Here is a 114,372-nt window from a genome sequence, read left to right as displayed (position 1 = left end):
AAGGCGTCGACGCCGGTGGCGACGAACCGATCGCTGCGCCGGTCGCGGTGAGTGCGCTGGGCCTGCTCGATACGTTCGCCTGAGCGATTGAGAAAAAATCGCGCGCCGACTGCGACCGCAGCCGGCGCGCGCTTGGCCACCCTCCAACTACGGCGGGGGAATTTCCATCAGCCCCTGAGTCGAGGCGTCGCAGCGTGATGGGCTGCGTGCGCGGCCCGCGCTAGGCTGACGGCTTTCCCGATCCGCAGGCGCTTGCGTGCAACTGGATTTCACTTCGCTCGATCCGGCCGAGTCCTACCGCTGGCTCGCCTCCACCGTCACGCCGCGGCCGATCGCGTGGGTGTCCACGGTATCCGCCGCCGGGGTCAGCAACCTGGCGCCGTACAGCTTTTTCCAGGTGGTCTGCGACGAACCGCCGACGCTGATGCTCAGCGTGGGGCGCCAGCCCGATGGGCGATTGAAGGACACGCTGGTCAACGCGCGCGACACCGGCCAGCTGATCATCCATCTGGTCAGCGCGGAGCTTGCCGAGACGATGAACGCCACCGCCGCCACGCTGCCGCACGACGTCAGCGAGATCGAACAGCTGGGGTTGGACACCGTGCCCGGCGATCGCGTCACGGTGCCGCGGTTCGGCGCGGCGCCCGTCGCGTTCGAATGCGAGGTGGCCGAGATCAAGCCGTATCCGGTGCAGGACCCGCGCCACTTCCTGATCTTCGCCCGCGTGCTGCTGGCGCACGTCGACGACGCGGTGCTGGCCGACGCACGCCACGTCGATCCCGGCAAGCTCGACCTCGTCGGGCGGCTGAGCGGGCCGTGGTATGCCACCACGCACGACCGTTTCGGGATGACGCGGCCGCCCTGATCCGGCGCCGGCGGCTACAATCCGCCGGATGACTTCCATGACTTTCGATCTCACGGCCACCGACGGCGCGGCCCGGCGCGGGCAGCTCACGTTCGGCCGCGGCACGGTGCAGACGCCGGCCTTCATGCCGGTGGGCACCTACGGCTCGGTCAAGGCGATGACGCCGCGCGACATCGTCGAGGTCGGCGCCGAGATCATCCTGGGCAACACCTTTCACCTGTTCCTGCGGCCGGGGCTGGAGATCGTCGAGCAGTTCGAAGGTCTGCACCGGTTCATCGGCTGGAACAAGCCGATCCTCACCGACTCGGGCGGCTTCCAGGTGTTCTCGCTGGCGCACAAGCGCAAGCTGGCCGAGGAGGGCGTGACCTTCGCCTCGCCGGTGGATGGATCCAGGGTGTTCCTGTCGCCCGAAGTGTCGATGAAGATCCAGACCGTGCTGGATTCGGACATCGCGATGATCTTCGACGAGTGCACGCCGTACCCGGCCACCGAAAAGGTCGCCAGCGAGTCGATGGAGCTGAGCCTGCGCTGGGCCGAACGTTCGCGTCGTGCCTTTGACGACCTGAAGAACCCCAACAATCTGTTCGGCATCGTGCAGGGCAGCGTGTACGAGCCGCTGCGCCGCCGTTCGGCCGAGGGCCTGGTCAACATCGGCTTCGACGGCTACGCGGTTGGCGGCCTGGCAGTAGGCGAGCCGGAGGCCGAGCGCAACCACACGCTGGATTTCACCGTGTCGCTGCTGCCCGCGGACAAGCCGCGCTACCTGATGGGCGTGGGTCGGCCGGAGGACATCGTCGAGGCCGTGCGCCGCGGCATCGACATGTTCGACTGCGTGATGCCGACGCGCAACGCGCGAAACGGCTTCCTGTTCGTGCCCGAGGGCACGCTGCGCATCCGCAACGCCAAGTTCGCCATGGACACGCGGGTGATCGAAGAGGGCTGCGACTGCTACGCCTGCGCCAACGGCTTCAGCCGCGCCTACCTGCGCCACCTAGACCGCTGCAACGAGATCCTCGCCAGCCAGCTCGCCACCATGCACAACCTGCGGCACTACCAGCGCCTGATGGCCGGCCTGCGGGCCGCCATCGAGAGCCGCACCCTGGACGATTTCACCGCCCACTTCTACGCCCAGCGCCAGACCCGGTAGAGCCGCGCTCGCGAGCGATGCTCCTGGCCTCTTGATCCGCGTCTCGCGCCTGAGGTGGCCGGGAACCATTGCGCGCCGGCGCGCTCCTAGACATCGGCGCCGGGGAGCGAGCTGCAGTGCAGCCCCCGTGGGCGCATGGCATAATCCGGGATCTTTTATCAGGCATTCGACAGAAAGTGCTGTCGGGGCCGCAACTTGCGAGATAAATCGATGAGTTTTGCCGTGTCTTCCGTGATCGCCCAGGCCGCTCCCGCCGCAGCGGGCAACCCGATCATCACCTTCCTGCCGCTGATTGGCCTGTTCGTGGTGTTCTACTTCCTGATGATCCGCCCGCAGATGAAGCGCCAGAAGGAGCACCGCACGATGCTTGCCGCGCTGTCCAAGGGCGACGAGGTGGTCACCAACGGCGGTATCGCCGGTCGCGTCGAAGAGGTGGGCGAGAGCTTCCTCACCGTCGAGATCGCGCCGAACGTGAAGGTGCGCGTGCAGAAGGGCGCCGTCTCGCAGGTGCTGCCCAAGGGCTCGCTGAAGTCCGCTTGATACCCACGGCGCGCCCTTGCGGCGCGCCGTTTTCGTTGTGACGCTACGCCGCCCCACGTGCGCGGCTTTGATGGATGCAAGGCATGAGTGATTTCCCCCGCTGGAAATACGCGCTGGTAGCGCTCGTTTTGGTGTTCGGCATCGTCTACGCGTTGCCCAACGCGTTCCCGCCGGTGCCGGCGGTGCAGGTGCAGGCCAGTCACGGCGCGCCGATTGACGCCACCGTGCAGCAGAAGGTGGCCGACGCGCTGAAGCAGCAGAACATCGCCTACACCGGGCTGGCGATCGACGGCGATCACCTGGTGGCCAATTTCACCAACGCCGACGTGCAGGCCAAGGCGTCGGACGTGATCAAGTCGGCGCTGGGCGACAACTACACCGTGGCGCTGAATCTCGCGCCCACCGTGCCGGGCTGGCTGCGCGCGATCCACGCCAAGTCGATGCCGCTGGGCCTGGACCTGCAGGGCGGCGTGCACTTCCTGATGGCGGTGGACCAGGACAGCGTGATCGACAAGCAGGAGGAGCGCTACGCGGACGACATCCGCAACCTGCTGCGCCAGAAGAACATCCGTTACGACTCGGTGGTGCGTGCCGCCACCCGCGGCCAGGGCATCAACATCGCGCTGCGCTCGGACGCCGACCGCAACGCGGCGGCCACGGCCATCGCCAACGAGTACCCGGACCTCAACGTCAGCAACGGCGACAGTACCGGCGACCGCTTCATGCTGAGCGCCGTGGTCAAGCCGCAGAAGCTGCGCGAGCTGGCGCTGGGCGCGATCAAGCAGAACGTCGGCACGCTGCGCAATCGCGTCAACGCGCTGGGCGTGTCCGAGCCGGTGATCCAGCAGCAGGGCGACAACCAGATCGTGGTCGAGCTGGCCGGCATGCAGAACCCGGCCGAGGCGAAGAAGGTGATCGGTGCGGTGGCCACGCTGGAATACCACCCGGGCATCGGCTTCCCGGGCGACCCGCAGGCGGTGGAAGCGGACCGCACCAAGAACGTGCCGCCTAACGCGCGCCTGTACTACGAACGCGGCACGCACCGCCCGGTGCTGGTCAGCAAGCAGATCATCGTCAGCGGCGACCAGCTGGCCGACGCTGCCTCCGGTACCGACCAGCAGTCCGGCCAGCCCAAGGTGGACGTGACGCTGACCGCCGCCGGCGCCAAGAAGATGCTCGACTTCACCAGCAACAACGTCGGCAAGCCGATGGCGGTGGTGTACGTCGAGCGCGTTACCGACACCAAGATGGTCGACGACAAGGAAGTGCGTACGCCGCGCATCACCGAGGAGGTGATCAGCGACGCCACCATCCAGGGTGTGTTCGGCAAGCAGTTCCAGACCACCGGCCTGTCCAGCCCGAAGGAAGCCTCCGAGCTGGCACTGCTGCTCAAGGGCGGTTCGCTGGCCGCGCCGGTGGACATCGTCTCGGAGTCGGCACTGAGCCCCAGCCTGGGCCAGGACAACATCGACAAGGGCTTCAAGGCGGTGATGCTGGGCCTGGCGCTGGTGCTGGTGGCCGCGGCGATCTACTACAAGCTGTTCGGCCTGGTGGCGGACATCGCGTTGTTCTTCAACCTGGTGATTCTGCTGGCGGTGATGTCGCTGATCGGCGTGACGCTCACCATGCCGGGCATCGCCGGCATCGTGCTGACGCTAGGCATGGCGATCGACGCCAACGTGCTGATCTGCGAACGCATCCGCGAGGAGCTGCGTAACGGCTCCACCCCGCATGCCTCGATCCGCGCCGGCTACGAGAAGGCCTGGGCGACCATCCTCGATGCCAACGTCACCCACCTGATCGCGGCGCTGGCGCTGACCACCATGGGCTCCGGCCCGATCCGCGGTTTCGGTATCACCCTGCTGATCGGCATCCTGACCTCGATGTTCACCTCGGTGACCGTCACGCATGCCATCACCGCGCTGATCCACGGCCACCGCAAGCTCAAGACGCTGTCGGTCTGAGGAGAGAATCATGGAAATCTTCAACCACAACGCCAACGTCAACTTCCTGGGCATGCGCAAGTACAGCATCGGCATCGCCGTGCTGCTGATGATTGCCTCGGTCGGCCTGATCGCCACCAAGGGCCTGAACTACGCGCTCGATTTCACCGGCGGCATTTCGGTGGAAGTGGCCTACGCGCAGCCGACCGATGTCGGCCAGGTGCGCGCCACGCTGCAGAAGCACGGTTTCGAGAATCCGCTGGTGCAGAGCCTGGGTGGCTCGCGTCAGATGTCGATTCGCCTGCAGGCGAAAGAAGACACCGGCGACAAGGGCGAAAAGGGCGAGAAGGCCAGCGGCTCGGTGCAGGCCGACAAGGTCGCCAATGACGTGCTCGCCGCGCTGAAGACCGAGAATCCGGGCGTGACCATGACCAGCCACAGCTTCGTCACCTCGGCGGTAGGCGACGAGGTGAAGAGCGACGGCTCGATCGCCGCGATCTTCGTGATCATCGGCATCGGCCTGTACCTGTGGGTGCGCTTCGAGCGCCGCTTCGCGATCGCCGCGCTGGTCACCGAGGTGCACGACGTGCTGGTGACGCTGGGCGTGATCGCGCTGGTGCAGCGCGAGTTCGACCTCACCGTGCTGGCCTCGGTGCTGGCGGTGATCGGTTACTCGATCAACGACAAGGTGGTGGTGTTCGACCGAATCCGCGAACTGTTCCGCCTGGCCCGCAAGGCCGAGCCGGAGGAGATCCTCAACCGCTCGATCAACACCACGCTGTCGCGCACCATCATCACCTCGCTGTTCACCGGCATCACCATGGCCGCGCTGTATTTCATCGGCGGTCCGGCGGTGGAAGGCTTCGCGGTGACTATGCTGATCGGCATCGTGGTCGGTACGCTTTCGTCGATCTTTGTCGCCAGCCCGATCCTGCTGTGGCTGGGCGTGTCGAAGAAGGACCTGATGCCGGTCACCAAGGAAAACCCGGAGCTGGCGCGCCGCCCGTAAGCGCTGTCTTGCTGCGATAAAAAGCCCGGCTCCGGCCGGGCTTTTTTGTCAGAGCAGATCGCGTGCGAGGAGGAAGTCGCGCGCGTTCTCAGCGTCGTGCTCGAACCAGGCGCGGGTCGAGCCGAGGCGGAACGAGTAGCCCCAGGCGTCCATGTCGGCCATCAGGCGATCGCGGCCGACGCCAGGCAGCTGGTCGGCCAGCACGATCTGCAGGTAGCAGGTGGCGTCCTCTTCCTCGATGGAGTCGGTCGCGTCAGTGTGCACCGCCGCGCGTCGCTCTTGCGGGAGCACGATCAGGTGGCAGGCCTCGTGCAGCAGCGAATGCACCGGCGTGTCGCCGCGAGCGTAGACGGTGGTGCCGATGATGCCGGCCTCCTCGTCGCCCCAGAAGCTGCCGGGGATCGGCGCGCCGTCGGCCACGCGCTGCAACTGCAGGCCGAAGCGCGCGAGCAGTACTGCGGCCGGTGCCTCGCCGAGATCGGCCAGGCGCAGCACCTCGCCGGAAGACGGGGCGTGAGTGGGGTCGATGGGATGCATGACGGTCAGCGGGTCACCCGCAAGCCGTGCGGGTGACGATCGCGCAGCGCGTGGTTCAGCCGGCGGCGCCGGGCTTGCCGTCGGGCAGGGCGACCGACAGCTCCAGCACCTCGTGGCCGCTGTCGTGCTCGAGATTGATCGAGATCGCCTCGATGTCCACCTGCACGTATTTCTTGATCACTTCCAGCAGCTCGTTGCGCATCATCGGCAGGTAGTCGGGCGCGCCGCGGGTGGAGCGCTCCTGCGCCACGATGATGCGCAGCCGCTCCTTGGCGACATTGGCCGTGGCTTCGGGCTTGCGCTTGAGGAAATCGAGGATACCCATGCCGATCAGCTCCCGAACACGCGCTGGAAGAAGCCCTTCTTGGTCACTTCGGTAAATCGCAGCGGTTTCTCTTCGCCAAGGATGCGGGCGACGGTGTCGCTGTAGGCCTGGCCGGCCATCGAGTTTTCGTCGAGGATCACCGGCACGCCGGCATTGGAGGCGGCCAGCACGTTCTCCGACTCGGGGATCACGCCGACCACGCTGATGCCGAGGATTTCCTCGACGTCCTTCACGCTGAGCATCTCGCCGGCGGCCACGCGGCCCGGGTTGTAGCGGGTGAGCAGCAGGTGCTGGGTGATCGCGCCTTCGCCGCGCTCGGCACGGCGGGTCTTGCTGGCGAGCAGGCCGAGGATGCGGTCTGAATCGCGCACCGAAGACACTTCCGGGTTGACTACCACCACGGCGTGGTCGGCGAAGTACATCGCCAGGTGCGCGCCCTTCTCGATGCCGGCGGGCGAGTCGCACACGACGTAGTCGAAGCCCTCGTCGGACAGGCCCTGCAGCACCTTCTCCACGCCTTCCTGGGTCAGCGCATCCTTGTCGCGGGTCTGGCTGGCGGCGAGCACGTAGAGATTGTCGTAGCGCTTGTCCTTGATCAGCGACTGCTTGAGCGTCGCCTCGCCGTGCACCACGTTGACGAAGTCGTACACCACGCGGCGCTCGCAGCCCATGATCAGGTCGAGGTTGCGCAGGCCGACGTCGAAGTCGATCACCGCGACTTTCTTGCCGGCGATGGCCAGGCCGGTGGCGAGCGAGGCGCTGGTGGTGGTCTTGCCGACGCCGCCTTTGCCGGACGTGACAACGATGATCTGTGCACTCAAGGGTTCATCTCCCGGGTATTCGTTATTGTTCTAGTGGATCGTCCGGCCCGGAGGATTCAGAGCCGCGCGATCATCAATTTTTCACCATCGAGCCAGCATTGCACAGACTGGCCTTCCAGATCCTTGGGGATCTGTTCAAACACGCGGTAGTGGCCGGCGATGGCCACCAGTTCGGCGCGGAAGTCGGACACGTAGATGCGCGCCTTCTCGTCACCCTGGGCACCGGCCATGGCGCGGCCGCGCAGGCCGCCGTAGATATGGATGTTGCCATCGGCGATCACTTCGGCGCCGTTGGCGATGGCGCCGGTGACGATGAGGTCGCGCTCGCGTGCGTACACCTGCTGCCCGGAGCGCACCGCGCCGTCGTGGTGCTGCGCGCCCAGCGCCGGTCCGTTTGTCGGCGATGTCGCGTGGATCGGTTCACGCACCGGCGCTGCGGCAACGGCGGGCTCCGCGCTCACCGTCGCCGGCGGGGCGACGTTGCCCGCCTCCGGCTCGTAGGCGGCGCGGAACTTGGCGATCAGCGGCAGGCCCATGCGCCTGGCCAGTGCCTCGGTTTCGCTGGTGCCGTAGGCCAGGCCCACCGGCAGCATGCCGGCGGTGCGCACGGCTTCGAGCAGGGCGTCGACGATGCCGTCGTCGGGCAGGTCCAGCAGATGGCTGAGATCCAGCACCACCGCGGCGCGGGAGAACAGCTGCGGTGCCGCGCGCACGCGGCGCTCCAGCTCGTCGCACAGCGCTGCGGCATCGGGGCGGCGCACGCGCACGCAGGCAATGCCGACCTGGCCAAAGCGCAGGTCGCAGGCGTCGGAGGTATCCATCTTGGCGTTCATGCGTGGGGTTCGGTCGTTGGGTGCAGTCGTTCGGCCAGCCAGGGTTCGGCGGGCAGCTGGCCGTGTTCGAGGTAGGTGTCGCGCACGTAGCCGTAGCTCGGCAGGTCCTTGGCCAGCAGGCTGACCTGCGGACCGGAATCGCCCATGCGCTGCTGGCCGACTTCCTGGAAGCCGTAGGTGCCGTGGAACAGCACCACCACGTCGTCGCGCGGCTCCAGGAAAACCTCGCACGCGAGCAGCGGCACGCGCACTTCGGCGTAGCTGGTAACGTCGCAGTAGAAGATGCGTCCCAGGCCGTGGCGGCGGAACGCGTTGGCGATCACGATGCGGTCGATGTAGAGGAACTGCGGGTAGTGCGAGGAGAACCAGCGGTAGTTGGGGCTCTCGTAGTCGCGGCCCTCGCGCATGGCGATGAGGAAGCCGGCGAGCTCGCCGTCGATCTCGGCGACGCGGAAGTAATCCGCATGCTCGTAGAAGAAACGCAGCTGGGCCGCGTCGATGGCGAGGATGGAGCGGCCGGCGGCATTGTTGAGTGCCAGTACGGCATCCAGGTCGTGCTCGCGCACGTCGCGGATGGCAAGGGCCATTCGTTGCTCCGCTTGGGTATCGAAGAGGGTGCCTTGCCAGCTGGCGGGCCGGCAGGGCGGCGCATTATGACATGCGCCCGCCCCCCTCACACCCGCCGCGGACGATGTAAAGCCGCTGTAAAGCCGGCAAGCCGCGGTCGCCGGCAGTCGTGACTTCTCGCGCATTGCGGGCGCCGCGCGCCGGCCTATGATGCCGCTCATGCCCTGGTTCCAGTTCAACCACGTCCGCGTCCTCCGGTACACCGGCCTGTTCACGTACCTGTGCGTGAGCCTGCCGCTGTGGCCGGGGAACTGGAGCCTGGCGCAGGTCAGCGCGTGGTGGAGCAACCCCACGCTGTCCGGCTGGATATTGTCGTATCTGCTGTTCGGGGCGGCCTACGTGCTGCTCACCCGGCACAGCCAGATCGAGCCCAACCGCTCGCTGCGCACGCCGGCCAAGCTTGCGCTGCTGGTGCTGATCACGGTATCGGCCGTGGCGGTGGGCTGGTTCAGCCAGAGCGGCCTGTCGGCGATGCTGATGCTGGTGATTGCCGTGGTGCTGCCGTGGCAGCTGCCCGTGGCGGCGGGGCTGGTGTGGCTGCTGGCGCAGAACCTGCTGCTGATTCCGGTGATCGCCAGCTACCAGGGCTGGACGGTGGGCACCGCCATTCTGCAGGTGTGCATGTACCTGGGGCTGTCGGCGCTGGTGTTCATCACCTCCACCGTGGCGACCCAGCAGGCCGAGGAGCGCGAAGTGCAGCGGCGGCTCAATTCCGAGCTGCGCGCCACGCGCGCCCTGCTGGCCGAATCCACCCGCATCGCCGAGCGCATGCGCATCGCACGCGAGCTGCACGACCTGATCGGGCACCACCTCACCGCGCTCAGCCTCAATCTGGAAGTGGCCAGCCACCTGACCAACGACAAGGCCGCCGAGCACGTGCGCAAGGCGCAGGCCACGGCCAAGCACCTGCTCTCGGACGTGCGCGAGGCGGTGAGCGAGCTGCGCCAGGACGACGCGATCGACCTGACCCAAGCGCTGCGCAGCCTCATCGAAGGCGTGCCCGGGCTGGACGTGCACGTGCAGACGCCGCCGCGCTTCAGCGTGGAAGACCCGCGTCGCGCCCAGGTGCTGCTGCGCTGTGCGCAGGAGATCATCACCAATACCGCGCGCCACGCCGGCGCGCGCAACCTGTGGCTGCACTTCGCCTATGCGGAGGACGGCATGCTCGGCCTGCACGCGCGCGACGACGGCCGCGGTGCCGCCAACTACACGCCAGGCAACGGCATGAGCGGCATGCGCGAGCGCCTGGCGGAGTTCGGTGGCAGCGTGATGGTGGACACCGGTGCCATGCAGGGCTTTGCCCTTACCGTGCGCCTGCCGCTGGGCGAAGCCAGCGCGCTGGCCCATGCGCCCACCCGTTTCGAGCCGCCGGCACTGAGCCTGCCATGAGTCCATGCACGCGTTCGACCGGCCCGGCGGCATGCCAGAATGTCGCCTCGCAGGGGGACTGCGGTGTTGCCACGGCACCAGGCTTGCCCGGGGGCCTGCACAGTTATCCACGCTCTGAGGATCCGCAATGATTTCTGTCTGTCTCGTCGACGATCAGAACCTGGTACGCCAGGGGGTGCGTTCACTGCTTGACCTGGCCGAAGACATTCGCGTGATCGCCGAATGCGCCGATGGCGCGCAAGCCGTGCTGGAGATCCCGCGGATCAAGCCCGACGTGGTGCTGCTGGACCTGCGCATGCCCAACATGAGCGGCCTGGAAGTGTTGCAGGCGCTGTCGGCGCGCAACGAGTTGCCGCCGACGATCATCCTCACCACCTTCGACGACGACCAGCTGGTGCTGCAGGGCCTCAAGGCCGGCGCACGCGGCTACCTGCTCAAGGACGTATCGCTGGAGCAATTGGTGGAAGCGGTGCGCACCGTGGCTGCCGGCGGCTCGCTGGTGGCGCCGATGGTCACCCAGCGTCTGCTCGCCGGGGTCGGGCGCATCCAGAACCAGTTCACCAGCCTTGAGCAGCCCGACCCACTCACCGAGCGCGAGACCGAGATCCTGCGCCTGCTTTCCGGCGGCTACTCCAACAAGGAGATCGCCAACTCGCTGAAGGTGGCCGAGGGCACGGTGAAGAACCACGTCTCGAACATCCTTTCCAAGCTCGGCGTGCGCGATCGCACCCGCGCCGTATTGAAGGCGCTGGAGCTCGGCATCGTCTGAGCCGCAAGGACGTTCGGCCGTCCATTCGGCCACGCATGTGACGTTCGTTGCACAGGGCGCGGGGCCTCGTACAGCCTCGTTTCCGGCCCTTCGGCGCGTGTTGCGCCCGCAGATGGCGTTCCTCGGCGCGAGCAAGTAACATCCGTCGCTTCGGCATGCGTCCTCCCCCGCTGTGACAGGTTTCCGAGGGAAGTCTTCCCGGCGGTAGCGGCGATGCCATCAAGTGCTGCGTAGATACGCCCGGAGAACCTTGGAATGATGCGTGTTCTTGAATTACTTATGGCCCTGGTCATCGTGGCCGTGCTGGCTGTGGTGGTGGGCATTGCAATGCCCGGCAGCGGCCATGTGGAAAGGTCGCTGGTGATCGGCAAGGACATCCGTCAGGTCTATGACGTGCTGAACAATTTCCGTCGCTTCAGCGACTACGCCGAGTTGACCGGCAGCGATCCGACGATCAAGTACGACCTCTCGGGCAAGGCCTACGGCCCGGGCGCCGAGATCAGCTGGACCGGTGCACCGAAGAAGGCCGGCAGCGGCAAGCTGACCATCGCCAGCGCCACGCCGGAGTTCAACAAGATCGACTCCACCGTCAACAGCGCCCAGATCGTCTGGAACCTCGACGGCGACTGGCGCGGCAGCGACAAGCACTTCACGCTGGACCTGGAGCGCGAAGGCCGTACGCACAAGCTGACCAAGGTCACCTGGGCGTATGACGTCAAGTACGGCTTCAACCTGCTGAACCGCTACTCCAACCTCTACATCCACGGCGCGCCGGATGCCTTCATCCAGTACAGCCTGACCGGCCTGCAGAACATGCTGGCCTCGGTGAAGAATGTCGACTACGGCGATCTGGTGCCGTACATCGAGCAGACCAAGCCGACGCCGGTGCTGGTGGTTTCCACCAAGATCGAGCGCGAGGGCGGCCTGGATGCGCTGACCGAGGCGACTGATGCCGCCGTCAAGCTGCTGCAGGACACCGCCAAGAAGCTCAACGTCAACGTGACCGGTCCGCGCATCCTCGTGGTGAACAACTACGGCGACCAGACCTTCACCTTCGACATCGCCCTGCCGATCGACGCCACCACCCTCACGGTGGCCGGCCAGAGCCACGACCTGACGGCCGAAGCCGCAGCCAAGGCCCCCGCTGATCCGGCCGCGGCGGCGTCCGCCGCCGCTCCGGCCAGCGCCGCGTCGACCGAAGCTCCGGCCGTTGCCGCCAATGCACCGGGCAGCATGGACAAGTACGGCCGCCTGATCATCGACCAGGACGTCCGCGCCACCATGATGGCCGGCGGTCCGGCACTGAAGGGCGAGTGGACCGGCACCTATGCCGGCGTGCCGCAGGCCCGTGACGAGCTGGAGGCGTATGCGCAGACCCACGGCTACAAGTACGACACCGTGGTCAACCGCTTCTACGACATCCTGGCTCGCCCGGAGCAGATCGACACCAACAACACCGTCACGCAGTACGCGCGCTACGACGTGTACCTGCCGCTGAGCGATGCGCCGGAGCAGACGCCGGAACAGGAGGCGGGCATCCAGCCGCCGACGCTCGACGACGCCCAGGCTCCTGCCGCATCGTCCAGCAGTGCAGCTCCGGCTGCCGCCGGCTCCGCTGCCGCGCCGGCCGAGGCCGCCAGCGCCGGCAAGTAAGCCGAACGGCGCGAGTCATCCGACCCCGTCCGTTCGCGGACGGGGTTTTTTGTGGGCGGTCGCATGCCGTGCACGGAGGGCGTGCCGAACTTTCGCGCCCCCTTGCGGTACATTGCACGGCGCGGCGCCGCCGTCGCGCTCTCCGTCCGTTGGCCCGTGCGGCCACGTCCACGCCCGCCACCGGCTTTCCGATGATCGAAACCGACCAGCTCACCCGACGCTACGGCAGGTTCACTGCGGTGGACGCGCTGAGCATCCGTGCCGAGCCTGGGCAGGTGCTGGGGCTGCTGGGCCCCAATGGCGCCGGCAAGACGACCGCGATGCGAATGATCGCCGGATTCCTGGCGCCGACCTGCGGTACGGCGCGGGTGTGCGGCCATGACGTGCTTACCGCACCGCAGGAGGCCCGGCGTGCGCTGGGCTATCTGCCCGAGGGTGCGCCCAGTTACGGCGAGCTGACGGTGCGCGAGTTCCTGGTATTCATCGCGCGCATGCGCGGACTGACGCGCAGCACCGGACGCCAGCGCTTCGAGGAAGTGATCGCCAGGCTGCAGCTCGAAGACGTGCTGGAGCAATGCATCGACACCTTGTCCAAGGGCCTGCGTCGGCGCGTGGGCCTGGCCCAGGCGATCCTGCACGATCCGCCGGTGCTGATGCTGGACGAACCCACCGACGGCCTGGATCCCAACCAGAAGCACGCGGTGCGCCAGCTGATCGATGCGATGGCGCGCGAGCGCACCATCCTGGTGTCCACCCACCTGCTGGAGGAAGTGCACGCGCTGTGCAACCGCGTGGTGATCATCGCCCGTGGGCGTCTGCTCGCCGACGCCACGCCGGCGGAGCTGGAGCAGCGCTCGCGCTACCACGGCGCAGTGTCCTTCAGCGCCCCGGGCAGTGCGGTGTCGCAGGAGATGCTCGGGCGGCTGCCGCAGGTCGCCGCGATCGAGGTCGATCCGCTGGACGGGCGCATCACGGTGTTCCCCAAGCCGGGCGAGCGCATCCTCGAAGCGGTGGAGCAGCTGCTGCGCGCGCAGGGGCTGGAAGTGTCCGAGATCCAGCTCGAACGCGGCCGGCTCGACGAGGTGTTCCGCCACATCACCACGACGCCGGAGCTCGCCGCATGAGCCCGGTGCAGGCCATCGTGCGGCGCGAGCTGCGTAGCTATTTCGTGACGCCGGTGGCCTACGTGTTCCTGGTGATCTTCCTGGTGCTGGCGGGCATCCTCACGTTCTACAGCGGCGACTTCTACGAGCGGCGGCAGGCCGACCTGCAGCCGTTCTTCGCGATGCACCCGTGGCTGTACCTGATCCTGGTACCGGCGGTGTCGATGCGGCTGTGGGCCGAAGAGGCGAAGTCCGGCACGCTGGAACTGCTGCTGACGCTGCCGGTACGGTTGTGGCAGGCGATGCTCGGCAAGTTTCTCGCCGCATGGCTGTTCGTGGGGCTGGCGCTGGCGTTGACCTTTCCGATCTGGATCACCGTCAATTACCTGGGCGACCCGGACAACGGCGTGATCCTCGCCGGCTACCTCGGCAGCTGGCTGATGGCGGGCGCCTTTCTCGCCATCGGCGCGTGCCTGTCGGCGCTCACCCAGAGCCAGGTGGTGGCCTTCATCCTCACCGCGCTGGTCTGCGTGCTGCTGCTGCTGGCCGGGCAGTCGCAGGTGATCGACTTCTTCCAGGAGGCGCTGCCGCGCCGGCTGGTCAACGGCGTGGCGCATCTGAGCATGCTGCGCCATTTCGAGGCGATTGCCCGCGGCGTGCTCGACCTGCGCGACCTGGCCTACTTCGCGCTCAGCATGGTGGCCTGGCTGACCGCCGGCGTGCTGCTGCTCGACCTGCGGCGGAGTCGCTGAGCGTGCGCCGCTGGACCTTCGGTCGACGCTCGCGCCTGGCCACCACGCTGGCCGCGCTGGTGCTTGTGTTCATCGGCGGCGCGCTGGCGCTGAGCCGCTGGGTGCATGTGCCGCGGATCGATCTCACGGCGGACCGGCTGTACACGCTGACGCCCGGCACTGTGCAGATCGTGGGACACCTGCAGCGACCGCTGCGCCTGACGCTGTATTTCTCCGACCATGCGGCTCGCGACCTGCCGCAGCTGCGCAGCTACGAGCAGCGGGTACGCGAGATGCTGCAGGAGATGGTGGCGCGCTCTTCCGGCAAGCTGCACCTGCAGGTCGTCGATCCGGTGCCGTACTCCGACGACGAGGCGAGCGCCGAGGGCAACGGGCTGACGCCGCTCAGCGGCGGCAGCAACGGCGAGCGCGTGTTCTTCGGCCTGGTCGGCACCACGCTGCCGGCCGATGGCACGCCCGATGGCGCCGAGGGCAAGACGCTGTCGGTGCCGTTCTTCGATCCGGCGCGCGAGACCTTTCTCGAATACGACATCGCCAAACTTCTTTACGAACTCAACGAGACGGAGAAGCCGCGCATCGGCCTGATCAGCTCGCTGCCGATGGCCGGCAATCCGGTGATCGGCGAACCGGCGTGGACGGTGCTCGGCCAGCTGCAGCAGCTGTTCTCGATCACTACGCTCGATCCGGCCAAGCTCACCCGGATCGGCAAGGATCTGCCGGTGGTGCTGCTGGTGCATCCCAAGCACCTGTCCGACGATGCGCTCTACGCGCTCGATCAGTACGTGCTCGGCGGCGGCCACCTGGTGGTGTTCGTCGACCCCGATGCCGAGCTGGACAGCACGCCGTTCGTCGATGCCTCCACCGGCGTCACCGACGACCACAACTCCGACCTGCCGCGTCTGTTCAAGGCCTGGGGCGTGGTCTACGACGACCACAAGGTGGTGCTCGACCGCTCGCGCGCGCTGAAGATCGAGCTCGGCGAGACCAGCTTCAACCATCCGGCGATGCTCGGCCTGGGCGGGCAGGAGCTCAACCGCGGCGACGCGGTCACCGCCAGCCTGCAGCAGATCGACCTGTCCTCGGCCGGCTACTTCGATCTCGCGCCGGATGCCACCACGCGGCTGGTGCCGCTGCTGCAGACCAGCGTGGATGCCCACGTGGTGCCGGTGCAGCGGGTGATCGAGACCGCCAGCGATCCATCGCTGCTGCTGCGCGACTACACCGCCGACAACGCGCACTACGTGCTCGCCGCACGACTGCGCGGCACGCTGGCCAGCGCGTTCCCGGAGCGCGCCTCGCCTACGCACCTGGCCCAATCGGCGCCGGATGCGGAGGTGATCCTGGTGGCCGACACCGATCTGCTCACCGATCGCCTGTGGGTGGACACGCAGAGCTTCCTCGGCCAGCCGATGCTCAACGCCTTCGCCAGCAACGGCGATTTCATCACCAACCTGGTGGACAACCTCAGCGGCTCCTCGGCGCTGCTGTCGATCCGCGGCCGTTCCACCTCGCAGCGCCCGTTCACCCGCGTGCAGGCGCTGCAAAGCGCGGCCGACCAGAAGTTCCTGCTGAAGAAGCAGGAGCTGGAACGTGAGCTGGCCGAGACGCGCACCCGGCTGGACGAATTGCAGCCGGCGCGCGGCGGCCGCGACGGCCAGGCCAGCGCGGAGCAGAAGCGCGAGATCGAGCAGTTCCTGCAGCGCAAGCTGGCGATCAGCAAGGAGCTGCGCGATGTGCAGCACCAGCTCAACGCCGAGATCGATGCGCTGGGCCTGCGCCTGAAGTTCATCAACATCGTGGTGGTGCCCGCGCTGGTGACGCTGCTTGGTCTGCTCTACGGCTGGCGGCGCACCCGGCGCAGCCGCCGGCGTGTCTGAGGGTGGCAATCTGTCGCGCGAGCGTGGGCGTTGTGGCGGTTAAGCTGACGCGCTTGGCCGCTGTCCGGCCGGGGTCGTGCCCGTGATGTCGACGCTGTTGAAATGGATTGTGCCGTGGGAATTCTCGTGGCTGTTTCTGGCCACGTTCGTGGTGGCCTGCCTGCTGTACGTGCGTGGCGCGGCGCGGTTGCAGGTGAGTCGCGGCCGGCAGCTGTCGTTCTGGACCGGCATGGTGATGATCTACCTGTCGCTGCACACGTATTTTGATTACTACGCCGAGCATGAGTTCTTCATGCACCGCATCCAGCAGGTGCTGCTGCATCACCTGGCGCCGCTGCTGATCATCGCGTCGTATCCGGGGACGGTGCTGCGCGCGGGGCTGTCGCTGCCGCTGCGCGTTCGCCTGCGCGCCGCGCAGCGTACGTGGCCGGCGCGCGTCGCCAGCGCGGTGCTGCTCAATCCGGCATTCGCCACGCTTACCTTCGTGGCGTTCATCCTGGTCTGGCTGATTCCGCACATGCAGACGCTGGCGATGCTGGACTGGCGCATCTACCGCTTCATGAACTGGTCGATGGTGATCAGCGGATTCATCTACTGGTGGCTGGTGCTGGATCACCGGCCGCGCCCGCCCGGGCGCATGACGCCCGGCCTGCGCGTGCTGTCGCCGGGCATCACCATGACGCCGCAGATCTTGGCTGGCGCCATCGTCACGTTCTCCAAGACCGACCTCTACCCCATCTTCGAGATCTGCGGCCGCGCCTTCACCTTCAACGTGCTCACCGGCCAGCTGGTGGGCGGCGTGATCATGTGGGTGCCGGCGGCCATCATCGAATCGATCGGTGGCCTGCTGGCCTTGCGCCAGTGGCTGAGGCTGTCGCGCAGCGGGCGCATCCGCCGTGAAAGCGATGATCGGCGCCGCGCCGCCGCCGCGAGAGCCACGGCGCGCGGCGCGAGCTGACCCGTCTCTCTCCGGCTCAGTGGCCGTGCGGCATCGCGCTGCCGTGGCCCATCGGCATGGCGGGGTCCATGCCGGCCGGCGCCGCGTCACCCGCATCGACCGCGTTCGCGGGGCGCGCGAGGAAATCCACCGGCAAATGGCTGCCGTCCGCGAAGTCCAGCGTGACCGGCACGGTCTCGCCGGCGTTCACGGCCTTGGTCGCCTGCATCAGCATCAGGTGATAGCCGCCCGGGGCCAGCGCCACGCTGCCGTGGGCCGGAATGGCCAACTGATCGATCATGCTCATGCGGCCCATGCCGCCCTCGGTGGTGCTCTGGTGCAGCATCACGTGGGCGTAGCGCGCGCTGCTGGCGCCGGTGAGCGCCACGGCGGTATCGCCGGTGTTGTGCAGGGTCACGTAACCGCCCGCGGGCAGGCCGGCCGGAAGCACGCGGATCCACGCCTTGTCGGCGTGGACATGGGCCGATTGGCCGGCGTGGGCGACACCGGCGAACAGCAGGCCGGCGGCGATGAGCAGGGGCAGGGGACGAGGCATCATGGTTGGGCTCCGGGGGCGAGCAGCAGGTGCAGGTCGTGGACCAGGTCGTCCTGCGAATCGGCAGGGGTGGACAGCAGGCGCGCATGGCCCTGCGCGTCGAAGATGTAGATCGCCGAGCTGTGGCTCACTTCGTAGTTGCCGTCGCCCGGATCGGGCTCGCGGCTGAACGCGGAGCGGTAACGCTTGCTCAGCGCCTCGATGTCGCCCGGCTTGCCGGTAAGACCGACCGCGCGCTTGTCGAACGCGTTGACGTAGGCGTGCATCACCTCGGGCGTGTCGCGCGCCGGGTCGACCGACACGAACAGGATGCGCGCGCCATCGGCCAGCGGCCCCAGCCGCTGCATCACCACGTGCAGGTGGGCGAGGGTGAGCGGGCACACGTCGGGGCAATGGGTGTAACCGAAGTACAGCAGCACCACCTTGCCGCGGTAGTCCGCACCGGTGGCCGGCTTGCCCTGGTCGTTGACCAGGTTGAAATCCAGGTCGGGCATGTGGCCGGTCACCTGGGTGAGCCGGAACGGCAGCGGCTCGCCGCGCTGGCAGCCGGCCAGCAGCAGCGCTGCGGCAAATAGCAGCGAGCCGGCAAGCCACGGAATGGCGCGACGCGCCCTCATGCGAAGATGGGAAAGGACCATCGCGCAAGGATACGACACGGGGTCCGCAGCTACCTTCACCCCGGAGAAAATCGTCTGATGATGCGACAACCTGCCACCCGATCCGGCCCGTGGCTCGTCGCGTTCGCCGGCGCCAGCGGCGTCCTGCTGGGCGCATTCGGCGCCCACGCATTGCGCGGCCACCTGGACGCCTCGGCCTTGGGTTGGTGGCAGACCGCGACGCAGTACCAGCTGTGGCACGCGCTGGCCCTGGCGCTGGCGGTACATGCCGGACGCGGTCGCGCCGGGCGCGTGGCGGTGCTCGCCTTTGCGATCGGCATCGCGCTGTTCAGCGGCAGCCTGTACGCGATGGCGCTGGGTGCGCCGCGCTGGTTCGGGGCGATCACGCCGCTGGGTGGCCTGGGGTTCGTGGTCGGCTGGGTGGCGCTGGCCATGGCCCTGCGCCGGCCTGTCGACGGCGGCTGAACCTCGCGACCCATGCGGGCGCCCGGCGTCATGCGGGTGTCACCTGCGCGCGGCAGGCTGCGCGCATGAGCACGCTGTCGAACGTCGTCGAGTCGTCGCCCGCCCGCTACCTGCGCCGTCATCGCGGCGCGATGGCGGTGCTGCTGCTTGTCGGCGCCTGCCTGGCGATGCTGACCGGCGGTGACCGGGATCGAGCCGCGAGTCCACGCCCGATCGTGAACTCCCTCGTGCACTGGCAGGACGGCCGCCACGATTGGCTGCTGGTCGCCGACCGCGGTACCCACGAGCTGGTGGTCTACGACGCCACGACGGGCGCACCGTTGCAGCGGCTGGGCAGCGATGACGGCGTGGGCCGGGTCGACAGCATCGCCTCGTTTGGCGATCGCCTGCTGCTGCAGGACGCCAAGGGTCGGCCGACCCTGCTCAGCCTGCCCGATCTGCGTGCGGGCACCCTGGCATCGCGCTGAGTCGCGGGCGTCGCGACTTCGCCTGATTCGGACGCTGCGCGCTATTCGTCGTCATCCACCGGTTCGGGCTTGCCCGGCTTGAGTCGCCCGGCCTTGCGCAGTGCGTCGCGCAGCAGGTACTCGATCTGCGCGTTGACGCTGCGCAGCTCGTCTTCGGACCAGCGCTGCACCGCTTCGAGCACGGTGGCGCTGATCCGCAGCGGATAGGCTTTTTTCTCGGCCGCCATGCGCTCAGCGGGTGGTGCGTCGGCGCGACGCGAGCGCCACGACGAACAGCACGATCATCACGGGAAGGACGGTCATCGTCGTGCTCCTCAGTTGTACAGGCTGCCGGCGTTGACCACCGGCTGTGTGGCGCGATCGCCGCACAGCACCACCAGCAGGTTGCTGACCATGGCCGCCTTGCGTTCTTCGTCGAGCTCGACCACACCCTGTTCGCGCAGCTTGTCCAGCGCCATCGCGACCATGCCCACGGCGCCTTCGACGATGCGCTCGCGCGCGGCGACGATGGCATTGGCCTGCTGGCGCTGCAGCATCGCCTGGGCGATTTCCTGCGCGTAGGCGAGGTGGCTGATGCGCGCCTCGATCACTTGCACGCCGGCCTTCTCCAGCCGCGCCTGGATCTCGTCGCGCAGGTGGTTGTTGATCACTTCGCCATGGCTGCGCAGCGAGGGCTTCTTCTCGTCGTGCGCGTCATAGGGATAGTTCTGTGCCATCTGGCGCAGCGCCGACTCGCTCTGGATGTGCACGAAGTTCTCGTAGTCGTCCACGCAGAACACCGCCTCGGCAGTGTCCAGCACCTGCCATACCACCACCGCGGCGATCTCGATCGGGTTGCCGTCGTTGTCGTTCACCTTCAGCTTGCCGCTCTCGAAGTTGCGCACGCGCAGCGACACGCGGCGGCGGCTGTAGAACGGGTTGGTCCAGCGCAGGCCCTCGTCGCGCACCGTGCCGGCGTACTTGCCGAACAGCTGCAGCACCTGGCCGTCGTTGGGCGCCACCTGGAAGAAGCCCTTCAGGAAGAACGCCGTCAGCACCAGCAGCCCGACCCCGACGAAAAAGTGCGTGCCCGGCTCCACCCCCGACTTCAAACCGACCAGCTGGCTGACGCCAATCGCCGCCAGCACCAGGCACACCACGACAAACGGAATGCCCGCGATCGAAAACCCCTTGCTCTCGTTCATGATCTTGCCTCCCAATTTGCGAGTATTGGATATCAATTTGATATCAAGTACAAGTGACTGGCGTCAGATGGCCGCGCCGTTGGGTCGCCGCGGGAGGCGCCAACTACAATGCCGGATCGACCGCCCTGGAGACCCCGCATGAAGCCTTTCGGCACGCCGCTTTCGAACCGCACCCTGCGCGTGCTGCTGCTCGGTTCGGGCGAGCTGGGCAAGGAGGTGGCGATCGAGCTGCAGCGTTATGCGGTGGAGGTGATCGCGGTGGACCGCTACGCCAACGCGCCGGCGATGCAGGTGGCGCACCGCAGCCACGTGATCGACATGCTCGACGGCGCCGCGCTGCGCGCAGTGATCGAGGCCGAGCAGCCGGACCTGGTGGTGCCCGAGATCGAGGCGATCCACACGCCCACGCTGGTGGAGCTGGAAAAGGGCGGGCTGAAGGTGATTCCCACCGCGCGCGCCGCGTGGCTGACGATGGACCGCGAAGGCATCCGCCGGCTGGCCGCTGAGGAGTTGCAGCTGCCGACCTCGCGGTACCGCTTCTGTGATGACGAGGCGCAGTACCGCACGGCTGCCGAGGCGCTGGGCTTTCCGTTCGTGATCAAGCCGGTGATGAGCTCCTCGGGCAAGGGCCAGAGCGTGGTGCGCGATGCCGCGGCGCTGCAGGCGGCGTGGGATTACGCACAGGCCGGCGGTCGCGCGGGCAAGGGGCGGGTGATCGTCGAGGGCTTCGTCGATTTCGACTACGAGATCACCCTGCTCACCGTGCGTCATCGCGACGGCACCGCGTTCTGCGCGCCGATCGGCCATCGCCAGGAAGACGGCGACTACCGCGAGTCGTGGCAGCCGCAGCCGATGAGCGATGCGGCGCTGGCCGAGGCGCAGCGCCAGGCCGAGGCGATCACCGCGGCGCTGGGCGGCCGGGGCGTGTTCGGCGTGGAGTTCTTCATCAAGGGCGACACGGTGATCTTCTCCGAGGTGAGCCCGCGCCCGCACGACACCGGCCTGGTCACGCTGATCTCGCAGGATCTGTCCGAGTTCGCCCTGCACGCGCGGGCGATCCTCGGCCTGCCGATTCCGCTGATCCGCCAGCTTGGTCCATCCGCATCCTGCGCCAAGCTGGTCGAAGGCGAGGGCGCGGCGCCGCAGTATTTCGGCGTGGCCGAGGCGTTGTCCGAGCCGGACACCCAGCTGCGCATCTTCGGCAAGCCGGCGGTGCATGGACGTCGGCGCATGGCGGTGACGCTGGCGCGCGACGAAAGCATTGAGGCGGCCAAGGCCAAGGCGATCCGCGCGGCGGCCGCGCTGCGGGTGGAGCTGCCGAGCGACTGATTGCGGCGCGCTGCGGTCACAATCCGATCAACGACGGGAGAGGGAAGGGCATGGAGACATCCGGATTTGCGCATTGGCTGATCGTGGTGGTGCAGGTGTTCGCGGCGCTGTTCCTGCTGCTGCTCGCCATGGGCGTGGCGCTGGTGCTGGTGACCTGGTTCATCGATCGCAACCAGACGTCCAATTCGGTGCTGCGCAATTTTCCGGTGATCGGGCACTTCCGCTACGGTTTCCTGCGGCTGGGTGAGTTCTTCCGCCAGTACCTGTTTTCGAGCGATCGCGAGGAGCTGCCGTTCAACCGTGCCGAGCGTGTGTGGGTGTACCGGGCGGCGAAGAACGCGGAGAACACCAACGCGTTCGGCTCCACCCGCGACCTGCGCGCCGAGGGCGTGCCGTTCTTCGTCAACGCGGCGTTTCCCGCGCTGGGCGACCACCACGTCGAGCCCAAGCCGCTGCGCATCGGCCCCTACGCGCGCGAGCCTTACGACCACGCCGCATTCTTCAACATCTCCGCGATGAGCTTCGGCGCGCTTTCGGCACCGGCGGTGCGTGCGCTGTCGATCGGTGCGGCCAAGGCCGGCATCTGGATGGACACCGGTGAGGGCGGGCTCGCGCCGTATCACCTGGAAGGCGGTTGCGACATCGTGTTCGAGATCGGCACCGCCAAGTACGGCGTGCGCACGCCCGATGGCCGGCTCGATGACGACAAGCTTGCCGCGGTCTGCGCGCACAAGCAGGTGAAGATGGTCAGCATCAAGCTTGGCCAGGGCGCCAAGCCCGGCATGGGCGGGCTGTTGCCGGCGGCCAAGGTGACGCCGGAGATCGCCGCGATCCGCGGCATCCCGGTGGGGCAGGATTCGCAGAGCCCGAACCGTCACCTCGATATCGCCAACGTGGCGCAGCTGATGGATGCCATCGCGCACATCCGCGAACTCACCGGCAAGCCGACCGGTTTCAAGGCGGTGTTCGGCGACATGCGCTGGATCGCCCAGCTGTGCGACGAGGTGGACCGTCGCGGCATCGAGAGCGCGCCGGATTTCATCATCGTCGACGGTGCCGAGGGCGGCACCGGCGCCGCGCCCCAGACGTTGATGGAAGGCGTCGGACTGCCGCTGCGCGAGGCACTGCCGGAACTGGTGAACATGCTGATCGCGCGCGGCCTGCGCCAGCGCATCAAGGTGATCTGCTCGGGCAAGTGCATCACCGCCTATGACGTGGCATGGGCGATGTCGATGGGCGCGGACTTCGTCAACTCGGCGCGCGGCTTCATGCTGGCGCTGGGCTGCATCCAGTCGCTGCAGTGCAACCGCAACACCTGTCCCACCGGCATCACCACGCAGAACCCGCGGCTGCAGCGCGGGCTGGTGGTCACCGACAAGAGCGAGAAGGTGTACCACTACGCGAAGAACGTGATGCACGAAGTGGGCATCATCGCGCACAGCTGCGGACTGGACGATCCGCGCGAGCTGGACCGCACGCACTGCCGGGTGATGGGTGACGACGGCATCTCGGTGCCGCTGGAGAAGCTGTTTCCGTATCCGCAGCAGGCGGCGCGCATGTAGGCGTCGTGGGAGCGCACACCCGGATCGAGTCCGGGGCAGGCTCTATGCGCGGTTGCCTTTTGCAAACACCCCACGAAGAGCAGTGCGCACTTCGGTGCGCCCCTACGGGTTGGGCATGACCGTCCAGCCGTCCGGTCCCCGCACCTGCAACGGCTGGAAGCGGCGCTTGTAGTCCATCTTCGGATGGCCGTCGATCCAGAAGCCCAGGTAAACCCACGGAATGCCGCGGCGGCGGGCCAGTTCCACCTGTTGAAGGATCGCCCAAGTGCCGAGGCTGCGCGCGGACTCGTCCGGATCGAAGAAGGTGTAGACGGCCGACACGCCGGTGAGGCAGACGTCGGTGACCGATACGCCGAGCAGCCGGTGGCCTTCGCGGAATTCCAGGAACAGCGTGGGGCTCCACGGCGCGGTAAGGAAGCGGCGGAAGTCGCTGGCTTCGGCCTCGTCCATGCCGCCGCCGGCATGGCGCGTGCGCAGGTAGCGCTCGTACAGCGCGTGCCGCTCGGCGTTGTACCCAGGAATGCATTCGAGCAGGGTGAGGTCGGCGTTGCGCTTGAGGCAGCGCTTCTGCGCGCGGTTCGGTACGAAGTTCGCCACGTCTATGCGGCAGGGCGTGCAGGCCTTGCATTGCGGGCAGCTGGGAAAATACAGGTGCCCGCCGGCGCGGCGGAAGCCGCGCTCCAGTGCCGGCCCGTACAGCTGGTCCAGCTGCGGGGCGGCCGGATCGATCACCAGGTTCTGCGCCGTGCGCTCGGCAAAGTAGCCGCAGGCGTGGGGCAGGGTCTGGAACAGGCGGACGCGTTCGGAGCGCATGACCCCGATTCTATGCCTGCATCGGCGCTCCGGATCAATCGTCGTGGTCGATCGCCAGCCAGTGGGTAAGCTGGCCCTGGGCATCGCGCACCGGTTCGATGGCCAGGCGGAACGGTCGCGCGCTGCCGTCGGCGTGCGCCAGCTGGACGCCCAGCACCGCCTGCTGACGGGCGTCCAGATCCCCCTGCGCCTGCGCCAGCGCATAGCGCTGGGGCGCGGCGTCGTGCAGCAGGGTCGACACTGGTCGGCCGGGTAGCGCCTCCGGCGGATGGCCGACGCGTTCGGCCAGGCGGTGGTTGGCGAAGGTGATCGGGGCGGCGTGCCAGGGTCGGTGGCCGGCCTCGACGATCAGCACGCTCTCGCGTACGCGCTCCAGCGAGGCGCCGAGCAGGGCGGTATGGCGCTGATAGTGCTTGCGCTCCATCAGCTCGATCAGCACGCGCAGGCTGCGCGCCGATTCCAGGTGCGGCGTGGCCCAGGCGCGCGCGCGGCCGCGCACGGTTTCCTGCCATGCGGCAAAACTCTGCCGCGGCGACAGCCGCGCGCCGGGAATGGCTTCCAGTTTCGACAGGTACGGGTTCCCGCCCCAGCGCACGTCGTGCACCATCTCGCGGCGAGTCCACAGGATGGCGTTGCGTGCATCCGGTGCCAGTGGCATGAAGATGATGCCGGCTGCCTTCGGCGTGAGGTCGGCCAGCGCCGGAAAGCGCTCGCCCAGCGCAGAGGTGTGCAGCACGCCACTGATCGCGTCGTGGTCGATGCTGGTCGGGGCGGCAAGCGCGCGGATGCGGGCCAGGCCCTCCGTTGTAGGCACATGGCCGTGCGTGATCACCTCCTCGCCGGCAAAGATCGCCACGCCGTCGGCATCCACCACTTCCAGCAGCAGCGGTGCCAGCTCGCCCAGCCGCAGCGGACTGATCTGCTCGTTCTCGTCAAAGGCGGTGATCAGCTTCTCGCGTACGGTCAGCAGGCTGCTCTCCAGCTCTTCTTTTTCCACTTCCTGCAACGCGCCGATGCGCATGGCCAGCGCACCGGCGGCGCCTTCGGCCAGCTCGCGCATCTCGTGATCGGCGTAGCGCGGCGCATAGTGGTGGCAGGAGATCAGGCCCCACAATCGACCGTTGACGATGACCGAGGCGACCAGGGTGCCGGTGACGCCCATGTTGGCCAGGTATTCCAGATGCGCCGGCGACACGCTGCGCAGTGACACGTCGCTGAGGTCCAGTGGCTGGCCGGTCCGGGGATCGTCGGTGGGCACGATCGGGCTCGGCGTGTAGCGCACGTCGCCGATGCCGCGCACGCGGTTGCGCAGGTACAGCGCCCGCGCCTGCGCAGGGATGTCGGTGGCCGGGTAGTGCAGGCCGAGGTAGGGCTCCAGCCCGCGGCGCAGCGATTCGGCGATCACCTCGCCGTTCCAGTCGCGGTCGAAGCGGTAGACCATCACGCGGTCGTAGCCGAGCAGGTTGCGCAGGCTGCGCGCGACCCGCGCCGCGGCGGCGTCGATACTGCGGTCGGCGTCGAGCTGTCGACCCAGCTCGTAGCTGCGGCGCAGCGGGTCTTCGTCGAAGCGCGCTGCGTGTGGCGCCAGCTCGATCAGCGCGTGCTGCTCATAGTGGTGGAAGGCGGCTACCCAGCGCGACGCGGGGGGCGTTTCGCGCTGCGGGAAATGTGCAGCTACCCAGCCGCTGTGCGACGGCCGCGTGCCGTCATCGTCCGGCAGCCGATCGGTGGCAACCAACGAGGTCCAGCTCGCACCGAGGATGCGATCCAGCGGCAGCCCCAGCACCTCCCCGGCATTGGCGCTGGCCTGGGTGACCACCCCGCGCTGCGCCTCGATGGCCAGCAGCACGCCGTGTGGCTGGATCGAGCCGGGGATGTGGATGGGCTCGCGTGCGCAGGCCTCCAGGTCGACCTGCGTCTCGGGCGAGGTCAGGGGCCGCGTCATGCACGCACCGCCTCCAGCATGCGCTGGGCACGTCCGAACATGTTTCGCGCCGCGGCGATGGCGGCCTGCTGTTGCATGGGGTTGGAAAGTTGGCTGTCCAGCATCGACTGAAACGTCCTCCAGGTTCCGCGGCCGGCCTCCTGGCCGATGCGGAAGAAGTGATGGGCGTGTCCGGGGAAGCGCTGTTCCAGCAGGCGGGCCAGGATCTGGCCGCCGAGCGCCGAGCCCTCGATCACATAGAGCTCGCCCCATGATGCGGAGGGGTTGCCAATGACCTGTGAAATCGGTGCTGCGGGGAGCGGCGACGGTTCATCTTCGGGGGACCGGCCCCAGTCGGCGAGATCGCGCGCCAGCCGTTCGCTGCGGCTGGCGTAACGCCAGCCAGCGGCGGCCAGCTCGCCGTGCAGCCAGGCGGCGCGCTCGGCTTCCCACGCGCGGTACATGGTGTACTGGCCAAGCAGCAGACGCGTGTAGGTGGCTGCGTCCAGTCGGCCATGCAGCAGCGCCTGCATTACCGGCGTGCGTTCGGCGGCGGCGTGTTCGTGACGGGTGGCTTCGCGCAGCCGGCGATGGGCAGGGGTGGGCGGAAAGCGGTCCGGCATGCAGCGAACAATCAATGCGCGCGTGCGTGCCTAGATCAGGCCCATGTAGCGCAGCATCAGCAGCACGACCGCGCCGCCCACCGCCAGCAGCACGATGCGGCGCACGCGCGTGATGGTGTGCTGGCGCTGGTTGATCGGCGAGGGATTGCGCGCCGCCGCCAGCGCGTCGCCGTGACGGATCACCGGGTCGATGCCGATCTCCTTGAGCAGCTCGCGCGCACGGGTGTAGTCGTCGGCGTGGGTCACCCACACCTGCGGCCACTGGTCACGGCTTTCGCGCTGCTGGATGTAGCTGAAACGCTGGTGCGCGCGGCGGTTCCAGCGCGAGACGTTCTGTACCTGGCACTCGATGCCGTGCTGGTTGAGCAGGGCGACCAAGCGGTCGATGTTGGGCTGGTGCGGCGAGGTGTAGAGCTGGCGCATGGTCAGGTTCCGTCGGTCAGCTGTCGCGCAGGCGTATCAGGCCTTCCTGCGCGGTGGAAGCGACGAGGCGGCCGTCGCGGCTGAAGATCTGCCCGCGCGCGAGGCCACGCGAGCCCTGCGCCGTGGGGCTGTCGAACGAGTACAGCAACCACTCGTCCACGCGGAACGGGCGGTGGAACCACAGCGCGTGATCCAGGCTGGCCATTTGCACGTTGTGGGTCATGTACGAGATGCCGTGCGGCAGGGTGGCGGTGCCGATCAGGTGGAAGTCCGAGGCGTACGCCAGCAGTGCGCGATGCAGGATCGCCGAGTCGCTGATCGGCGCCGTGAGGCGGAACCAGATGTGCTGGATCGGCGGGCGCTTGACCGGGTGCAGGTCATCGCGCGGCCACACCTGGCGGAACTCGAACGGACCGTCGATGCCCAGCCAGCGCTGCAGCTTCACCGGCAGCTTGGCCAGTTCCTCCGGCGAGAGGTGGCGCATCGGTTCCACGTCCTCGGGGGAAGGCACCTCGGGCATCGACGTCTGGTGCTCGAAGCCCTTTTCCGGCTCCTGGAACGAGATCGAGCCGTTGAGGATCGGCTGGCCGTGCTGGATCGCCACCACCCGACGCGAGGAGAACGTGCCGCCGTCGCGGGTACGCTCCACGCTGTAGACGATCGGCGCGTCGATGTCGCCGGCGCGCAGGAAGTACGCGTGCAGTGAGTGCGCCTCGCGGCGCGGGTCGACCGTGCGCTGGGCGGCCGACAATGCCTGTCCCAGCACCTGGCCGCCGAACACGAAGCGCGTGCCGATGTCGCGGCTCTGGCCGCGGAACAGGTTGTCTTCCAGCCGCTCCAGGTCGAGCAGGTCGACCAGTTCCCGGACGTGTTCCTCGCGCATGTGCTGCTCGATAGGTGGGGAAATAAGCCGGCGATTATAGCGGGGCGGGGTGAAGGGCCGGGCCTGCCTGGAAGTGCGGGCTCACCGAGTGCTGTCAGGCGCGAACGCGCCGTAACCCGCACCCCGCCAGCACCGCGTCCCACGGGAACAGCGGCCCCGGATCGAGCTTGCGCGGCACTTCCAGCGAGGGATCGTCGCTGGCCGGCATTCGCGCCGTGTCCAGATCCTCGTGCCCGGCGATCTCGCGCAGGTTGGAAAAATCGCGCCGCAGCTGGGCCAGCAGTTCCACCAGCGCGGCGATCTGCACGTCCGGGTAGGGCTCGGTCATCGTCTGGTGGCGCGAATCCCACCAGTGCGGGTAGCGCCCCAGGTTCACCAGCTCGATGCCGATGGAGTGCGGGTTGCAGCCGCGCACGTGGTGCGCCACGCGAGTGCCGGGTACGTAGCGTTCGATGCTGCCGTCGCGGTCGATGTAGTAATGCCCGCTGTTGCCGGTGCCGCTCTCGTGCTGCACCCGTTCGCCGTACTCGCGCGCGGTGGCGAGGTCCGGCAGCTCGGTGCAGTGGATCACCACCAGGGTCACCGCGTCGGCCGCGCGTTCGGCGAGGTGGTCGACGTAGGGCAGGGGGCGGTCGCGGATGATCGGTGGCATGGGCGAAAGTCTCGCACGGCGCCGGGTATCATGGACGGCCCGCCCCGCCCCAGGAGCCGCCATGCGCAGCCCGATCATCCTCTCGCACGGTTCCGACTCCGGCCCCGATGCCACCAAGGTCAGCGCGCTGGCCGCACTGGCCGAGTCGCTGGGCTGGAGCACGCTGCGCCCCGATTACCGCGAGGATGACGCGCTGGGCTACGCCGGCTCCGTGCCGGCCCGGCTGGCTCGCCTGCGTGCCCTGATCGAGGCGCAGCCGGCGCCGCCGGTGCTGGTGGGCTCCAGCATGGGCGCCTTCGTCTCCGGGCTGGCCTCGCTGGAGCATCCGGTCGCCGGCCTGTTCCTGCTCGCGACGCCGGAGAGCATTCCCGGCTGCGAGGTCGATTTCGACGTGACGCCCGACGTGCCCACCGTGCTGATCCACGGCTGGCGCGACGAGCTGTGCCCGCTGGACGACATGTACACCTTCGCCGCGCGTCGCCAGCTGCCGCTGCTGGTTCTCGACGACGACCATCGCTTGGGCGCCAGCGTGGACACCATCGTCGGGCAGTTTCGGCTGTTCCTGGACCAGCTGGCGGCGCGCGCATGACGGCGTTCTTTGCCAGCTGCCCGAAAGGCCTGGAATACCTGCTCAAGGACGAACTGGCCGCGCTCGGTGCGCAGGACACGCGCGAGACCGTCGCCGGCGTGCATTTTTCCGGCGAGCTGGAAACCGCCTATCGCGCCTGCCTGTGGTCGCGCCTGGCCAGCCGCGTGCTGCTGCCGCTGGGCGAGTTCGACGCGGCGACCGACGAGGCGCTGTATGCCGGCGTGCAGTCGATCGACTGGTCGACCCATCTGGCCAGTCACGCCACGCTGGCGGTGGACGCGCACACCACGCTGAGCAAGCTCACCCACAGCCAGTACCTGGCGCAGCGGGTGAAGGATGCGGTGGTCGACCAGTTCCGTCAGCGCGACGGCGAGCGTCCCAGCGTGGATACCGACGAGCCGGACGTGCGCATAAACGTGCGCCTGCGCCGCGACCGCGCCACGTTGTCGCTGGATCTCTCCGGCAGCCCGCTGCACCGCCGCGGCTGGCGCGAGCTGCAGGGCGAGGCACCGCTGAAGGAAAACCTCGCCGCGGCGATGCTGCTGCGCGCGGGCTGGCCGCAGATCTACGCCGAGGGCGGCGCGCTGCTGGATCCGATGTGTGGCTCCGGCACGCTGCTGGTGGAAGGCGCCTGGATGGCCGCCGACGTGGCGCCGGGCCTGCACCGCGAGTACTTCGGCTTTCTCGGCTGGGCGCAGCACGACATCGCGCTGTGGAAGCGCCTGCACGAGGAGGCCACGCAGCGCGCCGAGGCCGGCCTGCGCGCGCTGCGGCCGTGCTTCTTCGGTTCCGATGCGGACCCGCGCATGGTGCAGACCGCCAAGCGCAACGCGCAGGAGGCGGGCGTCGCCGGCTTCTTCACGCTCGATCGCCACGACGCGCTGCACGTGGCGCCGCCGCCGGGTGTGTCGCGCGGGCTGGTGATCACCAATCCGCCCTACGGCGAGCGCCTGGGCGAGCGCGAGCAGATGCCGCCGCTGTATCGCGCGCTGGGCGAAACGCTGCGTGCCCGCTTCACCGGCTGGCGCGCCGCCGTGCTGGCCGGTGACGTGGAGCTGGGGCGCGCCATGCCGCTGCGCGCCGAGAAGAAATACACGCTCTACAACGGCGCGCTGGAAACCGTGCTGCTGATCTTCGAGCTGCACGCGCGCGAGGCGATGCCGCACGAATCCAAGCCGCTGTCGCCCGGCGCGCAGATGCTGAAGAACCGGCTGGAGAAAAACCTCAAGCACCTGCGCAAGCGGCTGCGGCGCGAGGGCATCCACTGCTGGCGCGCCTACGACCAGGACCTGCCCGAGTACGCCGCCGCCATCGACGTCTACGCCAATGCGGCGGGCGACACCTGGCTGCACATCCAGGAATACCGCGCGCCGGTGGAGATCCCGGTGGAAACGGCGCGCACGCGCATGCGCGAGATCACCCGAGTGGCGGGCGAGGTGTTCGACCTGCCGCGCGAGCGCATCGCGCTGAAGACCCGCGAGCGCGGCAAGGGTGGTTCCAAGTACGGCCAGTTCGACCAGCGCGGCGAATTCCTCGAGGTGGAAGAGGGCGGCCTGAAATTTTTGGTCAACCTCACCGACTACCTCGACACCGGTCTGTTCATCGACCACCGGCTGGTGCGCGCGCGGCTGCGCGAGCTGGCCAGGGGCCGGCGTTTCCTCAACCTGTTCGCCTACACCGCCACGGCCAGCGTCTACGCGGCGGCCGGCGGCGCGCGCGACACCACCAGCGTCGATCTTTCGGCGACGTATCTGGACTGGGCCTCGCGCAACCTGGCGCTGAACGGTTTCACCGGCAGCACGCACAAGCTGATCCAGGCCGATGCGCTGGAGTTCCTGCGCGGCGAGCGCGATCGCTACGGGGTGATCTACGTCGATCCACCGACCTTCTCCAACTCCAAGCGCGCCGAGGATTTCGACGTGCAGCGCGATCACGTCGCCCTGCTCATGGCCTGCGGCGACCGATTGGCGAACGATGGCGTGATCGTGTTCTCCAACAACTTCCGCCGCTTCGCGCTGGATCGCGCGGCGCTGGAGGAACGCTTCACCATCGAGGACTGGACCGCCCCCAGCATCCCGTTCGATTTCGCTCGCCGGGCCGACATCCACGGCTGCTGGCTGCTGCGTCCGCACGCGGTGGAGGGCGACGTGAACCCGTGGGATACCGCCCGGATCAAGCGCCGGTGAGGTTTCAGTGGGCATTAAGTCGGCGGGGCCGAGCATTCATCCCGCACTGACGGAGGCGACACATGACACGCATCAACGGCAAAACCAAAATGGCGGCAGTCGGACTGATGGTGGCGTCGGCGCTGGCGATGCCGCTGGCCGCCTCGGCTCACGGCCACGGCTGGGGTCGTGGCGGTGGCTACTACGGCGGTTATCACGGCGGTTATCACGGCGGGTATCACGATTATCGCGGCGGCTATTACGGCGGCTATCGTCACCATGGGGGCCACTGGGAAGGTGGTCGCTGGATCGCCGGCGCGCTGGTGGCCGGTGCGGTGGTGGGCCTGGTCGACGCGGCGGTGAATCCGCGGCCGGTCTACTACGATGCACCGGTGGTCTACAGCCGTCCGCGCACGGTGATTTACGAAGATCGCCCGGTGATCGAGCGTCGCGTGGTGCGGACCCGCACGGTGGTCTACGACGATGGCTACCCGACCCGGTACATCGGCGATGACGATGACGATTGAGCCACGTCTCTCGTGACATCAAAAAGCCCGGCTTCGCGCCGGGCTTTTTTTGTGCCGCTGCGGTGGCCGGCGGCTTGCTCAGGGCTTGCGCGTGGGCTGATCGGCGCCACTGCCGCTGCGTTTGGCGTGGGCCGACAACCGGTCGAACTCGGCCTTGTCGATGATTTGCACCGACTGGATCGCGCACGGCGGCTGGTTTTCCGAGTGCACCGTCTCGCCAACCTCGCCGCAGATGCGCGTGGCGTCGATGGCGGCATTCGAGCGGTTGGGACGGAAGATCAAGCCGGCCGGCCCCAGCCCGAGACGCGGGCAGTCGCTCTGCAGGTTGACGCGATAACGTTTCGGCCCCGTGCGCACGATGGCCGTGCGTCGGTCGACGATGTGCCATTCGTTGATCTGGTCGATGCGGATGCAGTCGCTGATCGGCTTGATGGGCATGCGGGCCTGCGGTGCAGCGGCCGCGGTGGCCGTGCCGGTGGCCACGACCAGGGCCATCAACAAGGCGGAAACGGGCAATTTCATGGGTCACCTCGTCATCGGGTTGCTGGAACTTCCATGGGACCGTTCGCACACGTGCGCCCGGCCTTCGCGCACTATCGGCCCCTGCCGTATCACAGGATCTGAACGTGCGCTGCGGCACCATCATCCGCTGATCCCCGTTGCCTCGGCACCCCGCATGACTATGCGCCTTCGCCGCTTCATCCCCGATCAGTGGGCCTCTCGCGGAGGCGCCTTGTGAGGCTGGCATCCGCGGCCGTCGCCGCCGATATCCAGCAGCGCTTCCACCGCGTCCGGCAGCGCACCGTCGCACTCGCTGCCCCCCTGAGTGCAGAAGACCTGATGGTGCAGTCGATGCCCGACGCCAGCCCGGGCAAATGGCACCTGGCCCACACCACCTGGTTCTTCGAGCAGTTCGTGCTGTCGCGCCGCGCCGGTCATGCGCCGCGGCATCCGGCATGGATGGTGCTGTTCAACTCCTACTACCAGTCGGTGGGTCCGATGCATGCCCGACCGCACCGCGGCCTGCTGTCGCGGCCGTCGCTGGCCGAGGTGCTCGACTACCGGCGTTACGTCGACGAGGCGGTCAGCGAACAGCTGCTGACCGGTGACGATCCGGACCTCGCCACGCTGGTGGAGCTGGGCTTGAACCACGAACAACAGCATCAGGAGCTGCTGCTCACCGACATCAAGCACGCGCTGTGGTGCAACCCGCTGCGGCCGGCCTATGACGAACGCGCACCGGCCGCGTCGTCGGCCGCGGTGCCGATGCGTTTTGTCGCCGGGCGCGAGGGGGTGGTCGAGATCGGCCACGGCGGTAGCGGATTCGCCTTCGACAACGAGACACCGCGCCATCGCGCCTTGCTGCAGCCCCACGCGCTGGCCAACCGGCTGGTGACCAATGCCGAATACCTTGCTTTCATCCATGACGGCGGTTACCGCGAGCCCGGGCTGTGGCTGTCCGACGGCTGGGCCACGGTGCAGGCCGAAGGCTGGCAACGGCCGCTGTACTGGCAGGACGACCTGGCCTGCGAGTTCACTCTGCATGGTGTCATGGCGTTCGATCCGGAAGCGCCGGTGAGCCATCTCAGCTACTTCGAGGCGGATGCCTTCGCCCGCTGGGCCGGCGCACGCCTGCCGACCGAGGCCGAGTGGGAATCCGCCGCGGCGACATTGCCGGTGCAGGGCAATCTGCAGGACGGCGGCCATTTCCATCCGCTGCCGGCACCGACCGATGGCAACGGTCTGCTGCAGATGTTCGGCGACGTGTGGGAATGGACCGCCTCGCCCTACGTCAGCTACCCCGGCTTCCAGCCGCTGCCCGGCTCGCTGGGCGAGTACAACGGCAAGTTCATGAACGGGCAGTGGGTACTGCGTGGTGGCTCGTGTGTCACGCCGTGCGACCACGTGCGGGCAAGCTACCGCAACTTCTTTCCACCTCACGCCCGCTGGCAGTTCGCAGGGATTCGACTGGGACACGATCGATGAATTCACAAGTAGCGGATTTTCGCGACGACGACCGTCGCCCGCCGGACAACCTGGTGCTGGAGATCGTCCAGCGCGGCCTGCGTGCGAGCCCCAAGCGGCTGCCCTCGTGGCTGTTCTACGACGAGCGCGGCTCGCACCTGTTCGAGCAGATCTGCGAGCAGCCGGAGTACTACCTCACCCGCTGCGAGATCTCGCTGATGCAGGCGCTGGGTCCGCAGATCGCGCAGACGCTCGGCCCGGACGTGCGCCTGGTCGAGTACGGCAGCGGACACGCGATCAAGACCGACATCCTGCTGCAGCAGCTCGCCGCGCCGGTGGCCTACGTACCGGTGGAGATCTCGCCCGAGCCGCTGCGCCTGAGCGTGCAGCGCCTCGCCGCGCGCTTTCCGCATGTGCCCATGCAACCGTTGTGCGCCGATTTCACGAAGCCGCTGCGCCTGCCGATCTCGCCGCGCGCCGCGCGCCGCACCGTGATCTATTTCCCCGGTTCCACCATCGGCAACTTCGATGCCGCCGAGGCGGCCACGCTGCTGCGCAAGATGCGCAGCGAGATGGGCGAGAGCGGCGGCATCCTGATCGGTGTCGACCTCAAGAAGGATGTCGCCCTGCTGGAAGCGGCCTACAACGACGCGGCCGGCGTCACCGCCGAGTTCACCCTCAACATGCTGGCCCACGTGAACCGCGCCACCGGCAGCGACTTCAACCTCGCCCGCTTCCGCCACCGCGCGCGCTACAACCCGATGGCCGGGCGCATCGAGACGCACATCGTCTCCACCGCCGAGCAGAACGTCAGCGTGGGTCGCCAGCTGGTGCGCTTTCGCGACGGCGAGGCGATGCAGGTGGAATACAGCTGCAAGTACTCGCTGGAAGACTTCGCAGCGCTTGCCCACCGTGCGGGCTTGGAAGTGCGCAACGTGTGGCTCGATCCCGAAGGCATGTTCAGCGTGCAGTATCTGGTGCGCGCGGGCGCGGCCGGCTGAAGTTGCCGAGAACCTTCTCGCCACCGGGGTGAGAGCCTGGCCGGGGCGTGATGCGGGGCCAAAGTGAGGGGGGCAGCGCGAAGTGCCGCCCTCATTCCGCTACACGGAAATTCCAGCACGTCACTCTGGCTGCAAGCGACGTTGACGCGATATCGGCTTGCCGCCGCTGGCAGGGCAAGTGAGAGGGTCCAGGCAGCGAGAGGGCGTTCCGACCCGACGCCTGCAACCTCACGCCGCATTCCCGCTTCCGGTATCGCGATGCCACACTCGCCTGTCACTCCAAGGCGCGTCGCATGCCCGACCACGCATCCCCCCGCATCGCCATCATTGGCGCCGGCATGGCCGGCCTCACGTGCGCACACCAGCTGCGCCAGCAGGGCTGGTCACCGGTGATCTTCGAGAAGAGCCGCGGCATCGGTGGGCGTCTGGCCACGCGCCGCACCGACAGCGGAGACGCGTACGATCACGGCGCGCAGTTCGTTACCGCCCGCGATCCGGCCTTTGTCGACCTGCTGGAAACCTTGCAGCGCTCCGGCGCCGCCGCCGCGTGGTCGCCGCGCCTGCCCGAGGATGCTCCGCATCCCGCACACACGTGGTGGATCGGTACGTCCGGCATGAGTGCGCTGGTCAGGCCGCTCGCCGCTCCGCTGGATATCCGCCTGCGCGCCACCGCAAGTTCACTGCGCCGGCACGCGGGTCGGTGGGAGCTGCGGCTGGCCGAGCAGGAACTCGTGGAAATCTTCGACGCCGTCGTCATCACCGCGCCCGCACCGCAGGCCGGTGCGCTGCTGGCCAATGTTTCGTCGCTCACCGACGCGCTGGATAGTGTCGGCATCGCACCGTGCTGGGCGGCAATGCTCGCCTTCGACGCGCCGTGGGACGTGCCGTTCGAGGCCGCGCGCTTCGACGCGGGCCCGATCGGCTGGATCGCCTGCGAGTCCAGCCGCGCCGGACTCGTCGGCCGCAGCGACCGCTGGCTCGTCCACGCCGCGCCACACTGGAGCACCGCTCATCTGGAACGCGCGCCGGAAGACATCCTGGCGCTGATGCGGGCGGCCCTGGCCGAACAGACGGGCGTGGTGCTGCCGCCGATGGCCTTTGCCCAAGCCCATCGCTGGCGTTACGCGATGACCACCCGGCCACTCGGCCAGCCGATGCTCGCCGATGTCTCCGCGCGCCTGTGGGTGGGCGGTGACTGGTGCCTCGGCGCGCGCGTGGAAAACGCGTTCCAGAGCGGGGCGGCGATGGCGCGGGCGATTGGCGCCAGCTTGTAGCCGGACGGCCGCAAGCCCTTGCCGGATCGCCTCAGGACGGCCGCCGCGCGCCGAGCATGATCAGCACTTCCTGCGCGCTGCGGATGCGCTCGGTGGTGCCGGGCAGGTCCAGCGTCACCTTCAGCTTGTCCTGGCCTTCCAGCTTGTAGACCCGCGGCAAGCTCTGGATCAGCTTGATGATCAGCAGCGGATCCACCTCGGGCTTCTCGCGGAACAGGATGCGCCCGCCGTTCGGGCCGAAGTCCAGCTTGCGGATGCCCAGCGGCGTGGCCATCAGCTTGAGCGTGGCCAGCGCGAACAGCGTCTTGGTCGGCTCGGGCAGCAGGCCGAAGCGATCGATCATCTCCACCTGCAGGTCACGCAGGTGCTCGTCGCTCTTGGCGCTGGCGATACGCTTGTACAGCGTCAGGCGCGCGTGCACGTCGGGCAGGTAGTCGTCCGGGATCAATGCCGGCAGGTGCAGCTCGACCTCGGTCTCGTGCTCGGAGCTGAGGTCGAAATCCGGCACCTTGCCGCTCTTCAGCGCGCGCACGGCGCGGTCGAGCAGCTCGGTGTAGAGGCCGAAGCCGATCTCCTGGATCTGGCCGGACTGCTCGTCGCCCAGCAGCTCGCCGGCGCCGCGGATCTCCAGGTCGTGGGTGGCCAGCGTGAAGCCGGCGCCCAGTTCCTCCAGCGAGGCCAGCGCTTCCAGCCGCTTCTCGGCATCGGGTGTCATCGACTTGCGGTCCGGCACCACCAGGTAGGCATACGCGCGGTGGTGCGAGCGGCCGACGCGACCGCGCAGCTGATGCAGCTGCGCCAGGCCGAAGCGGTCGGCGCGGTTGATGATGATCGTGTTGGCCGTGGGAATGTCGATGCCGGTTTCGATGATCGTGGTGCACACCAGCACGTTGAAGCGCTGGCGATGGAAATCCGCCATCACGCTTTCCAGCTCGCGCTCGGGCATCTGGCCGTGGGCGATGCCGATGCGCGCCTCGGGAATCAGCTCCTGCAGCTCGCGCGCGGTGCGCTCGATCGACTCGACCTCGTTGTGCAGGAAGTACACCTGTCCACCGCGCGACAGCTCGCGCTGAAACGCCTCGCGGATCGTTGCCGGATCCCATGCCGCCACGAAGGTGCGCACCGCCATGCGGTGCGCCGGCGGCGTGGTGATCAGCGACAGGTCGCGCAGGCCGGCCATCGCCATGTTCAGCGTGCGCGGGATCGGCGTGGCGGTCATGGTCAGCAGGTCGACCTCCGCGCGCAGCTTCTTCAGCTGCTCCTTCTGGCGCACGCCGAAGCGCTGTTCCTCGTCCACCACCACCAGGCCGAGGTTCTTGAACTTGATGTCCGGCTGCAGCAGCTTGTGGGTGCCCACGATCACGTCGATCTGGCCGTCGGCGAGGCGCTTGAGCGCCTCGTTGACGTCCTTGGTGGAGCGGAAGCGCGAGAGCACGTCCACCTTCACCGGCCAGTCGGCGAAGCGATCGGCGAAGTTGCGATAGTGCTGCTGCGCGAGCAGCGTGGTCGGCACCAGCACGGCGACCTGCTTGCCGGCGGTGGCGGCGGCGAAGGCGGCGCGCAGGGCGACTTCGGTCTTGCCGAAGCCCACGTCGCCGCAGATCACCCGGTCCATCGCGCGCGGTGCTGCGAGGTCCGCCAGCACCGCGTCGATCGCCTGTTCCTGGTCGGGCGTTTCCTCAAACGGGAAGCTGGCGCCGAATTCCTCCACCAGCTGGCGATCGACGGCCATCGACTCGCCGCCGCGCGCCTCGCGCTGGGCGTAGATCGCCAACAGCTCGGCGGCGACGTCGCGCACTTTCTCAGCGGCCTTCCGGCGCGCGCGTTCCCACGCATCGCCGCCCAGCGAATGCAGCGGCGCCAGCTCCGGTGCGGTGCCGGAGTAGCGGCTGACCAGGCCGAGCTGCGCCACCGGCACGTACAGCTTGTCGCCCTTGGCGTACTCGATGATCAGGAACTCGCCCTGCATGCCGCCGAGCTCCATCGACTCCAGACCCTGGTAGCGGCCCACGCCGTGGTCGACGTGCACGATCGGCGAGCCGATCGAGAGCTCGGTGAGGTCGCGGATGATCGCGTCCGGATCGCGCGCCTGGCCGCGCCGGCGCTTGCGCTCGCTGCGCACGCGCTCGCCGAACAGTTCGCGCTCGGTGAGCACGGTGATGGCCGGCTTGCTCAGCGCGAAGCCCTGCTCCAGCGGGGCGATGGTGATGGCGAAGCGGGTCTCTACTCCCTCTGCCCCGGCCTTGCGTGATGCGGCTCCCTCTCCCCCGGCCACGCCGGGGGAGAGGGTTGGGGTGAGGGGGCCGCTCTTGCTCTCGAGGTGAGCGGAGCCAGAAGCCCCCCTCACCCCAGCCCTCTCCCCCGACTGCGTCAGGGGAGAGGGAGCAGGCGCGGCCACTCCGAGGAATGCGCTCCAGCTCTCCACGTTCGTCGGCTTCATCCCCGCCGCCGCCAGCTGCTCGATCAGCGACTCACGCCGCCCCGCCGAATCGGCGGCGACCAGCACGCGGCCCTTGTAGCTGGCGAGGAAGTGTCGCAGCGACGTGCCGGGCTCCTCGCCCTTGCGGTTCAGCGGCACCTCGGGCGCCGGCTGGGTGCCGGCGTCAACGCTGTGTTCGTGGCCGGAGGGGACGATCTCCACGCGCAGGCGTTTGTTCCACTGCTCGCGCAATTGCTCCGGCGAGAGGTAGAGCTCGGCGGGCGGCAGCACCGGACGCTCGATGTCGTGCGCGCGCTGGTCGTAGCGTTCGGCGGTCTGCGTCCAGAACTGCTCGGCCGCCTCGCCGGCCCCTTCGCCCAGCACGAACAATGCATCGCTGGCGAGGTAATCGAACAGCGTGGCGGTCTGCTCGAAGAACAGCGGCAGGTAGTACTCGATGCCGCCGGGCGTCACGCCCTCCTTCATGTCCTGGTAAAGCGGACAGCGGCGGATGTCGATCGGGAAGCGCTCGCGCAGGCGCGTGCGGAAATCTTTGGCGGCGTTCTCGGTAAGCGGGAACTCGCGGCCGGGCAGCAGCTCCACCTTTTCCACCGGCTGCTGCGAGCGCTGCGTCTCCGGATCGAAGCTGCGGATCGACTCGATCTCGTCGTCGAACAGCTCGATGCGGTAAGGCTCGGCCGCGCCCATCGGGAAGATGTCGATCAGCGCGCCGCGCACGGCGAAGTCACCCGCCTCGGCCACCTGCGGCACGTAGCGGTAGCCGGCCGACTCCAGCCGGCGCTGCTCGGCCAGCAGATCCAGCTTCTGGCCCCTGGCCAGCATCAGGCCGGCGCCGGTGATGTGGCTGCGCGGGGCGATGCGCTGCATCAGCGTGGCCACCGGCACCACCAGCACGCCGCGGCTCACCGAGGGCAGCCGGTACAGCGTGGCGATCCGCTGCGAGACGATGTCCGAGTGAGGACTGAAGATGTCGTAGGGCAGGGTTTCCCAGTCCGGGAAGTGCAGCACCGGCAGGTTGCCGGCAAACAGCTTGAGCTCGTCCTCCAGCGCGGACGCACGCTGGGTATCGCGCGTCACCGCCACCAGCAGGCCGCTGTGCGAACGCGCCGCCTCGGCGATCAGCAGCGCGCGCGCGGAGCCGTGCGGCGGCGTCCAGTAGCGGCGCTGGCGCGGCGTGGTGGGAAGCGGCGGGTGGGTGATCGTGGGGCTGGAAGCGGGCATGGACTGGCGCGGGGCTCGTCGACGCGCGGGACGCGCGGGTAAAGCGCACAAGTGTACTGCGAGCGTGCCGGCGGGCCGGGCGGCAGCTTGCAGCCGCGTCCACCGCTGTAGGAGCCCGCTTGCGGGCGATGCCTTTCGCTCTGATTCGACATGCAGAGCCAAGAGCATCGCCCGCAAGCGGGCTCCTACAGGTGCGCGGCTAGAGCTTGAGCGAGATCTGTGCGGTGCCGGGTTCGTCGATGGCCGGTCGCCGCTGGAAGCCGAGCTCCTTGCACAGCTCCAGCATCGGGCGGTTTTCCATCAGCACGTAGCCCCATATCTCGTGCAGGCCGCGGCGGCGGCAGTCGTCGACCAGGCGCTGCATCAGCAGGGCGCCCAGGCCGCGGCGGCTCCAGTCGTGTTCCACCAGCACCGAGAACTCGGCGCTGTCGGCCGACTCGTCGACGTAGATGCGGCCCACGCCGCGCATCTCGGCCGGCTCCACCGACTCGTCCATCAGCACGAAGGCGGTCTCCAGCGCCGGATTGATGTTGCACAGGCGATGCGCCATCGAATCAGGCAGCTCGGACATCGCGTGCAGGAAGCGGCGGCGGATGTCTTCCGGCGATAGCCGCGTGAAGCAGCGCTGCAGCGCGGCCACGTCGTCCGGGCGGATGCCGCGCAGGAACAGGCTGCGGCCGTCGTGGGTGCGCACGGGCTCACCGTGGCTGGCGGGCGTGCCGCCGGCAAGGCGTGGAGCGAAGCGTTCCGCACTGCGCGGCGGCATCGCCCCGAGGGCGGCGGCGAGGGTAGTCGGGAGCATGGCAAGCTGGGCGTTCATGTCCATACTTTACCGTATTTAGTGCGATGCAGCATGAATGTCGGGCGCACTGGTATGGTCCGGCATCCGCCTTTGGAGCCTTGTGTGAGGCGGTTTCCCGGGCGTCCGTGCGATGATGGTTCTTCCCTTCCCGCCGCGCTGCGGCAACCAACCACAGCGGACCGCACCATGCCCCAGACCCTCGCCCAGCTCAGTCTTGTGGTGCACGACTACGACGAGGCCATCGACTGGTACGTGCGCATCGCCGGCTTCGACCTGAGGGAGGATACGCCGCTGGGCGGCGACAAGCGCTGGGTGGTGATCGCCCCGCGCGGTTCGCGGGGCACCGGTCTGCTGCTGGCGCGTGCGGTGACGCCGGAGCAGCGCGCCGCCATCGGCAACCAGGCGGGCGGGCGCGTATTCCTGTTCCTGGCGACCGACGACTTTTGGGGCGACTACCGCCGCATGCAGGAGGCCGGCGTGCGCTTCCTGGATGATCCGCGCGAGGAGGTCTACGCCACCGTGGTGGTGTTCGAGGATCTGTACGGCAACCGCTGGGACCTGCTGCAGCCCAAGGGTTGAGCCGCCCCGTCAGTCGGTGACGTCGGGCTCGAAGAAGCTCCAGCGGATGTCGGTGAACTCGACCTTCATCGCCGCTTCCACTGCGTTGATTGCATCGATCAGGCCGCGGTCGGAGCTGGCCGGTTCCATCTTCGCCTTCACCGCCACCATCACGTCCGGGCCCATCTGCAGGGTGATCAGGTTGAGCACCTCGGCCACTTCCGGGCGGCTCTTGAGGAACGTGAGCAGCTCGGCGCGGCGGCGCGGCTCCACGCCCTGGCCGATCAGCAGCGCCTTCACTTCCACCGCCAGCAGCACCGCCACCACCAGCAGCAGCACGCCGATGGCCAGCGTACCGATGGCGTCATACATCAGGTTGCCGGTGAGCATGGTGGCACCGATCGCCAATGCGGCCAGGCACAGGCCGAACAGCGCGGCGAGATCCTCGCCGAAGATCACCAGCAGCTCGCTGGAACGCGTCTCGCGGAACCACGTCCACAGCGGCTGGTCGCCGCGTGCCTTGTTCACTTCCTGCATGCAACCGCGCATCGAGATGCTCTCGGCGACGATGCCGAACACCAGCACGCCCAGCGCCAGCCACGGCCACTTCAGCGGCTCGGGATGGCCGAGCTTGTGCACGCCCTCGTAGACCGAAAACATGCCGCCCACGCTGAACAGCAGGATGGCGACCAGGAACGACCAGAAGTACATCGCCCGGCCCCAGCCGAGCGGAAACTCATCCGACGGCGGCCGCTTGGTCTGGCGGATGCCCAGCAGCAGCAGGCCCTGGTTGCCGCAGTCGGCCAGCGAATGCACGGCCTCGGCCAGCATCGCGCCCGAGCCGGTGACCAGTGCGGCCACCAGCTTGGACACGAAGATCGCGAAGTTCGCGCCGAGCGCGAGAAAGATCGCCTTGAGCGAATTGGCGTGGCCGGACATGCGGGCGTTCCATCACCGGATTGCGGCCGCACAGTGTAGCGGCGGCGCAGCTCCTTGCGCCGCGCCCTGGGGCTTCAGCGGATGCCGACGCCCAGGCCCACGCCGAAATGGACGTTGCTGCGGCCGGACCGCATCTCTTCGGCCGTCCAAGCGTGCGCTTGCGTCACGTTCACCAGCGGAAACACGTAGTCGGCCTCGCCGACCTTGCCCGCGCGGCTGCCGTTGAGCTTGCCGGCCACCGTGACCAGCGCGCCGTCGGGGTAGGCCATCGGTTCGACGAAACCGTGCATGACGGCAATGAAGCGCCCGTTGCCGGTATCGCCCACCTTCGGCCGCTGCGATGAATCGAGCGGGTAGGCCAGAATCTCGATCTCGCTGCGGTCGGCGAGGTTGTTGACGCCAACCACGCGGCCGCCCCAGATCACGCTGCCGTTGGCAAAGCGTTCCGGCGAGCGGGCCACCTCGAACGGCACGGCGGCCACCGCGTCGGGCGCGGGTTTGTAGATCGGTGCGGGCGCGCAGGCGGCCAGGGACAGCAGCGCGATCGAGGCAAGCAGGGGGCGGTGAAGGAGGCGCATGGCGGGATTCCTTGACGGGCGGCAGGATGGCACGGCGCTGACACGATGGATGTCCAAACGCGGCAGGCGCACCGCCGCACTGGACATGGGCGCAGCTTAGCGCGGACGGGCTGAACGCGGCGGCGGCGGGCGACGCGGCGGCGGGGCCGCGGCGATCGCCTCGGCGCTGTCGTTGGCCAGCCAGTCCAGCTTCCATTCGGCCGGCTGGCCCTGGCCGAGCAGCCGCGCCATCGCCCGCAGCGGCTCGCGCAGGGCCTGGTCGAGGTTCCACGGCGCGTTGAGGATCACCATGCCGGAGCCGTTGAGGCGCAGCGGCGAGTCGTCCGGATGCACCAGCAGCTCGGCGCGCAGCACGCGGCGGGCGATGCCGTGCTGCAGGCCGCGCAGGAACGGCTGCACCTGGCTGCGCAGCTTGATCGGGTACCACACCGCGTAGATGCCGGTGGGCCAGCGCTCGATCGCCCCCTTCAGTGCCTGCTCGATCAGCCGGTACTCGGCTTCCTGCGCCTCGTACGGCGGGTCGATCAGCACCAGGCCGCGCTTCTCCTTCGGCGGCACCAGCGCCTTCAGCGCCTCGTAGCCGTTGCGGTGATGCACGTGCACGCGCGCGTCGCGATGGAACAGCTCGCGCAGGCGCGCGGCCTCTTCCGGATGCAGTTCGCACAACTGTGCGCTGTCGCCCTCGCGCAGCGCACGGGCCGCCTGCAGCGGCGAGCCGGGATAGAGCTTCAGGCCGTCCTCGTTGCCGGGCAGGGCGAGGATGTCGTCCAGCCAGCGGCGCAGCAGCGGCGGCAGCGCGGCCGAGGCGGCGTCGGTGGCGCCCATGTCGGGAAACAGCAGGCGGTGGATGCCGTCCTTGTACTCGCCGGTCTTGCCCGCCTCGCGCCCGTCCAGCGCGTAGCAGCCGCTGCCGGCGTGCGTGTCGATGTAGGCAAACGGAGCGGGCTTGGTTTTCAGCGCCTCGATCAGCGCCAGCAGCACGGTGTGCTTGAGAACGTCGGCGAAGTTGCCGGCGTGGAAGGCGTGGCGGTAGTTCATGGCGATCACGGCGGGCCGGGTGCGCCAGTATACGGGGCGCCGCGGTGCCCGCCGGCCTACTCCACGATGCCGTGGTTTTCGGCGGTGCCCAGCAGCTCGGGCTGGGCCGGCTCGCGCGGGTTCCGGTGCAGCAGCGGGTGGATGAACACCGCGCCCAGGATCACCGCCACGCCCACGTAGAACCACGCGTGCAGCTCGCGCTGCTCGCCCAGCAGCACGATCGCCAGCACGATCGAATACACCGGCTCCAGGTTGGTCACCATCTGGATGCCGAAGGCGCTCAGGTGGCGCAGCGCCACCAGTGCCAGCGCAAACGGCAGCAGGGTGCAGCCGAAGCTCAGCAGCACCAGCAGCAGCGCATCGTGCGCGCCTGGCAGCACGAATGCACTCCCGGCATGGGGCATCAGCGGCGCCAGCGCAGTGAGGAACAGCGTGCCGGTACCCAGCTCCAGGCAGGTCACCGTGAGCGGATCGCCGTGATCCACCAGCCGCTTGTTGAACGCGCTGAACAACGCCACGAACAGCGCCGACAGCGCGCCCACCGCGATGCCCATGCGCATGCCGTGCGGCACGCCGCCCACCACCATCGCCACGCCCGGCACCACCGCCGCGGCGATGATCAGCTCGCGCGGGTCGAAGCGCCGCCGCGCGATCCACGGCTCGATGAAGGCGAGGAACACCGGCCCCAGCGCGATGCAGGTGGCGCCCACCGACGCATTGGACAACTTGATCGCCGCGTAGAAGCTCAGCCAGTGCAGCGACACCAGCACGCCGATGCCCGCATACGCCCAGCGCAGCGGCGCCGGCATCGCGCGCAGTCCGCGCCATACCCGCGGCACCAGCAGCAGCGACCCCGCCACCAGCAACATGCGCCACCACACCAGCGGTAGCGCCGGCAGCGAGATCAGCTTGCCGAGGATGGCGGTGAAGCCCCACAGCAGGACACAGAAATGGATCTGCAGGCGGGCCTTGCTGACGGGCTGCATGGGGCACGATGGCGCGGGGAAGGTGCGCCATTCTAGCGGCACCCTCCGGCTGGTATGACGCTGGCGGGGGCGTCGCAGAGCGATGGCCGCGACATGCTCTTGTGGCACATTGCCCTGGCCAATGTCGGCAGGGGAGGAGCCCATGGAGATGAAGCGAAGCGGGTTGGTCTGGGGCATGTGCGCTCTTCTGTTGCTGGCGGGCTGTTCCCGAAAGCAGGAAGTCGCGCCGGCTCCTCTCGCTGGCGAGACCGGAAAGGCCGGCGCCATGCTGGCCTATTCGCACATGCTGCGGATCGATCTCCCCGGTCCATCGATCGCCGGTCGCATGACCGAAGTTCGCGCCGCCTGCGAAAACGCGCGATTCGGTGCGTGCAACGTGTTGCGCATCGATCAGAGTGAGCACGGCGGATCGCTCACCGTGCGGATTGCGCCCGGCGGAGTGGAGCCGCTTTCCCGGCTTGCCGCACAGGGCGGACGCATCGGCTTCCGCCAGACCACGGCAGAAGATCTGTCCAGCGCCGTGCAGGACAACCGCCAGCAGCTCGCGTTACTGGAGAGCCACGCGCATACGCTGGAGGAATTGGCCGCCGGCAAGGATCTCTCGATCTCCGATCGCATTGCCCTCAGCCACGAGCAGGCCAGTGTGCAGCAGCAATTGCAGGCTCTGCACGCGACGGAAGCCACGCAACAGCGTCAACTCGATACCAATCGTCTCGAGCTGGATTTCCGCGATCGCGACATCGAGACCGGGCATGGCCGAATTGCCGAAGCGGCCGGCGATATGCTCGATCAGGCTGCGGAAGGCGTGGCGGACGTGCTGCGGATGCTTGGTTACGGGTTGCCATTCCTGATTCTCGCGTTTCCCCTCGCCCTGCTGTGGCGCTGGCTCTGGCGGCGGATGAGCCGGCGCGGAAACCGGGGATAGTCCGTCCGGGGGCGATGGTGGGTTAGGGATGCCCTGATCAACTAGGCGCAGGCGTGACCGGCTCTGTTTGTTCGCAGGCCACAGGGGTGATGGCGAAGGCAGACTGGCCGTCTGTTGAGCCGGCACACCGCACGCGGGGAGTGACCATGGACGGTCACGGCCTTGAGGAGCGAGGAAGGCCTGTGGACAAACAGAGCCGGCCCAATCGGCTGAATCTCACCATCAAAGGGGGCCGTCATGCTGCGCCACGAGGCTTGGACAGACGGCCAGTCTGCCCGGCGCCTCGCGACACACCCTGCCGGCCTTTTGAACATCATGCCGCCTACGTCTAGTTGATCAGGGCATCCCTAGGGCTGCGTACTCTTCTTCGGCTCGCTCACCCGCAGCTTGCCCGAGCTGCGCAGCTGGCCGAGCACGGTCTGGCAGGTGTTTTCCGGCTGGTCGTGGGTGGGCGAGATCAGCGCCAGCAGGGCGGCGGCGGGCGCGGCCACGGTGCCCAGCGCGATCGCCCCGCCGGCGCGCAGTGCCAGCGGGCCGGCCTGCACGCCCACGTCCGGGTGCTTGAGCGTGCCGCGCACGTACAGCGGCGAGCGCAGCGAGAAGATGCGCAGGCCCTTGGTCTGCGGCTTCACGTCCAGGTCCAGCGTCTCGCTGGCCATGTTGACCGTGCCGTCGACGCTGATCACCGCATCGTCGGTGTCGAACACGAACAGCCGCGTGCGGAACAAGCCGTCGGTGGCGGCCAGGTCGGTGGCCGCGCAGTTGATCTGCACCGTGCGGTCGCCGAACAGCTTGCCGAGGATGATGTTGCCCACGTTGAGGCCGGCGGTTTCCAGCAGGTTGCGGCTGATCGCCCCATCGTTCATCAAGAGCTTCACCTCGCCGTCGGCGCTGCCCAGCAGGGCGGCCACCGAATTGCCGCTGGCGTCGAGGTCGGCGCGGCCGTTGAGCTCGCCCAGGCTGGTGCGCATGGTCTCGAAGGTGGGAAACAGCGCCTTTAGCTTGAGGTGCTGCGCGGCCAGCGCGACGTGGCCCTGCATCGGCGTGCGGCGGCCGTCCAGCGCCAGCGTGCCGCGCACGTCGCCGCTCGCCACGCCGAAGCGCAGCGGATCGAGCGTCAGCCGGCCGTCGTCCAACTGCAGGTGGGTGCTCAGCGAGTCGATCGGCAAGGCCTCGCCATGCGCGATGCGCGCGGCGTCGAACTGCACGTCGGCATCCATGGCCTGCCAGCGCTCGGTGCGGAACCGCTTTGCCGGCAGCACCTTGTCGGCCCGCTGCGATCCGCCGTCGGCGCGCTGCTTGTCCTGCGCGTTGCTGTCCGCGCCGATCAGCGGCGCGAGGTCGCTGAATTGCAGCAGGGTGGCGTGCAGGCTGCCGGTGAGTTTCGGACGCGCGCCACCGGTGGTCACCGTGATGTTGCCGGCCAGGTCGCTGTCGCCCACGCGGGCGCGGAACGCGTCGTAACGGAACGTGCTGCCGCTGCCGCGGTGCAGCTCGGCGCGCAGGTGGCCGGCGGTGGCGTAGGGGCGCGTGTCGGGCAGGGTGAGGCCGAGCAGCGGATAGAGCTTGGCCATGCTGGAGCCGGCAAACCACAGGCGCAGGTCGAGCGCGCCCAGGTGCAACGGGTCGGTGAGCGTGCCGACCAGGACGATGTGCGTATCGCCCACCTGCAGGCGGGCCTGCAACGGGAACGGGCGATCGGTCTGGCGCAGCGCCAGCACGGCGCCGACGCGGCCGTGGCCGTTGGCCGGCGCGCCCTGGTAGGTGCCGGAGGCGCGCCACTCGAACTGGTAGCGGGTGGCGTTGGCGCGCGCGGCGGTGTCGTCGGCGTCCTTGTCCCGGTCGTCGCCGGCCAGCGCCTTGCCGCTGCCCGCGCCGGCGCTGCTGCGTGCCTGCGCGCGGGCGTCGTCGCTGGTCTGCGCCACGATCTGCGCGTAGGGGATGGCCTGCTGCAGCGGCTCGACGTCGATCGCCAGTCGGGCCTGCGTGACGGCGTCATCGAACGCCACCTTGCCGCGATCGAAGCCGACCTCGCCCAGTTCCAGTTTCCACGCTGAAGACGCGTGATCGCGCGGCGGCGCGAAGCTCCAGTTGTTGCGCGCCTTCGCATCGCGCTCCAGGTCGATGACGGGTTGCACCAGCCGCAGCGAGGGCACCACGAGGCGATGCGCCAGCAGCGGCAGCGGCGACAACCGGAAGCGCAGCGCCTTGAGCTGCGCGAACTGTGGCTGCTTCGCCCAATCCGGATTGCCGATGGTGATGTCGCGCGCGGTGAACTGTGGCCACGGCAGCAGCGCCTGCAGGCCACCGGCTTCCGGTTCGCGCTGCCACGCGACGCTCAGGTCACCGTGGATCACGAACGGCCGCCCGATCGCCTGGCTCACCTTGTCGTCGATGAAGGGCTTGAGCCGGTTCCAGTCGAACAGGGCCACCACCAATGCCAGCGTTATCACCAGGCCGAGCACGATGCCCGTCGTCCACACCAGCACCTTGCGGCTGCGTGTCATGGTATGTGCTCCCACACGATTCCGCCGCGCGAATGCGGCCGATCCGCACCTCTTACTTGATGCGGTGACAAAGTTTCGTGGTGATGGACCACGGCATGCCCGCTTTCAGCAACACCTGAGCCTGGGAGCGGGGCGCGCCTGCACTCGCGGGGGCGCGACGGGCACCGCGCCCGCACGCGGAGCGTGGCATGCTGCGCCGATCCCTTTCGAAGGAATCCCCATGGCCGGTCCACAAAGCATGGGTGGTCGCACCCACGGCGGCGGGCGTCGCGGCGGCGGACCGCACGAGCCGCCCCCGCCGCAGAGCCTGCGCGAGCGCTTCGCCGCGCTGCGCAACGTGCCGCCGTTCCTGGCCAGCATCTGGCAGACCAGCCGCTCGCTTACGCTGGCCAGCGTGGCGCTGCGTCTGCTGCGCGCGCTGCTGCCGGTGGCCACGCTGTATGTGGGCAAGCTGATCGTCGACGAGGTGGTGCGACTGGTGCGCGTGGGCGTGCCGCATGGCGATCTCTCCGCGTGGCTGCACGGCGGCGAGCTGGCGCATCTGGCGCTGCTGCTGGGGCTGGAGTTTGCGCTGGCGGTGCTGGCTGACCTGCTGGGTCGGGTGGTGGCGATGGTCGACTCGCTGCTGGGCGAGCTGTACGCCAACACCACCTCGATCCGCCTGATGGAACACGCCGCCTCGCTGGATCTCGAGGATTTCGAGGACGCCGACCTGCAGGACCAGCTCGACCGCGCGCGCCGCCAGGTGGCCGGGCGCGGCAGCCTGCTTTCGCAGCTGCTGCAGCAGGCGCAGGACATCGTCACCTTGCTCAGCTTCGCCGTGGGGCTGGCGGTGTACGCGCCGTGGTTGATCGCGCTGCTGGCGGTGGCGCTGGTGCCGGCGTTTCTGGGCGAGTTCCACTTCAACGCGCAGAGCTACGCGGTGAACTACCAGTGGACGCCGGAGCGGCGCGAGCTGGACTACCTGCGCATGGTCGGCGCCAGCGCGTCCAACGCGAAGGAGGTGAAGAGCTTCGGCCTCAACCCGTTCCTGATCGATCGCTACCGCGTGCTGTCGCAGGCCATGTATCGCGCCAACCGCGTCATCGCGCTGCGCCGCGCGGGCTGGGGCGGACTGTTCACCACCATCGGCACCATCGGCTACTACGCCGCCTACGCTATCATCGCGTGGCGCACGGTGCGCGGCGACTTCAGCATCGGCGACCTCACCTTCCTGTCCACCTCGTTCCGCCGCCTGCGCACGTTGATGGAGACGCTGCTGGTGGGCTTCTCGCAGGTGGCCGGCCAGGCGTTGTACCTGGACGACCTGTTCTCGTTCTTCCGCATCCAGCCGGAGATCCTCTCGCCGCCGAACCCGCGCCCGTTCCCGCGGCCGATGCGCGAGGGCTTCGTGTTCGAGGACGTGGGCTTTCGCTATCCCGACGCCGAGCGCTGGGCGGTGCGGCATCTCAACTTCACCCTGCGTGCGGGCGAGGTGCTGGCGCTGGTGGGCGAGAACGGCGCCGGCAAGACCACGCTGGTGAAGCTGCTCTCGCGCCTGTACGACCCGGACGAGGGCCGCATCCTGCTCGACGGCCACCCGCTCACCGAGTACGACCTGGAAGATCTGCGCCTCAACATCGGGGTGATCTTCCAGGACTTCGTGCGCTACTACTTCAACGCTGCGGACAACATCGCGGTGGGCCGCATCGAGGCGCGCGAGGATCGCGCCCGCATCGCCGACGCCGCCCGCCGCAGCATGGCCGACGAGGTGATCGCCCGGTTGCCCAAGGGCTACGCGCAGATGCTCGGCAAGCTGTTCAAGGGCGGCGTTGATCTGTCCGGTGGCGAATGGCAGAAGATCGCCATCGCCCGCGCCTACATGCGCGACGCGCCGCTGCTGGTGCTGGACGAGCCCACCGCCGCGCTCGACGCGCGCTCCGAGTACGAGGTGTTCCAGCGCTTCAAGGAGCTGTCCGCCGGCAAGACCGCGGTGATCATCTCGCACCGCTTCTCCACCGTGCGCATGGCCGACCGCATCATCGTGCTGCAGCACGGTGCGATCGAGGAGGTCGGCACCCACGAGCAGCTGGTCGCGGCCGGCGGGCATTACGCCGAGCTGTTCGAGCTGCAGGCCGCCGGCTATCGTTGAGCGGGGCACTGCACAAGGCGTTGCGCGTCATCACACTATTCGCCGGGATGACGGCTTGCGCAGACTTTGCCGAGCGGGGCACATTCAAGTTTCCGGGGTCGCCACCGACAAACCGCCATCAGGCAACGCGCTCGCGCGTGAGCCGGTGGCCGACGCGACGGTCCGACAGGGATGCCAAACCAGCGTGGTGGAGATCGACGTGATGCTTTCCATTTTCGTGCCGCTCAAGACCCGCATCCAGGCGCTGGCCCGGCAGTTCGCCGAACAGCTGCCGGAACGTTTCGCGCTGGACAGTCGCGAGACGGTGCGCATCGGCGAACGCGATGCGCCGGTGTTGCGCCACGGTGCCACCCTGCTCAACCTCAACTTTGCCGTGCCGGATCGTTTCACCGAGCACACCGGCGCCACGGCCACGCTGTTCGCCCGCAGCGGCGACGACTTCGTGCGCATCACCACCTCGGTGAAGAAGAAGGACGGCGGCCGCGCCATCGGTACCTTGCTCGACCGCTCGCATCCGGCCTGGTCGCTGCTGCTGGCGAAGCAATCGTTCACCGGCTACGCGACCATCTTCGGCACCCAGTTCATGACCCGCTACGACCCGATCCTCGACGGTCGCAGCGAGGTGATCGGCGCGCGCTACGTAGGGCTGGACGTGAGCGCCATGCGCAGCGTCGGCATGCCGCTGCGCATCGGCCTGGCGACCGCCGTGCTCAACGCCGCGGTGGCGCTGGCGCTTTATGTGCTGCTGCCAAAGGAAATGCGTGCCGCACTGCTGACGATGCTGGGGATCGCCGGCGCCGTCTCCGTGCTCGGCGTGTCCGCGGCGGTGTACCTGCTGGTTCGCCGCAACATCAGTGGGCCGATGAGCGAGTGCCGCACCGCCGCCGGCAAGATCGCCGCGGGCGACCTCAGCGCGCAGGTGCCGGTGGACCGGCGCGACGACATCGGCCAGCTGCTGCAGGCGATCAACGGCATCAGCGTCGGCCTCGCCGACGTGGTGACGAACGTGCGCCAGTCCAGCGACAGCATCCACACCGCCACCGGCCAGATCGCCGCGGGCACCGCCGACCTCTCGCACCGCACGCAGGATCAAGCCGCCTCGCTGGAAGAAACCGCCGCTGCGATGGAGGAACTCACCTCCACCGTGCGCCAGAACGCCGACAACGCGCGCGAGGCCGATGCGCTGGTGTCCGCCGCCGCCAAGCTGGCGAAGGAAGGCGGCGAACTGGTGGCCCAGGTGGTCACCACCATGGGCGACATCAAGGCCAGCTCGCAGCGCATCGAAGACATCGCCGGCATGATCGACGGCATCGCCTTCCAGACCAACATCCTCGCGCTCAATGCCGCGGTGGAGGCGGCGCGCGCGGGCGAGCACGGCAAGGGTTTCGCGGTGGTCGCCACCGAAGTGCGCGGCCTGGCCCAGCGCGCGGCCACGGCCGCCCGCGAGATCAAGCAGCTGATCGGCGATGCGGTCGCCACCGTCGATACCGGCGCTGAACTGGTGGATCGCACCGGCGACACCACCCGCCGCATCGCCGACGCCATCCAGCGCTCCGCCGGCCTGATGAACGAGATCGCCGCGGCCAGCGAAGAGCAGAGCAAGGGCATCGAGGAGATCGGCTCCGCCGTCGGCCAGATGGACGAAGCCACCCAGAGCAACGCCGCCCTCGTCGAAGAATCCGAAGCCGCCGCGCGCAGCCTGCAGGAGCAGGCCGAGCGCATGCGCCAGGCGGTGTCGGTATTCCGCACCGCCGATCAAGTGCAGCGCGCGCCCTGAGGTTTCGGGGCGCGGCAGCGGGGCTTACTTCGTCGCGTCGATATCGCGCGTGGGCACGCTGATGCTGCACAGGTCGATCTTGCCGGCCGGCCGCGTGTAGAACGCATCGCGGCGGTTGCGCTTGGCCTCGATCAGCGCGGCGAAGCTCGGGCTGCCGGTGCGCAGCACCTCCACCTGCGGGCGCTGTGCCGTCGGCAGGTCCGCGGCCAGCGCCACCGACACGATCGCCGTGCGCTGCTCAGGCTTCTCGTAGAAGCCCAGCGGTCCGGTGCCGCGGGGCAGGGCGGACAGGTACTCCATGCCCTCGATCACCCGCCCGGCCACCGCCAGATTGCGGTCTAGCCCGCGCGGCGCCTGGCCGATGATCGCGTACAGCGAGTTGCCGTTGCCGGTGGTCGGGCCCACGTCACGCGCCACGCCCACGGTGCCGTAGCAGTGGGTGATCCACTCCTCCTTGCTGGCCGGATCGCGCGCCACCGGAAAGCCCTCGGAGAACCCCACCTGCGGCGCGTACACGTCGCCGTCCGGCAGGCGGGTGAACTCCAGCTTCGGATCGAGCGGACGGGTGAACTCCGGCGGCAGCGTCTTCTTCGCCGTGCCCAGCGGCTTCATCTTCGAGCGGTCCGCGTTGTCGTCGTCGTTGGGGTCGCCCCACTGCGTGACGAAGTTGTCCTGCACGCGGATCACCGCCAGTCCGTCGAAGTAATGCTCATGCGCCATCGTGCGGATGTTCGCCGCATGCAGCGGCGAAAAATCCGGCGCCAGCTCGATCAGCACGCGATGCCCCCCGGCCAGCGTCATCACCAGCAGGTTCTGCGGATCGGGCCTGCGCCACTCCGCCGGCTTCGACGCGGCGAGAATCTCCTTCGGCGTCAGCGAGGGCTTCGGCTTGGCCTGGTCGGCCAGCGCGGGCAGCGATGCGAGCAGGCAAGCGGCGAGGGCGAGTGCAGTCGGGCGAAAGCGAGTCATGGCGTCCCCTGAGGTGGCAGCAGTGCAGGGATGCGACGTTAGCAGACGCCCGGGGCGCAGCGTCATTTGGAGCGACGGATGTCTCCCGGCGAGGCCTGGACCGGCAGCGTCTATCTCTTCGGTTCTTTCGGCGGGAACTTGCCGAGAATCGCCTTGCACTCCGCGATAATGCCCGGCAGGAAGGTCTGGTCCAGACATTCTGTATAGGTATGGGATTCCGCCAGCTGATTGGGTGTCAGGAAAATTCTTACCTTGATATGGCCACCCGTCAGCGCCCGCAGCGAAACGTCCAGATTTGGCTCCATGCATTCCAGTCGAGCCTCCCCGTGCAGGCTCCGGTAAAGAACTTCGAGCTGCTCGATCAGCATCTGGATTTCGCCGAGATGGACGATCGGTCCATCCGCGCGGACAGAGGTACCCGGTGACCGACACTCAGCGGTGACATTGAGCCAGTTGCCGTCCCAGTAGTCCTCGGATTCGGGAAACTGGCGGTTGTGGACCCATAGCCGAAGTCCCGCGATCCGGAGATCCGGGTCGCCGAGGGTGTCTCTGCTGCGAGCGTCCATGCGGTGTATTCCTGGCTTCGATAGGGGGCTTGGCGACCTTCATGCGTCGCGACCGGGCGGCAGGGCGAGAGCATGCGCAGCCGGGGGGGCAGGATCACTTATTTCGTGCCCGGAAGGTAAGCAGGTCGATGCAGGTCGCGCTTGGCGTTGTATCGCCACGTTGGACGATCGCGAAAGAACTTCGGCGCCCCGCGGATAGTGCGTCCCGATGCGGCTACGTAGATTGCGGCCCGGACCGGCCACATCGCCGCGCCTTGGCTCTGGAAAGCGCACCTTATCCGGTCCGGGCCTATCCGGCCCGCAAGACCGCCCAGGCGGCACCGACAATCAGCCACGCCGCACCCGTGAGCATGGCCGCGCACATCGCCTGACGCCGTGGCCGCGCAGCCTGCGCGTCGCGGGAGGTGGGGGCCAGCACCGCAGCGGCGGACACCACCACCACGCTGAGCCCCACAAAGCTCCACGCGATCCAGCCCGGAAGCACCACGAAGGTGTCGTGGTAACTGCCGGCCAGGTGGACATGCCAGGCGAGCGTGGCGCCGAACAGCAGCGCGACCGTCAGGAGCGCGGCGCCGATAGTGAGGAGGGTGGTGCCGCTGAATGAATGCCTCGACTTCATGGCTGACGATCCCTATGGCTCGAACAAGGGGAGGTGCGTACAAGTAAGTGAGTTCTGAGCCTTTCAGGCGGGTGTCGATTTCCTGCGCATCCCTTCGGCTGCGCGGCACGCGGCGCGGGCGCTGCGTACGCTTTCCAGCCGCGCGGCCTGAGCATCGCTGAGCGGGGCATGCCCAGCCCTCCTGAGCAGCTTCTCGAACAGGTACCCCGACCGGAGGAAGTACGGGCGGAGCTCGACGAAGCAGATCGCCGTCTCCATCGTCTCCGGGTCGCCCGCGGCCAGTCGTTCGAACGCTCCGGCGAGTCCACCGGGGAACGCCAGCTGGTCGTAGCGGGTATGAAACTCCTGGCAGGCACGTTGCCATAGCTGGCGTTTTGCCTCGCTCTGGTCGCGCTCGCGAACGGTCTCGCGTATGCGGGCATGCAGCCTCGCGATCTCGTCCGCGTTCCTGCGGATCTGCGCTTTCAGGCGGTCGGTGGCATCGGTCATGGCGGCGTCAGCAGCTTGGTCATGGGGACGCAGGCCAGGGTGACGCCTAGGGACGAGCGATAGGTGGATGTGGCCTCGCCGGTGAATCCGAGGCGCCGATAGAACGGAGCCGCATTGAGGGTGGCGTCGAGATGGATGGAGGTCAGGCCGGCCGCCTGCGCAAGACACTCGAGGTGGTTCATCAGTGCTCGCCCGACCCCGTGCCCCATCCAGTCGGGCCGTACGAAGATCGCATCGATCTTGCCGGAGGCGAGGTCGATCATGCCCGTGCCCACGATGCGGCCGTCGATCTCTGCAATGTGAAATGCATCAGCCACGCGGAGGGCAAACGACTCGGACATCTCGCCTGAGGTCCAGATCGCGAGGTCCTGTTCGGCGTAGTACGCCGCGCACTGGGTAAGGGTCGCCTCGCGCCGGATGGCGAAGGCGGTGGGTGCGTCTGCGAGGGTGGCTTTGCGGATGCGTATGGCTTCCACCGAAGACAATTGGCCACGTTTACGTCGGTCATCCATGGAATAACCTGACTCCATTAGTTGGCGATGGCGCAAAGCTGCCATGCCGGCGGATGCATGGGGCGACGGGTGGCGCGGTTTCGCTGCCGCACTTCTGGTGGCGAGTGCTGGGGCATGACGATGGGCGCCGCTTGGCCTTATTACCTGCATGCTGCCGGCTTGAGGTTGGCCGGCTCCGGAATCGCCAGATACACCGTGCTCCACAACTGCGCCGCGTTGGATTCGTCCGCATCCTTGCCGCTCGCGCCGAAGGCGGCGACCTGGTAGCGGCCGTCGGCGTAGCGCCAGGACCACAGTTCCGAATTGCTCATGTCGCGGGTGGCGTCGATGGCTTGCCACAGGCAGGCCTGGGCGCCTTGCAGGTGCTTGCGGGTGGCGGCGGGGAGGTCGGTGCGGGCGAGCTGGCGGGCGAGGCCGGCGGCGGTGAGCGCCTGCTGCCACGACCACACCACGGTGCCGTGGTAGGCGCCGGGGCTGAAGCGGGCCTGCTCGGGAGCGGACGCGAATGCGGGGTTGGCCACCAGCATGCCGACCGGCGTCATCAGGCCGGCGGGGAAGGGGCGGCGCAGCAGCTCGGCTTCGGCATCGAGCTGCGTGGGGCTGGGCTTGCCGAACAGCAGGGCGTAACCGCCGTCGCTGTTCTGCACGCGGATCGGCTGGCCGCTGGCGTCCAGCGACAGTGCCTGGAACTGCACGGGCTGGTCGCCGATGGCCTTGAGTGCTGGTGTTGCCGGCACGTCCATCGCCTTGGCGTAGGTGGTGATGGCCTGCCGGGCGGCGGCGCTGTCCACGGTGACGGTGAACAGTGCGGGTGCCTTGTCGCGCCACACCGCGGCGGCATGGGCGAGGCCGGCGAGCATCGCCTTGTCCTGCGCGTTGGCGTACGGCGCGAGCAGGCCGCTGCGGTACAGCGCGCTGGCCGCGTCGAGCGCGGCGGGAATCAGGATCGCGTTGACGTCGTAGGCGTAGCGGCCGCCGCCCAGGCCGTCGTTGCTGTCACGCCAGTCGCCCACCGGCACGCCGGGCTTGAGCGAGACGAGGTTCGCCGCGGTGGGATCGGCCGCGAAGGCCCGGGTTTGCGCCGCGACGTAGCGCAGGTTGCGCATCAGCGCGTCGCCCGCGTGGGCGTCGCCGAGCTTGCTGGCGAGAAAGGCCTTGGCACGGCCGCGGCCGCGTGCGTCGTCCAGCAGCCAGGCCTGCGTCACCGGGCCGAGCAGGTAATCGCTGTCGACCATCTTGTAGTCGTACACCGGCGCGTCGGAGCGCGAGCCGTCCTGCTTGAGGTGATCGAGGATGGCGAACTCGCCGATGCCTTCCTCGTGCGCCACCTGGCCATCGGGCGACAGGCGCTGCAGCACCGAGCGCAGGCCCGTCTCCACCGCCGCCGGCTGCAGCGCGGGCATCAGCAGGCGCACCGACATCAGCGTGTCGCGGCCGAAGTAGGTGTCGAATCGCCACGAGCCGGCGAGGTACTTCTCGCGGTAGCTGAGGAAGGCCAGCGCCTCGCGCGCGGCGCGGTCGTCCCGCGCGGTGTCGTTGAGCAGCGCGTGGCCGGACACCGGGGTGAGCGGGGTCTCGCCGGAGAGTGCGGTGATCTTCAGCGTGATCGAGCCGTCGTTGGCGGCGACGAAGCGGCCGTCACGCAGTGCACCGTGCACGGCGGTGAGCGAGAGCGCGTAGCCGGGCGCGCCATCGAGGCGATCGCGCGACCAGGCGAGTGTGTTGCCATCGGTGCCGGCGCTGGTGAGCACGTCCTTCGGCGCAGTGCCCTGGCCCTGGTAGTCGCGCAGCACGCGGATGCTGGAGAGCAGCGCCTGCTTCGGCGCCAGCGTCGGCGTGTGCAGCGTGGCGGTAAAGCGCACGCCGTGCAGCGGGCGGCCCTTGGCGTCGGCCTGCGTCAGCGGCGTGGCCGGGCCATCGAGCGTCCACGTGGCCGGTGCTCCCACCGGATCGAACCACAGCCCCACGCCGCTGTTGCCGGCCGGGAAGGCGACGATCACCCGCGGATCGGTGCCCGAGCGCAGCACGATGTGCGCGGCGACGTCGCCCTGGCGCACGAAGCGGTTGAGGTTGAGCCCCTCGCTGCGATCGAACGTTTCCGGCGTGGCGCCGTGCGCGAGTTGCGCCGCGCCCAGCATCGTCCACACGCCCGCCATTACCACCCACTGCCTTGCACGCATTGATCCGGTCCTCGTCGCTGGAAGCGTTCTGCATCCTAGCGCCCACGCGCTCCGGTGTGGCGCGACGCTGCAAACGCAGCGGCCCGGGATGCGGGGCATCCCGGGCCGCGAGGGGCAACGTGTGTCAGTGGATCACGACCAGAGCGTGCGGCCGAAGAACGTGAGCGTGCGATCCCACGCGTGCTCGGCCCACACCGGGTCGTACTGGGTGCGGCTGATGCGGCCCGGCCCGGCGGCCGTCTCGTTGCCGAATGCGTGGTAGGCCAGGTAGCGGTGGAACTCGACGCTCACGCCGGCGTCCTTGAGCTTCGTCTCCAGCTTGTCGACGTTCTCGATCGGGAAGAACTCATCCTGCGTCGCCCAGTGGCCGAGCACCGGCGCGGTGATCTTGCGCGCGTCGATGTATTCCAGCGGCGGCATGCCGTACCAGGTGGCGCCGGCATCCACCGCCACGCCCTGGCCGAGCGCCAGCACCGTCAGCGCACCACCCATGCAGAAGCCGGTGAGGCCGACCTTGCGCGAATGCTGGCGCAGATACGCCACCGCGCCGGCGATGTCCTGCGTGGCGGCATCGGCGAAGTTGAGGCCTTCCATCAGGTGGTGCGCCTCCTCTTCTTCCACCGTGCTCTTGCCGCGATAGAGATCGGGCACCAGCGCGAAGTAGCCGCAGCGCGCCAGCCGATCGGCGACGCCGCGGATCTGGTCGTTCAGTCCCCACCATTCCTGGATCACCACGATGGCCGGCGCGCCCTTCGTCTGCGCCGGCGTGGCCAGATAGCCCTGCACGTCCTTCCCGTCGGGCCGCTTGAAACTCACTGTGGAACCGCTGTGTGTCGTCACGACATGTCTCCTGTGTGGGGTGGAGTGGCAATCGAGACTCGCAGCGGTGAACACGCGCCGCGAGCGGCCTTTCAGCGTAACCCATGGGCGCGGTGCGAGCGCCGCGGTGGGATGTCGCCTTGACCGATGCGCGAGCGCAGACGCCCGGGATCCCGCGCCGCCTGCTTTAGCCCTCTCCCCTGAGCTTGCTCGGGGGAGAGGGTTGGGTGAGGGGGCTTTGGATGTCGCTGGCTCCCGGGCGTTGCGGTTGTCGCCGGAAAACGAAAAGCCCCCCTCACCCCAGCCCTCTCCCCCGAACGATAGAGCTGTTCAGGGGAGAGGGAGCAAGGCGCGGGCTCCGAGGTCCGCAGTTCGCATCGCCCCATGACTTCATACCCATATACTAGTCATAACTTCGCACTATGCTTCATCCCGACACAGGTAGCAGGGCGGGCATGTCGTGGATGAGGACGTCGTCAGTGCGCTGAAGAAGTTCCAGAAGGAGCTGTCGGCCGGCACCGTATCGCTGGCCCTGCTCGCCGTGCTTGGGCGGTCGCGCCAGCCGATGTACGGCTACCAGATCGCCAAGCGGCTGGAGGAGGCGGGCGAGGGGGTGCTCGCCGGCAAGCAGAGTGCGCTGTACCCGGTGCTGCGCAACCTGGAGGCGGCGGGGCTGCTCGCCAGCGAGGTGGAGCCCTCCGTGAGCGGGCCGCCGCGCCGCTATTACCGCATTACCAAACCCGGCCGCGAAGTGCTGCGCGAGTGGATCGCTGCATGGCACGCCACGCGCGATTCGGTGGACCGGATTCTTGAGGGAGAGCTGTGATGACTGCACCACGCACGATTGCCGATTACCTCGCGCAGCTGCGCGATGCGCTGCGCGGCGCGGACCCCGCGCTGATCCAGGACGCGCTGTACGACGCCGAGGAGCACCTGCGTGCCGAGCTGGCTGACCAGCCCAACCGCAGCGAGGCCGAGATGCTGGCCCAGGTGGTGGGCAGCTACGGCGCGCCGGATGAGGTGGCGGAGATCTATCGCGACCAGGAGATCAAGATCCAGCGCGCTCTGCGCCCGCCACTGGCGCCGAAGCGCAACTCGCTGATCGGCCGCTTCTTCGGTGTGGCCGCGGACGTGCGCACCTGGGGCTCGCTGTTCTACATGCTGCTGGCGCTGGGCACCGGCATCGCCTACTTCGTGCTGGTGGTGGTGGGCATGTCGCTGTCGGCCGGCCTGTCAGTGCTGATCATCGGCGTGCCGTTCATCGTGCTGTTCTTCGGCACGGTGCGGGTGCTGGCCCTGATGGAAGGGCGCATCGTGGAAGCGATGCTCGGCGTGCGCATGCCCAGGCGGCCGCCGTATCCGTCGTCGGGCACCACGCTGATGAAGCGCATCGGCGCGATGTTCACCGATCCGCGCACCTGGACCACGATGTTCTACATGGTGCTGATGCTGCCGCTGGGCATCGCCTACTTCACGCTCACCGTGACGCTGATGACGGTCGCGCTGGGGTTCATGGCGGCCCCGTTCGCCCGGCTGATCAATGTCGGCGACATCAATCGCGCGTTCGTCGACGGCACCATCACCGTCGACTGGGGCTTCGGCCCGCACGTGCCGGGCTGGAGTGAGTTGATTGCGATGGGCGTGATCGGCGTGCTGCTGTTCTTCACCACGCTGCACCTGGTGCGCGGGCTGGGCCGGCTGCAGGGCCAGCTGGCCAAGCACCTGCTGGTGGCGAGTGCGGCGGGTCAGTGATCGACGCCTTGAACCGTGCGGGCAATCGCTCACGGCGAGCCTGACTGAGCTGCGGCGGGCGCCAGCGCATCGACGAAGCGCTGGCGCCCGCTACACCAACCCCAGATCCCCCGGTGCGGCCTGCGGAAACACCGATTGCAGCTGCTCGCGGCGCAGGCCCCACAGGCGCGCCATCAGGCCGCCGAGCACGTCGCGGTAGTTGTTGAGCACGGGGTAATCGCGGTTCTGCAGCAGGTTGGCCTGCGTCACGGCCAGCTGCCGGCCGGCGATCTGTCCGCCGCGCACTTGGCCGCCTAGCACCCAGTACGTGGTGCCGTGGCCGTGGTCGGTGCCTTTGTCGCCGTTCTCGCGGAAGGTGCGGCCGAACTCGGAGAGGACCACCACCGTGGTGTTGTTCCACTCGTCGCCGAGCGCGTCGGCGTAGGCGGCGAGGCCTTCGCCCAGGTTGCGCAGGTTGTTGGCCAGGCCGCCGGTGACGCTGCCCTGGTTGACGTGGGTGTCCCAGCCGCCGACGTCGACGAAGCCGAGCCGGTACTTGTCGCGCATCAGCGTGGCAATGCGCCGCGTCTCGCTGGCGAAGTTGCGTGCGCTGGGCGCGCCGCGGCTGGCGGCGACCATCTCCTGCATCAGGTCCTCGGTGACGTTCTTGCGCAGGGCGAGGCCGTCGGCGGAGGCCGCGGCGAGCGGCGTGCCGCGGTACATGCTGGCGAGGATGTCCGCCTGGCGATCGTTGAAGTGCGCCCTGGTGTTGCCCTTGAGCGAGATGTTGGGGATGTCCTTGGCGGCGCCTTGGAAGCTCAGCGGCAGGTTGCTGGTGAAGGCGATGGCCGGCGTGCCGTTGAGCAGGCCGGAGAGGCGCGCCATGAAGCCGGAGCGGTAGTTGCCGCTGTGATCCAGCGGCTCGCCGCGTTCGATGTTGTCTTGCGTCTCGAAGTGGCTGCGCGAGAGGTCGTCGGTGCCGGCGAACGGCACGAAGGCCACCTGCTTCTTCTGCCACAGCGGGTAGATCGAATCGCGCAGCACCGGGTTGAGGCTCCAGTGGCTATCCAGCGGCAGGGCGCTGTCCGGACTGTTGGCGTCGGGGCGGGCGATCGCCAGCGTGGGGCGCGACTCGTAATAGAAGTCGCTGCCGGTAGGCACCAGCAGGTTGTTGCAGTCGTAGCCGCCGCGCAGGAACACCAGCAGGAAGCGCGGCGTGCTGGCGGGTGCGGCGAACAGGCGGCCGGAAAACGACAGCGCCGGTGCGGCGAGCGCGGCAGCGGCGGTGGCACGGAGAAACTGGCGACGATCCATGAGGTGGGCCTCTTCTCTCAGCGGTAATTGAAGTCGGGCGAGGAGAGCAGGAAGGTGTTCCACTCCTGCGGCGAGTTGGCTTTGGCCAGCGCGGCCTGCGCGGCGGGCGACAGCCAGGGCGCGATGGTTTCCTCATAGAGCGGCCCGTTCAGCGCTGGCGGCGCGGGGTGCATGCGCGGCGGCACCGGGCCGGTGCCGTCGTCATCGGCCTCGAACAGCCGGCTGCGGCCGCTGCCGATCATCCCCGCGATGTCGAAGCGCTTGGCCATCTGTCCCGAGCCGGACCAGCTGGCGCTGTCCAGCGGCCAGCCGTCCGGCGTGATGCGGCCGTACACCGGCTCGCCCATCTGCTGCAGCGCGCCGACCAGCGGCTGCGCGTTGCCGATCGGGCGGCCGTCCAGGCTCACGCGCATCGCCGAGACGAGGAACTGCATCGGGTCCTTGAACTTGCCGCCGGCGGTGGCCGTGAGTTCCTTCGAGGTGAACAGCGTGCGCAGCACGGCGGCGATGTCGCCGTCGGTGCGCTGGAAGGTTTTCGCCATCGCGTCCACCAGCGCGGGCGGTGGATCGTCGGCCACGAAGTACTGCGCTAACTGCCGAGACACGAAACGCGCGCAGGCCGGCTGGCTGACGATCAGGTCCACCGCCTGTTCCACCTCCTCGAAGCCGCCGCCGCGGATGCGGTGGCCGAGGAAGGTCTTGTCGCTGTCGTCGTGCCGGGCCGGGTTGAACTCGAACAGCCCGCGCTGCACCACGCCGGGACGCGTGCCGCCGAAGCGGCCGAAGCGACCGAAGCGTCGTCCGCCCTCGGCCTGGCGCGGGCGCGCCACGCCCACCCCGGTCAGGATCAGCGCCAGCTGCTGCACATCCTGCTGGGTGTAGCCACTGCCCACGCCCAGCGTGTGCAGCTCCATCAGCTCGCGCGCGTAGTTCTCGTTGACCTTGCCCTTGGCGTTCTGCGCGTTGTCCAGGTACACCAGCATCGCCGGGCTTTCCAGCGTGGACATCACCAGGTCGCGGAACTTGCCCAGCGCATGCGGGCGGATCACGTGCTCCTCGTAGTCGGCCGCCAGCAGCTTTACCGGCCCCTTGGCGCCGTACACGCTGAAGTGGTTCAACCAGAACCACACCATCTGCTCCTTCAGCGGATTGCTGCCGTAGATCGCGTGCAGCAGCTCGGCCTGCTGGGCCTCGCGCAGCAGCTGGCGGCCGTCCTTCTGCGCGGCCTTCTTGGCCGCTACCTTGGCGTCGCCGTCGGGCATCGCCTTCACCTGCTTCAGCGCGTCGCGGTAGCGCTTCAAAAGCTCCAGCGGCGGCGTGTTGATGGCGTCGTAGCTGTCCAGCAACTGCTGGATGGGCGGCGGCAGCGTGTCGTCGCGATCGGCTAGTGCTTGATCGAGCCAGCCGTCGCGGCCGAGCTGGCGGTAGCGTGCCAGGGTGGCGCTGTCCACGCCGAAGCTTGCCCGGCGCAGCCAGGCGATGTCGTCATGGGAGAGCGGGGCGCCCGTAGAGCTGGCGAGCCCGGGCGTGGCGCCGGCCGCGGCCAGCAGCAAACCAGCGGCGAGCGAGGCAAAGGTGCGGCGCATGCGAAGCCATCCGTGCAGTGGGCGATGCGATCGTCAACGCGGACGCCGCGCTGCGGTGTACCGGGTCGCGCTGCCGCGTCCGCCCCATTCAGCCTTCGCAACACCTTGCGCCCCTGTAGGAGCGGCTTCAGCCGCGATGCTCTCCCCGCAAGTCCGACGAAAGCCGCCCACCCGACGCGCTCAAAACTCCTCCACAAACTCCACCACCATGCCACGCTCGCGCCCGATCGCCTCGGCCACGTTTTGCACCGCATCCACGCGGTTGGCGTTGGAGGCTTCCACTTCCACGTAGTAGATCTTGCCCTCGCTGTCGTCCACCAGTTCGCTGGAACTGGAATCGTCGCGCATCGTGGGGGTGAGGTCGTCCACCTCTTCCACGTGCTCGATGCCGTCGAGGCCGTGCAGGGCGTTTATCACGGCGTCGGCGTCTTCGCGGCTGCCGATCAGGCGCATGCGGACCATGGGCATGGGTGTTCTCCTTGTGGCGGAGTGACCATGCTGCGACGGCCCGCGTGGGCGCCGGGTGATGCCGGCGCGACGGCGGTTACCATGCGCGTTGACCGCCAGGATGCCCGCCGTGCCCAAGACCTACGATCGCGCCTATTTCGACAAGTGGTACCGCCACCCGGACCACACCGTCGCCTCGCCCGCCGAGTTGCGCCGCAAGGTGACGCTGGCCGTGGCCCAGGCCGAGTACTACCTGGGCCGCCCCATCCGCAGCGTGCTCGACGTGGGCTGCGGCGAGGCGCCGTGGCGCGCCCACCTGCGCGCGCTGCGCCCGGACGCAAGCTACCGCGGGCTGGACGCCAGCGAGTACGTGGTCAACCGCTACGGCCGCAGCCGCAACATCGGCCTGGCCACCTTCGGTCAGCTTGAATACCTGCGCTTCGACACCCGCTTTGATCTGATCGTCTGCACCGACGTGCTGCACTACCTCAAGCCCGCGGAAATCCGCGCCGGTCTCGGCGGCATCGTCGACATGCTCGAAGGCATCGCCTTCCTCGAAGTGTTCACGCGCGCCGACGACCCCGCCGGCGACATGCACGGCTTCGTCGCCCGCACCCCGCAGTGGTACCTGCGCGAGTTCCAGCAGGCGGGATTGCTGCCGTGCGGGTCGCATTGCTACCTGGGGCCAAGGTTGGAGCGGCGGGTGGCGGCGTTGGAGAGGGCGCAGGTGGTGGCGGGGTGAGGTGCGGGGGATGTTTGCTGTCGACCCGGAGCTGCTGTTCGCGGCACTCTTGATCCGCCACACAACCCAGCGGAGCTAAGTCACTTCGGGTAGTGTCTAAGCAGTCGATGGTTTCCCAAGGCGGGCTAATCCACGACAGACCAAGCCTTCATCTGATAACGAGCGTGATACTAGGGGAAGTGGATGACATGGATTACTACTGAGCAGGCTGATCTGTTGGCGCGGTTTCGATTGGCGCAAGACAGCCTCCTCTTCCAAGCCGCCGACCTATCCTTGGCTTCACTCGGCCAGATGGTCGAGACGAACGCTATCGACATCGCTCCCTCCTACCAGCGCCGTCATCGTTGGCCGGCTGAAAAGCAGTCTGCGCTTATCGAGTCGTTCTTGCTCAATATCCCCGTTCCGCCCATCTATCTGGCCGAGGACGAGACTGGCAGGTATTCAGTTGTTGATGGAAAGCAGCGGCTAACGGCAATCGCTGACTTCATGACTGAACGCTTGCGCCTGAAAAATCTCGAGTCGTTGGTTGAGGCCGAAGGATATCGCTTCTCCGATTTTCCGGATGAAGTGCGAAATACTCTTTCCATACGACCCTTCCTAAGGGTTATTACCCTCCTCAGGAAGTCAAGTCCGCTGCTTAAATATGAGGTTTTCATTAGGCTAAATCGTGGCGGCGAAAGCATGGAGCCTCAGGAGCTGAGAAATGTCGCTTTCAGAGGGCCGTTAAATGAGCTAATCATGAGTCTATCGACAAATACTTTCCTTGGGAGTCAGCTAAAGATCAAGGATGATTCTTCAAGCGCATTCAAACTAATGGCTGATGTCGAGCTCGTCCTTCGCTTCTTGACGCTTCGAGAGCATTGGGAGACTTTTTCCGGCTCACTTAGAATGGCGATGGATCGATTCATGGCGGAAAATGCACATGCGTCGAAAGAAAAGCTGGACAACTATTCAAAGCGATTCCAAAGAGCAATTGGCGGATGTGAAGATCTTTGGGGTGCTCATGCTTTTCAGAGACCAGCCCCAAATGACGGTTGGCGCGACCAACTTCTTAACGGTGTATACGACGCGCAGATGGTTGCCGTGGATCAGCTTTCGGATGCCGAGCTGGCATCGCTCAGCGCTAAGTCTGAGCAAGTCCAGAATTCGATGCGCCAGCTCTTCGAGGTGCGAGAATTCGACCGAGCAGCCCGCGAGGCAACGAATACTCCCAGTCGAGTCAAATACAGAATCAATGAAGTAATAAAGCAACTGCGAGCGCTTGTCTGACCATGTCACAGGCGAGAAAGGATTTACTTGCGCGACTGTCAAAATTGGCTGATGCGGCATCGAAGGATGAAGTCAATTCAAAGCCCGCGCACGAGGAGGGGTGGAATGAGCGCGCCAGGCTTTTGAAGATTGGAATTGCGCTCAGTGTTTTCACGTCACTTGAGGACTTCGTAAAGCGCCGGGTAATCGAAGTCCTGTTGAAATTGAATACCATATCTCCGAAGTCGAAAGCCATACCTTCAAAGTTGTTGGATGCTTTGACGGTTGAGGCCGTTAAAACTGTGGCGGGACGTATAAACCACGCTGAGCGATTCAAAATTGGCGACGTTAGGGTGTTCGCCATGGATCAAGCGAAAAAGATTGCGTCTCTTGCGGATAACCTGATCATTCCCTCAGAAATGGCGTTGACCGACAACAACTCCAATATCTCATGGGCATTAATAGAAGGTGCCTTGCTTTCATTCGGTGTCACGAATCCTGCCTCTGTCATGGGTGGAGTGGCTCAGAGGATTGCCGGTGGTATCTTCGCTCCAAAGGACCATTTCGAAAAAGCGACCGAATTGAGGCATCAGGTTGCGCATGAACCATGGTTCGATATGCCGGTTGGGGACATGACGACCCACCTCAGCACAGGAGCGATGCTTTGCTGCTCTTTCGATCTTGTGCTCTCGACGGCCGCGGCGAGAATCGTGCAAGGAACCCATCTTATCCAGCCGTCAAGCACTTCCAACAAAGATGTGGCATTGATTTTTGTGGAGAAGGCGGGAGGAAGGTGGCGCCATAAAGGCGAAGGGGCAAAGAAGGGTAAGGTCGCGGCTGATGAAGACCTCGCATTTGAGGCGGCCCGTAATGTAGGTGGCGGCACTCAAAGCTGCGTCGTCATAGCCCCGGCAGATGCCAGATCTCCCTGCACACGGTGGGACGCACCTTTTTTATAGGGTGATAGTGACTACCTTCAGGCACGCATAAGCGGTGCGGAACATGCTGAGGCTCGCTCGATTCACCTCAGCTACGCGATAACCATACGACAGCGTTCCGTAAGTAATCCACTGACGCACTCGCCGGATATTCCGTTTGGAGGAGATGCGCCCTCTGGCCGAAGGCGATCACACAAAGTTGAAACGTAGCCGCCCAAAGGCGGCTTTTCCTGCCGCTAGGCATGAAACTCAATTGAAGTTGCATAGGTTGCACCGGATAGCCTATGCGCGCAGCTCTTCTCGCAGCCGTTGCGCATCCCGCAGCGGCGATGCGCCGAACAGGCGCGCGTAGTCGCGACTGAACTGCGAGGGGCTTTCGTAGCCCACGCGGTAGGCCACGTCCGAAGCCGTGCGCGCGCCGGTCATCAGCAGCTGGCGGGCGCGCAGCAGGCGTAGCTGTTTCTGGAACTGGATGGGACTCATCGCGGTGATCGCCTTGAAGTGGCGGTGGAAGGTGGCGGGGCTCATCGCGGCGAGGTCGGCGAGGGTTTCTACCTGCACCGAGCGGTCGTGGTGCGCGCGCAGCCATGCGATGGTGCGGCGGATGCGCGAAAGCATGCTGTCCGGCAGTGCGATCTCGCGCAGCATCCAGCCCTGCGGACCTTGCAGCACGCGATACAGGATCTCGCGCTCGTACACCGGTGCCAGCGCCGGGATGTCGCCCGGGTGTTCCATCAGGCGCAGCAGTCGCAGCCACGCGTCGAGCAGATCCGGCGTCATGGGGCAGATGCAGAAGCCGCGCTCGGTGTGCGTGCCCGGCGCGGGCGTGGGCAACTCATCCAGCAGGTCGGCCAGCACGTCCGGGTCGAGCGTCAGGGCCACGGCGAGGTAGGGCTGGCCGTCGCGGTCCGGGTGCACGGTGCCGGTGGCCGGCACGTCGATCGACATCACGAAGTAGTGGGCGGGGTCGTAGCGATAGGCTTGGCCGCCGATCGTGAGGGTTTTCCCGCCCTGCAGGATCAGGTTGATCATCGGCTCGTAAACGGCGGCCAACTGGTGCTCGGGGATCTCGCCCTTGACCATGGCCACGCGCGGTATGCCGGTCTCGGTGCGGCGGTTTTCTGCGCGCGCGGCCAGTCGGCGCAGTTCGGCCAGGGCGGAATCCATCGGCGGATTATGCAGGCTGCGCCGGCGGCCGCCGGGCAATTGAGAGGATCGGGCAAGCGCGCGCCACGATCCGGCCAGGGCCGCTCGCGCGTGCGACCTACGCTGGCAGCCCCTTCTCCACGCTGCAGACTTTCCCCATGAACATCGCATTGATCACCGGCGCCAGCCGCGGTATCGGACACGCCACCGCCCTGGCCTGCGCCCGGCACGGCTTCGGCGTCGTCGCCACCTACCGCAGCCACCGGGCCGGCGCGGACGCGCTGGTCGAGCAGATCCGGGCCGCGGGCGGCACGGCGGAGGCCCTGCCGCTGGACGTGGGCGATGTCGCCAGCTTCGAGAGCTTCGCGCATGCGCTGTCGGGCACGCTGGAACGGGAGTGGGGGCGGCAATCGTTCGATGCCCTGGTCAACAATGCCGGCCACGGCGGCTTCCATCCCTTCGGCACCATCACCGAGGCGGTTTTCGACGGTCTGATGAACGTGCACCTCAAGGGACCGTTGTTCCTGACCCAGGCGCTGCTGCCGCTGCTGGCCGACGGCGGGGCGATCGTCAACGTGAGCAGCGCCACCACGCGCGTCGCCACCGTGGGCGTGGCGCCGTATGCCGCCATGAAGGGCGGGCTGGACGTGCTGACGCGCTACATGGCCAGGGAGTTCGGCCCGCGCCGCATCCGCGCCAACTCGGTCTCGCCCGGCGCCATCCGTACCGAACTGGGCGACAGCGCGTTGGACAAATATCCGGAATTTGCGCAGATGCTCGCCGACCAGACCGCGCTGGGGCGGGTGGGCGAGACGACCGACGTGGCCGGCGTGATCGCCTCGCTGCTGCTGCCCGAAAACGCCTGGATCAATGCGCAGCGGATCGAGGTCGGTGGCGGCTACTGCATCTGATGGCAACGACCATGCGGCCCGCCATCGAGCTCACGACATTCAAGCTGGCCGATGGGCTGCAGCTTGCCGACTTCATCGCCGCGAATGCCGACGTCGATCCATGGCTGCGGCGGCAGCGCGGATTCGTCTCGCGGATGCTGCTGCAGAAACCCGACGGCACCGTGGTGGACCTGGTGGTCTGGGAGCGGGCGGCCGACGCCAGGGCCTCCGCCCGTCGTCTCATGCGCGAGCTGGCCGATTCGCCCGTGCACGAGGCGATCGACCAGGGCACCGTTTGCTGGTCGGTGAGTCCGATCGCGCACTTGGTGCCGTGACGGGTAGGGCTGTCGTCTTACAGGCCGCGCGCCGATGACGCCCGGGGCACGAAGAAGCGACCGATCAGCCGCCGCGATGAGAGCCCTAAAACGGACTCAGCACGGGTCGTGCGTTCTGCGCTTCCAAGCCCGATGACTGTCTGCTTCTTTCCGGCTTCTGTCGTAGCCGTATGTCCCGCGGAAAGCCGCACTCAACGAAAACCGATACACGCTATCAACAGTCTAAGTCGCGTGTGTCCTGGTACTGCTGATCCGAATCATGCGAAGCGCGCTATCGACGTAATCCTTGAGGACCAAGCGATACGTATCTGAGTGAGTGCCGCCGGGGACTGCGACAAGGCGCGCTCCCGCGGGAAGCGCCCCGGCCGGACGCAGTAAGCCAATCGGAGTCTGCTCATCGGCCGTGCCCTGAAACACGACGACCGGAAAGCTTGGAGTCTCCGTCAATGCTTCCGCGAGCGAGTAGTCGTGCGGAAGAAGCTTTGACACCGGAAGGCGTGCGAGTGGCGATAGGTACCAGTGGGAGCGCAGGCGGACATCAATGGCGGAGGACAGCGAAGGTGTAGCCGCTTCGAGGATCAGTCCAGCAGGATGAATCCCCCGCGTCGCATAGGCGGCAAGCATCGAGCCAAGTGACCGACCCACGAGGACTGTCCTGGACAAAGGGCACGCTTCGCTCACGACGCCAAGCGCTTTGCTTGAAAGCCATTGGATTTCGTCGAGCTTTGTTCGACCTGGAGCTCCGTCTTGACCCGGATACGACAAGGCGAAAACGGCCAAGCCGTTTGCGGCATAGGCAGGAAACAGATCTTTCTGATAGCGCGCGACTTCGCCGTGTTGTCCTGGGAAAAAAACGATGCACCCCACTCGCGGTGTCCCGTATTGCCGCACCAGCAGCATGTTGCCGTCGCCGTCCGATACGCCATGCCGAGATTGCTCGTCGTGAGCGCCCGTCCACCCCACAGTCGGGAAAAGCAGTTGCTCTATGTGGAAATGGCAGAGGTATGCCGCAGCGCCGAAATAGAAAGCGGCGACGCTTCCAGCGAGCACGAGCAGGGAGGAGCGCTTCTTCACGGTCGAAGCCGAAAGTCGAGGCCGGTAGAGTGTTGACGATCTTCCGCTCTCTGTCGAAGGCCTGCTCCTGGCCGAAAACAACCGAGAGGAACCACCCGTCAAAAGAACAAAAAAAGCCGCCCGAGGGCGGCTTTTTCGTGCAGCGATGAAGCGACCGATCAGCCGCCGCGGGAGGCCCGCTTGCGGTCGTTTTCGGTGAGGTGCTTCTTGCGCATGCGGATTTCCTTCGGCGTGACTTCCACCAGCTCGTCGTCGTCGATGAAGTCCAGTGCCTGCTCCAGGGTGAACTTGGTCGCCGGGGTCAGCTGGATCGCGTCGTCCTTGCCCGAGGCGCGCATGTTGGTCAGCGGCTTGGGCTTGATCGCGTTGACGGTGAGGTCGTTGTCCTTGGCGTGAATGCCGATCAGCTGGCCTTCGTACACCGAGTCGCCTTCGGCGGCGAACAGCTTGCCGCGCTCCTGCAGCGGCCCCAGCGAGTAGGCGGGGGTGGTGCCGCCGGCGTTGGCGATCATCACGCCGTTCTGGCGCTTGGCGATCGGCGCGGGGGTATACGGGCCGTAATGGTCGAACACGTGGAACAGCAGGCCCGAACCCTGGGTGAGGGTCTTGAACTGGTTCTGGAAGCCGATCAGGCCGCGCGCCGGGATCATGTACTCCAGGCGCACGCGGCCCTTGCCGTCGGAGACCATGTTCTTCAGGTCACCCTTGCGGATGCCCAGACGCTCCATCACGCCGCCCTGGTGGATCTCCTCGATATCCACCACCAGCTGCTCGATCGGCTCCATCTTCTGGCCGTCGATCTCCTTGATGATGACCTCCGGGCGCGACACGGCCAGCTCGTAGCCTTCGCGACGCATGTTCTCGATCAGCACCGACAGGTGCAGTTCGCCACGGCCGGAAACGAGGAACTTGTCGGCGTCCGAACCGTCTTCCACGCGCAGGGCCACGTTGTGCACCTGCTCGCGCTCGAGGCGCTCGCGGATCTGGCGGCTGGTGAGGAACTTGCCGCCCGACAGATCCTTGTTGCCGACGAAGGGCGAGTTGTTGACCTGGAAGGTCATGCTGATCATCGGCTCGTCCACGCTCAGCGGCGGCAGCGCCTCGGGCACGTCCGGTGCAGTGATCGTGTCGGAAATGGTCAGCTCGGGGATGCCCGCAATGGCGACGATGTCACCCGCTTCGGCACTGTCCTGTTCGATCCGCTCCAGGCCGAGGAAGCCGAGCACCTGGGCGATCTTGCCCTGGCGCTTCTTGCCGTGGCGGTCGATCACGGCCACCTGCATGCCCTTCTTCAGGGTGCCGCGCTGGACGCGACCGATGCCGATGACGCCGACGAAGTTGTTGTAGTCGAGCTGGCTGATGCGCATCTGGAACGGGCCGTCCGGATCCACGTCGGGCTTCGGCGCGTGCTGCATGATCGCTTCGTACAGCGGGGTCATGTCGCCTTCGCGGGCGTTCTCGTCCAGCGAGGCATAGCCGTTCAACGCCGAGGCGTAAACGATCGGGAATTCCATCTGCTCATCGCTGGCGCCGAGCTTTTCGAACAGGTCCCAGACCTGCTCGACCACCCACTCCGGGCGCGCACCCGGACGGTCGACCTTGTTCACCACCACGATCGGGCGGAAGCCCATGGCGAACGCCTTCTGGGTGACGAAGCGGGTTTGCGGCATCGGGCCGTCCATCGCATCGACCAGGATCAGCACGGTGTCCACCATCGACAGCACGCGCTCCACCTCGCCGCCGAAGTCGGCGTGTCCGGGGGTGTCGACGATGTTGATGCGGTTCTTGACGCCCTTCTTCTTGTCTTCCCAGGTGATCGCCGTGTTCTTGGCCAGGATCGTGATGCCACGCTCCTTTTCCTGGTCGTTCGAATCCATCACGCGCTCAGCCAGCACGGTGCGCTGGTCAAGCGTGCCGGACTGCTTGAGCAGCTGATCGACGAGGGTGGTCTTGCCGTGGTCGACGTGGGCGACGATGGCGATATTGCGCAGGTTTTCGATGGACATGGGTAAAGGCTCGGCGGGCGCCGTGAGGGCCGCCTATAGGTTGTCAGTAGGAATAACCTGAGGATTATACGGACTTGTGTGACAACTTGCTGCGCCGCCGCGGAAAACGGTTCAGCCGCACGGGCGCCGGCATTGCGCCGACGCCCGTGGAAAGCGGGCGGTCAGCCGGCCCCGATCAGGGCTGGCGGCAGCTGGCCGGCAGGTTCTTGGCGGGAATCTCGTCGGAACGGCAGCTCCAGCGGATCGCCTGGTTGTCGAGCTCGGGCGTGAGCTGCAGCGTCTTGCCGGCGATCCGCGTATCGGCCTTGCTCGGCGGTTCGCTGCCGAAATGCACGGTGATCGTGCCCTGTTCGCCGACGCTGACCGAGTCCACGTACTTGCCGTGCAGGGCCGCCGGCAGCGGCAATCCGGCCGCCGCGTTGCCGGCCGGCCAGCGGCCGCGCTGGGCGCGGTATTCGGCCACCGCGGTCTTGGCGGTATCCGCCAGGGTGAGGCCCTCGGCGACCTGCGCGCGGATCACGTAGTCCTGGTATGCCGGGATCGCGATGGCCGCCATGATCGCGACCACCGCCACCGCGGTCATGCCGCTGCCGTTGCCACTGGCACCGATCAGCTCCAGCGGCTGCTGCTCGTAGTTGACCCTGAACGCGATGCCGTCCTTTGTGACGCCCAGGCTGAGACCGGCGACGCCCTGGTGGGGCAGCTTCAGCGTGTGCGCGGCGGGCATTGCCATCAGGTCGACGCTGCCGCCGCTGAGGTCGTTGATGATCTGCAGCAGCTGCAGGTAGGCGTAGTAGGTGCTGCGCTGCGCGTCGCGGGTCACCGCGGTGACGCCGAGCAGGCTGTCGGCGCCTTCGTAACCGCGCGCCTTCAGCCAGCTGTCCAGCGCCTGCGAGGGATGCGCGGCGGCGCGATCGGCCAGCGCCTGCGGCACCTTGGCGAAAATCAGGAAGTCGCCGTCCTCCACCCAGTAGAAATGGGTGCCGATCCGGGACGCCAGCTCGGTCATGGCGGTCATGCCCGGGGCAGCCTTCTTCGCGACATCCTCCGAGCTGCCCGAGCCATGCACGGTGAGCGAGTGGATGGTGATGCCGTCCAGCGAGCGCTCGGTGAAACGCCACTGATGCTGCTTCGCCAGGCGCTCGATCTGCGCGTAAAGCGCCTTGCGGTCGCGCACGCGCAGCGCCGTGTAGCTGCCGGCATCGTCCTCGAACGAGATCAGCTCGGGCCCGACCCATTGCACGATCTGGGCGATATCGAAGCCGGTCGTCGCCTTCCACTTGGCCATCGCCTCGCGCCAGCTGGCGGCGCGCTCGGCGCCGAAGTCCAGCGCGAGGTTGTTCTCGAAGGCCTGCCATTGCGCGGCGCCGGGCAGGGCGATGTTGGCCACCCAGCGCGGCGCGCCGGCGGTGTCGAAGCTGGGGTCGAACTGCTGCGGGGCGAGGTAGCCGAGCAGGCGCGACTGCGGGGCGTGAAAGCGCAGCTGCATGTGGCCGTGGCCATCCACGCTGCCGGCACCGAAGGCGACGCCGTCGGCCTTGCTGAGCAGGTCGCCGGGCAGGGTGCCCACGGTCGGCGGAATCGCGCCGGTCGCCAGGCTGCCGACGCCGTGCAGGCTGGCCCAGCCGAACAGGCCCTCGCCGGACTCATCGATGGCGTGCTCCTGCGTGGCGATGGCCTGCGCCACCGGGGTGTCGGTCTGCGTTTTGGCGATGCCCGCCAGCAGGGCGGAGAGCTGGGCGTTGTCGACCGCCTGCTTGCCCACCAGCAGGAACAGCCGCTGGCTGGGGGCATCGAAGTGCAGCGGCGCGCCCATCGCCAGCTGGCTGTCGCCGTTCGCGTCGAACGGTCTGGCCAGCGTCATCGCCGGGCCGAGCGCGGCGAAGCGCGCGGCGACTTCCGCGCCGGTGTGCTGTGCCAGCCGCATCGACAGCAGCACCTGGGTGCCGGGCGACATCACGCCGATCGGGTCGCTGGCCACCGCTTCCAGCGGCGAGCGCAGATCGACCAGCAGCGGGATCACGTAGGCGGCGGCGCCACTGTCGGCGAGCACCTTGTCCTTGGCGATCGCCTCGCGCAGCGCGGCGATGGTGGCGAGGTTGGCGTTGCCGGCAGTGACCTGGTCCAGCGAGCGGCCGTCCGGCACCGCACCGATGAGGCCCCACGGCGAGGGAATGCGCAGGTAGGCGACGGTGGTGGACGGCAGGTGGCTGCGCAGCCAGGCCGGTTGCGAGAGGGCGTCCTGCGCCCGCTGCAGCGCGGCGGAATCGACGGTTGCCGGCCCGGTGGCGGCGTCATCGCGATGACAGGCGGCAATGGCAAGGCAGGTGGCCGCGACAGCGGCAGCCACGGAGCGGCGCGAAAGATGCATCCCTGATTTTCCCCTGTAGGCGTCCACGACCCGGGATGGGGGCGGACGCGACGCCCGCGAGCCTAACAAAACCTGCAGGCCGGATCAGCCGCGCTGGCCGATCCGGCCCGGTGACGGCTATTGCAGCAGGCTGACCTGGTCGGCGGCGGTGTACCAGAGCAGCTGGTAGTGACCGTAGGGGTAGTCGAGACTGCGGTCCTCGCCGGGGATCGACGAGGTGTGCACGCCGTCCACCGTGCACACGCCGCCGTAGCAGTTGATCTCGTCCACCCAGGATTTGAACGAGTACATGTGCACGCCGAAGCGGTGGCCGGCGATCGAGTCCAGGAACGGGCTGTGGATGGACAGGCCGTAGTACCCGCAGGTGCTGTTGAACACGTTGTACGGATACACGCCGCAGCTCCACAGCCCGTGCACCGCGCCGGCGATGCCGATGAAGGTGTTCACCTTGGCTGCCACGCCGAGCTTGTCGATCTCGCGCATGGCCAGGGTCACGCCCATGGAGTGGCCGATCACGTCGATCTTGCCGCTGCACGAGTTGGCGATGGCGCTGGCGATGGCGTTCTTCACCGGCGTTTCCTCGCTGCCGTTGTGGTCGTTGCACGCCGCGCAGTAGGCGCTGCCCCAGGACGGCCGCACGATCTGGGCATCGGTCCAGCCGTTCTGGCGCAGCAGGTTGTAGGTGTTGACGAAATCGCCGGGGCTGCCGGTGTTGCCGTGGACCATCACCACGGTGTCGTGGCAGACGGCGCGGGCGGCGGTGGCCGGGACGAGAAGCAGCAGGGCCAGCAAGACGTGCTTGATCGACATCGTGTCGTTCCTCCTTCGCTACGTGCCTCGCGGGCGAGGCGGATGGCGCCGCGCGGATGCGCGGTGCCGGATGGGTAGCGACATCGCGGCGTGGTGGTGCCGGGGGAGGGATGTCGGGGTGCGGGGTTCTGCTTTTTGCTTTTTGCTCTTTCGCCCTTCGCCCTTCGCCCTTCGCCCTTCGCTCTTCGCTTTTTCGCTCGTCATCCCGGCGAAAGCCGGGATCCAGTGACTTTCGCTTTTTCGATCATCCTGCAGAGCCAAGACGCTGGATCCCGGCTTTCGCCGGGATGACGGGTAGGTGGCACGCGATGGGCTGGAATATGTGGCTCACACCACCCCCGTCATCGCATACACCGCGATCACCACCCCGACCGCCAGCGTCTTGATCATGGTGATGGCGAAGATGTCCTTGTACGACTGCCGGTGGGTCAGGCCGGTCACCGCCAGCAGGGTGATCACGGCGCCGTTGTGCGGCAGGGTGTCCATGCCGCCGGAGGCCATCGCGGCCACGCGGTGCAGCACGTCCATCGGGATGCCGGCGGCCTGCGCGTTGTGGATGAAGGTGTCGGCCATCGCGGCCAGCGCGATGCTCATGCCGCCGGAGGCCGAGCCGGTGATGCCGGCCAGCGCGGTCACCGAGACCGCCTCGTTGACCAGCGGATGCGGGATCGCGCGCAACCCATCGGCGACCAGCCTGAAGCCGGGCAGGGCGGCGATCACCGCGCCGAAACCGTATTCGGAGGCGGTGTTCATCGAGGCCAGCAGCGCGCCGCCGACGGCCGCCTTGCTGCCTTCGGCAAAGCGCTGCGTCACCGGCTTCCAGGCGCTGAACAGCACGCACAGGATGCCCACCAGCAGCGCGCCTTCCACTGCCCAGATCGCGGCGATCTTCGCGGTCTCCTGCACTACCGGTTTTTGATCGCCGATCACCGCCGGCACGAACGCGCTGGTGGCGCCGTACAGGCGCGGGATCAGCTCGGTGAGCAGCTTGTTGACCACGCCCACCAGCACCAGCGGCAGCAACGCCAGCAGCGGGTTGGCCAGCTTGCCGTGCTCGAACGGCGCCGGCTCGTTCACCAGGTTGCTGCCATAACCCTCGCCCGCCGCAGCGGCCTTGCGCCGGCGCCATTCCAGATAGCTCAGGCCCACGACGAGGATGAACACCGCGCCGATCGTGCCCAGCCAGGGCGCGGCCCACGTGTTGGTGCCGAAAAACGCGGTGGGGATGATGTTCTGGATCTGCGGCGTGCCCGGCAGCGAGTCCATGGTGAAGGTGAACGCGCCCAGCGCGATGGTGCCGGGGATCAGCCGCTTGGGGATGTCGCTGGCGCGAAAGAGTTCCGCGGCGAACGGATAGACCGCGAACACCACCACGAACAGCGACACGCCGCCGTAGGTGAGCAACGCGCACACCAGCACGATCGACAGCATCGCCCGGCTGCGCCCGACCAGGCCGATGGTGGCCGCCACGATCGCCTTGGAGAAACCCGACAGCTCGATCAGCTTGCCGAACAGCGCGCCGAGCATGAACACCGGGAAGTACAGCTTGAGGAAGCCGACCATGCGGTCCATGAACAGGCCGGTGAAGATCGGCGCCACCAGCGAGGGTTCGGTCAGCAGCACCGCGCCGAGCGCGGCGATCGGTGCGAACAGGATGACGCTGTAGCCGCGATACGCCGCGAACATCAGGAAGCACAGCGCGGCGAGCACGATCAGGAAGGCCATCCTTGCGGTTCCTCGGCGATGACGGGGTCACGATGGGGACCGGAGTATCGAGGTGCATCGCCGCCGCGGGCACTGTACGAAGGTACAAGTGTGACCCGCGCCCGTGCTGCCTAGGCTTGCCCGTCATCAAGCATCCATCGTCGATGGCTGCGTCCACGGCCAGCCGCCCCGCGCGGGCAGCTCACAGAAGGGAAGGGGAAACCATGAAGCGCACGCATCTGAGTCTGGCGATCGGTCTGGTGATCGGCTTGTCCAGCATGGCGACACAGGCGCAGGACGCTCCGGCCACCAAGCCGAACGCGGACCAGGCCAAGCAGCTCGACCAGATCACCGTGACGGCGCGCAAGCGCGAGGAGACCCTGCAGGACGTGCCGATTGCGGTCAGCGCGTTCACCGCGCAGTCGCTGGAGCGGCAGAACGTGCAGAACCTGTCCGACCTGCAGGGCAAGGTGCCGTCGTTGCAGATCTACGCCGCGCGCGGTTCCAACACCACGCTCACTGCGTACATCCGCGGCGTCGGCCAGGCCGACCCGACCTGGGGCTTCGATCCGGGCGTGGGCATTTACCTCGACGACGTCTACGTGGCCCGCCCGCAGGGCGCGGTGCTGGACGTGTTCGACGTCAGCCGCATCGAGGTGCTGCGCGGACCGCAGGGCAGCCTGTACGGCAAGAACACGATCGGCGGCGCGATCAAGTACGTCTCCAATCCGCTGCCGGTGAAGACCGAAGGCTCGGTGGAAGTGACCGCCGGTACCCACGGCGAGAAGGACGTGAAGGCCAGCATCGGCGGCGCCAGCGCCGACAAGGTGTGGCGCGGCCGCGCGGCAGTCGCCAGCGAGCACAACGACGGCTTCGGCAAGAACCTCAACACCGGCAGCCGCAACGGCAACAAGAACACCAATTCGGCACGCGCCACGCTGGGCTTCTTCCCCAGCCAGCAGTTCAACGCGCAGCTGGAAGTGGACGGCGTGCGCGACAACTCCAACCCGCGCGGCGCAAAGATGCTGATCGCCAACAAGTTCGATCCGGCCTATGCGCCGTTGTCGAGCGATTTCGATACCCGCGGCGGCATGGCCCAGCTCAACCGCACCAAGCTCTACGGCACCGCGCTCACGCTGAACTGGGTGGCCAGCAGCGACTGGACGCTGAAGTCGGTGACCGCTGTGCGCGGCTCGCACACCGACACCGCGATCGACTTCGACACGCTGCCGGAGAAGATCGCCGACGTCACCGCGCTGTACAAGGATCACCAGTTCAGCGAGGAATTGCAGGCCAATTACGACGCCGGCGGCAGCCTGCACGGCGTGGCCGGCCTGTACTACTTCAACGGTTCGGCCAGCGGCCAGATCCACAACATCTTCCTCGGCTCGCCGCCCTACAGCACGCTGGGCTACTCGCTCTACGGCAGCACCGGCGGACGCATTGGCACGCGCAGCCTGGCCGCCTACGGCGACTTCACCTGGGACATCAACCCGAGCTGGAGCCTCGACCTCGGCGTGCGCATGACCCGCGAGACCAAGACCGCGCTGATCCAGAACTACGGCTACGCCGACGAGACCTTCAGCACGCCGACCTCGGTGGTGGCCAACTTCTCCGGCTCGCACACCACCAACAATGCCTCGCCCAAGGTGTCGCTGGACTGGAGCGTGAGCGACCAGGTGAAGCTGTATGCCAGCTACAGCACCGGCTTCCATTCCGGTGGCTTCAACATCCGCGCGAACTGCACGGCGATTCCCAGCTCGTGCCGCCCGATCAACGACGAGAAGGTGCAGTCGTACGAGCTGGGCAGCAAGATGGCGTTCTTCGATGATGCGCTGATGATGAACACCGCGGTGTTCCGCAACGTGTACTCCGACATCCAGCTGTCGGTGTTCACCTCGTACACGCTGCCCAACGGCAGCCAGGGTTTCTTTGGCGACTTCACCAATGCCGGCAAGGGCCACATCGACGGCGTGGAGGAAGAGTTCGCGTGGAAGCCGGCCGCAGGGTGGACGCTGAGCGGCAATTTCGCCTACCTGCACACCAAGTACACCGAGTACCTCAGCGGCGGCGTCAACATCGCCGACCAGCAGAAGTTCACCAACGCGCCTAAGTGGTCCGGTGGCCTTTCTCTGGAAAACACCCGCGAACTCGGCAACGGCGGAAGCCTGACGGCCCGCGTCAACTACACCTACCAGGGCATGGTGTATCCGGAGACTTCGCTGTCGCCGCTGATCGCCCAGAGCGCCTACGGGCTGTGGAACGCCGGCGTGATCTGGCAGATCGACCAGCCGTGGTCGGTGAGCCTGCAGGGCACCAACCTGGCCAACAAGTCCTACCGCACCACCGGCTACAACATCGGCGCGCTGGGCATCGTCACCGGCTTCTACGGGGCGCCGCGGATGGTCACGCTGAGCGCGCGCTACACGTTCTGAGGCGGCCGCGCCGCCCTCCCTGCGACCCGTGCGATGCTCTCCCCGATCGCGCGGGTCGTTTTCTTTTCCACCGTGCTCCGAGGAGCTTTCAATGCCTTCGTTCGCCCAACTGCGCCTGCTGGGTTTGAGTCTCGTGCTGGTGGCCGGCGCCGCCTGCGCCGCGCGCCACGACGGGCGCCTGCCGCACCTCCAGCTCGAGCCCGGGCGCGTCGCCGTGGTCGGCCTGTCGTCCGGCGCGTATATGGCCACGCAGGCGCAGCTGGCCTATCCGGACATTTTTCCGAATGCCGCGCTGGTGGCCGGCGGCCCCTACGGCTGCGCCGGCGGCAACCTGCAGGCGGCGCTGTCCAGCTGCATGAAGGGCGCGCCGGCGATCGACGTCGACGCGCTGGTGGCGAACGCGCGCAAGCGCGCGGCGGCGGGCGAGATCGGCCCGCTGAACGCGCTGGCCAGGTCGCACGTGTACCTGCTGCACGGCAAGGCGGACGGCGTGGTCGCGCCAGCGGTGGCCGAGGCGGGCGCGCAGTTCTACCAGCGCCTGCGCGATGGCGATGCCGCGCTCGCGGGCATGCAGGTGGTGGACGATGGCGCGCGCGAGTTCGCACACAACCTGCCGATCGCGGCGAAGGGCGCGGACTGCGGACAATCGGTATCGCCGTACCTGGGCCACTGCGGGTTCGACGCGGCTGGCGAGATCTTCCGCCAGCTGTTCGGCGCGCCGTCGCAGCCGGTGGCGGATGCCGCGAAAGGGCGCGTGCTCGACTTCGACCAGGATGCTTTGCGACCCGACGGCGCCGATGCCTTCCTGGCGCCCAAGGGCTACGTCTACCTGCCGCCGGCCTGCGCCGCCGGCAAGCCCTGCGGGCTGGTGGTGGCGCTGCACGGCTGCAAGCAGAACGCCGATGCGATCGGCGAGACGTTCGTGAAGGATGCCGGCTTCAACCGCTGGGCCGACGCCTACGGCGTGGCGGTGCTTTATCCTCAGACCCGCGCAAGCTTCGCGCCCTTGAATCCGCAGGCATGCTGGGACTGGTGGGGATACTCCGGCACCGACTACGACACCCGCCACGGCGTGCAGCTGCGCTGGCTGGTGAATGCCGCGCGCGCGCTGGGGTTGCCTGCAAAGCAGTGATGGCAGGACGTGCGGTTGACCTGCATGGTCGTCACCCCGGCGCAAGCCAGGGTCCAGCGTATTCGCTGTGCCTGGCATCTCTTTGCAAAGCAGGAGCGAAAAGCCGTTCGAGCCGCTGTCGCGGCCCGAGTCACTTTTCTCTGTTTGGCCAGAGAAAAGTAACCCAAAGAGAGGCCACCCCGTTGCGGCGTCCGACGGCCATCCATGGCCGCCGGATGCGTGAGGATCGGCCGGGCGTTTCGACGGGGCATCCTGCCCCGGCGAAACGTGGTGGGCATCCTTGCCCACCACCCTGCGGGCTTTTTCGTCCGCTCCTCACCGCCGCAAAGGGGCCCCGGTACAGCAGCGCGCTTCCTGCGCGCACGGTGTACGGGAGCTCGCTCTCACTTCTCACTCCTCTCCACTCGTTCCTCGCTTCAGCATGCTGAGCACGCCCCTGATCGCCGCCGCCGCGCTGCTCTGGCTGGGCCTGCTGTTCGGCGTGGCGCTGCTGGGCGAGCGGCGGCCGCAGCTGTTCGAGAAGCGCTGGGCGATCGTCTACGCGTTGTCGCTGGCGATCCACTGCACCTCGTGGACGTTCTACGGCACGGTGACTCAGGCCAGCCGCTCGGGCTGGTGGCTGCCGCCCACGTTCGTCGGCGCGATCGCGATGTACCTGCTGGCGGTCACGGTGCTGCGCCGGCTGGTGCAGCTGGCGCGCGAGTACAACGCCGGCTCGATCGCGGATCTGGTATCGGTGCGCCTCGGCCGGCATGCGGGGCTGGCGGCGCTGGTGACCGCGGTGATCATCATCGGCATCGTGCCGTACATCGCGCTGCAGCTGAAAGCCGTGGCGATGAGCTACGCCATGCTCAACCGCGGCCAGCTCGCCGAGTCCGAGCCGTGGCAGGACAGCGCGCTGTACGTGGCGCTGCTGATGGCGCTGTTCGCGATGCTGTTCGGCACGCGGCGCGCCTCGTCCACCGCGCACAACCGCGGGCTGGTGCTGGCGATGGCGTTCGAGTCGCTGTTCAAGCTGGGCGCGATGCTGGCGCTGGGCTCGCTGCTGTTCACGCCGCTGCCCGCGCATCTGCCGCCGGCGCTGCCGGTGCCGCACGACAGCCGCGGGTTTCCGGCGCTGATCCTGCTCGGCGCGCTGGCCATGTTCACCCTGCCGCACCAGTTCCACGCCGGCGTGGTGGAGTGCCGCGACGAGCGCCACGTGCGCACGGCGCGCTGGCTGTTTCCGCTGTACATGCTGCTGATCTCGCTGCCGATCCTGCCGCTGGCGCGGCTGGGCGACGCATGGCTGGGGCCGAGCGGAGTGCCGTCGGATCTGTACGTGCTGGCGCTGCCGATGGCGCAGGAGCGTCACGGCCTGGCGCTGGTGGCCTTCCTCGGTGGCCTGAGCGCGGCGACCAGCATGGTGGTGGTGGCGACGCTGGCGCTGAGCCTGATGGTGGTGAACCACTTCATCGCGCCGCTGCGCGTGCGTGCGGGCTGGGGACGCGACGAGCGCGGCGACCTGCGCGGCGAGGTGATCACCCAGCGCCGCGTGGCGATCCTGATCGTGATCCTGCTGGCGTGGGGCTACAGCCGCGTACTGGCGCGCAACGACGCGCTGGCTGACATCGGCGCGATTTCGTTCTCGGCGTTGGCCGGGCTGGCGCCGGCGCTGCTGGTGGCGATGTACAAGCCGCAGCTGGGGCCGCGCGCGGTGGTGGCCGGGCTCGCCACAGGCACGCTGGTGTGGTTCTACATCCTGCTGCCGGTGGTGCTGCCCGAGGCGCCTGCGTGGCTGCTGGCCGGCCCGCTGGGGCAGGACTGGCTGGCGCCGGACCGCCTGCTCGGCCTGGGCGAATGGAGCCGGCTGGGTCGCGCGGTGGTACTCAGCCTGGCGGTGAACGTGGCGGTGATCGCTTGGGTGGCCGGCACGCGCTACGGCCGGGCGGCGGGCGCCGCTGGCGTGGGCGACGTGGGCCTGGCCGAGCTGCGCGCGCTGGCGGTGCGCTTCCTGCCGCCGGAGCGTGTCGAGCATCTGTTTGCGCAGGCGCCCGCGCACGGGCTGGCCGGCGCCACGCGCATGGCCGAGGTGGAGCACGAGCTGGCGGCGGTGATCGGCGCGGCGTCTGCGCGGCTGCTGCTGGAGGTGGTGCATCGGCAGGGGCGCGGCGATCTCGATACCGTCGCCGCCATCGTCGGCGAGGCGGCGCAGGACCTGCGCTTCAACCAGCGCGTGCTTGAGGCGGCGCTGGAGAACATGAGCCAGGGCATCTGCGTGGTGGATGCCGAGCTGCGGCTGGTGGCGTGGAACAGCCGCTACGCCAGCCTGTTCGACTATCCGCCGGAGCTGCTGCAGGTGGGGCGTCCGGTGGCCGACCTCACGCGCTACGCGGTGACGTTGGGCATCGTCGGCGAGGTGTTCGACGAGGACACGCGCGAGGCTCGGGTGCACCGCCGCCTGCAGCACATGCGCGCCGGCACCCGGCATCTGTCCGAGCGGCGCTTTCCGGACGGCACGGTGGTGGAGATCCGCGGCAATCCGATGCCCGGCGGCGGCTTCGTCGCCACCTTCACCGACGTCACCGCGTTCCGCCAGGCGGAGGCGGCGCTCAAGCGCATCAACGAAACGCTGGAGCAGCGTGTGGAAGAGCGCACCCGCGCGCTGGCCGCCGCTTCCAGCGAGGCGCAGCGCGCCAACGAGGCGAAGAGCCGCTTCCTCGCGGCGGTGAGCCACGACCTGATGCAGCCGTTGCACGCCGCGCAGCTGTTCGCCCACGCGCTCACCGAGCGCGGCGCCGATGTGGCCACCGCGCAGCACCTCAACGGCGCGCTGTCGGCCACCGAGGGCCTGCTCGCGGGCCTGCTCGACATCGCACGGCTGGAGGGCGGCCGGCTGCATCCGCAGCCGCGCGCGGTGGCGCTGGCCGAGGTGCTCGATCCGCTCGCCGCCGAGTTCCGCGCCATCGCGCGCGATCGCGGCGTGCGTTTCGACGTGGTCGTCACGAGCGCGTGGGTGCGCACCGATCCGCAGCTGCTGCGCCGCGTGCTGCAGAATTTTCTTTCCAACGCGCTGCGCTACGCCGAGTGCGGCCGCGTGCTGCTCGGCGTGCGCCGCCGCGGCGATGCGCTGCGCGTGGAGGTGTGGGACACCGGACCGGGCATCGCGCCGGACGAGCAGCAGCTGATCTTCCAGGAGTTCCGCCGCGGCAGCGCGGCGGGCGGGCAGGGGCTGGGCCTGGGCCTGTCGATCGCCCAGCGCATGGCCGCACTGCTGGATCACCCGCTGGGCCTGCGCTCCACGCCCGGCCGCGGCAGCGTGTTCCATCTCGACGTGCCGCTGGCGCAGCCGGTGCGTGCGTCAGTGACGACCGCCGCGGCGCCGCTGCAGCCGCTGGCGATCGGCCGCGCGCTGGTGCTGGACAACGAGCCGGCCGCGCTGGCCGCGCTCACCCACCTGCTCACGGGCTGGGGCTGGGAAGTGCACGCCGCGCGCCACGGCGAGCAGGCGATCGCCGCGCCGTGGCGACCGGACATCCAGATCCTCGACTACCACCTCGACGCTGGCCGCACCGGCCTCGACGTGTGGTCGGCATTGCGCGACCGGCACGCCGACGTGCCCACGGTGATCCTCACCGCCGATCGCGACAGCGAGCTGCGCCAGCGCCTGCTGGACCTGGGCGCCACGGTGCTGCACAAGCCGCTCAAGCCGCTGGCGCTGCGCCAGGTGCTGCAGCACGTGGGGCAGCGCGGGCTCAGCGCGGGCCCGCGGGATCGTCCGTCCTGCGAGCCAGCAGCGTGAGAAATTCGTCGTGCCGCGCCGATACCGGCAGGTATTTCAGGGCCAGGCGCATCATCGGCGGCAGCTTGCGCGGGTGTCGCGCGTAGGGTGAGTGGCCCTGCTGCATGCGCAGGCTGCTCAGATAGATGAACTTGCGCACCACGGTGCGCCGCTTGATCCGCACGTCCCGGAATCCGGTTCGGCCGAGCAGGCCGAGCAGGCCATCCATGCCGAACAGCACGAGATGCCGCGGCGCTTCCAGCCCGCGCCAGTGGACGCCCCAGCGCGCCGCACCGCGGCTGTCGATATTGGGCGTGTCGATGTACAGCCAGCCGCCGGGACGCAGCATCCGGTGGATGTCGGCCAGCGTTTGCGCCGGATCGTGCAGATGCTCCAGCACATGACTGAGCGTGATCGCGTCGAAGCGCTCGGGCAGGTCGGCAACGGCGTCGAGCGAGGCGACGCGTGCGTCCAGCCCGCGCTGGCGCGCCAGATCCACGGCTTGCGGATCGGGATCGATGCCGCGAACGGTCCAGCCGGCCTCGCGCGCCGCCAGCAGGAAATCGCCGTTGCCGCAGCCCAGGTCGAGCAGCGTTTGTCCGGGCCGTGGCCGGGGCAGGTAGCGGAAGGCGGCATCCAGTCGCTGGCGATGGCGCCCGGCCAACCGCATCAGCCATGGGCCCCATCGACTGGCGGGCTCGCGCTGGGTGCCGTAGCGCGCATTGGTGTAGCCGTTGAAAAGGGCCAGTCTGAGCCGGCGCAATCCGCTGGCGGGCGGTTTCCGGCCGGCGCCATCGTCGATGGCATGCGTGTAGTAGTTGCCGTAGGCGCTGCCGATGCTGGCGCGATCCGGGCGCGGATCGAGCCACGCGCAACGGCACTGCGCGCAGCGGTAGAGCGTCCAGCGGCCGGCCGCGATACAAAACGAGTCGTCGACCAGCTCACGGTGCATGACGTGCCGCTCGCTGGATCCGCACACCGGGCAACGCGGCACCGGCTCCAGCGAAGCCGCCGGCCAGGGTGACAGCCAGGGAGCACCCTCGGCACTGGCGGCGGGGTCGGGAGCGGCGGACATGCGCGATCAGTAACCGTTTGCCGGATACGCTGTGCGATCCCGCCGCGCCGGCTCGTCCAGTGCCATTGCGTGCAGCAGCGCGCTGGCCTGGGTGCGGTTGCGCACGCCGAGCTTCTCGAAGATCGCGGTGACGTGCGCTTTCACCGTGCGTTCCTGGATGGCCAGGCGGTCGGCGATCTGCTTGTTGAGCAGGCCGTCGGCGAGCAGGGCGAGCACGCGGTACTGCTGTTCGGTGAGGCGCGCGAGGCGACCGGCGAGATCGGTATCGGCCGGATCGGCGGGCAGGGCGGCGACGGCGGCCGCGAGTGCCGGTGGCAGCCAGCTGCGGCAGTCGAGCACGGCGCGGATCGCCTCGCCGATCTCGGCCGGGCTGGCGCTCTTGGGGATGAAGCCGGCCGCGCCGTGATCGAGCACGCGGCGGATCACCCGCGGCTCGTCGTGCGCGGATACCACCAGCACTGCCACGCCCGGATGCTGGCCGCGCAGCGCGGCCAGCCCGGACAGGCCCTGGCTGCCGGGCATGTGCAGGTCGAGCAGCACCAGGTCGATGTCGGCATCCACGCGCAGGCGCTCCAGCGCGGCGTGCAGGTCGGCCGCTTCCAGCACGGTGCAGTCGTCCACGCTGGCGGCTGCCGCCTGGCACAGGGCGGCGCGGAACAGCGGGTGGTCGTCGGCGATCAGCAGGCGGGTCATCGATGGAACGGTAGCGGGGGCGGCCGATGCCGTCGAGCGCCGCCGCTCATGCCCGCCATGCTTCCGTCTTCTGAACACGGCAGGCGTTACGCTCCGGGCATCGCATGCGACCAACGGGGGCGCCATGACGCGCAGCTTGCAACGACTGATCCGGTGGCTGCTGGTTTGCACCGCCATGCTCGGTGCCGTGGCGGCAGCGCAGGCGATCGCGCCGGCGCCGGCAAGCCGGCCCACGGTGGCGCGGATTTCCCTGGATGACGCGATCGGCCCGGCCGCGGCGGAGTACTTCCATGACGCGGCGACGCGGGCCGTGGCCGACGGGTCGGCGGCCATCGTGCTGCAGCTGGACACGCCGGGCGGGCTGTCCGAATCGATGCGCCGGATCATTGCCGATATGCTGGCCAGCCCGCTGCCGGTGCTGGTGTACGTGGCGCCGGGCGGCGCACGGGCGGCCTCGGCGGGAACCTACATCCTGTATGCGGGGCAGATCGCAGCGATGGCGCCGGGCACCCATCTGGGCGCGGCCACGCCGGTGGCACTGGGTGGCCGCACCCCAATGCCGCTGCCGACGACCGGACCGGCGACTTCCGGCAGTGCTGCATCGCCGGCGCCGCCGGGCGAGCGCACGGATGCCGAATCGAACAAGGTGCTCAATGATGCGATTGCCTATATCCGCTCGCTGGCCCAGTTGCGCGGTCGCAATGCCCGCTGGGCGGAGCAGGCGGTGCGTGGTGCGGCGACGCTGACGGCGGACGAGGCCGCGCAGCAACGGGTGATCGATTTCGTTGCCGGCGATGTCCACGAACTGCTGGGCAAGGCCGACGGCCGCGTGGTGCGTGTGGGCGAGCGCGAGCTCACGCTGCACCTGCGCGGCGCCACGGTGCGCGACTACGCGCCCAATGCCCGCTCGCGCTTCCTGGCCGTGGTGACCAACCCCACCATCGCCTACTTGCTGCTGCTGGCCGGCATCTTCGGATTGCTGCTGGAAGCAACCCATCCGGGCGCGATCCTGCCCGGCGTGGTCGGCGGGATCTGCCTGCTCGTCGCGTTCTATGCGCTGCAGTGGCTGCCGGTGAACTACGCCGGGCTGGCGCTGATGGCGCTGGGCATCGGCCTGCTGGTGGCCGAGGCACTCACGCCGACGGTGGGCGCGCTTGGCGTGGGCGGCATCATTTCATTCGTGCTGGGGTCGATCATGCTGATGCATTCGGGAACACCGGGATACGCGGTCAACATCGGCGTGATCGCCGGCATCGCCACCGCGGCGGCGCTGCTGATCGCGCTGGTGCTGTGGCTGGTGTTCACCTCCCGCCGCTCGCATCTGGTCAGCGGCGACGAGCTGTTGCGCGACGCGCAGGGCGAGTTGCTGGCGCCTCTCGATGCGGGCGCCGAGGGCTGGGCACTGGTGCTCGGCGAACGCTGGCGCGTACGGGCGGCGACGACGTTGCCGACGGGCGCCCGCGTGCGGGTGCTGCGCCGCGAGGGACTGCTACTGTGGGTGGAGCCGATCTGATCGGGCCGGCGCCCGGGTGGTGGCGTCGCTGAAATTTCTGTTGCCGCAGGAGATGAACATGTTCGGATTCATGGGTGTGCTGGTGGTACTGGCCGCGTTCCTGCTGTTTTCCTCGGTCAAGGTATTGCCCGAGTACGAGCGCGGCGTGGTGCTGACGCTGGGCCGCTTCACCGGTACCAAGGGGCCGGGCCTGGTGCTGCTGGTGCCGCTGGTGCAGCGCATGCTGCGGGTGGATCTGCGCACCACGGTGATGGACGTGCCGCCGCAGGACGTGATCTCGCGCGACAACGTGTCGGTGCGGGTCAACGCGGTGGTTTATTTCCGCGTGGTGGAGCCGGACAAGGCGGTGCTGCAGGTGGCGGACTTCTACCAGGCCACCAGCCAGCTGGCGCAGACGCGCCTGCGCTCGGTGCTCGGCCAGCACGAGCTGGACGAGATCCTGTCGCAGCGCGAATCGATCAACCAGACCCTGCAGGGCATCCTCGACGAGGCGACCGACCCGTGGGGCATCAAGGTGGCCAACGTGGAGATCAAGGACGTCGACCTCAACGAGACCATGGTGCGCGCGATCGCCCGCCAGGCGGAGGCCGAACGCGAGCGCCGCGCCAAGGTGATCCACGCCGAGGGTGAGATGCAGGCGGCGGAGAAGCTGCGCGATGCGGCGGCGATGCTGTCGCAGCAACCGCAGGCGCTGCAGCTGCGCTACCTGCAGACGCTGGCGGACATGTCGGCCAACGGCAAGTCGTCGACCATCGTGTTCCCGCTGCCGCTGGACCTGATAAAGCCGCTGATGGAGGCGCTGCCGCAGAAACTGGGCGGCACCCGGCTGGACTGAGCTCCACCACCACGCGGCGCCTTCGGGTGCCGCGCATGGACTTTCGTACGATGGTGGCGGCCGGCGGGATTGCTATCGTGAGCCGATGAACCTGCGCCCGATCTGCATGCCGCTGCTCGCGCTGACCCTGGCGGGTTGTGCTGTGTCCTCACCCCGACAGGAGCCGGAGATGTCCCGCCCCGATTTCCTGGTCAGCGACGTGCGCGTCACCGTGCATCGCGATCACGACGATCTGCTCAGCGCTGGCCTCGGCCTGGCGGGGCTGGCCGGTTCGCCGTCGCCGATCGCCGAGCCGCTGCATCCCACGCCGGATGAGCTGCGCCGCCGCGCCATCCAGACCAGCTGGAAGGGCATCGCCGATCTGGGTCCGCTCGGCGGTTACGGCACGGTGTACGGCGCCGTGCCGGACGTGCCGGGGCGTGAATTCCAGGCGTTCGCGCGGGTGCCCGGCGCCAGCCAGCCGCACCGCGTGCTGCTGCAGGTGCCGGATGCTTTCGACGCCGCGCATCGCTGCCTGGTGGTGGCGCCGTCGTCCGGCTCGCGCGGCGTGTATGGCGCGATCTCGCTGGCCGGCGCCTGGGGCTTGCCGAAGGGCTGCGCCGTGGCCTACACCGACAAGGGCACCGGCGCCGGTTACTTTGATTACGCCGACGACAGCGGCGTGCAGCTGGACGGCACGCGCGCCAAACGTGGCGAGGCGATGCTGGAGTTCGAGCCCGGGCCTGCCTCCGCCGATGCCGGCATCGCGGTCAAGCAGATGCACTCGGGCGACAACCCCGAGGCGGACTGGGGCCGCGACGTGATCCAGGCGGCGCAGTTCGGCTTGGCCATGCTCGATCGCGCGTTCCCCGAGCAGGCGCCCTTCGCCGCGCAGAACACGAAGATCATCGCCACCGGCCTGTCCAACGGCGGCGGCGCGGTGCTGCAGGCCGCCGGCCTGGACGACGATCACCTGTTCGCGGGCGTGGTGGCACTGGAGCCCAACGTGTACGTGCCGGGCCACGGCCGACCGATGTACGACTACGCCACCGAGGCGGCGATCTGGTTGCCGTGCGCACTGACCACGCCGCGCTTCGCCAGCGTGCCGTTCGCGCGCGCCCCCGACGGCAACATTCCCCCGGCTTATGCGCAGCGCTGCGGCACGCTGCACGTGCAGGGGCGGCTGTCTGGCGACACTCTGAGCGCGCAGGGTGAAGCGGCCTACGAGCAACTGCGCGCACACGGCTGGACCGACGAGGCGATCGCCACCGCGGCCAGCACCACGGCGTTCGACCTGTGGCGGGTGATCGTGGCCGGCTACGCATCGTCCTATGCACGCACCGGTGCCACCGACATGCCGTGCGGCTTTCGTTACGTGACGATCGACAAGGACAACCATCCCGCGCCGGCCGACCCCGCCACGCGTGCGGCGTGGTGGGCGGACGGCTCCGGCATTCCGCCCGGCAACGGCATCGCGCTGCGCGGCGGCATGGATCACAGCGACGATCCGACCCTCGCCGGCCTCGACTGCCTGCGCCAGCTGTGGACCGGCGACACCGCCCGAGCGCAGGCCGTGCGCGCCAGCGTGGCGGCCACCGCAACCCGACTGCCGCGTGCCGACCTGCCGCTGTGGGTGCTGCACGGCGCCAGCGACGGCCTGCTGCCTACCGCCTTCACCTCCGAGCCCTACGTGGCCTGGCTGCGCAGCGAGGGACGCGCACCGCTGTACTGGCGTGTGCCGTATGCGCAGCATTTCGACGCCTTCCTCGCCGTGCCCGGCTTCGGCGCGGCGCACGTGCCGCTGATGCCCTACGGCTATGCGGCGCTGGACCGCTTGTGGTCGCACCTGTTCGAGGGCACGCCGTGGCCGCGCGAACTGCCGACGCCGGCGGCCCAACCGCGCGGCGAGACGGCGCTGAGCCGCCAGATGCTCGGCCTGCCCTGAACGACCCTTCGCCGCAGCCGGCCCGATCGCGCGACGACCGGGCCGGCTGCGTTATCCTTGCCGGCCCTTTGCCGCCGTGGCCGCCACGGCAGCGCGTCACGAGCCCAAGGATTTGCGATGACCATCAACGTTACCTTCCAGACCAACCGCGGCCCGATCCACCTGCGCTTGCACGACGACAAGACCCCGGTGACGGTGGCGAACTTCGTCAACCTGGCCCGGCGCGGCTACTACGACGGCCTGTCGTTCCACCGCGTGATCAGCGACTTCATGATCCAGGGTGGTTGCCCGCAGGGCACCGGTACGGGCGGCCCGGGCTACAAGTTCGAGGACGAGTTCAACCCGTCGCTGCGCCACGACAAGCCGGGCGTTTTGTCCATGGCCAATGCCGGTCCGCGCACCAACGGCAGCCAGTTCTTCATCACCCACGGTGCGACCCCGTGGCTGGACGGCAAGCACAGCGTGTTCGGCGAAGTGCTGGGCGCCGACGACCAGAAGGTGGTCGACGCGATCCGCCAGGGCGACACCATCGAGAAGGTCACCGTGGAAGGCGACGTCGACGCGCTGCTGGCCGCGCAGGCCGAGCGCGTGAAGGAATGGAACGCGATCCTCGACGCGCGCGGCTGATCCGCTTCGCGCAAGAGTTTGCTGCAGCGGCCGCCTTCGCGCGGCCGCTCGCGTTTTGGCACCGCCGTGCTTGTGCTCGCCATGTGCTTGAACGCATAGTCCCGGCCGCGGTAGCTGCCGCGGCGGGGATCCGGACATGCGGGTAAGGCTCGAAGACGTGGCAAAGGCGGCGGGCGTTTCGCCCAAGACCGTCTCGCGCGTGCTCAACAACGAAGAGAACGTGCGCGGGCCGACCCGCGAGAAAGTGCTGGCCGCGATGGCGGCGATGGACTATCGCCCGCACCTGTCCGCGCGCAGCCTGGCGAGCAACCGCTCGTACCTGGTGGCCACGCTGTACGACAATCCCTCGTCCAACTACCTGACCGAGATCCAGACCGGCGTGCTCGACGCCTGCGACGAGCACCACTACTCGATGATGGTGCGGCCGTTGCTGGCCGAATCGCCGGATTTCGTCGAGCGCGTCGACGCGCTGATCCTGCATCACCGGCCCGACGGCTTCGTGCTCACCCCGCCCATCACCGAGCACCCGCAGCTGCTGGCGCATCTCAAGCAGCGCGGTGTGCCGTATGCCAGCGTGTCGCCGGTGCAGCACGAGGCGGTGATCGGCGCCTTCATCGACGAGCCGCAGGCGGCACGCGAGATGGTGGGCCACCTGCTGTCGCTGGGGCATCGGCGCATTGCCCACGTGATCGGCCATCCGGCGCACGGCGCCAGCGGCTGGCGGCTGGCCGGCTATCGCGACGCGCTGGCCGCGGCGGGGCTGCCCTACGATCCCGCGCTGGTGGTGGAGGGCGATTTCTCGTTCGGCTCGGGCGTGGCCGCGGCGCGCACGCTGTTCTCGCTCACCGATCGCCCCACGGCGGTGTTCGCGGCCAACGACGACATGGCCGCCGGCGTGATCTGGGCGGCCGGCGAACACGGGCTGGCGGTGCCGCGCGACGTATCGGTCTGCGGCTTCGACGACACGCCGATCTCGCGCCAGATCTGGCCCACGCTCACCACCATCCGCCAGCCCAGCCGGGAGATGGGGCGCATCGCCGCGCTGCAGCTGCTGGCCTCGCTGCGCGGGCGCGGCGAGGGGCACATGGTGCAGCTGCCGTTTGCGCTGCAGGTGCGCGAGTCGACCGCGCCGGTGAGTTGAGGGCATCTGTGCTGCGGCCGAGTGCGCAACCGTTTCGCGGTCCTGAGTCATTGTTGCGATGCAATTTGACAGCGCTGTCATCGACTGCGAATACTCGCCGGGTATCGGCGCGAAGCCTCGCTTCGCCCGCCGGCTGACGATCCATCCAAGGGGGTTCCGTGCGTCTTGCTGCCCGTATCCACGCTGCGTTCCGGCTCGTGCCGGCGATGGCGCTGCTCACCGTCGCCGGCGCCGCGATGGCCGCCACACCCGATACCACCGTGCATCCGCAGACCTGGCCCAAGGTGGCGCCGGCGCTGAAGCCCGATGCCGCGCTGGAGGCGCGCGTCGCCAAGCTGCTCGCCGGCATGTCGGTGGAGGACAAGGTGGGCCAGCTGATCCAGGCCGACATCACCGCGATCACTCCGGACGACCTGAAGACCTACCACCTCGGCTCGGTGCTGGCCGGTGGCAACAGCGGTCCCAACGGCAACGAGTTCTCCACTGCCGCGCAGTGGCGGGACCTGGTCGACCAGTTCCACGCCGCGGCGCTGGCGCCGTCGGCCGATGGCCGCACGCCGATCCCGCTGATCTTCGGCGTGGACGCGGTGCACGGCCACAACAACGTGCCCGGTGCCACGCTGTTTCCGCACAACTCGGGCCTGGGCGCGATGCGCGATCCGGCGCTGATGCGCCAGATCGGCGCGGCCACCGCGGCCGAAGTGCGCGCCACCCACATCGATTGGACCTTCGCGCCCACGCTGGCCGTGCCGCAGGACGATCGCTGGGGCCGCACCTACGAGGGCTACTCGCAGGATCCCAAGGTGGTGGCGGCCTACGGCAAGGCGATGGTGGAAGGCCTGCAGGGCCAGGCCGGCAGCGCGGAGTTCCTGCGCGACGGCCACGCCATTGCCACCGCCAAGCATTTCCTCGGCGACGGCGGCACTTTCGAGGGCCGCGACCAGGGCGACACGCGCGTGAGCGAGGCGACCCTGCGCGACGTGCACGGCGCCGGCTACGTGGCCGCGCTGGGCGCGGGCGTGCAGACGGTGATGGCCTCGTTCTCCAGCTGGAACGGCGTGAAGATGCACGGCAACCACGCGCTGCTCACCGACGTGCTGAAGGGGCGCATGGGCTTCGACGGCTTCATCGTCGGCGACTGGCAGGCGCACGGCCAGCTCGAGGGCTGCAGCAACGACAGCTGCGCCAAGGCGATCAACGCCGGGCTGGACATGTTCATGGCGCCGGACAGCTGGAAGCCGCTGTACGCCAACACGCTGGCGCAGGTGAAGTCCGGCGAGATCCCGATGGCGCGGCTCGACGACGCGGTGACCCGCATCCTGCGCGTGAAGCTGCGCGCCGGGCTGCTCGATCATCCCGCCGCCACTGGCGCGCCGGATCTCTCGGTGATCGGCTCGCCCGCGCATCGCGACATCGCCCGCCGCGCCGTGCGCGAGTCGCTGGTGCTGCTGAAGAACCGCGGCGGCGTGCTGCCGATCGATCCGCACCGCAACGTGCTGGTGGCCGGCGACGGCGCGGACAACATCTCCAAGCAGTCCGGCGGCTGGACGATCACCTGGCAGGGCACCGGCGTGCCGGCATCCGCCTTCCCCGGCGCGACCTCGATCTACGCCGGCATCGCGAGCCAGGTGAAGGCCGCCGGCGGCACCGCCACGCTCTCGCCGGACGGTAGTTTCACCACGAAGCCCGACGTGGCGGTGGTGGTGTTCGGCGAAGATCCCTACGCCGAGTTCCAGGGCGACCTGAAGAACTTCGCCTACAAGAACGGCAGCGACACGGACCTCAAGCTGCTGCGCAAGCTCAAGGCCCAGCACATCCCGGTGGTGTCGGTGTTCCTCGCCGGTCGGCCGCTGTGGGTGAATCGCGAGATCAACGCTTCCGACGCGTTCGTGATGGCCTGGTTGCCGGGTTCCGAAGGCGAGGGCGTGGCCGACGTGCTGCTGAGCAAGCCCGACGCCAGTATCCAGTACGACTTCCACGGCAAACTCTCCTACGCGTGGCCGCGCACCGCGGTGCAGGTGGCGCAGACGGCGGGCGCGAAGGCGCAGTATCCGTTCGGTTTCGGCCTCACCTACGCCGACCACGACCGCGCCGGCCCGCTGCCGGAAGTGTCGGGTCTGAGCGGCAACCAGGACCCCACCGGCGTCTACCTGCAGCGCGGCAAGCCGATGCAGCAGATGCACCTGACGCTGGCCGACAGCGGCGACGCCAGCGGCGTGGAAGCCGTCAGCGCACCGGCGCACAGCGCCAAGGGCCAGGTGGCGATGACCGCGGTGGACTACCGCGCGCAGGAAGACGCGCGCCGCCTGAGCTTCACCGGCGCCGGAGGCGAGGTGGCGTTGCGCTCGGACAAGCCGATCGAACTCAACCGCGAGACCAACGGCGACGTGATGCTGGTGATGACGCTGCGCGCCGAGCAGATCCCGGCCAGCGGCGACGTGGCGCTGGGCGTCGATTGCGTCAACGGCTGCCGCGCCCGCGTGCCGCTGCGTGCAGCGCTGGCCAAATTGCCGGCCAACCGCTGGACCACGCTGGCCCTGCCGCTGAAGTGCTTCCGCGCCGCCGGCGCCGAGATGGCCGCGCTGAAGGCGCCGTTCGTGCTGGACAGCCGCGTGCCGATGCAGCTCTCGCTGTCGCAGGTGGAGCTCAACAGCCACGCCGACACCGTGCTGCCGTGCCCGGCACCGTGAAGCCCGTCGTCCACGCCACGGCGTGACCGCTTGCGGGAGCGTCCCCTGCGGATCGCTCCCCTCCCCGAAACCGCCGGCGGTTTGCCGGCGGTTTTTTTATGCGCGCGGAGCGTGTGTTTGCCTATCTGGCGCGTGGCCGGCGATGCCGCCCCTTGCGGCATCCGGCGCACCATGCGCCCTCGGCTGGTGCCATGGGCCGGGCCGGCGGCTGCGGACAGGCGCGTGTTAAACTTCGCCGGTTTGATAACTGCCCAGTCCCCGAGGACGCCATGCCCCAGCTCGCCCAGCGCGTCGGTCGCGCCAAGCCCAGCGCGATCATGCTGATCGCCGAAAAAGCCAAGCAGCTCAAGGCCGCCGGCCGCGACGTGATCAGCTTCTCCATCGGCGTGCCGAACTTCCTCCCGGGCGAACACGTGTACGCCGCGGCGCGCGAATCGCTGAGCCACGATTCGGGCCAGTACGGCAGCAACCGCGGCGCCGAGGTGCTGCTGGATGCCTTCCTGAAGCACATCGAGGCGCTGGGCCTGACCGGCTACGGCCGCATGAATCTCTCCATCGGCATCGGCGCCAAGCAGGTGCTGTACAACCTGGCCGAGGCGATGCTCGACGAGGGCGACGAGATCTGCTTCGCCGCGCCGTTCTGGACCACCTACCGCGACATCGCCGACATCGTCGGCGCCAAGGCGAACATCCTGCACTGCGGCCCCGAGCAGAACTACAAGCTTGTTCCCGCGCAGTTGGAAGAAGCACTGAAGCGCGAGCCCAGGGTGTTCCTGTTCAACAACCCGTCCAACCCCACCGGCATGGTCTACACGCGCGAGGAAATCGCCGCGCTGGCCGACGTGCTGGTGAAGTATCCGGACACCTGGATCATCACCGACGATATCTACAACTCGATGGTGTTCGACGGCCTCGGGTACCACAACTTCGTGCACGCGCGGCCGGAGCTGAAGGACCGCCTGGTGTTCGTCGACTCGCTGTCCAAGACCTACGGCATGCCGGGTTGGCGCGTGGGTTTCATCGCCGGCCCCGAGGCGGTGGCCAAGGCGGTCACCACGCTCAACTCCAACCACATCACCAGCATCCCGGAAGTGATCACCGCCGCCGCGGTGGCCGCGCTCACCGGGCCGCAGGACGTGCCCGTGGCGAAGTGCGCCGAGTTCGCCGCCAAGCGTGACACGGTGATGGCCGCGTTGAATGCGATCCCCGGCGTGGTCTGCCCGCGGCCGCAGGGCGCGTTCTATGCGTTCCCGGATATCTCGGTCGCGTTCGGCAAGCGCCACGGCGAGATAGCCATCACCGACGACGTGAGCTTCTGCGCCGCGCTGCTGGAAGCCAAGGGCGTGGCCTGCGTGCCGGGCTCGGCCTTTGGCGAGCCGCGCGCCATGCGCATCTCCTACACCTGTCCGACGGCCCAGCTGCAGCCGGGCCTCGATCGCATCGCCGAGTTCTTCGCCGAACTCACCTGACCACAAGCCCCGTGTAGGAGCGGCTTCAGCCGCGATGCTCTTGCTGCAGTCGTCTGAAAAGCATCGCAGCTGAAGCCGCTCCTACAAACGCCTCACCTTCCCACCAAGGAGCCAACCCCATGAAAGCCCCCGTTCGAGTTGCCGTCACCGGCGCCGCCGGCCAGATCGGTTACGCACTGCTGTTTCGCATCGCCGCGGGCGACATGCTCGGCCCGGATCAGCCGGTGATCCTGCACATGCTGGAAATCACTCCGGCGCTGCCGACGCTGCAGGGCGTGGTGATGGAGCTCAACGACTGCGCCTTCCCGCTGCTGGCTGGCACCGTCGCCACCGACGATGTCAACGTCGCCTTCAAGGACGTCGACTACGCCCTGCTGGTCGGCGCGCGTCCGCGCGGCCCGGGCATGGAGCGCAAGGATCTGCTGGAGGCCAACGGCGCCATTTTCGGCCCGCAGGGCAAGGCGCTGAACGATCACGCCAAGCGCGACGTGCGCGTGCTGGTGGTGGGCAACCCGGCCAACACCAATGCGCTGATCGCCCAGCAGAACGCCCCGGACCTGGATCCGAACTGCTTCACCGCGATGGTGCGCCTGGACCACAACCGCGCGTTGAGCCAGCTGGCCGAGAAGACCGGCAAGCACAACACCGACATCAAGCAGATGACCATCTGGGGCAACCACAGCTCCACCCAGTACCCGGACCTGCACCACGCCACCGTGGACGGCAAGCCGGCGCTGAGCCTGGTCGAGCAGAGCTGGTACGAGAGCGACTTCATCCCGACCGTGCAGCAGCGCGGCGCGGCGATCATCAAGGCCCGCGGCGCCTCGTCCGCCGCCTCGGCCGCCTCGGCCGCGATCGACCACATGCGCTCGTGGGCGCTGGGCACCGCCGAGGGTGACTGGGTCTCGATGGGCATCCCGTCGGACGGCTCCTACGGCATCGCTCCGGGCGTGATCTACGGCTATCCGGTGACGATCAAGAACGGCAAGTACGCGATCGTGCAGGGCCTGGAAATCAACGATTTCTCGCGCGCCCGCATGGATGCCACCGACAAGGAGCTGCGCGAGGAGCGCGCCGGCGTCGAGCATCTGTTCGCCAAGAAGTAAGCCGCTTCGTTTCGGCTTGAGGGAAGGGCGGCTTCGGCCGCCCTTTCTTTTTGTCCGGTCGTCGCGTGCATGCACGACATGACCTCACCTCATCCCAGCGTCGATCGGGCTGCTGCACCCACCTCACCACCTTTTCACACTCATTGCCGCTGCCGCAGGACTATGCTGCGGTTTCCTTCGCGCCATCGAGAACCGCCATGACCGCCGTGTCCGGCAAGACCAGCAATGCGGTGTCGTATGAGGGGAACTACGAGCTGGGGACGCGCGGGCGCGTGATCTGGACGGCGACGTTCCGCAAGGGCGGTGAATTCTGCGGCATGCGCAACGGGCAGCTCGAGCAGATGCAGGAGCTGGCCCCGGCCGACCTCGACGCCGCGGTGAAGGCCGCAATCGATCAGCGCTGGACGGGCGAGGGCGGCTGAGCTGCGGGGGCGCATGCGATGCGGACGAAACTGCGCGCGCGTGCCATGGACGGTCCGGGATGCGGGCGGCGGTCTTCGCGGAAAAAGGGCGGCCTGGCGGGCCGCCCTTCAGTTTCAGTGGCTGGCTCGGGCCAGGCTCGCCATGGCCTCGCGCACGTACGCCAGCAGCGCATCATCCACCGCGCTGCCGCTGCGCAAATCCGGTTCCCTGGCATACGCCTCGCGGATTTTTGCGTGTGTGGCCGGATTATCTCCGGCGTACTCGCGGAACAGGCTCATCCAGCGCTGTGCCAGCGCCTGCACCTGCGCGTCATCGGCGGGCAATCCGTCGGCGCGCGCTGCGCGCAGTTCGGCGATGAGCTCGGGCCAGGCGTAGAGCTGCCGACCGTAGTGGGCGCGCATTCGCACCATCTCGTCTTCGTCCAGGTAGCGGGCGAAGATCGCCAGGCGCGCGCGGACCATCGACTGTTCGACTAAGCGCTCCAGCGCCGGCGTGATACCGCTGCGTTCGCGCAGTCCCGGCTCGGCCTCATTCATCGCGTGCAGCCGCATCAGGAAGGCGGGGTTGTCGCCGGTGCCGCGTTCGACCATCTCCATCCAGCGCAACGCGAGGATCTGCGCGTCGGCGTCATCCGGCGTGGCTCCGCGGTCCATCGCCGCCTGCACGGCAGTGACCAGGGCGCTCCACTCGGGGAGCACGTCGGGGTCGGTGTGCAGTGGCAGCGTCTTCAATTCGTCGGGGGTGAAATACTTTTCGTACATCGTCATCAGCTCCAGCGTGTCCAGCCAGTCGGCCAGGTCGGGGGACTGTCCGGTTGCCAGCTGCGTGCGCAGGTGCAGCAGTCGCTCGCGCAGGCGGGCCGCTTCGGCCAGGTCGCGATCGAGCTGCGCGATCTGGCGATCGACCACGTCGACCAGCGGTCGCTGCGGCCCGGACAGGGCTTGCCCGATGTCGGCCAGCGACAGGCCCAGCTGACGCAGGGCCTGGATGCGATGCAGGCGCTCGATGTCCTCGCGCGCATACAGGCGGTAACCGGCACCGGACCGCGAAGAAGGAACCAGCAAGCCGATCGCGTCGTAGTGGTGCAGGGTGCGCACGGTCAGCCCGCAGCGCCTGGCCAGTTCTCCCACCGTCAGCAGCATCGTCGTCACTCCGTCCGTCTCGCGTGGCCCGCACGCTAAGGGCTCACGTTACGTGAGGGTCAAGCCGTTTGGCCAACGGCATGTCGACCTTTGTCGCGATGCCCGGCAACCGCTGGCTGGAATAGGCTTGGTCGAGTTGTGGAAGGAGTGGGGCACATGGGCTACGACGAGTTCTACCGGCAGTCGATCGAGGAGCCGGAGCGGTTCTGGGGCGAGCAGGCGCGGCTGATCCACTGGGAGACGCCGCCGCGGAAGATCCTTGATGCCTCGAAGCTGCCGTTCCGCCAGTGGTTCGTCGGTGGCACCACCAACCTCTGCTACAACGCGGTGGACCGGCACCTGGCCGAGCGCGGCGAGCAGTTGGCGCTGGTGGCGATTTCCACCGAGACCGGCGTCACCGAGGAGATCACCTATCGCGTGCTGTACCGCGAGGTGAACCGCTTCGCCGGCATCCTCAAGGGGCTGGGCGTGGACCGCGGCGATCGCGTGGTGATCTACATGCCCAACATGGCCGAGGCGGTGTACGCGATGCTGGCATGCGCGCGCATCGGTGCGATCCACTCGGTGGTGTTCGGTGGTTTTGCCGCGCACAACCTGGCGCTACGCATCGACGACGCCGAGCCGAAGCTGCTGATCTGCGCCGACGCCGGCATGCGTGGCGGCAAGGTGATTCCGTACAAGCCGCTGGTGGATGCGGCGATGGCCGAGGCGAAGGCGCCGCCGCCGCACGTGTTGATCGTCAGCCGCGGGCTGGACCCGGACCTGCATCGCGTCGAAGGTCGCGACGTGGACTACGCCCGCCTGCGTGCCGAGCACATGAACGACGAAGTGCCGGTGGAGTGGCTGGAGTCGAACGAGCCCAGCTACCTGCTCTACACCTCCGGCACTACCGGCAAGCCCAAGGGCATCCAGCGCGACGTGGGCGGTTACGCGGTGGCGATGGCGCTGTCGATCCGCACGGTGTTCGACATCGCGCCGGGGCAGGTGATGTTCTCGACCTCCGACGTGGGCTGGGCGGTGGGGCACTCGTACAACGTCTACGGACCGCTGATCGGTGGTGCCACCTCGCTGTTGTACGAAGGGCTGCCGACGCGGCCCGATCCCGGCATCTGGTGGCGACTGTGCGAGAAGTACCGCGTGCGCACCATGTTCTCCTCGCCCACCGGGATCCGCGTGCTGAAGAAGCAGGACGCCTCGTGGTTGAAGAAGGCGGATCTTTCCAGCCTGAAGTGGCTGTTCCTCGCCGGCGAGCCGTTGGACGAGCCCACCGCGCAGTGGATCACCGAGGGCCTGGGCGTGCCGGTGATCGACAACTACTGGCAGACCGAAACCGGCTGGCCGGCGATCACCCTGATGCCCGGGCTGGAGCTGAAACCGGTGAAGTGGGGCTCGCCCGGCCTGCCCGCACCCGGCTACCGGATGAAGGTCATCAACGAGGCCACCGGCGAGGAAGCCGCGGCGGGCGAGAAGGGCGTGCTGGTGTTCGTACCGCCGCTGCCGCCGGGCTGCCTCACCACCGTGTGGCGTGACGACGACCGCTACGTCAACAGCTACTTCAGCCACTTCAAGGAGCTGCTGTACAGCTCGCTGGACTGGGCGATCCGCGACGCGGACGGCTATACCAACATCCTCGGTCGTACCGACGACGTGATCAATGTGGCCGGGCATCGGCTCGGTACGCGCGAGATCGAGGAGTCCGTCGCCACCCACGCCTCCGTGGCCGAAGCGGCGGTGATCGGCATGAAGGACGAGCTCAAGGGCCAGGTGCCGGTGGTGTTCGCCACGCTCAAGCAGGGTGTGACCGCGGCCCCGGAGGACGTGGCGCGCGGCATGCAGCAGGCGGTGACCGACCAGCTCGGCCCGATCGCCCGGCCTGCGCGCATCTACGTGGTGAATGCCTTGCCGAAGACGCGCTCAGGCAAGCTGCTGCGCCGCTCGTTGCAGGCATTGGTGCAGCACACCGATCCGGGCGACCTGTCCACGCTGGACGATCCCAATTCGCTCGACGAGGTGCGCAAGGCGCTGGAGCGAGGGCCGGATCTGGGGAGTTGATGTGCTCCCCCCTCCCGTCGGGAGAGGGGCCGGGGGGTGAGGGTTCGGCTTGGCCGATCGGTTCGCCTTGGGCGGACCCTCACCCCAATCCCTCTCCCAGTGGGAGAGGGGCTAAAGCGGAGAGGTCAGGCCGCCACGGTTTGCTGCTTTGCTTGCACCGGCAGTCGCATCAGGTGGTCGAAAGCGCTCAGCGCAGCAGTGGAGCCGGCGCCCATCGCTATGACGATCTGCTTGTACGGCACCGTGGTGGCGTCGCCGGCGGCGAACACGCCGGGCACCGAGGTCTCGCCGCGGTCGTTGATGACGATCTCGCCGCGGGCCGACAGCTCCACCGTGCCCTTCAGCCACTCGGTGTTCGGCAGCAGGCCGATCTGCACGAAGATGCCCTCCAGGTCGACCGTGTGCGTGTTGCCACTGACGCGGTCCTTGTAGACCAGACCGTTGACCTTCTGGGCGTCGCCGAGCACCTCGGTAGTCTGCGCGTTCACCAGGATCGCCACGTTCGGCAGGCTGCGCAGCTTGCGCTGCAGGACTTCGTCGGCACGCAGCTGGCTGTCGAACTCGATCAGCGTGACGTGGCTGACGATGCCGGCCAGGTCGATTGCCGCCTCTACGCCGGAGTTGCCGCCACCGATCACCGCCACGCGCTTGCCCTTGAACAGCGGGCCGTCGCAGTGCGGGCAGTAGGCCACGCCCTTGTTGCGATATTCGTCCTCGCCCGGCACGTTCATCTGCCGCCAGCGCGCGCCGGTGGAGAGGATCACGGTCTTGGACTTCAGCGTCGCGCCGTTCTCCAGCTGCACTTCCACCAGGCCGCCGGTGGCGTCGCTGGCGGGAACGAGCTTGGTCGCGCGCTGCAGGTTCATCACGTCGACCTCGTGCTCGCGTACGTTCTGCTCCAGCGCGGCGGCGAGCTTGGGGCCCTCGGTGTGCGGCACCGAGATCAGGTTCTCGATGCCCATGGTGTCCAGCACCTGGCCGCCGAAGCGCTCGGCCGCCACGCCGGTGCGGATGCCCTTGCGCGCGCTGTAGATCGCCGCGGCCGCGCCAGCCGGGCCGCCGCCGACGATCAGCACGTCGAAGGCCTCCTTGGTCTTCAGCTTCTCGGCGTCACGCCTGGCGGCACCGGTGTCGAGCCTGGCGACGATCTGTTCCAGGCTCATGCGGCCCTGGTCGAACACCTCACCGTTGAGATAGACGGTGGGCACCGACATCACCTGGCGCGCCTCGACTTCGTCCTGGAACAGGGCGCCGTCGATGGCGACGTGCCGGATCTTGGGGTTCAGCACGCTCATCAGGTTGAGCGCCTGAACCACGTCCGGGCAGTTCTGGCAGGACTGCGAGAAATAGGTCTCGAAGACGAACTCGCCGTCGAGGTTCTGCACCTGCTCGATCACGTCCTGCGTGGCCTTGGACGGATGGCCGCCGACCTGCAGCAGGGCGAGCACGAGCGAGGTGAATTCGTGGCCCATCGGGATGCCGGCAAAGCGCACGCCGATGTTCGTGCCTGCGCGGTTGATCGCGAAGGAGGGCTTGCGGGCATCGTCGTCGCGGCGCACCAGGGTGATCTTGTCCGAGAGCGCCGTGATTTCTTCCAGCAGCTCGTGCAGCTCGGCGGACTTGGCACCGCCGTCGAGCGACTCGACGATCTCGATCGGCTGCGTGACCTTCTCGAGGTAGGCCTTCAACTGGGCGGAGAGATTGGCGTCCAACATGGCGGTTTCCCTGGTGATGGGGTGAGTCTGGCGAGCGCCCGGAAAGATCCCGGGCGTCGCGAGCGTTCGATGGGAGAACGAAGGGTCCGGGAGAGTCGCGGACCGGGCGCGCGCATCGGGGCGATGCGCGCGCGGGGCGGCATCAGATCTTGCCGACCAGGTCCAGCGACGGAGCGAGGGTCTTGTCGCCTTCCTTCCACTTGGCCGGGCACACCTCGTTCGGGTGGGCGGCGACGTACTGGGCAGCCTTGAGCTTGCGCAGGGTCTCGGTGACGTCGCGGGCGATCGCGTTGTCGTGGATTTCCAGCGTCTTGATCACGCCTTCCGGATTGATGATGAAGGTGCCGCGCAGGGCCAGGCCTTCCTCTTCGATGTGCACGTCGAACGCGCGGGTCAGCTGGTGGGTCGGGTCGCCGACCAGGGCGAACTTGGCCTTGCCCACCGCCGGCGAGGTCTCGTGCCACACCTTGTGCGAGAAGTGCGTGTCGGTGGTGACGATGTACACCTCGGCACCGGCCTTCTGGAACTCGGCGTAATGGTCGGCGGCGTCCTCGACCTCGGTCGGGCAATTAAAGGTGAAAGCGGCCGGCATGAAGATCACGACGGACCACTTGCCCTTCATGGAAGCGTCGCTCACTTCGATGAATTTGCCGTTCTGGTAGGCCTGCGCCTTGAAGGGCTTGATGGCGGTGTTGATCAGGGACATGGCTCTCTTCCTGTAGCTGGGTTGAAGGGATGGGTGTAAGCGTTGGTGCACAACGATACGGTGATGATGGCGATTAATCTAATTGATTGTCGACATGATGATGATTGATTAGATCTATCAAGTTCCGTCAGCTGTCTCGCACCGGCTGGATCCCCGCGTACGTGGCGCGGGGCCGGATCAACCCGCCGCTGGCCCGCTGTTCCAGCGCATGCGCCAGCCAGCCGGCCATGCGTCCTGCGGCGAACAGCGCCAGCCCGGCGTCGGGTGACCAGCCATAGATGGAGACGATCGCCGCCAAGGCAAAGTCCAGGCTGGGACGGCGCCCGCACTGGTTCTCCACCGCGCCGGCCAGTTGCTGGATGCGGCGCACGGCGGCGCGCCGCGGATGCAGCGCGTAGAGCTGGTCCAGCAACAGGGCGGCGCGCGGATCGCCGTCGGGGTACAGCGGGTGGCCAAAACCGGCCAGCCCCTCGCCGCGACGCAGGTAGTCGCGCACCAGCTCGTCGGGCTGACGCTGGCGCAGGCTCTGCTGGATCAGGGCGTGGGCGCGGGCCGTGGCGCCGCCGTGCTGCGGGCCGGACAGCGCCGCCAGACCGGCGCTGACCGCCGCATGCAGGCTGGCGCCGGTGGACGCCGCCACGCGCGTGGCGAAGGCCGAGGCGTTGAGTTCGTGGTCGGCGCACAGCACCAGCGCGCTGCACACCAGGGCGGGCAGCTCGCGGGTACCGGGTGACCAGCGCTCGGCGATGGCGGCGTGGATCGGTGCCCGGTTCACCGGGCCGCCGCTCAGCAGGGCGGCGCTTTCGCGCAGCAGCTGCGCCGCGCTGATCCGCCCCTGCCCGGCATGATCGGCCTGCGAATTGGGCGCCGTCAGCGCCAGCAGGGGCAGGGCGGCGGCGGTGCGCTCCAGTGGCGGAATGTCCCCTTGCCGCAGCAGGGCGGCCACCGCGCCGGGCCACGCGCGCCTTGGCCTGTCTGTGAATGGATCGGCGGCCTGCGCGTCCCACAGCAGGCGCGCGGTGTCCTCCAGCGTCGCGCCGGACTGCGCCAGCGCCAGCGCGGACTGCCCGCGGTAGTAGTGGCCGTGCGGGCGGATCAGCGAGATTCGTGTCTCCATCACCGGCAGGCCCCAGGTCAGGCTGTGCGCCGCACCCTGCGCCGCGCCGCGGCCGGCCTGGCGCCGATCGATCAAGGCGGCCACGTCGTCGGCGCGATATTCGCGGCTGCGCCCGTCCGCGCCGGGGCGCGAGCCGATCTTGCCGCGGCTCACGTAGGCGTACAGCGTGGCAACGCTGACACCGAGCCGGGCGGCGGCAGCGGTGGCGGAGAGATAGTCGGTGGCCATGCCAACATATTGATCGATTCGATCAAGATTGATCAACATGTTTGACGGTCACTAGAGTGTCGGCCATCGCGGTCGTGCCGGTTCGACAGGTGCCATCGCCTACAATCTGAGGTTTAGGAGAACCCGCATGACCGCCAACGCATCCGCCGGCGCACGCTTTCGCGCCGCCCTGTCCGAGGAGACCCCGCTGCAGGTGATGGGCGCGATCACCGCCTATGCCGGCCTGATGGCCAAGCGGGTGGGTTACAAGGCGCTGTACCTGTCCGGCGGCGGCGTGGCGGCGAACTCGCTGGGCATGCCGGATCTCGGCATCAGCACCATGGAAGACGTGCTCACCGACGCGCGCCGCATCGTCGACGCCACCGGCATGCCGCTGATGGTGGATATCGACACCGGCTGGGGCGGTGCCTTCAACATCGCGCGCACCATCCGCTCGTTCATCAACGTGGGCGTCGCCGCCGTGCACATCGAGGACCAGGTGGGGCAGAAGCGCTGCGGCCATCGTCCGGGCAAGGAAGTGGTGTCGAAGGAAGAGATGGTCGACCGCGTGAAGGCCGCCGTGGACGCACGCACCGATGCCGGCTTCGTGATCATGGCGCGCACCGACGCGGCGGCGGCCGAAGGCATCGACGCGGCGATCGAGCGCGCCTGTGCCTACGTCGAGGCCGGCGCGGACATGATCTTCCCCGAGGCGATGAACACGCTGGACGATTACCGCAAGTTCAAGGCTGCCGTGCAGGTGCCCATCCTGGCCAACCTCACCGAGTTCGGCTCGACCCCGTTCTTCACCACCGACGAACTGCGCGACGCCCATGTGGACATCGCGCTTTATTGCTGCGGCGCCTACCGCGCCATGAACAAGGCGGCGCTGAATTTCTACGAGACGGTGCGCCGCGAGGGCACCCAGAAGAACCTCATCGACACGCTGCAGACGCGCGCCGAGCTGTACGACTTCCTCGGCTATCACGCCTACGAGGACAAGCTCGACGCGCTGTTCGCCAAGAAGGACTGACCCACATCCCAGTAGGAGCCCGCTCGCGGGCGATGTTCTGGCTTTGAATGCGGCATCAGAGCAAAGAGCATCGCCCGCAAGCGGGCTCCTACCCGCATCGACATGCAGGGCCGCATGGCCCGCGACATCCGCACCAGGAGATTCACCATGACCGAGCAAACCCTGCCCAAGCCGAAGAAGTCCGTCGCGCTGTCCGGCGTCGCCGCGGGCAACACCGCGCTGTGCACAGTCGGGCGCAGCGGCAACGACCTGCATTACCGCGGCTACGACATCCACGACCTGGCGGCCAAGGGCTGCTTTGAGGAGGTGGCGCACCTGCTGGTGTACGGCGTGCTGCCGAACTGGACCGAGCTGCAGAACTACAAGGCCCGGCTCAAGCGCCTGCGCGGCCTGCCGGCGCCGGTAAAGGGCGCGCTGGAACTGCTGCCCGCATCCACGCATCCGATGGATGTGCTGCGCACCGGCTGTTCGATGCTCGGTACCGTGCTGCCGGAGAAGGAAGACCACAACCTGGCCGGCGCGCGCGACATCGCCGATCGCCTGATGGCCAGCTTCGGCTCGATGCTGCTGTACTGGTACCACTTCAGCCACAACGGCAAGCGCATCGAGACCGAGACCGACGACGACTCGATCGCCGCGCACTTCCTGCACCTGCTGCACGGCAAGAAGCCGAGCGACCTGCACGCGCACTCGCTGGACAAGTCGCTGGTGCTGTACGCCGAGCACGAGTTCAACGCGTCCACCTTCACCGCGCGCGTGATCGCCGGCACCGGCTCGGACATGTACTCGGCGATCACCGGCGCGATCGGCGCGCTGCGTGGCCCGAAGCATGGCGGCGCCAACGAGGTGGCGATGGAGATCATCGCGCGCTACCGCAGCGCGGCCGAGGCCGAGGCGGACATCCGCGCCCGCGTCGAGCGCAAGGAGATCATCATCGGCTTCGGCCACCCGGTGTACACGGTGTCCGACCCGCGCAACGAGATCATCAAGGAGATCTCGCGCAAGCTCTGCACCGAGGGCGGCAACCCGACGCTGTTCGACGTCTCCGAGCGCATCGAGAAGCTGATGTGGGACGCCAAGAAGATGTTCCCCAACCTCGACTGGTACTCGGCCAGCGCGTATCACATGATGGGCGTACCGACCGCCATGTTCACGCCGCTGTTCGTGATCTCGCGCACCTCCGGTTGGAGCGCGCACGTGATCGAACAGCGCCAGGACGGCAAGATCATCCGTCCCAGCGCGAACTACACCGGTCCGGAAGACCAGACCTACGTGCCGATCGACAAGCGTTGATGAATCGGGGCGCCCGTCGTGAAGGCGGGTGCCGAACCCTGTGAGCCTGCGACTCGCCCTGCATGCGTCATTCCCCAGCTCGCTCGCGCCCCTGTCGGCGGGTGGCGTCTATGGCCATTGGGGCGTCAACCTCACCGTAGTCGTGGTCACCACGCTGGCCGTGGCGATCTGCGTGATCCTGCACTACGAGGTGCTGTCGGCGTTGTCGCGCGGACTGGGCCGGCTCGAACGCACCGATGGCGGCCACCAGCGGCGGCGCGTGCTTTACGGGATCTTCGGCGTGCTGTCGGTGCACGTGGTCGAGATCTGGGTCTTTGGCGGAGTGTTTTTCCTGCTGCAGTGGCTGGGACCGCTGTTCGGCGAAGTCCGCGGCATTGCCCCGGACTCGCTGGTCGACCACGTCTACTTTTCCGCGGTGACTTTCACCACGGTGGGTTTCGGCGACGTGATCCCTGCCGGTCCGGTGCGTTTCCTGGCCGGCACGGAGGCGCTGTGCGGATTCGTGTTGATCACCTGGTCGGCGTCGTTCACTTACCTGGAAATGCACCGCTTCTGGCGGCGTGACTGATCAGCCGGCGGACGCCCTGGCCTGGCGGCGACGTTGCACGAGCCAGCCGCCGCCGCAGATCGCCGCCACCAGCAGTACATCGAGCCCGTACCTTGCCCACGGCCGCGGATCGAACCACGTAGCCACCAGCCCGTCGTGGGCGATCATGCGTGCGGCGGTCCATGCGATGGCGCCTGCGCCCACATAGATGATCACCGGGAAGCGCCCGATCAGCTTCAGGATCAGCGTGCTGCCCCACACTACCAGCGGCACGCTGATCAGCAGGCCCAGCACCACCAGCCCCATGTGGCCCTTCGATGCGCCGGCAATGGCCAGCACGTTGTCCAGCCCCATCAGTGCGTCGGCAACGACGATGGTGCGCAGGGCGGACCAGAACGTGTCGCCGGGGCTGATGTCGGGGTTCTCGTCCTCGTGCTTGAGCAGCTTCCAGGCGATCGGCAGCAACAGCAGGCCGCCGGCCAGCATCAGGCCGGGCAGCTTGAGCAGGTAAACCACCACGCCGGTCAGCAGCACGCGCACGGCGACTGCGCCGAAGGTGCCCCAGAACACGGCCTTCTTCTGCAGGCGGGCGGGCAGGTTGCGTGCGGCCAGCGCGATCACGATCGCGTTGTCGCCGGCCAGCACGAGGTCGAGCAGGACGATGGCGAACAGGCCGGAGAAGAATTCGGGAGTGAGGAAATCCATGCGGTTTGATTCCTGCGCGCGGGACAAATGCAATAACCACGGCCGCACGCAGCCCCGTGGTTACCGCAAAAGTCTCGTTCGCGGCGCAGCCGCTGCAGTGACCGGAGCGGTGTTCCGCTCGTGATGACGACCACTGCACGGACGCCTGATGAGGCGGCGTCCGGAACTACTCCCCTTTGGGATTAGTAGCTGACCATTGTTGATGCCGTCGTGCCTGCCAGTCAAGCCAAAGTCCTTAAGGAGAAGGCTCCTGCCCGCTACAATGGGCGGCGATGCGTGACTCCATCGCTTTCCCCCGCCGTCGCTCTTTCCGCGCGACGAATGGCCGCCCGGTCACGAATGCGGGCCGGGCGCGGGCCTGCGATCTGCCCGGTGCTTACCTCAAGGGTTCCTGATGTCCATGAATACCGTCTATCGCCAGTCTCTTCCCGGCACGTCGCTGGATTTTTTCGATGCGCGTGCCGCCGTGGAGGCGATCCAGCCGGGCGCCTATGACGCGCTGCCCTACGTTTCGCGGGTGCTGGCCGAGAACCTGGTGCGCCGCTGCGATCCGGCGATTCTCGGCGACTCACTGAAGCAGCTCATCGAGCGCAGGCGCGAGCGCGATTTCCCCTGGTTCCCGGCGCGCGTGGTGTGTCACGACATCCTTGGGCAGACGGCGCTGGTGGATCTGGCCGGCCTGCGCGACGCGATCGCCGAGCGCGGCGGTGATCCGGCCAAGGTGAATCCGGTAGTGCCGGTGCAGCTGATCGTCGATCACTCGCTGGCGGTGGAGTGCGGCGGCTTCGATCTGGACGCGTTCAAGAAGAACCGCGCCATCGAGGATCGCCGCAACGAGGACCGCTTCCACTTCATCGAGTGGACCAAGCAGGCATTCGAGAACGTCGACGTGATCCCGCCGGGCAACGGGATCATGCATCAGATCAATCTGGAGAAAATGTCGCCGGTGATCGGTGTGCTCGATGGCGTGGCCTATCCCGACACTTGCGTGGGTACCGACAGCCACACGCCGCATGTGGATGCGCTGGGCGTCATCGCCGTCGGCGTGGGCGGCCTGGAGGCGGAGAGCGTGATGCTTGGTCGCGCTTCGTGGATGCGCCTGCCCGACATCATCGGCGTCGAACTCACCGGCCGTCCGCAGCCGGGCATCACCGCCACCGACATCGTGCTGGCGCTGACCGAATTCCTGCGCGCCGCGAAAGTGGTAGGTGCGTGGCTGGAATTCCGCGGCGAAGGCGCGGCGGCGCTCACGCTGGGCGACCGCGCCACCATCTCCAACATGGCGCCAGAGTACGGCGCCACCGCCGCGATGTTCTTCATCGACCACCAGACCCTCGACTACCTGCGCCTCACCGGCCGCAGCGACGAGCAGGTCAGGCTGGTGGAAACCTACGCCAAAGCCACCGGCCTGTGGGCCGACGCGTTGGCCACCGCGCAGTACGAGCGCACGCTGACGTTCGATCTGTCCTCGGTGGTGCGCAACATGGCCGGCCCGTCCAATCCGCACAAGCGGCTGCCGACGTCCGACCTCGCCGCGCGCGGTATCGCAGGGCAGTGGACGGAGCAGCCGGGCCAGATGCCCGACGGCGCGGTGATCATCGCCGCCATCACCAGTTGCACCAACACCAGCAACCCGCGCAACGTGATTGCCGCCGCGCTGCTGGCGCGCAACGCCAATGCGCGCGGCCTCGTGCGCAAGCCGTGGGTGAAGAGCTCCCTCGCCCCCGGCTCCCGAGCGGTGGAGCTGTACCTGAAGGAAGCGAACCTGCTGTCGGAGCTGGAGCAGCTCGGTTTCGGCATCGTCGCGTTCGCCTGCACCACTTGCAACGGCATGTCCGGCGCGCTCGATCCGGCGATCCAGCAGGAAATCATCGACCGCGACCTTTACGCCACCGCCGTGTTGTCCGGCAACCGCAACTTCGATGGACGCATCCACCCATACGCCAAGCAGGCGTTCCTGGCCTCGCCGCCGCTGGTGGTGGCCTACGCCATCGCCGGCACCATCCGCTTCGACATCGAGAAGGACGTGCTCGGCATCGACACCCACGGCCAGCCGGTGACGCTCAAGGACATCTGGCCCAGTGATGAGGAGATCGACGCGATCGTGTCCTCCAGCGTGAAGCCGGAGCAGTTCCGCAAGGTCTACGACCCGATGTTCGCGCGCACCGGCCGCATTGGCACGCGCGCCGCGCCGCTGTACGACTGGCGTGCGCAGAGCACCTATATCCGTCGTCCGCCTTACTGGGAGGGCGCGCTCGCGGGCGAGCGCTCACTCACCGGGATGCGTGCGCTGGCGGTGCTCGGCGACAACATCACTACCGACCATCTGTCTCCATCCAACGCGATCCTGCCGACCAGCGCAGCCGGCGAGTACCTGGCGAAAATGGGCCTGCCGGAAGAGGACTTCAATTCGTACGCCACCCACCGCGGCGATCACCTGACCGCGCAGCGCGCCACCTTCGCCAACCCCACGCTGGTCAACGAGATGGCGGTGGTCGATGGCGAGGTGAAGAAGGGCTCGCTGGCCCGCGTCGAGCCGGAAGGCAAGGTCATGCGCATGTGGGAGGCGATCGAGACCTACATGGAGCGCAAGCAGCCGCTGATCGTGATCGCCGGCGCCGACTACGGCCAGGGCTCGTCGCGCGACTGGGCGGCGAAGGGCGTGCGCCTGGCGGGCGTGGAGGCGATCGCCGCCGAGGGTTTCGAGCGCATCCACCGCACCAACCTGGTCGGCATGGGTGTGCTGCCGCTGGAGTTCAAGCCCGGCAACAACCGCAAGACGCTGGGGATCGACGGCAGCGAGACCTTCGACGTGGTGGGTGCACGCACGCCGCGCGCCGACCTCACGCTTGTGATCCATCGCAGGGACGGCGAGCGCGTCGAGGTGCCGGTGACTTGCCGCCTGGACACCGCCGAGGAAGTGTCGATTTACGAAGCGGGTGGTGTGCTGCAGCGTTTTGCGCAGGACTTCCTCGAGGCGTCGCAGGCGGCTTGAGCACCTGCTTTAAAGCCCCTCTCCCCTCGCGGGAGAGGGGTTGGGGAGAGGGGCACATGGATCAGCGAACGTTCGCCAAGGTTTTGCGCAAGAACATGACCGACGCAGAGCGACTGCTATGGCGCCATCTCCGCGCACATCGCCTGTGCGATCAGAAATTCCGCCGGCAGCAGCCGATCGGGCCCTATGTCGTGGATTTCGTGCATTTCGGTGCGCGACTGGTAGTCGAGGCCGATGGCGGGCAGCACAACGGCAGTAGCAATGATGCGGAGCGTGACGCATGGCTACAGGGCCAAGGCTTCACGGTATTGCGCTTCTGGAACCACGACATATTGCAGAACATCGAAGCGGTGCTTGAGGTGGTCCTGAACGAAATTGCCAAGGGCGCCCCCTCTCCCCCGGCCCCTCTCCCGCAAGGGGAGAGGGGAGGTGACCGAACTTGATCGCATAGGTAATTCCCATGAGCCATAAACCCCAGATCCGCATTCCTGCCACCTACATGCGCGGCGGCACCAGCAAGGGTGTGTTCTTCCGCCTGCAGGACCTGCCCGAAGCCGCGCGGGTGCCGGGCGCCGCGCGCGATGCGCTGCTGCTGCGGGTGATCGGCAGTCCCGATCCCTACGGCAAGCAGATCGACGGCATGGGCGGCGCCACCTCCAGCACCAGCAAGACGGTGATCGTGTCCAGGAGCAGTCGCGCAGACCACGACGTGGACTACCTGTTCGGCCAGGTCGCCATCGACAAGGCCTTCGTCGACTGGAGCGGCAACTGCGGCAACCTGTCGGCGGCGGTCGGTCCGTTCGCCATCTCGGCGGGCTTGGTCGATGCCGCGCGCGTGCCGCGCAACGGTGTCGCCATCGTGCGTATCTGGCAGGCCAACATCGGCAAGACGATCATCGCCCACGTGCCGATGACCGACGGCGCGGTGCAGGAAACCGGTGAATTCGAGCTGGACGGGGTGACGTTCCCGGCGGCCGAGGTGCAGCTGGAATTCATGGACCCGGCCGCCGAGGAAGAGGGGGCGGGCGGGGCGATGTTTCCCACCGGCAACCTCGTCGACGACCTGGAGGTGCCGGGTGTCGGCACGCTCAAGGCAACGATGATCAACGCCGGCATTCCCACGATCTTCGTCGAGGCCTCCGCGATCGGCTACACCGGCACGGAGCTGCAGGACGCCATCAACAGCGACGAAAAGGCGCTGGCGATGTTCGAAGCCATCCGCGCGCACGGCGCGCTGCGCATGGGCCTGATCCGGTCGATCGAGGAGATCGCCACGCGCCAGCACACGCCCAAGGTGGCCTTCATCGCTCCGCCGGCCGGTTACGTCGCTTCGAGCGGCAAGGCGGTGAAAGCGGGTGACGTCGACCTGCTGGTGCGCGCGATGTCGATGGGCAAGCTGCATCACGCCATGATGGGTACGGCGGCGGTGGCGATCGGCACCGCGGCGGCCATTCCCGGCACGCTGGTGAACCTCGCAGCCGGCGGTGGCGAGCGCCAGTCGGTGCGCTTCGGCCACCCGTCAGGAACGTTGCGGGTGGGCGCCGAAGCGGTATGGGCCGATGGCAAGTGGACGGTCACCAAGGCGATCATGAGTCGAAGCGCGCGCGTGCTGATGGAGGGCTGGGTGCGGGTGCCGGGGGAGTGAGTCCGCACGGTCGGGCGCCGACTCCTTTCCGCTTCGCCGACATTCGCCCGGCTAATCTCGACGAGGATCACCGCAAACCGGGTTGATCCGTCCCGACACTGTGTCGGGCTCCCTGTCGCAAGGAGTCGAGCCTCATGAGCGCACGCGATATCCGTTCCGCCCAGCGTCCGGATCCCGATCAACCGCTGGTCGACATTGCCAACTACGTGGCCGATTACTCGATCGATTCGACCGAGGCGTACGACACGGCGCGCATCATGCTGCTCGACTCGCTGGCCACTGCGATGCTGGCGATGAAGTTTCCCGAGTGTGTCAAGCATCTCGGCCCGCTCGTACCAGGAGCGACGCTGCCGGGCGGTGCGCGCGTGCCGGGCACCAGTCATGAGCTGGACCCAGCGCAGGCGGCGTTTGCGATCGGTACGCAGATCCGCTGGCTGGACTTCAATGACACCTGGCTAGCGGCCGAATGGGGCCACCCGTCGGACAATCTCGGCGCGATCCTTGCCGTGGCCGATTACCTCAGCCGCAAGGCCGAGCGCGAAGGCGGCGAGCCGCTGACCGTGCGCGACGTGCTGACCTGGGCGATCAAGGCGCACGAGATCCAGGGCTGCTACGCGCTGAAGAACAGCTTCAACCGCGTCGGCCAGGACCACGTGATTCTGGTGCGCCTGGCTTCCACCGCGGTAATCACCGCGATGCTCGGCGGCAGCAAAGAGCAGATTACCACCGCCGTATCGCACAGCTGGATCGACAACGGCGCACTGCGCACTTACCGCCACGCGCCGAACACCGGGCCGCGCAAGAGCTGGGCCGCGGGTGATGCCTGCCGACGCGCGGTCATCCATGCGATCAACGCCGTTTACCGCGGCGTGGTCGGCTACCCGTCGGCACTCTCCGCCACGACTTGGGGCTATTACGACGTGGCCTTCCAGGGCAAGGCGTTTGAGTTCGAGCGGCGGTTCGGCAGCTACGTGATGGAGAACGTGCTGTTCAAGATCAGCTTCCCGGCCGAGTTCCACGCGCAGACCGCGGTGGAGTGCGCGATGCAGTTGCATGGCGAGGTCGCTGGCAGGATCGACCAGATCGAAAAGGTGGTGATCGAGACCCAGGAAGCGGGCCGCCGCATCATCGACAAGACCGGCCCGCTGGCCAACTACGCCGACCGCGATCACTGCATCCAGTACATGGTCGCCGTGCCGCTGATCTTCGGTCGCCTCACTGCCGATGACTACAACGATGCTGTGGCCGCCGATCCGCGCATTGACGCATTGCGCGAGAAGATGGTGGTCGGCGAGAACCCGCAGTTCACCCGGGACTACCTCGATCCGGACCGGCGCTATATCGGCAACTCGGTGCAGGTGTTCTTCAGGGACGGCAGCAGCACCGAAAAGGTGTTGATCGATTTCCCAATCGGTCATCGCAGGCGTCGTGCCGAAGGCATCCCGGTGCTGCTGAATAAATTCGAGGCGGCGATGCGCGGCCACCTGCCGGCCAGCAAAGTGAAGCTGATCCTGCAGGCAACGGCCGACCCTGCAGCGCCCGATTCGATGCCTGTTCAGCGTTTCATGGAACTTTTCACATTGTAAAGACAGTGTGAGGCGATAATCCAATTCGTCTTAAGGGCAGGGGCGTCCGTACTCAAAGGCAACCCACGAGGTAGCCATGGCGTCGCTCGGTGCCCAGAGATTTCAATAAAAAAGAAACCACCAAGGAGACACCTGATGAAACGTAAGGGCTTGTATTTTCTGATTGCTTTGGCCCTGGGCGGCGTGGGTGCCGTTCACGCGCAGGACGCGGCCCCGGCGCCGGCGGACAGCGCGCCGAGCATGAGCTCGTCGAGCTACGACG

Annotated in this window: 100 protein-coding genes (1 of these 100 only partly in view); 54 read left to right on the top strand and 46 right to left on the bottom strand. The window is 67.9% G+C overall.

The features are described 5' to 3' along the window. From ISP17_RS07495 to secF, 6 genes are all read left to right on the top strand, one after another. Positions 1–83: the 3' portion of a flagellar hook-length control protein FliK gene (locus ISP17_RS07495; protein ID WP_404631675.1), read on the top strand. 1,117 nt of this gene lie to the left of the window's left edge; only the last 83 of its 1,200 coding nucleotides appear in the window; its start codon lies off the left edge, out of view; the stop codon is at positions 81–83. Positions 84–256: 173 nt separating this feature from the next. Further along, entirely contained in the window at positions 257–865 is a 609-nt protein-coding gene (locus ISP17_RS07490) for a flavin reductase family protein (protein ID WP_404631673.1), read from the top strand. A gap of 28 nt (positions 866–893) precedes the next feature. Further along, complete coding sequence (gene tgt / locus ISP17_RS07485) at positions 894–2,012, top strand: tRNA guanosine(34) transglycosylase Tgt (RefSeq protein WP_404631671.1); 1,119 nt, start codon at positions 894–896, stop codon at positions 2,010–2,012. A gap of 210 nt (positions 2,013–2,222) precedes the next feature. Continuing rightward, positions 2,223–2,552 (top strand): preprotein translocase subunit YajC, encoded by a 330-nt coding sequence (gene yajC, locus ISP17_RS07480; RefSeq protein WP_404631669.1) that lies wholly within the window; start codon positions 2,223–2,225, stop codon positions 2,550–2,552. A gap of 83 nt (positions 2,553–2,635) precedes the next feature. Then, positions 2,636–4,516 (top strand): protein translocase subunit SecD, encoded by a 1,881-nt coding sequence (gene secD, locus ISP17_RS07475; RefSeq protein WP_404631667.1) that lies wholly within the window; start codon positions 2,636–2,638, stop codon positions 4,514–4,516. 10 nt (positions 4,517–4,526) lie between these two features. After that, complete coding sequence (secF, locus tag ISP17_RS07470; protein WP_404631665.1) at positions 4,527–5,504, top strand: protein translocase subunit SecF; 978 nt, start codon at positions 4,527–4,529, stop codon at positions 5,502–5,504. A gap of 48 nt (positions 5,505–5,552) precedes the next feature. Here secF and ISP17_RS07465 read toward each other — a convergent pair whose 3' ends face one another. The 5 genes from ISP17_RS07465 to ISP17_RS07445 are packed head-to-tail and all read right to left on the bottom strand — an operon-like array spanning position 5,553 to position 8,607. Further along, complete coding sequence (locus ISP17_RS07465; protein WP_404631663.1) at positions 5,553–6,041, bottom strand: hypothetical protein; 489 nt, start codon at positions 6,039–6,041, stop codon at positions 5,553–5,555. 55 nt (positions 6,042–6,096) lie between these two features. Next, a complete protein-coding gene (minE, locus tag ISP17_RS07460) occupies positions 6,097–6,366 on the bottom strand; it encodes a cell division topological specificity factor MinE (protein ID WP_404631661.1) in 270 nt (89 codons plus the stop codon). Positions 6,367–6,371: 5 nt separating this feature from the next. Continuing rightward, positions 6,372–7,187, bottom strand: a complete 816-nt coding sequence (gene minD, locus ISP17_RS07455; RefSeq protein WP_404631659.1) for a septum site-determining protein MinD — start codon at positions 7,185–7,187, stop codon at positions 6,372–6,374. Between the two features lie 56 nt (positions 7,188–7,243). After that, entirely contained in the window at positions 7,244–8,020 is a 777-nt protein-coding gene (gene minC / locus ISP17_RS07450; protein WP_404631657.1) for a septum site-determining protein MinC, read from the bottom strand. After that, positions 8,017–8,607: a GNAT family N-acetyltransferase gene (locus ISP17_RS07445; protein WP_404631655.1), complete on the bottom strand. Its 591-nt coding sequence runs from the start codon at positions 8,605–8,607 to the stop codon at positions 8,017–8,019. The genes minC and ISP17_RS07445 overlap by 4 nt, the downstream gene beginning before the upstream one ends. 199 nt (positions 8,608–8,806) lie before the next feature. On the opposite strand from ISP17_RS07445, the gene ISP17_RS07440 reads away from it, so the two are divergent. The 7 genes from ISP17_RS07440 (at position 8,807) to ISP17_RS07410 (ending at position 17,148) form a co-directional block, all read left to right on the top strand. Beyond that, positions 8,807–10,036 carry a sensor histidine kinase gene (locus ISP17_RS07440; protein WP_404631653.1) on the top strand — a complete coding sequence of 410 codons (1,230 nt, stop codon included), beginning with the start codon at positions 8,807–8,809 and terminating at the stop codon, positions 10,034–10,036. Between the two features lie 127 nt (positions 10,037–10,163). Beyond that, a complete protein-coding gene (locus ISP17_RS07435) occupies positions 10,164–10,805 on the top strand; it encodes a response regulator (protein ID WP_404631651.1) in 642 nt (213 codons plus the stop codon). 279 nt (positions 10,806–11,084) lie between these two features. Further along, entirely contained in the window at positions 11,085–12,458 is a 1,374-nt protein-coding gene (locus tag ISP17_RS07430; RefSeq protein ID WP_404631649.1) for a polyketide cyclase, read from the top strand. Between the two features lie 191 nt (positions 12,459–12,649). Beyond that, complete coding sequence (locus ISP17_RS07425; protein WP_404631647.1) at positions 12,650–13,582, top strand: ABC transporter ATP-binding protein; 933 nt, start codon at positions 12,650–12,652, stop codon at positions 13,580–13,582. Further along, entirely contained in the window at positions 13,579–14,313 is a 735-nt protein-coding gene (locus tag ISP17_RS07420; protein WP_404631645.1) for an ABC transporter permease subunit, read from the top strand. The genes ISP17_RS07425 and ISP17_RS07420 overlap by 4 nt, the downstream gene beginning before the upstream one ends. 2 nt (positions 14,314–14,315) lie before the next feature. Continuing rightward, positions 14,316–16,190, top strand: coding sequence for a Gldg family protein (locus ISP17_RS07415; protein WP_404631643.1), 1,875 nt, complete (start codon positions 14,316–14,318; stop codon positions 16,188–16,190). A gap of 85 nt (positions 16,191–16,275) precedes the next feature. Continuing rightward, positions 16,276–17,148, top strand: coding sequence for a cytochrome c oxidase assembly protein (locus tag ISP17_RS07410; RefSeq protein WP_404631641.1), 873 nt, complete (start codon positions 16,276–16,278; stop codon positions 17,146–17,148). Positions 17,149–17,164: 16 nt separating this feature from the next. Here the strand turns inward: ISP17_RS07410 and ISP17_RS07405 are convergent, their stop codons facing one another. Both ISP17_RS07405 and ISP17_RS07400 read right to left on the bottom strand, forming a co-directional pair. After that, positions 17,165–17,686, bottom strand: a complete 522-nt coding sequence (locus ISP17_RS07405; RefSeq protein ID WP_404631639.1) for a copper chaperone PCu(A)C — start codon at positions 17,684–17,686, stop codon at positions 17,165–17,167. Continuing rightward, complete coding sequence (locus tag ISP17_RS07400) at positions 17,683–18,300, bottom strand: SCO family protein (RefSeq protein ID WP_404631637.1); 618 nt, start codon at positions 18,298–18,300, stop codon at positions 17,683–17,685. Before ISP17_RS07400 ends, ISP17_RS07405 begins: the two co-directional genes overlap by 4 nt. Positions 18,301–18,381: 81 nt before the next feature. On the opposite strand from ISP17_RS07400, the gene ISP17_RS07395 reads away from it, so the two are divergent. Next, on the top strand, positions 18,382–18,765 hold the full coding sequence (locus ISP17_RS07395) for a DUF423 domain-containing protein (RefSeq protein WP_404632667.1): 384 nt from the start codon (positions 18,382–18,384) through the stop codon (positions 18,763–18,765). Positions 18,766–18,830: 65 nt separating this feature from the next. After that, a complete protein-coding gene (locus ISP17_RS07390) occupies positions 18,831–19,232 on the top strand; it encodes a hypothetical protein (RefSeq protein WP_404631635.1) in 402 nt (133 codons plus the stop codon). 41 nt (positions 19,233–19,273) lie between these two features. Here the strand turns inward: ISP17_RS07390 and ISP17_RS07385 are convergent, their stop codons facing one another. Both ISP17_RS07385 and ISP17_RS07380 read right to left on the bottom strand, forming a co-directional pair. Further along, positions 19,274–19,459, bottom strand: a complete 186-nt coding sequence (locus ISP17_RS07385; protein ID WP_404631633.1) for an Arc family DNA-binding protein — start codon at positions 19,457–19,459, stop codon at positions 19,274–19,276. 87 nt (positions 19,460–19,546) lie between these two features. Continuing rightward, on the bottom strand, positions 19,547–20,416 hold the full coding sequence (locus ISP17_RS07380) for an SPFH domain-containing protein (RefSeq protein ID WP_404631631.1): 870 nt from the start codon (positions 20,414–20,416) through the stop codon (positions 19,547–19,549). Between the two features lie 138 nt (positions 20,417–20,554). Here ISP17_RS07380 and purT point away from each other — a divergent pair, with 138 nt between their 5' ends. Both purT and ISP17_RS07370 read left to right on the top strand, forming a co-directional pair. Then, positions 20,555–21,745 (top strand): formate-dependent phosphoribosylglycinamide formyltransferase, encoded by a 1,191-nt coding sequence (gene purT, locus ISP17_RS07375; protein WP_404631629.1) that lies wholly within the window; start codon positions 20,555–20,557, stop codon positions 21,743–21,745. Positions 21,746–21,795: 50 nt separating this feature from the next. Beyond that, positions 21,796–23,307, top strand: a complete 1,512-nt coding sequence (locus tag ISP17_RS07370; RefSeq protein WP_404631627.1) for an FMN-binding glutamate synthase family protein — start codon at positions 21,796–21,798, stop codon at positions 23,305–23,307. 102 nt (positions 23,308–23,409) lie between these two features. On the opposite strand, the gene ISP17_RS07365 is transcribed toward ISP17_RS07370, so the two are convergent. The 6 genes from ISP17_RS07365 to ISP17_RS07340 all read right to left on the bottom strand — a co-directional run bounded on the left by ISP17_RS07365 (position 23,410) and on the right by ISP17_RS07340 (position 28,625). After that, entirely contained in the window at positions 23,410–24,120 is a 711-nt protein-coding gene (locus tag ISP17_RS07365; RefSeq protein ID WP_404631625.1) for an arginyltransferase, read from the bottom strand. A 34-nt stretch (positions 24,121–24,154) separates the two neighbouring features. Continuing rightward, the gene (locus tag ISP17_RS07360) at positions 24,155–26,053 is read right to left on the bottom strand and encodes a GAF domain-containing protein (RefSeq protein ID WP_404632665.1); all 1,899 of its coding nucleotides are present in this window, start codon (positions 26,051–26,053) and stop codon (positions 24,155–24,157) included. Positions 26,054–26,061: 8 nt separating this feature from the next. Next, on the bottom strand, positions 26,062–26,667 hold the full coding sequence (locus ISP17_RS07355; protein WP_404631623.1) for a biliverdin-producing heme oxygenase: 606 nt from the start codon (positions 26,665–26,667) through the stop codon (positions 26,062–26,064). A 30-nt stretch (positions 26,668–26,697) separates the two neighbouring features. Then, the gene (locus ISP17_RS07350; RefSeq protein WP_404631621.1) at positions 26,698–27,090 is read right to left on the bottom strand and encodes a putative signal transducing protein; all 393 of its coding nucleotides are present in this window, start codon (positions 27,088–27,090) and stop codon (positions 26,698–26,700) included. A 16-nt stretch (positions 27,091–27,106) separates the two neighbouring features. Next, positions 27,107–27,973 carry an acyl-CoA thioesterase II gene (tesB, locus tag ISP17_RS07345; RefSeq protein ID WP_404631619.1) on the bottom strand — a complete coding sequence of 289 codons (867 nt, stop codon included), beginning with the start codon at positions 27,971–27,973 and terminating at the stop codon, positions 27,107–27,109. Positions 27,974–28,067: 94 nt separating this feature from the next. Next, a complete protein-coding gene (locus tag ISP17_RS07340) occupies positions 28,068–28,625 on the bottom strand; it encodes an N-acetylmuramoyl-L-alanine amidase (protein ID WP_404631617.1) in 558 nt (185 codons plus the stop codon). Between the two features lie 61 nt (positions 28,626–28,686). Here ISP17_RS07340 and ISP17_RS07335 point away from each other — a divergent pair, with 61 nt between their 5' ends. From ISP17_RS07335 to ISP17_RS07325, 3 genes are all read left to right on the top strand, one after another. Further along, positions 28,687–29,214: an alpha/beta fold hydrolase gene (locus ISP17_RS07335; protein WP_404631615.1), complete on the top strand. Its 528-nt coding sequence runs from the start codon at positions 28,687–28,689 to the stop codon at positions 29,212–29,214. Then, a complete protein-coding gene (rlmKL, locus tag ISP17_RS07330; RefSeq protein ID WP_404631613.1) occupies positions 29,211–31,400 on the top strand; it encodes a bifunctional 23S rRNA (guanine(2069)-N(7))-methyltransferase RlmK/23S rRNA (guanine(2445)-N(2))-methyltransferase RlmL in 2,190 nt (729 codons plus the stop codon). The genes ISP17_RS07335 and rlmKL overlap by 4 nt, the downstream gene beginning before the upstream one ends. Positions 31,401–31,462: 62 nt before the next feature. Continuing rightward, positions 31,463–31,906, top strand: a complete 444-nt coding sequence (locus tag ISP17_RS07325; RefSeq protein WP_404631611.1) for a hypothetical protein — start codon at positions 31,463–31,465, stop codon at positions 31,904–31,906. 78 nt (positions 31,907–31,984) lie between these two features. Here the strand turns inward: ISP17_RS07325 and ISP17_RS07320 are convergent, their stop codons facing one another. Continuing rightward, positions 31,985–32,428 (bottom strand): DUF6491 family protein, encoded by a 444-nt coding sequence (locus ISP17_RS07320; RefSeq protein WP_404631609.1) that lies wholly within the window; start codon positions 32,426–32,428, stop codon positions 31,985–31,987. 219 nt (positions 32,429–32,647) lie between these two features. On the opposite strand from ISP17_RS07320, the gene egtB reads away from it, so the two are divergent. The 3 genes from egtB (at position 32,648) to ISP17_RS07305 (ending at position 36,146) form a co-directional block, all read left to right on the top strand. Continuing rightward, complete coding sequence (egtB, locus tag ISP17_RS07315; protein WP_404632663.1) at positions 32,648–33,892, top strand: ergothioneine biosynthesis protein EgtB; 1,245 nt, start codon at positions 32,648–32,650, stop codon at positions 33,890–33,892. Further along, positions 33,889–34,872, top strand: coding sequence for an L-histidine N(alpha)-methyltransferase (gene egtD / locus ISP17_RS07310; protein WP_404631607.1), 984 nt, complete (start codon positions 33,889–33,891; stop codon positions 34,870–34,872). The genes egtB and egtD overlap by 4 nt, the downstream gene beginning before the upstream one ends. A 293-nt stretch (positions 34,873–35,165) precedes the next feature. Beyond that, the gene (locus ISP17_RS07305) at positions 35,166–36,146 is read left to right on the top strand and encodes an NAD(P)/FAD-dependent oxidoreductase (RefSeq protein ID WP_404631605.1); all 981 of its coding nucleotides are present in this window, start codon (positions 35,166–35,168) and stop codon (positions 36,144–36,146) included. 31 nt (positions 36,147–36,177) lie between these two features. Here ISP17_RS07305 and mfd read toward each other — a convergent pair whose 3' ends face one another. Beyond that, on the bottom strand, positions 36,178–39,807 hold the full coding sequence (mfd, locus tag ISP17_RS07300; protein ID WP_404631603.1) for a transcription-repair coupling factor: 3,630 nt from the start codon (positions 39,805–39,807) through the stop codon (positions 36,178–36,180). Between the two features lie 199 nt (positions 39,808–40,006). Beyond that, positions 40,007–40,627, bottom strand: a complete 621-nt coding sequence (locus tag ISP17_RS07295; protein ID WP_404631601.1) for a GNAT family N-acetyltransferase — start codon at positions 40,625–40,627, stop codon at positions 40,007–40,009. A 168-nt stretch (positions 40,628–40,795) separates the two neighbouring features. Between ISP17_RS07295 and ISP17_RS07290 the strand changes: the two genes are divergently transcribed. Then, positions 40,796–41,188 (top strand): VOC family protein, encoded by a 393-nt coding sequence (locus ISP17_RS07290; protein ID WP_404631599.1) that lies wholly within the window; start codon positions 40,796–40,798, stop codon positions 41,186–41,188. A 9-nt stretch (positions 41,189–41,197) separates the two neighbouring features. Here the strand turns inward: ISP17_RS07290 and ISP17_RS07285 are convergent, their stop codons facing one another. From ISP17_RS07285 to ISP17_RS07270, 4 genes are all read right to left on the bottom strand, one after another. Continuing rightward, positions 41,198–42,106: a cation diffusion facilitator family transporter gene (locus tag ISP17_RS07285; RefSeq protein ID WP_404631597.1), complete on the bottom strand. Its 909-nt coding sequence runs from the start codon at positions 42,104–42,106 to the stop codon at positions 41,198–41,200. A gap of 74 nt (positions 42,107–42,180) precedes the next feature. After that, complete coding sequence (locus ISP17_RS07280) at positions 42,181–42,684, bottom strand: Slp family lipoprotein (protein ID WP_404631595.1); 504 nt, start codon at positions 42,682–42,684, stop codon at positions 42,181–42,183. Between the two features lie 96 nt (positions 42,685–42,780). Continuing rightward, positions 42,781–43,722: a 23S rRNA (adenine(2030)-N(6))-methyltransferase RlmJ gene (locus tag ISP17_RS07275; protein WP_404631593.1), complete on the bottom strand. Its 942-nt coding sequence runs from the start codon at positions 43,720–43,722 to the stop codon at positions 42,781–42,783. Positions 43,723–43,778: 56 nt separating this feature from the next. Then, entirely contained in the window at positions 43,779–44,708 is a 930-nt protein-coding gene (locus tag ISP17_RS07270) for an EamA family transporter (RefSeq protein WP_404631591.1), read from the bottom strand. A gap of 142 nt (positions 44,709–44,850) precedes the next feature. On the opposite strand from ISP17_RS07270, the gene ISP17_RS07265 reads away from it, so the two are divergent. Further along, positions 44,851–45,633 (top strand): DUF4349 domain-containing protein, encoded by a 783-nt coding sequence (locus tag ISP17_RS07265; RefSeq protein ID WP_404631589.1) that lies wholly within the window; start codon positions 44,851–44,853, stop codon positions 45,631–45,633. A gap of 347 nt (positions 45,634–45,980) precedes the next feature. On the opposite strand, the gene ISP17_RS07260 is transcribed toward ISP17_RS07265, so the two are convergent. Next, entirely contained in the window at positions 45,981–48,140 is a 2,160-nt protein-coding gene (locus ISP17_RS07260) for an AsmA family protein (protein WP_404631587.1), read from the bottom strand. A gap of 220 nt (positions 48,141–48,360) precedes the next feature. Between ISP17_RS07260 and ISP17_RS07255 the strand changes: the two genes are divergently transcribed. Both ISP17_RS07255 and ISP17_RS07250 read left to right on the top strand, forming a co-directional pair. Beyond that, positions 48,361–50,271 (top strand): ABC transporter ATP-binding protein, encoded by a 1,911-nt coding sequence (locus tag ISP17_RS07255; protein WP_404631585.1) that lies wholly within the window; start codon positions 48,361–48,363, stop codon positions 50,269–50,271. Between the two features lie 202 nt (positions 50,272–50,473). Then, a complete protein-coding gene (locus ISP17_RS07250; RefSeq protein WP_404631583.1) occupies positions 50,474–52,048 on the top strand; it encodes a methyl-accepting chemotaxis protein in 1,575 nt (524 codons plus the stop codon). 24 nt (positions 52,049–52,072) lie between these two features. Here ISP17_RS07250 and ISP17_RS07245 read toward each other — a convergent pair whose 3' ends face one another. The 7 genes from ISP17_RS07245 to ISP17_RS07215 form a co-directional block, all read right to left on the bottom strand. After that, positions 52,073–53,017, bottom strand: coding sequence for a peptidylprolyl isomerase (locus ISP17_RS07245; protein WP_404631581.1), 945 nt, complete (start codon positions 53,015–53,017; stop codon positions 52,073–52,075). A gap of 110 nt (positions 53,018–53,127) precedes the next feature. After that, on the bottom strand, positions 53,128–53,583 hold the full coding sequence (locus ISP17_RS07240; protein ID WP_404631579.1) for a WapI family immunity protein: 456 nt from the start codon (positions 53,581–53,583) through the stop codon (positions 53,128–53,130). A gap of 289 nt (positions 53,584–53,872) precedes the next feature. After that, a complete protein-coding gene (locus tag ISP17_RS07235) occupies positions 53,873–54,202 on the bottom strand; it encodes a hypothetical protein (RefSeq protein WP_404631577.1) in 330 nt (109 codons plus the stop codon). A gap of 63 nt (positions 54,203–54,265) precedes the next feature. Further along, entirely contained in the window at positions 54,266–54,691 is a 426-nt protein-coding gene (locus tag ISP17_RS07230; protein ID WP_404631575.1) for a hypothetical protein, read from the bottom strand. After that, positions 54,688–55,203 carry a GNAT family N-acetyltransferase gene (locus ISP17_RS07225; protein ID WP_404631573.1) on the bottom strand — a complete coding sequence of 172 codons (516 nt, stop codon included), beginning with the start codon at positions 55,201–55,203 and terminating at the stop codon, positions 54,688–54,690. The genes ISP17_RS07230 and ISP17_RS07225 overlap by 4 nt, the downstream gene beginning before the upstream one ends. 140 nt (positions 55,204–55,343) lie before the next feature. Further along, positions 55,344–57,383 (bottom strand): glucosidase family protein, encoded by a 2,040-nt coding sequence (locus tag ISP17_RS07220; RefSeq protein ID WP_404631571.1) that lies wholly within the window; start codon positions 57,381–57,383, stop codon positions 55,344–55,346. A 132-nt stretch (positions 57,384–57,515) separates the two neighbouring features. Further along, complete coding sequence (locus tag ISP17_RS07215; protein WP_404631569.1) at positions 57,516–58,223, bottom strand: dienelactone hydrolase family protein; 708 nt, start codon at positions 58,221–58,223, stop codon at positions 57,516–57,518. A gap of 439 nt (positions 58,224–58,662) precedes the next feature. On the opposite strand from ISP17_RS07215, the gene ISP17_RS07210 reads away from it, so the two are divergent. Further along, complete coding sequence (locus ISP17_RS07210; RefSeq protein WP_404631567.1) at positions 58,663–59,028, top strand: PadR family transcriptional regulator; 366 nt, start codon at positions 58,663–58,665, stop codon at positions 59,026–59,028. Then, positions 59,028–59,954 (top strand): sensor domain-containing protein, encoded by a 927-nt coding sequence (locus ISP17_RS07205; RefSeq protein WP_404631565.1) that lies wholly within the window; start codon positions 59,028–59,030, stop codon positions 59,952–59,954. The genes ISP17_RS07210 and ISP17_RS07205 overlap by 1 nt, the downstream gene beginning before the upstream one ends. A gap of 90 nt (positions 59,955–60,044) precedes the next feature. Here ISP17_RS07205 and ISP17_RS07200 read toward each other — a convergent pair whose 3' ends face one another. The 3 genes from ISP17_RS07200 to ISP17_RS07190 all read right to left on the bottom strand — a co-directional run bounded on the left by ISP17_RS07200 (position 60,045) and on the right by ISP17_RS07190 (position 63,301). Continuing rightward, a complete protein-coding gene (locus ISP17_RS07200) occupies positions 60,045–61,247 on the bottom strand; it encodes a DUF1501 domain-containing protein (RefSeq protein WP_404631563.1) in 1,203 nt (400 codons plus the stop codon). A gap of 17 nt (positions 61,248–61,264) precedes the next feature. Beyond that, the gene (locus ISP17_RS07195) at positions 61,265–62,833 is read right to left on the bottom strand and encodes a DUF1800 domain-containing protein (RefSeq protein WP_404631561.1); all 1,569 of its coding nucleotides are present in this window, start codon (positions 62,831–62,833) and stop codon (positions 61,265–61,267) included. A gap of 180 nt (positions 62,834–63,013) precedes the next feature. Continuing rightward, the gene (locus ISP17_RS07190) at positions 63,014–63,301 is read right to left on the bottom strand and encodes a hypothetical protein (protein WP_404631559.1); all 288 of its coding nucleotides are present in this window, start codon (positions 63,299–63,301) and stop codon (positions 63,014–63,016) included. A 109-nt stretch (positions 63,302–63,410) separates the two neighbouring features. On the opposite strand from ISP17_RS07190, the gene ISP17_RS07185 reads away from it, so the two are divergent. From ISP17_RS07185 to ISP17_RS07175, 3 genes are all read left to right on the top strand, one after another. Further along, positions 63,411–64,022 (top strand): class I SAM-dependent DNA methyltransferase, encoded by a 612-nt coding sequence (locus ISP17_RS07185; protein ID WP_404631557.1) that lies wholly within the window; start codon positions 63,411–63,413, stop codon positions 64,020–64,022. 183 nt (positions 64,023–64,205) lie between these two features. Next, complete coding sequence (locus ISP17_RS07180) at positions 64,206–65,291, top strand: DUF262 domain-containing protein (RefSeq protein ID WP_404631555.1); 1,086 nt, start codon at positions 64,206–64,208, stop codon at positions 65,289–65,291. Positions 65,292–65,293: 2 nt separating this feature from the next. Beyond that, entirely contained in the window at positions 65,294–66,229 is a 936-nt protein-coding gene (locus tag ISP17_RS07175) for a hypothetical protein (protein WP_404631553.1), read from the top strand. A gap of 261 nt (positions 66,230–66,490) precedes the next feature. On the opposite strand, the gene ISP17_RS07170 is transcribed toward ISP17_RS07175, so the two are convergent. Next, positions 66,491–67,375, bottom strand: coding sequence for an AraC family transcriptional regulator (locus tag ISP17_RS07170; protein WP_404631551.1), 885 nt, complete (start codon positions 67,373–67,375; stop codon positions 66,491–66,493). Between the two features lie 137 nt (positions 67,376–67,512). Here ISP17_RS07170 and ISP17_RS07165 point away from each other — a divergent pair, with 137 nt between their 5' ends. After that, a complete protein-coding gene (locus tag ISP17_RS07165) occupies positions 67,513–68,265 on the top strand; it encodes an SDR family NAD(P)-dependent oxidoreductase (RefSeq protein ID WP_404631549.1) in 753 nt (250 codons plus the stop codon). Positions 68,266–68,276: 11 nt separating this feature from the next. Further along, complete coding sequence (locus ISP17_RS07160) at positions 68,277–68,579, top strand: hypothetical protein (protein ID WP_404631547.1); 303 nt, start codon at positions 68,277–68,279, stop codon at positions 68,577–68,579. A gap of 222 nt (positions 68,580–68,801) precedes the next feature. Here ISP17_RS07160 and ISP17_RS07155 read toward each other — a convergent pair whose 3' ends face one another. The 5 genes from ISP17_RS07155 to ISP17_RS07135 all read right to left on the bottom strand — a co-directional run bounded on the left by ISP17_RS07155 (position 68,802) and on the right by ISP17_RS07135 (position 76,565). Then, entirely contained in the window at positions 68,802–69,653 is an 852-nt protein-coding gene (locus ISP17_RS07155) for an alpha/beta hydrolase (protein ID WP_404631545.1), read from the bottom strand. Positions 69,654–69,811: 158 nt separating this feature from the next. Beyond that, positions 69,812–71,659 carry a translational GTPase TypA gene (gene typA, locus ISP17_RS07150; RefSeq protein ID WP_404631543.1) on the bottom strand — a complete coding sequence of 616 codons (1,848 nt, stop codon included), beginning with the start codon at positions 71,657–71,659 and terminating at the stop codon, positions 69,812–69,814. A 175-nt stretch (positions 71,660–71,834) separates the two neighbouring features. Then, positions 71,835–74,030: a pilin gene (locus tag ISP17_RS07145; RefSeq protein WP_404631541.1), complete on the bottom strand. Its 2,196-nt coding sequence runs from the start codon at positions 74,028–74,030 to the stop codon at positions 71,835–71,837. A 117-nt stretch (positions 74,031–74,147) separates the two neighbouring features. Next, positions 74,148–74,840 carry an alpha/beta hydrolase family protein gene (locus tag ISP17_RS07140; protein ID WP_404631539.1) on the bottom strand — a complete coding sequence of 231 codons (693 nt, stop codon included), beginning with the start codon at positions 74,838–74,840 and terminating at the stop codon, positions 74,148–74,150. 327 nt (positions 74,841–75,167) lie between these two features. Continuing rightward, complete coding sequence (locus tag ISP17_RS07135; RefSeq protein WP_404631537.1) at positions 75,168–76,565, bottom strand: GntP family permease; 1,398 nt, start codon at positions 76,563–76,565, stop codon at positions 75,168–75,170. A 203-nt stretch (positions 76,566–76,768) separates the two neighbouring features. On the opposite strand from ISP17_RS07135, the gene ISP17_RS07130 reads away from it, so the two are divergent. From ISP17_RS07130 to ISP17_RS07120, 3 genes are all read left to right on the top strand, one after another. Then, complete coding sequence (locus tag ISP17_RS07130) at positions 76,769–78,979, top strand: TonB-dependent receptor (RefSeq protein WP_404631535.1); 2,211 nt, start codon at positions 76,769–76,771, stop codon at positions 78,977–78,979. A gap of 91 nt (positions 78,980–79,070) precedes the next feature. Continuing rightward, complete coding sequence (locus ISP17_RS07125; protein WP_404631533.1) at positions 79,071–80,111, top strand: extracellular catalytic domain type 2 short-chain-length polyhydroxyalkanoate depolymerase; 1,041 nt, start codon at positions 79,071–79,073, stop codon at positions 80,109–80,111. Positions 80,112–80,532: 421 nt separating this feature from the next. After that, the gene (locus ISP17_RS07120) at positions 80,533–83,892 is read left to right on the top strand and encodes a hybrid sensor histidine kinase/response regulator (protein WP_404631531.1); all 3,360 of its coding nucleotides are present in this window, start codon (positions 80,533–80,535) and stop codon (positions 83,890–83,892) included. Here the strand turns inward: ISP17_RS07120 and ISP17_RS07115 are convergent. Next, positions 83,846–84,946, bottom strand: a complete 1,101-nt coding sequence (locus ISP17_RS07115) for a class I SAM-dependent methyltransferase (protein ID WP_404631529.1) — start codon at positions 84,944–84,946, stop codon at positions 83,846–83,848. The two genes, ISP17_RS07120 and ISP17_RS07115, sit on opposite strands and share 47 nt — an antisense overlap. A 6-nt stretch (positions 84,947–84,952) precedes the next feature. Next, on the bottom strand, positions 84,953–85,639 hold the full coding sequence (locus ISP17_RS07110) for a response regulator transcription factor (protein WP_404631527.1): 687 nt from the start codon (positions 85,637–85,639) through the stop codon (positions 84,953–84,955). A gap of 124 nt (positions 85,640–85,763) precedes the next feature. On the opposite strand from ISP17_RS07110, the gene ISP17_RS07105 reads away from it, so the two are divergent. The 9 genes from ISP17_RS07105 (at position 85,764) to ISP17_RS07065 (ending at position 97,366) form a co-directional block, all read left to right on the top strand. Continuing rightward, positions 85,764–87,152 carry an NfeD family protein gene (locus ISP17_RS07105; RefSeq protein WP_404631525.1) on the top strand — a complete coding sequence of 463 codons (1,389 nt, stop codon included), beginning with the start codon at positions 85,764–85,766 and terminating at the stop codon, positions 87,150–87,152. Between the two features lie 58 nt (positions 87,153–87,210). Next, a complete protein-coding gene (locus tag ISP17_RS07100) occupies positions 87,211–87,987 on the top strand; it encodes a slipin family protein (RefSeq protein WP_404631523.1) in 777 nt (258 codons plus the stop codon). 85 nt (positions 87,988–88,072) lie between these two features. After that, positions 88,073–89,911, top strand: a complete 1,839-nt coding sequence (locus ISP17_RS07095; protein ID WP_404631521.1) for a 3-hydroxybutyrate oligomer hydrolase family protein — start codon at positions 88,073–88,075, stop codon at positions 89,909–89,911. Positions 89,912–90,028: 117 nt separating this feature from the next. Then, the gene (locus ISP17_RS07090; RefSeq protein ID WP_404631519.1) at positions 90,029–90,538 is read left to right on the top strand and encodes a peptidylprolyl isomerase; all 510 of its coding nucleotides are present in this window, start codon (positions 90,029–90,031) and stop codon (positions 90,536–90,538) included. A gap of 136 nt (positions 90,539–90,674) precedes the next feature. Then, positions 90,675–91,679, top strand: a complete 1,005-nt coding sequence (locus ISP17_RS07085) for a LacI family DNA-binding transcriptional regulator (RefSeq protein ID WP_404631517.1) — start codon at positions 90,675–90,677, stop codon at positions 91,677–91,679. 158 nt (positions 91,680–91,837) lie between these two features. After that, positions 91,838–94,369 (top strand): glycoside hydrolase family 3 N-terminal domain-containing protein, encoded by a 2,532-nt coding sequence (locus tag ISP17_RS07080; protein ID WP_449757869.1) that lies wholly within the window; start codon positions 91,838–91,840, stop codon positions 94,367–94,369. Between the two features lie 269 nt (positions 94,370–94,638). Continuing rightward, positions 94,639–95,838, top strand: a complete 1,200-nt coding sequence (locus tag ISP17_RS07075) for an aminotransferase class I/II-fold pyridoxal phosphate-dependent enzyme (RefSeq protein WP_404631515.1) — start codon at positions 94,639–94,641, stop codon at positions 95,836–95,838. 119 nt (positions 95,839–95,957) lie between these two features. Beyond that, positions 95,958–96,944: a malate dehydrogenase gene (locus ISP17_RS07070; protein WP_404631513.1), complete on the top strand. Its 987-nt coding sequence runs from the start codon at positions 95,958–95,960 to the stop codon at positions 96,942–96,944. A 197-nt stretch (positions 96,945–97,141) separates the two neighbouring features. After that, entirely contained in the window at positions 97,142–97,366 is a 225-nt protein-coding gene (locus tag ISP17_RS07065) for a TonB-dependent receptor (protein WP_404631511.1), read from the top strand. Between the two features lie 114 nt (positions 97,367–97,480). Here the strand turns inward: ISP17_RS07065 and ISP17_RS07060 are convergent, their stop codons facing one another. Further along, a complete protein-coding gene (locus ISP17_RS07060; protein ID WP_404631509.1) occupies positions 97,481–98,509 on the bottom strand; it encodes a MerR family transcriptional regulator in 1,029 nt (342 codons plus the stop codon). Between the two features lie 156 nt (positions 98,510–98,665). Between ISP17_RS07060 and prpE the strand changes: the two genes are divergently transcribed. Continuing rightward, a complete protein-coding gene (gene prpE, locus ISP17_RS07055) occupies positions 98,666–100,561 on the top strand; it encodes a propionate--CoA ligase (RefSeq protein ID WP_404631507.1) in 1,896 nt (631 codons plus the stop codon). A gap of 125 nt (positions 100,562–100,686) precedes the next feature. On the opposite strand, the gene ahpF is transcribed toward prpE, so the two are convergent. The 3 genes from ahpF to ISP17_RS07040 form a co-directional block, all read right to left on the bottom strand. Beyond that, a complete protein-coding gene (ahpF, locus tag ISP17_RS07050; RefSeq protein WP_404631505.1) occupies positions 100,687–102,276 on the bottom strand; it encodes an alkyl hydroperoxide reductase subunit F in 1,590 nt (529 codons plus the stop codon). 142 nt (positions 102,277–102,418) lie between these two features. After that, a complete protein-coding gene (gene ahpC / locus ISP17_RS07045) occupies positions 102,419–102,982 on the bottom strand; it encodes an alkyl hydroperoxide reductase subunit C (RefSeq protein WP_404631503.1) in 564 nt (187 codons plus the stop codon). 127 nt (positions 102,983–103,109) lie between these two features. Next, a complete protein-coding gene (locus ISP17_RS07040; protein ID WP_404631501.1) occupies positions 103,110–104,366 on the bottom strand; it encodes a citrate synthase family protein in 1,257 nt (418 codons plus the stop codon). A gap of 88 nt (positions 104,367–104,454) precedes the next feature. On the opposite strand from ISP17_RS07040, the gene prpB reads away from it, so the two are divergent. From prpB to ISP17_RS07025, 3 genes are all read left to right on the top strand, one after another. Continuing rightward, entirely contained in the window at positions 104,455–105,339 is an 885-nt protein-coding gene (gene prpB / locus ISP17_RS07035; RefSeq protein WP_404631499.1) for a methylisocitrate lyase, read from the top strand. A 147-nt stretch (positions 105,340–105,486) separates the two neighbouring features. Beyond that, positions 105,487–106,632, top strand: coding sequence for a bifunctional 2-methylcitrate synthase/citrate synthase (prpC, locus tag ISP17_RS07030; protein WP_404631497.1), 1,146 nt, complete (start codon positions 105,487–105,489; stop codon positions 106,630–106,632). Between the two features lie 40 nt (positions 106,633–106,672). After that, positions 106,673–107,200 (top strand): potassium channel family protein, encoded by a 528-nt coding sequence (locus tag ISP17_RS07025; protein ID WP_404631495.1) that lies wholly within the window; start codon positions 106,673–106,675, stop codon positions 107,198–107,200. Here the strand turns inward: ISP17_RS07025 and ISP17_RS07020 are convergent, their stop codons facing one another. Beyond that, on the bottom strand, positions 107,201–107,884 hold the full coding sequence (locus ISP17_RS07020) for a TerC family protein (RefSeq protein ID WP_404631493.1): 684 nt from the start codon (positions 107,882–107,884) through the stop codon (positions 107,201–107,203). It abuts the gene before it with no gap. Positions 107,885–108,284: 400 nt separating this feature from the next. Between ISP17_RS07020 and acnD the strand changes: the two genes are divergently transcribed. From acnD to ISP17_RS07000, 4 genes are all read left to right on the top strand, one after another. Continuing rightward, complete coding sequence (acnD, locus tag ISP17_RS07015; protein ID WP_404632659.1) at positions 108,285–110,879, top strand: Fe/S-dependent 2-methylisocitrate dehydratase AcnD; 2,595 nt, start codon at positions 108,285–108,287, stop codon at positions 110,877–110,879. A gap of 56 nt (positions 110,880–110,935) precedes the next feature. Next, the gene (locus ISP17_RS07010) at positions 110,936–111,322 is read left to right on the top strand and encodes an endonuclease domain-containing protein (protein WP_404631491.1); all 387 of its coding nucleotides are present in this window, start codon (positions 110,936–110,938) and stop codon (positions 111,320–111,322) included. 17 nt (positions 111,323–111,339) lie between these two features. Further along, positions 111,340–112,524 carry a 2-methylaconitate cis-trans isomerase PrpF gene (gene prpF / locus ISP17_RS07005; RefSeq protein WP_404631489.1) on the top strand — a complete coding sequence of 395 codons (1,185 nt, stop codon included), beginning with the start codon at positions 111,340–111,342 and terminating at the stop codon, positions 112,522–112,524. A gap of 134 nt (positions 112,525–112,658) precedes the next feature. Beyond that, entirely contained in the window at positions 112,659–114,110 is a 1,452-nt protein-coding gene (locus ISP17_RS07000) for a bifunctional 2-methylcitrate dehydratase/aconitate hydratase (protein WP_404631487.1), read from the top strand. Positions 114,111–114,372: the final 262 nt, after the last annotated feature.

It is taken from the genome of Dyella ginsengisoli, assembly GCF_044904665.1.
In the GTDB taxonomy this organism is placed as follows: domain Bacteria; phylum Pseudomonadota; class Gammaproteobacteria; order Xanthomonadales; family Rhodanobacteraceae; genus Dyella_A; species Dyella_A ginsengisoli.
Note: the sequence above shows the minus strand (reverse complement) of the source record. Positions and strands in the feature narration are given on the sequence as shown.

Excerpts from the sequence above, each read along its gene's own strand:
- tgt (WP_404631671.1), top strand. The coding sequence starts at position 894 with ATGACTTCCATGACTTTCGATCTCACGGCCACCGACGGCGCGGCCCGG.
- yajC (WP_404631669.1), top strand. The coding sequence starts at position 2,223 with ATGAGTTTTGCCGTGTCTTCCGTGATCGCCCAGGCCGCTCCCGCCGCA.
- secD (WP_404631667.1), top strand. The coding sequence starts at position 2,636 with ATGAGTGATTTCCCCCGCTGGAAATACGCGCTGGTAGCGCTCGTTTTG.
- secF (WP_404631665.1), top strand. The coding sequence starts at position 4,527 with ATGGAAATCTTCAACCACAACGCCAACGTCAACTTCCTGGGCATGCGC.
- ISP17_RS07465 (WP_404631663.1), bottom strand. The coding sequence starts at position 6,041 with ATGCATCCCATCGACCCCACTCACGCCCCGTCTTCCGGCGAGGTGCTG.
- minE (WP_404631661.1), bottom strand. The coding sequence starts at position 6,366 with ATGGGTATCCTCGATTTCCTCAAGCGCAAGCCCGAAGCCACGGCCAAT.
- minC (WP_404631657.1), bottom strand. The coding sequence starts at position 8,020 with ATGAACGCCAAGATGGATACCTCCGACGCCTGCGACCTGCGCTTTGGC.
- ISP17_RS07445 (WP_404631655.1), bottom strand. The coding sequence starts at position 8,607 with ATGGCCCTTGCCATCCGCGACGTGCGCGAGCACGACCTGGATGCCGTA.
- ISP17_RS07440 (WP_404631653.1), top strand. The coding sequence starts at position 8,807 with ATGCCCTGGTTCCAGTTCAACCACGTCCGCGTCCTCCGGTACACCGGC.
- ISP17_RS07435 (WP_404631651.1), top strand. The coding sequence starts at position 10,164 with ATGATTTCTGTCTGTCTCGTCGACGATCAGAACCTGGTACGCCAGGGG.
- ISP17_RS07430 (WP_404631649.1), top strand. The coding sequence starts at position 11,085 with ATGGCCCTGGTCATCGTGGCCGTGCTGGCTGTGGTGGTGGGCATTGCA.
- ISP17_RS07425 (WP_404631647.1), top strand. The coding sequence starts at position 12,650 with ATGATCGAAACCGACCAGCTCACCCGACGCTACGGCAGGTTCACTGCG.
- ISP17_RS07420 (WP_404631645.1), top strand. The coding sequence starts at position 13,579 with ATGAGCCCGGTGCAGGCCATCGTGCGGCGCGAGCTGCGTAGCTATTTC.
- ISP17_RS07410 (WP_404631641.1), top strand. The coding sequence starts at position 16,276 with ATGTCGACGCTGTTGAAATGGATTGTGCCGTGGGAATTCTCGTGGCTG.
- ISP17_RS07405 (WP_404631639.1), bottom strand. The coding sequence starts at position 17,686 with ATGATGCCTCGTCCCCTGCCCCTGCTCATCGCCGCCGGCCTGCTGTTC.
- ISP17_RS07400 (WP_404631637.1), bottom strand. The coding sequence starts at position 18,300 with ATGAGGGCGCGTCGCGCCATTCCGTGGCTTGCCGGCTCGCTGCTATTT.
- ISP17_RS07395 (WP_404632667.1), top strand. The coding sequence starts at position 18,382 with ATGCGACAACCTGCCACCCGATCCGGCCCGTGGCTCGTCGCGTTCGCC.
- ISP17_RS07390 (WP_404631635.1), top strand. The coding sequence starts at position 18,831 with ATGAGCACGCTGTCGAACGTCGTCGAGTCGTCGCCCGCCCGCTACCTG.
- ISP17_RS07385 (WP_404631633.1), bottom strand. The coding sequence starts at position 19,459 with ATGGCGGCCGAGAAAAAAGCCTATCCGCTGCGGATCAGCGCCACCGTG.
- ISP17_RS07380 (WP_404631631.1), bottom strand. The coding sequence starts at position 20,416 with ATGAACGAGAGCAAGGGGTTTTCGATCGCGGGCATTCCGTTTGTCGTG.
- purT (WP_404631629.1), top strand. The coding sequence starts at position 20,555 with ATGAAGCCTTTCGGCACGCCGCTTTCGAACCGCACCCTGCGCGTGCTG.
- ISP17_RS07370 (WP_404631627.1), top strand. The coding sequence starts at position 21,796 with ATGGAGACATCCGGATTTGCGCATTGGCTGATCGTGGTGGTGCAGGTG.
- ISP17_RS07365 (WP_404631625.1), bottom strand. The coding sequence starts at position 24,120 with ATGCGCTCCGAACGCGTCCGCCTGTTCCAGACCCTGCCCCACGCCTGC.
- ISP17_RS07355 (WP_404631623.1), bottom strand. The coding sequence starts at position 26,667 with ATGCCGGACCGCTTTCCGCCCACCCCTGCCCATCGCCGGCTGCGCGAA.
- ISP17_RS07350 (WP_404631621.1), bottom strand. The coding sequence starts at position 27,090 with ATGCGCCAGCTCTACACCTCGCCGCACCAGCCCAACATCGACCGCTTG.
- tesB (WP_404631619.1), bottom strand. The coding sequence starts at position 27,973 with ATGCGCGAGGAACACGTCCGGGAACTGGTCGACCTGCTCGACCTGGAG.
- ISP17_RS07340 (WP_404631617.1), bottom strand. The coding sequence starts at position 28,625 with ATGCCACCGATCATCCGCGACCGCCCCCTGCCCTACGTCGACCACCTC.
- ISP17_RS07335 (WP_404631615.1), top strand. The coding sequence starts at position 28,687 with ATGCGCAGCCCGATCATCCTCTCGCACGGTTCCGACTCCGGCCCCGAT.
- rlmKL (WP_404631613.1), top strand. The coding sequence starts at position 29,211 with ATGACGGCGTTCTTTGCCAGCTGCCCGAAAGGCCTGGAATACCTGCTC.
- ISP17_RS07325 (WP_404631611.1), top strand. The coding sequence starts at position 31,463 with ATGACACGCATCAACGGCAAAACCAAAATGGCGGCAGTCGGACTGATG.
- ISP17_RS07320 (WP_404631609.1), bottom strand. The coding sequence starts at position 32,428 with ATGAAATTGCCCGTTTCCGCCTTGTTGATGGCCCTGGTCGTGGCCACC.
- egtD (WP_404631607.1), top strand. The coding sequence starts at position 33,889 with ATGAATTCACAAGTAGCGGATTTTCGCGACGACGACCGTCGCCCGCCG.
- ISP17_RS07305 (WP_404631605.1), top strand. The coding sequence starts at position 35,166 with ATGCCCGACCACGCATCCCCCCGCATCGCCATCATTGGCGCCGGCATG.
- mfd (WP_404631603.1), bottom strand. The coding sequence starts at position 39,807 with ATGCCCGCTTCCAGCCCCACGATCACCCACCCGCCGCTTCCCACCACG.
- ISP17_RS07295 (WP_404631601.1), bottom strand. The coding sequence starts at position 40,627 with ATGAACGCCCAGCTTGCCATGCTCCCGACTACCCTCGCCGCCGCCCTC.
- ISP17_RS07290 (WP_404631599.1), top strand. The coding sequence starts at position 40,796 with ATGCCCCAGACCCTCGCCCAGCTCAGTCTTGTGGTGCACGACTACGAC.
- ISP17_RS07285 (WP_404631597.1), bottom strand. The coding sequence starts at position 42,106 with ATGTCCGGCCACGCCAATTCGCTCAAGGCGATCTTTCTCGCGCTCGGC.
- ISP17_RS07280 (WP_404631595.1), bottom strand. The coding sequence starts at position 42,684 with ATGCGCCTCCTTCACCGCCCCCTGCTTGCCTCGATCGCGCTGCTGTCC.
- ISP17_RS07275 (WP_404631593.1), bottom strand. The coding sequence starts at position 43,722 with ATGAACTACCGCCACGCCTTCCACGCCGGCAACTTCGCCGACGTTCTC.
- ISP17_RS07270 (WP_404631591.1), bottom strand. The coding sequence starts at position 44,708 with ATGCAGCCCGTCAGCAAGGCCCGCCTGCAGATCCATTTCTGTGTCCTG.
- ISP17_RS07265 (WP_404631589.1), top strand. The coding sequence starts at position 44,851 with ATGGAGATGAAGCGAAGCGGGTTGGTCTGGGGCATGTGCGCTCTTCTG.
- ISP17_RS07260 (WP_404631587.1), bottom strand. The coding sequence starts at position 48,140 with ATGACACGCAGCCGCAAGGTGCTGGTGTGGACGACGGGCATCGTGCTC.
- ISP17_RS07255 (WP_404631585.1), top strand. The coding sequence starts at position 48,361 with ATGGCCGGTCCACAAAGCATGGGTGGTCGCACCCACGGCGGCGGGCGT.
- ISP17_RS07250 (WP_404631583.1), top strand. The coding sequence starts at position 50,474 with ATGCTTTCCATTTTCGTGCCGCTCAAGACCCGCATCCAGGCGCTGGCC.
- ISP17_RS07245 (WP_404631581.1), bottom strand. The coding sequence starts at position 53,017 with ATGACTCGCTTTCGCCCGACTGCACTCGCCCTCGCCGCTTGCCTGCTC.
- ISP17_RS07240 (WP_404631579.1), bottom strand. The coding sequence starts at position 53,583 with ATGGACGCTCGCAGCAGAGACACCCTCGGCGACCCGGATCTCCGGATC.
- ISP17_RS07235 (WP_404631577.1), bottom strand. The coding sequence starts at position 54,202 with ATGAAGTCGAGGCATTCATTCAGCGGCACCACCCTCCTCACTATCGGC.
- ISP17_RS07230 (WP_404631575.1), bottom strand. The coding sequence starts at position 54,691 with ATGACCGATGCCACCGACCGCCTGAAAGCGCAGATCCGCAGGAACGCG.
- ISP17_RS07225 (WP_404631573.1), bottom strand. The coding sequence starts at position 55,203 with ATGGATGACCGACGTAAACGTGGCCAATTGTCTTCGGTGGAAGCCATA.
- ISP17_RS07220 (WP_404631571.1), bottom strand. The coding sequence starts at position 57,383 with ATGCGTGCAAGGCAGTGGGTGGTAATGGCGGGCGTGTGGACGATGCTG.
- ISP17_RS07205 (WP_404631565.1), top strand. The coding sequence starts at position 59,028 with ATGACTGCACCACGCACGATTGCCGATTACCTCGCGCAGCTGCGCGAT.
- ISP17_RS07200 (WP_404631563.1), bottom strand. The coding sequence starts at position 61,247 with ATGGATCGTCGCCAGTTTCTCCGTGCCACCGCCGCTGCCGCGCTCGCC.
- ISP17_RS07195 (WP_404631561.1), bottom strand. The coding sequence starts at position 62,833 with ATGCGCCGCACCTTTGCCTCGCTCGCCGCTGGTTTGCTGCTGGCCGCG.
- ISP17_RS07190 (WP_404631559.1), bottom strand. The coding sequence starts at position 63,301 with ATGCCCATGGTCCGCATGCGCCTGATCGGCAGCCGCGAAGACGCCGAC.
- ISP17_RS07180 (WP_404631555.1), top strand. The coding sequence starts at position 64,206 with ATGACATGGATTACTACTGAGCAGGCTGATCTGTTGGCGCGGTTTCGA.
- ISP17_RS07175 (WP_404631553.1), top strand. The coding sequence starts at position 65,294 with ATGTCACAGGCGAGAAAGGATTTACTTGCGCGACTGTCAAAATTGGCT.
- ISP17_RS07170 (WP_404631551.1), bottom strand. The coding sequence starts at position 67,375 with ATGGATTCCGCCCTGGCCGAACTGCGCCGACTGGCCGCGCGCGCAGAA.
- ISP17_RS07165 (WP_404631549.1), top strand. The coding sequence starts at position 67,513 with ATGAACATCGCATTGATCACCGGCGCCAGCCGCGGTATCGGACACGCC.
- ISP17_RS07160 (WP_404631547.1), top strand. The coding sequence starts at position 68,277 with ATGCGGCCCGCCATCGAGCTCACGACATTCAAGCTGGCCGATGGGCTG.
- typA (WP_404631543.1), bottom strand. The coding sequence starts at position 71,659 with ATGTCCATCGAAAACCTGCGCAATATCGCCATCGTCGCCCACGTCGAC.
- ISP17_RS07145 (WP_404631541.1), bottom strand. The coding sequence starts at position 74,030 with ATGCATCTTTCGCGCCGCTCCGTGGCTGCCGCTGTCGCGGCCACCTGC.
- ISP17_RS07140 (WP_404631539.1), bottom strand. The coding sequence starts at position 74,840 with ATGTCGATCAAGCACGTCTTGCTGGCCCTGCTGCTTCTCGTCCCGGCC.
- ISP17_RS07135 (WP_404631537.1), bottom strand. The coding sequence starts at position 76,565 with ATGGCCTTCCTGATCGTGCTCGCCGCGCTGTGCTTCCTGATGTTCGCG.
- ISP17_RS07130 (WP_404631535.1), top strand. The coding sequence starts at position 76,769 with ATGAAGCGCACGCATCTGAGTCTGGCGATCGGTCTGGTGATCGGCTTG.
- ISP17_RS07125 (WP_404631533.1), top strand. The coding sequence starts at position 79,071 with ATGCCTTCGTTCGCCCAACTGCGCCTGCTGGGTTTGAGTCTCGTGCTG.
- ISP17_RS07120 (WP_404631531.1), top strand. The coding sequence starts at position 80,533 with ATGCTGAGCACGCCCCTGATCGCCGCCGCCGCGCTGCTCTGGCTGGGC.
- ISP17_RS07115 (WP_404631529.1), bottom strand. The coding sequence starts at position 84,946 with ATGTCCGCCGCTCCCGACCCCGCCGCCAGTGCCGAGGGTGCTCCCTGG.
- ISP17_RS07110 (WP_404631527.1), bottom strand. The coding sequence starts at position 85,639 with ATGACCCGCCTGCTGATCGCCGACGACCACCCGCTGTTCCGCGCCGCC.
- ISP17_RS07105 (WP_404631525.1), top strand. The coding sequence starts at position 85,764 with ATGACGCGCAGCTTGCAACGACTGATCCGGTGGCTGCTGGTTTGCACC.
- ISP17_RS07100 (WP_404631523.1), top strand. The coding sequence starts at position 87,211 with ATGTTCGGATTCATGGGTGTGCTGGTGGTACTGGCCGCGTTCCTGCTG.
- ISP17_RS07095 (WP_404631521.1), top strand. The coding sequence starts at position 88,073 with ATGAACCTGCGCCCGATCTGCATGCCGCTGCTCGCGCTGACCCTGGCG.
- ISP17_RS07090 (WP_404631519.1), top strand. The coding sequence starts at position 90,029 with ATGACCATCAACGTTACCTTCCAGACCAACCGCGGCCCGATCCACCTG.
- ISP17_RS07085 (WP_404631517.1), top strand. The coding sequence starts at position 90,675 with ATGCGGGTAAGGCTCGAAGACGTGGCAAAGGCGGCGGGCGTTTCGCCC.
- ISP17_RS07075 (WP_404631515.1), top strand. The coding sequence starts at position 94,639 with ATGCCCCAGCTCGCCCAGCGCGTCGGTCGCGCCAAGCCCAGCGCGATC.
- ISP17_RS07070 (WP_404631513.1), top strand. The coding sequence starts at position 95,958 with ATGAAAGCCCCCGTTCGAGTTGCCGTCACCGGCGCCGCCGGCCAGATC.
- ISP17_RS07065 (WP_404631511.1), top strand. The coding sequence starts at position 97,142 with ATGACCGCCGTGTCCGGCAAGACCAGCAATGCGGTGTCGTATGAGGGG.
- ISP17_RS07060 (WP_404631509.1), bottom strand. The coding sequence starts at position 98,509 with ATGCTGCTGACGGTGGGAGAACTGGCCAGGCGCTGCGGGCTGACCGTG.
- prpE (WP_404631507.1), top strand. The coding sequence starts at position 98,666 with ATGGGCTACGACGAGTTCTACCGGCAGTCGATCGAGGAGCCGGAGCGG.
- ahpF (WP_404631505.1), bottom strand. The coding sequence starts at position 102,276 with ATGTTGGACGCCAATCTCTCCGCCCAGTTGAAGGCCTACCTCGAGAAG.
- ahpC (WP_404631503.1), bottom strand. The coding sequence starts at position 102,982 with ATGTCCCTGATCAACACCGCCATCAAGCCCTTCAAGGCGCAGGCCTAC.
- ISP17_RS07040 (WP_404631501.1), bottom strand. The coding sequence starts at position 104,366 with ATGTTGATCAATCTTGATCGAATCGATCAATATGTTGGCATGGCCACC.
- prpB (WP_404631499.1), top strand. The coding sequence starts at position 104,455 with ATGACCGCCAACGCATCCGCCGGCGCACGCTTTCGCGCCGCCCTGTCC.
- prpC (WP_404631497.1), top strand. The coding sequence starts at position 105,487 with ATGACCGAGCAAACCCTGCCCAAGCCGAAGAAGTCCGTCGCGCTGTCC.
- ISP17_RS07020 (WP_404631493.1), bottom strand. The coding sequence starts at position 107,884 with ATGGATTTCCTCACTCCCGAATTCTTCTCCGGCCTGTTCGCCATCGTC.
- acnD (WP_404632659.1), top strand. The coding sequence starts at position 108,285 with ATGAATACCGTCTATCGCCAGTCTCTTCCCGGCACGTCGCTGGATTTT.
- ISP17_RS07010 (WP_404631491.1), top strand. The coding sequence starts at position 110,936 with ATGGATCAGCGAACGTTCGCCAAGGTTTTGCGCAAGAACATGACCGAC.
- prpF (WP_404631489.1), top strand. The coding sequence starts at position 111,340 with ATGAGCCATAAACCCCAGATCCGCATTCCTGCCACCTACATGCGCGGC.
- ISP17_RS07000 (WP_404631487.1), top strand. The coding sequence starts at position 112,659 with ATGAGCGCACGCGATATCCGTTCCGCCCAGCGTCCGGATCCCGATCAA.